Genomic DNA, 113069 nt, shown 5'->3' with positions numbered 1-113069 from the left:
CGGCCAGGTCGAGGACGAGCTCGCCGGGGCCGGCGTCCACCGCGGCGGCGGTCGCCTTGCGCCAGAGCCGGTCCTGCCCGAGGGACAGCACGTCGTTGACCAGGTCGTAGCGCCGGGCCGTGCGGTCGAACATCGCCGCGACCTCGTGCGGCCGTTTGTCCAGAGAGGCACGCGTCATGGCGACAAGCTTAGTGGGCATGCACGCATCCACCCGAAGTAGTCACCCGGTCACGCTGCGTCTGCTAGGACTTGGTGGATGTCCGCCCGAATGTCGACCCGGAGGTCGACCGCAATCGCCGCCCCGCTGCTCGCCGGGGCCCTCGTCCTCATCTCCCCTGGCTCCCCCGCCTCCGCCGGCGGGGTGGCCCAGCCGCGCGTGGTGTCGGCCGACCCGGTGAACTCCACCCCGCACGTGCTCGACGGCATCGTCAACGCCTTCGCCCTCGTCGGCGGCACCGTGGTCGTCGGCGGCTCGTTCAGTCAGGTGCGCGACGCCGGCGCCGCCGGCCGGCTGCCGAGGAGCAACCTGTTCGCCTTCGACCTCGCCACCGGGCGGGTCGAGCGCGGCTTCGCCCCGCGCGTGGACGGCCCGGTGACCGCGCTGGCCGCCGGCCCCGACGGCACGGTGTACGCCGGCGGCTCGTTCGTCTCGGCGGGCGGCGCCCCCGCGCGCGGCCTGGCCCGGCTCAGGGTCGCGGACGGCGCGCCCGTGCCAGGCTTCTCGGCCCCGGTCAACGGCGGCGAGGTCACCAGCCTCGTCCTCCACGACGGCCGGCTGTACGTGGGGGGCGACTTCACCGGCATCGGGCGCACCCTGCGCACGGCCCTGGCCAGGGTGGACCCCGCCACCGGCGCGGTGGACCCGTCCTTCACCGTCACCCCCGGCGGCGGGCTCGGCGGCGAGGTGAAGGTCTCCGCGATGGCCGCCGCCCGCGACCGGCTGGCGGTGGACGGCTCGTTCACGACCCTGGACGGGCGGCGCCGCCCGCAGGTGGGCCTCATCGACATCGCCGCCGCGCGGCCGTCGGTAACCGACTGGCACACCGAGTCCTACTCGGCCGCGTGTAAAGAGGTGTTCCCTTCTTACGTGCGGGGGCTGGATTTCTCACCTGACGGGCACTATTTCGTCGTCGTGACGACAGGAGGCGCCAAGGGCTCGCGCAAGCTGTGCGATTCCGCGGCGCGCTTCGAGACCTATTCTCGCGGCGACGGCGTCCGGCCCACATGGGTCAACCACACCGGCGGCGACTCTCTGTACTCGGTGGCCGTCACGGGGGCCGCGGTCTACGTCGGCGGCCATCAGCGCTGGCTGAACAACCCGCGCGGCTCCGACTCGGCGGGGCCGGGCGCGGTGGCGCGGCCCGGCATCGGGGCGATCGACCCCGCCACCGGCAAGGCGCTCGCCTGGAACCCCACCCGCGAGCGGGGCATCGGCGTCAAGGCCTTCCTCGCGCACACGGGCGGCCTTCTGGTCGGAAGCGACACCACGCACCTCGGACACGAGTACCATGCCCGAGTCGGCATGTTTCCGCTCCCTTAGCCCCTGCGGCCCTTGCTGATCTGCTCACTCACCGCGTCCCGCTGCTTGGACAGCAGCACGTAGCTGGCCACGCCGCTGATCACGAAGCTGATCACGATGAGCCACAGGACGTTGTGGAGGCCGATCAGGTAGAGCACACCCAGGGTGACGGCGAACAGACCCAGCCGTGACGCGGTGTAAACGAGAAACGGTCGCACGACGTCGAGGTTACGTCACGTGCCGGTGGGGGCCGTCAACGGCCGCCCTGGACGGGGGAGCCGATTTCGGGCACGGAGCTTTACAGTGCTCACTTCGCATCGGGAGCGAGCACTGCTAGTGTTCCCATCACGGCGCTTATGTAAAGAAACACCCACGAGCGCCCCAAAGAGGCTCTATCATATAACAAACGGGCAGTCAGCTGATAACAACCCGTGATCATTGGAAGTAAATCGCGGATATATCAGTTTTCGCTCGGCAAACTGGATACCTGTCCGCCCGCTTCAGGACGCGGGATGCGAGGGGGAGAGATTGTGGAGAGTAGCAGCGAGCGCCTGCTGACCCCCGGAGAGGTTGCCGCCCTCTTCCGGGTCGATCCAAAAACGGTGACACGCTGGGCGGCAGCAGGCCGTATCAGCAGTATCCGAACCCCCGGAGGGCACCGGCGTTTCCGCGAGTCGGAGGTGCACGCTCTCCTGCGTGGCGAGGAAGTCCTCACGGCCGAACGGCCGAGCGGCGACTCACCGCGTGTTTGACGTGGCGGCGAGAGACCGCCGGGCCCGGCGCGCGTCGCGGGGCACGGTGAACTCGAGCCTCACCATGCACCATCGGTGATCCTGCGTGCCCCCCCGGAAGCCGCAGGGTCACTGTTCTTTTTGGGTCGTGCCTTTACTGTAATTTCGGGCCCGATCTTCCAGGCGTTCTCCGCACGGACCCCGTTCCCACAGGGACGGCGTTCTCCGCGCGGTACGGCGTTCCCACCCGGACTCGCGCCCACACGCCGGCGCGGCCCCGCGCCTTGCCATTCAGGCGCGCGGCCCGCGCTCAACGATCGGAGCCCGCCTGCGACTCCTTGAAGGCCAGGAACTCGCGCTCAAGGTCGTCGTTCTCCTCCCGCCAGCGCCTGCGCCGGTCGGCCTCCTGCTCCTCGGTGATCGACTCCGGCAGCCACCGCGCGTACTCGGGGTCGCCCGGATCGAGCTCGACATAGGCATTGCCGATCAGCCGGCCGTCGTCGCTGGTCAGGCTGCGCGGTATCCGCAACGTTCCGTCGGCGAGCCGGATGACGTACATGGCGGACCACCTAGATTCCGTAGCGCCGGTTGAAGAAGAGCATGACATTGAGCGCGGCGCGCGTGTCTCCGTTGAGCATGTCCACCAGCGCCGGCCGCTGCCGGGAGGCGATGGCGGCGAAGGCGTCGGCGAAGAATTCCTTACGGCCGAGGCCGCCCGGCTGCTTGTGGAACGCCGAGGCGAACATCGGCGCGCACTCGTCGTACAGGGCGGCGAACTCCGCCGAGTCCGACACCCACTCGCCCGGCGCGGAGTCGATGTCGTCCAGGGCGTGGCCGGTCTCGTGCATCATCACGTCGGGCGTCGGCGACGGCCGGTCGCCGACCACGATCTTGCGGTCGCCGTAGGCGCCCGCGCAGACGTCCCAGGTAGCCTTCCCCGACGGCAGCGGCGCGCCCCGCAGATAGCCCATGTCGTCCAGATCGGGGACCCCGCCGGGCCCGACGTAAATGCCGTCGAGTCCGACCGCCAGAAGGGCTTTCAGCCGCTCGGGGAGCCGGGCCAGGCTGTCGACCGCCCGGACGACGTCGGCCGAGGGCGGCCCCTCGGCGGCGTCCCACTGGCGGTACAGAATCTGCTCCAGCGGCCCGCAGTGCTTGAGCCCGTCACCCCGGTCGGGCGTGTCAGGGGAGTTCGGCTGCGCCAGCGGCGGCTCGTCGTCGAGCTCGAAGTCGCGCCAGATGTACTGCGGCCGGTCGACGACCGGGGCGGTGACGGCCCCCGCGGCGTCGACGGGCGGGCGGTCCCCCGCCCAGAAGGAGTCACCCCTGCTCTCGCGGCGCCCGGCCCTGCGCCCGCCGGCGGAGTCGCCGCGCCCCTCGCGGAAGGACTCGGCCCGCCCGCCCTCGCGGCGGTCGGAGCGTCCCTCGCGCGCGGAGTCGGCGCGGTCGGCGTCGGCGGACTCGGCGGCCCCCTCACGGGGAGCCTCACCGCGGAAGGCGTAGGACCCCCGCTGCCGCCAGCGCGGGCCTCGGCGATGGCGTCCCTTGTCGCCCGGCAACGCCGTCAAAGCCGCGCCCAGGGCGCCCGGGCCAACGCGAGCATCGGCACACCTCTCCCATCCCGCGAAGCGTGGTCACGGTCCACCGTACGTCGGGGCCGGGCGGGAGTCACCAGTAATGTCCGATGGCGATCGATCGATGGCCGCGTGAACCCGAGCTGGACACGATCTCCCGTGGGATGGCATACCCTGCGGACATGCCTAGCGTGCTTCTTGGCCTGGCGCTGTTAGCCTTCTGGCTCTACTGCCTCTTCGACGTGATCACCACGCCGGAGGGCGACGTGCGGAACCTGCCCAAGCTCCTGTGGGTTCTCATCGTCGTCCTGCTGGTCGACCTGGGCGGTGTGTTGTGGCTGCTCCTCGGCCGACCACTGAGCCAGCAGGCCGTCCAGCGGCAGCGCACCGGCCGTCCCGGCCCTCGCCCCTCCGCGCCCCGTGGCCCCGACGACGACCCCGACTTCCTCCGCGACCTCGACCGTCGCCTCCGCCGAGACGACGACTGAAACCCGCCCCGCGGGCCCTTCGAGAGACGACCGCAGAGCTCCCGTGCCGGCGGTTTCCGGCACGGGAGAGCGCCCCCTAGGGGGGCCGCGAGGCGGTCAGGGGAGGCTCAGGGGCCAGGCGGGCTCAGCCGGTCAGGGCACCTGCGCGTAGGAGTGCAGACCCGACAGGAAGATGTTCACGCCCACCAGATTGAACAGCAGGCAACCGAACGCGACGAGCTGGATGATCACCGCGGCCCGTCCCCGCCAGCCGGCCGTGGCCCGGGCGTGCAGGTAGGCCGCGTAGGCGATCCAGGCGATGAACGACCAGACCTCCTTGGGGTCCCAGCCCCAGTAACGCCCCCACGCCTTGTCGGCCCACAGGGCGCCGGCGATGACCGCGAACGTCCAGATCGGGAAGGCGATCACGATGGCGCGGTGCGCCACCCGGTCGAGCTCGGCCCGGCCGGGCAGCCGCGAGGGGCCGTCCCCGCGCGTGAGGTACAGGATGCCCGCGACGCCCGCGAGGATGAACAGCCCGCTCGCGCAGATCGCCGCGGTGACGTGGATGGCGATCCAGTAGGAGTTCAGGGCGGGCACCACCGGGCCGGCCTGCACGTGCAGGTAGCGGACGGCGAAGCCCAGCCCGAGCGCCGCGGCGAGCGAGACGAACGCGCCGAGGAAGCGCACCGGCTGGCGCGCCTGCATGACCAGGAACGCGGTGACCGCCGCGAAGCAGATCGCCACCACGAACTCGTACATGTTGCCCCACGGCCAGCGGCCGACGGCCAGGCCGCGGGTGATGATGGCGCCGAGGTGCGCGACCCAGCCGAGGCCGCTCAGCGTGACCGCGACGGTGGCGGCCCGCGCCGCCCACGCGGGCGGCGCACCGCCCGCCGGACGGTCCTGCCGGTCGCCTGAGCCGCCGTTCGGGGCCTCCGAGGCGTCCGAACCGTCCGCGCCGTCCGCGGGACGGTCCAGCGTCTGGACGGCGCCGGCCGTGACGGCGACCTTGGCCTGCGCGCCACGCCCGGCGGCGACCGGCCGCCCGGCGCCACGGCCGCGGCCGAAGCCGAGGTCGAGCGCGTAGCCGATCATGGCGAACACGTACAGCAGGACGGTGGCCAGGATCAGCTGGTCGCTGAGCGTGGCGAGCCCCGCGTTGACGTCAGTGGGCATCCTTGACTCCTTGCGGCGAGGCGGCCTTGCCGGCCTCGGCTTCTTGCGGCGGCGCGGCGGCGCCGTCCCCCGCCTCCCGCGGCGGGGCGGGGCGCTCCATCTGCGGACCGTGCGGCGGGTCGTCCGCACCGCCCTGTGGGCCCCGCAGGGCCGTGACGATCTCGGCGAACTCCTCGGCGAACCCGGCGTCGCCGCTCTCGGTGCGGGTCAGCCCGCCGACCTCCACGGTGGCGGCCTCGTCGCCGGCCTCGCCCACCCGCGCCCAGACGCGGCGGCGGCGGACGGTGAGCGAGAGCACCAGCCCCAGCACGGCCAGCCCCGCCGCCAGCAGCGCCGGGAGCCGTCCGGGGTCGTAGGCGACCTGCAGGCTGATCCACTCGCGCACGCCGGTGAGCTGGATCGAACCGGCGCCGCCGGGCAGCGGCAGGGTGCCGCCGACCGCGAGGGGCTCGGTCTTCAGGCCCATGACCAGAGGCTTGAGCTTCTTGGTGTCGAGCTGGTACACCGACTGCGGGCGCCCGGAATTCATGCCGAGGTCGCCGGAGAAGGCGAACACCTGCGCCGTCGGGTTGGCCGCGCCCGGGAAGACCGAGACCCAGGAGCCGTCCTGCGCCGGGACGGTCGTCGGCAGGAACCGCACCAGGAAGCCGAGCTGCTGCGGCAGGGCGTCCGGCACCTTGATCACGCACTCGGAGGTGTAGGTCACCTGGTCGGCGGTCAGGCACGGCACCGGCCCCTCGAAGGCCACCTGCCCCTTGCCGTCGAGCACCTTGAACACCGGGGCGTACCCGTGCCCGAGCAGGTAGGTCTGGGTGCCGTTGACCTCCAGCGGCTCGTTGACCCGCAGGTCGTAGGGCCGCTCGGGCGCGCCCGGGCGGTCGGACACCGCGAGCCGCGCCGAGAAGTCCAGCGGCTGGCCGCGGCGTTCGCCCGAGCCGACGTAGGTCGCCTGGAAGTCGCGCAACGTGAAGGAGAACGGCTCCAGGGAGTCCGGCGAGACCCGCTGGCCGGGGATGTACCGGTCGTAGGCGGCCACGGTGTTGGCGAAGCCGTTGCCCTCGACCACCAGCACGTTGCCGCGGTAGCCGTACAGGCCGCCCGCGCCGACCGCGACCAGCAGGACCAGCAGCGCCGCGTGGAACAGCAGGTTGCCGGTCTCGCGCAGATAGCCCTTCTCGGCGGCCACCCAGCCCGGCCCGGTGACGGTGCGGAAACGCCTGGCGCGCAGCGTCCGGGCGAGGGACTCCACCGTGGCGCCACCGGCCTCGAACGAGGCGTGCTGGGGAAGCCGGGACAGGTTGCGCGGCGCCGCGGGCGGTTCGCGCCGCAGCTCACGCAGGTGGGCCGCCGCCCGGGGGATCACGCACCCGGCGAGCGAGATGAACAGCAGCAGGTACGTCGCCGCGAACCACGGCGAGGTGAACACGTCGAACAGCCACAGCCGGTCCAGCCAGGCCGCGGCGCCGGGGCTGTCCTTGAAGTACTGCGCGACCTTGTCGGGGCTGATGGACCGCTGCGGGTAGATCGACCCGGGCACCGAGGCCAGCGCGAACAGGAACAGCAGGATGAGGGCGGTGCGCATCGAGGTGAGCAGCCGCCAGGCCCAGCGCAGCCAGCCCACCGGTCCGAACCCCGCCGGGCGGGCCGGCTCGGCCTGGATCTGTTCGGTCGTCGTCATCAGATCACCGGCTCGAATCCGCCGACCCAGCCCTGCAGACCGGCGATGACCTGGCCCCACAGGCCGGTCACCAGCAGCACGCCGACGACGACGAGCATGGCGCCGCCGAGCCGGGTGATCAGCCGCGAGTGGCGGCGCACCGCCGTGAACGTCTGGATGGCCTTGCGGTAGGCGAGCGCCGCCAGGACGAACGGCAGGCCCAGCCCCAGGGCGTAGGCGAAGGCGAGCACGGCGCCGCGCACCGCGCTGGCCTGGTCGAGGGAGAGGGTGAGCACGGCCGACAGCGTGGGGCCGATGCACGGCGTCCAGCCCAGGCCGAAGACCACGCCGAGCAGCGGCGCGCCCGCGATGCCCGCGGCGGGGAAGCGATGGATGCGCACGTCCCGCTGCAGGCCCGGCAGCAGGCCGAGGAAGGCGAGGCCCAGCACGATCGTCAGCGCGCCCAGCACGCGGGTGATCACACCGGCGTTGCCGAGCAGCAGGGACCCGAGGCCCCCGAACAGCGCGCCGCCGGCGACGAAGACCAGCGAGAAGCCCAGGACGAACAGGGCGCTGCCCGCCACCATGCGCCCCCGCCGGGGGTCGCCGCTCATGCCGGTGACATAGGACAGGTAGCCGGGCACCAGCGGCAGCACGCACGGCGACAGGAACGACACCAGGCCCGCGGCCAGCGCCACCGGCAGGGCGAGCAGCAGCGAGCCCGCCATGACCGTGCCCGTGAAGCCGCTCACGGCGCACCCCGCGGGGCGGGGCGCGCGGCGGCGCGGCGGCTACTTCTCATCGCTGACCTTGGTCACCACGTTCATCAGATCGGAGTAGCGGACCTCTCCCAGCGCCCGCGCGGCGACCCGGCCCTGCCGGTCGAGCACGAGGGTGGAGGGGATCGCCGCCGGGTTGACCATGCCGCGGAAGGCCAGCGCGACCTTGCCCGGCTGGTCGTACAGGCTCGGATAGCCGGGCTGCTGGGTGCGCTGGAAGGCCAGCGCCTGCGCCTTGTCGTCCTTCGCGTCGACCCCGAGGAACTGCACGCCGCGGGCCTTGGTCTTGGCCGCGACGTCCTTCAGGACCGGGGCCTCGCCGCGGCAGGGCCCGCACCAGGAGGCCCAGAAGTTGAGCACGACGACCTTGCCCTTGTGGTCGGCGAGCGCGGTCGCGGCGCCGTCCAGGGTCTGGCCCTCGATGGCCGGGGCCGCCTGCCGCTCGGCGGCGGGCACCACGCGCATGCTGCCGTCGCCGGCGACGAAGCGCGTGTCGCCGGACTGCGGCTGCGAGGAGGACCCCTGGCCGCCGGCGCATCCCGCCAGCGCCGCCGCGACCAGCAGCGCGGTGACGAAGGCACGCGACCTCGAGGACCTGGTGGACACCGTGGACACGGAGCAGGGTCTCCTTGTACTACAAGAGGTAGAGCTTCAAACCCTACCCAGCGCACCGCACGCCCTCGAAATCGGGGCACGGGGCGCGCGGACGTCCGGCTAGCGCCGCTTGGGGGCGCCGAGCGACCCGGAGGGCTTCACGAGCGAGGCCGCCGGCTCGCTGTAGCCCACGCTCGCCAGCCGGTCGCCCTCGAAGGTGAAGCTCGTCAGGCTCGCCAGGGCGCACTGGCGGCGGCGCGGGTCGTGCCAGAGCCGCCGGCCCTCGGCGGCCAGCCGGATCACCCAGATCGGGAGCTGGTGGCTGACCATCACCACCTCGTGGCCCCTGCCCTCGGCACGGGCGGCGTCGATGGCCGCGCGCATGCGCCGGACGATCTCGACGTACGGCTCGCCCCAGGACGGCCGGGCCGGGTTCCACATGTGCCGCAGGTTGCGCGGCGCGCGGAACATGCCGCCGATGACGTGGCCCTGGAAGAGGTTGTCGGCCTCGATCAGCCGCTCGTCGGTCCTGATCGGCAGGTCGAGGGTCTGCGCGATCGGGGTCGCGGTCTCCTGCGCCCGTTCGAGGGGGGAGCTGTAGAGCACGGTGATGTCGCGGCCCGCGAGGGCCTTGGCCACCAGCTCGGCCATGGAGCGGCCGTTCTCGGAGAGGTGGTATCCGGGCAGCCTGCCATAGAGCAGGTTCTGGGGATTGTGCACCTCTCCGTGCCGGAGCAGGTGGACAACGGTGCTTTCAGTCATGACGGACACCAGACTACTGGTCCGGCCTCAACGCGCCATGCCGAGCCGAGCCCGGCGTGGCCGGCGCGGCCCGGCGCGGCCCGGCGCGGAGGAGCGTGGCCCGGCGTGGCCCCGCGTGGCCCGGCGCCGCGGGGGCGCCCGCCGTCAGGAGGACGCCGGGTGGAGCCCGCCCGCCTCGGCCGGGGACGGCCCCGCCGCCTGGCCGGAGTCGCCGGAGACCGGCACCAGCCCCGGCGGCGGGGCCATCTGCCGCAGCACCTCCACGGCCGCGCGGATCGCCGGGCGGCGGGCCGCGTCCGTGCGCCACACGGCGTAGATGCGCCGGGTGGGACGGGGCCTGATCGGCACGATGGCGACCTGCGCCGGGACGTGGTCACGGCCGAGGCGCGGCACGATGGCGCAGCCGTGGCCGGCCGCCACCAGCGCCGTCTGCGTCGGGTACTCGTCGGCCATGCAGGAGAACTCGGGCTCCAGCGACGCCGTGCGCAGGGTGAACACCAGCCAGTCGTGGCAGACCGTGCCGGGTGAGGAGCTGATCCACCGCTCGCCGTGCAGCTCGGCCAGGTCGATCTCGCGGCGGCCCGCGAGCGGGTGGGAGGCCGGGAGCACCACGTCGGCCACGTCGTCGAGCAGCGAGGCCCGCGACAGGCCCTCGGGGATCGCCATCGGGCGGTTCAGCCAGTCCTGCACGATGGCGAGATCGAGCTCGCCGCGGGACACCTCGCGGATCTGCCGTTCGGGCTCGCGCTCGTGGAGCACCAGGTCCAGGTCGGGATGGCGCTGCTTGAGCTCGCTGAGCGCCCCGGGGAGCAGCCCGCGGGCGGCCGTCGGGAAGGCGGCCATGACCAGCCGTCCGACCACCGCCCCGCGCAGCGCCTCGAAGTCGGCCTCGGCGGTCTCGACGAGCGCGAGGATGCGCTCGGCGTGCTCGGCGAGCAGCCCGGCGGCGTCGGTGAGCTTGACGCCGCGGCCGCTGCGCTCCATGAGCCGGGCCCCGGTCTCCCGCTCGAGCTTGGCGATCTGCTGAGAGATGGCCGAGGGCGTCACCATCAACGCCTCGGCCGCGGCGCCGACCGACCCGTACACCGACACCGCGTGCAGCGCCTTCAACCGATGGAGATCGAGCATAAAGCGATGCTAAATCATCCGGCCGGAAAATGGCGCTCACACTGAACCGCGGCGCTCCGCGTAACGGGACTCTCCGCGTAACGGGACTCTCCGCGTAACGGGACTCTCCGCGTAACGGAGCGCCCGACGTGACCGGGCGCTTCGCGAACGCGCCGCCGGGTCAGCCCGCGGAGGCGGTCGCGGCCGCCTTGGCCGCGGCGGGCAGCGCCTCGGCCACCCGGGTCAGGGCCTCCTCGTCGTGGGCGGCGGACAGGAACCACGCCTCGTACGCCGACGGCGGCAGGTAGACACCCTGGTCGAGCATGGAGTGGAAGAAGGCGCGGTAGGCGGCGGTGTCCTGGGTGCGCGCCCCGTCGAAGTCGGCGACCGGGGCATCGGTGAAGAACACCGAGAACAGGTTGCCCGCCCGCTGGAGCCGGTGCGGCACCCCGGCGGCGGCCAGCGCGTCCGACGCCGCCCGCCCGACGATCAGGGCGGCCGCGTCGACGCGGTCGTAGACCTCCTCGTCGCAGGCCCGTAGCGTCGCCAGCCCGGCCGCGCAGGCCAGCGGGTTACCCGACAGGGTGCCCGCCTGGTAGACCGGCCCCTCCGGCGCCAGGCGGCTCATGACCTCGGCACGCCCGCCGAACGCCGCCGCCGGCAGGCCGCCGCCCATGACCTTGCCGAAGGTCATCAGGTCGGCCTCCACCGGCGCCAGGCCGTACCAGCCGGCGTCGGTGACCCGGAAGCCGGTGAGCACCTCGTCCACGATGAGCAGGGCGCCGTTCGCCGTGCACAGCTCGCGGAGCAGCTCGTTGAACCCCGGGGCGGGGGGCACCACGCCCATGTTCGCCGGGCACGCCTCGGTGATCACGCAGGCGATCTCACCGCCGTACGCGGCGAACGCCTCGCGCACCGCCTCGGGCGAGTTGTAGGGCAGGACGATGGTGTCGGCGGCGGAGGAGCCCGTGACGCCCGGGGTGTCGGGCAGGCCGAAGGTCACCACCCCCGACCCCGCGGCGGCGAGCAGCGCGTCGACGTGGCCGTGGTAGCACCCGGCGAACTTCACCACGCGCGAGCGCCCGGTGAACCCGCGCGCCAGCCGCACCGCCGACATGGTGGCCTCGGTGCCGGAGCTGACCAGGCGGACCTTCTCGACCGGCGCGACCCGGGAGACGATCTCCTCGGCCAGCTCGACCTCGCCGCGCGTCGCGGTGCCGAAGGACGTGCCGCGCGTGAGGGCCTGCGCGAGAGCCTCGACCACGGCGGGGTGCCGGTGGCCGAGGATCATCGGGCCCCAGGAGCACACCAGGTCGACATAGCGGTTGCCGTCGGCGTCCACGATGTACGGGCCCTCGCCGGACTCCATGAACCGGGGCGTGCCTCCGACGGCGCCGAAGGCGCGCACCGGGGAGTTGACGCCGCCGGGCACGACGGCACGGGCGCGCTCGAACAGGTCCTCTGAGATCTTCGTACGGCTCACGCGTCCAGGTTAGTCCCCGGCGGCGCCGGCCCTCGGCGAGCCCCGTGGACGCCGGGAGGGCCGCTCGCTGCGAGGGTCACTCGGCGGCGTCGGCCAGCCGGTCGAGGACGTGGAGCGGGTCGGGCAGAGGCCGGCCGTCGGGCGGGCGCAGCCAGCGGGCGTGCGAGCCGTCGGCCAGCGACGACGGCGGGGCCAGGACGTAGCTGTCGCGGCAGTGCCAGCGCAGCCCCGGAGTGTCCTCGATCGTCTCTGGGGTGTGGTCGAGATGGCAGGACCACCACTCGTCCTCGTCCTCGGGGGCGCCGCGCGTGGCCACATAGAAAAGGACCCGGTCGCCGTTGGCGGCGACCGGGCCCGTGGTGAAGTTCGCGGCGTCCATGGCGGCGAGGGCGCTCTGGCCCGCCGTGGCCGGCACGTCGAAGACGTCGAACACCCTGCCGGTGGGGAGGATCACGTTCGCCTCGGGGTTCTGCTCCCACCATCGGGTGAGCAGCGCGGCGTCGGTGGTGGCCATCATCTTCCAGGCCGGGGAGATCGGGTGGACGCCCGGGTCGGGACAGCCGACCCGGTCACACGAGCAGGCGCGCGCGCCCTCGCGTAGCGGGTGGGCGCCCATACAGCTCGCCCAGCCCATCTCGGCGTACTCGAGCACCGAGGTGATCGCGTGTGCCTTCGCATGAGATCGCGCTCGCCTTTTCGCCCGGCGAGCCGCCAGCGGTACCCCCACCATCGTGTTCCTCCCCCACCCCTGCCTTTCACCGATGATGCACGATGGCGGCCGCCCAAGGTGAGCCGACCCCCGGAAAATGGCCCGTCAGGATAGTCTCCTGGCCACTTCGGTAGCCCAATAGGTGAGGATCATGTCCGCCCCGGCGCGCCGGATGGCGATCAGCGACTCCATGATGATGCGGTCGCGGTCGATCCAGCCGTTGGCCGCCGCGGCCTCCACCATGGCGTACTCGCCGCTCACCTGGTAGGCGGCGACGGGCACCTCCACGCTGTCGCGCACCTGGCGCAGAATGTCCAGGTAGGCCAGCGCGGGCTTGACCATGACGGCGTCGGCGCCCTCGGCGAGGTCCAGGCGCACCTCGCGCAGCGCCTCGCCCACCGGCCCCGCCGGGTCCTGCTGGTAGGCGTTGCGGTCGCCGAACTGCGGAGCGCACTCGGCGGCCTCCCTGAACGGCCCGTAGAAGCCCGAGGCGTACTTGGCCGAGTAGGCGAGGATCGGCACGCCCGAGAAGCCGTCGGCGTCCAGCGCGGCGCGGATGGCGCCCACCTGGCCGTCCATCATGCCGCTCGGCGCGATGACCTGCGAGCCGGCCCTGGCCTGGGCCACGGCCACCGAGGCGTAGCGCTCCAGCGTCGCGTCGTTGTCGACCTCCCCCGCGGCGGTCAGCACGCCGCAGTGCCCGTGGTCGGTGAACTCGTCCAGGCAGGTGTCGGTCATCACCACGACGGCGTCGCCGAGGTCGGCGCGCAGATCGGCCACGGCCTTCTGGACGACGCCGTCCGGGTCGTCGCCGGCCGAGCCGCGGGCGTCCTTGACCTCGGGGATGCCGAACAGGATGAGGCCGCCCACGCCGGCCTCCGCGGCCTCGTGCGCGGCCTTGCGCAGCGAGTCGCGGGTGTGCTGGACCACGCCCGGCATCGACGAGACCGGCTGCGGCTCGGTGACGCCCTCCTTGACGAACATGGGCAGCACCAGCTCGGCCGGGTGCAGCCGGGTGCCCGCCACCATGCGCCGCATCGCCGGGCCGCTGCGCAGCCTGCGGGGCCGCGCGACGGGGAACTGCGCGTCGGTCATCTCATCTCCCACTCACCAGGCCGGTCTCGGGGACCCGCGCGCACGCGTTGACCTGGGAATCTCGGCTACGTCGGCGGCCCGGCCAGGCCGCCGGTCACTTGGCCCTTCGTCGGGCGCCCCTTCGGGTCTGTGAGGGCCGCCGGGGAACGTCGCCGGCGGCGAGGGCCGCCTGGCGCTGCTTGGCACCGTACTCGGCCAGGGCGGCCGCCAGTGCCGAAGCCGAAGGATTGTCGGCCATGATGTCCACGCGCAGGCCGAACTCCTCGGCTGTCTTGGCGGTCTGCGGCCCGATGACCGCGATGACCGTCACGTTGTGCGGCTTGCCGGCGATGCCGACCAGGTTGCGCACGGTGCTGGAGGAGGTGAACAGCACGGCGTCGAAACCGCCGCCCTTGATCGCCTCGCGGATCGGCGCGGGCGGCGGGGCCGCCCGGACGGTGCGGTAGGCCGTGACGTCGTCGCACTCCCAGCCCAGCTCGGTGAGCCCCGCGATGAGCGTCTCGGTCGCGATGTCGGCGCGCGGCAGCAGCACGCGGTTGATCGGGTCGAGCATCGAGTCGTACGGCGGCCACTCGGCGAGCAGCCCCTCGGAGGAGTGCTCCCCCACCGGGACCAGGTCGGGCTTGACGCCGAACTCCACCAGCGCCCTGGAGGTCGCCTCGCCGACCGCCGCGACCTTGAGCCCGGCGAACGCCCGCGCGTCCAGGCCGTACTCCTCGAACTTCTCCCTGATCGCCTTGACGGCGTTGGCCGAGGTGAAGGCGACCCACTCGTAGCGGCCGGTGACCAGGCCCTTGATGGCGCGGTCCATCTGCTGCGGGGTGCGCGGCGGCTCCACGGAGATCGTCGGCACCTCCTCGGGCACCGCGCCGTACGAGCGGAGCTGCTCCGACAGCCCGGCGGACTGCTCCTTGGTGCGCGGCACCAGGACCCGCCAGCCGAACAGCGGCTTGTTCTCGAACCACGACAGCCGGTCGCGGGTGGCGACGGCGTCGCCGACGACGATGATCGCGGGCTCGGCGATGCCGGCGTGCTTGAGGTCGGCGGCGAGCCGGCCGAGCGAGGAGACCACGGTGTACTGCTCGGTGGTGGTGCCGCTCTGGGTGACCGCGACCGGCGTGCCGTCGGGCCTGCCCGCGGCCATCAGCGCCTTGGCGATCGGGACCGCCTCACCGATGCCGTTGTAGATCACCACGGTGCCCGGGGCGGCGGCGTGGACCGACCAGTCGTCGACCCGCGCGGCGTCCACGACCCGGAACTCCGGCACCGCCACGGCGGGGGCGATGCCCGCGTAGGTCAGCACGGCCGTCGCGGGCGGCACGCCCGGCACGATCTCGAACTCGACGTCGGCCTTGGCGCACGCCGCGACCTCCTCCGACACCGAGGAGAAGAAGCCGGGGTCGCCGGCGCACAGCCGCACGACGTTGTACCCGGCCTTGGCCTCCTGCACGGCCTTGAGCGACACCGCGCCCATGTCGTCGGAGACGTCAACGACCTTGACGTCGTCGCGGCAGTGGCGCAGCAGGCCGCCGTAGGCCTCCTTGTCGAGCACGACGACGTCGGCCCGCGACAGCAGGTCGGCGCCGCGCAGGGTCAGGAGGTTCTCGTCCCCCGGCCCGGCGCCCACGAACGCCACGAAACCGGCGCGACCCCGGGCGTCGCCGTCACGGCCGCCCGTGGCCCGCGGCGCCCCCGTGGCCTCCGCGGTGCCGTGCTCGGTGGTCTTGCTGGTCTGGCTTCCGGAGCTCAATGGGTCCGCTCCCCCATCAACGTGCCGGCTCCCTCTGCGATCATGGCGGCCGCGAGGTCGCGACCGAGCTCCATGGCCGCCGAGGGATCACCGGCGGTGGACTTGCGCACCGACCGGGCGCCATCGATGGCGACCACGGTGGCGGTCAGGTTGAGAATGTGCCCGTCATCGGCCGCGTACGCACCTACGGGCGCGTGACAGCCGCCCTCCAGGGTGGCCAGCAGGGCGCGCTCGGCGGTGACGGCCGCGCGGGTGCGCGGGTCGTCCAGGACGGCGAGCAGCTCGACGAGGGCGGCGTCGTCGGCGCGGCACTCCACCGCGAGGGCCCCCTGGCCCGGCGCGGGAAGCATCTCGTCGACGTCGAAAAGCTGGGAGATCTCGGCCTGGCGGCCGATGCGCCCGAGCCCGGCGGCGGCCAGCACGACGGCGCTGAGCTCACCGGAGGTGACCTTGCCGATGCGGGTGTCGGCGTTGCCGCGGATCGGGACGTAGTCGAGGTCGGGGCGCAGCAGGCGGAGCTGGGCCACCCGGCGCGGGGAGCCGGTGCCCACGCGGGCGCCGGGCGGGAGGTCGGCGAGCCCCGCCGGGCCGACGAGCGCGTCGCGCGGGTCGTCCCTGGGCGGGATGGCCGCGACGACCACGCGCGGGTCGGGCTTGGTCGGAAGATCCTTGAGGGAGTGGACCGCGAAGTCGATGTCGCCCGCGATGAGCTTGTCGCGCAGGGCGCTGACGAACACGCCGGTGCCGCCGAGCTGCGCGAGCTGGGTCTTGGTGACGTCGCCGAAGGTCGTGACGCCGACCAGCTCGACGGTGTGGCCGGTCAGCGCGGTGAGCCGGTCGGCCACCTGCCCCGACTGGGTCGTGGCCATCAGGCTCCTGCGGGTGCCCAGGCGCAGGACGCCGAGTTTCAGTGCCTCGCCGCTCATGCGTCCTCCTCGCCTGCGTGACCGGTGATCCCGGTCTCGACGGTCTCCACCTCGGCCACGTCGGCCCTCGTCACCGCCTCCGGTACCTTCGGGTTCAGGTCGAACAGCTCGCGCAGCGCCTCGGCATAATGATCACCCGCCGGGGACGCGGCCAACCGCTTGACACGCACCGTCGGCTCGTGGAGTAGTTTGTCCACGACCCTGCGGACGGTCTGCGCGATCTCGCCGCGCACCCGCTCGTCCATCTCGGGCACCCGGGTGACCAGGCGTCCGAGCTCGGCCTCCACGACGTCGGCGGCCTTGGACCGCAGGGCCACCACCGTCGGGGTGACCTTGGCCGCGCGCTCGGCGCGCAGGTAGCCGCACACCTCGGCCGCCACGATCGCCCGGACCGCGGCGACGCCCTCGGAGACGCCGTCGCCGCCGTCGGCCTGGTCGCCGAGCCCGGCCTGCTGCATGGACTCAAGATCGACCAGGGTGACGCCGGGAACGGTGCGGACGCCGGGGTCCACGTCGTGTGGAAGCGCGAGGTCGAGCAGGAACAGCGGCTTGCCGCGCGGAACCCGCGCCACCATTTCGGTGTCGATGACAACGCTACCTGCTCCGGTGCATGAAATGACCAGGTCGGCGGCGGCGAGCTCGCGCTCGACGTCCGACAGCTCGACCGCACGGCCGCCGACGCTCTGCGCCAGGCGCGCGGCCCGCTCGAAGGTGCGGTTGGCCACCACGATGTCGGTCACGCCGGCCCGGCCGAGGGTCGCCGTGGACAGCGCGCTCATCGAGCCCGCGCCCACCACCAGCGCCCGCCTGCCCTGGAGGGGGCCGAGGACCCGCTCGGCCAGAGTGAGGCCCACGCCGACCAGCGACGCGCCCGCGCGGTCGATGCCGGTCTCGGTGTGGGCGCGCTTGCCGACGCGCAGCGCCTGCTGGGCCAGCTCGTTCAGGATGGTGCCCGCGGTGCCCTGCTCCTGGGCCAGGCGCAGCGACTGGCGCACCTGGCCCAGGATCTGCCCCTCGCCGACGACCATGGAGTCGAGACCGCAGGCCACCGTGAACAGGTGCTCGACCACCCTGTCCTCGTAGTGGACGTACAGGTGGCGGGTGAGCTGCTCCTGGGGGACGCCGGAGTGCGCGCCGAGCATGCCGGTGACCGCGGTGACGCCGCCGTGGAAGCGGTCGACCTCGGCGTACACCTCGACCCGGTTGCAGGTGGAGACGATCATCACCTCGGACACGTGCTCGTCGCGGGCGATGTCGTGCAGCAGCTTCACTAAGGCGTCCCCGGACGCCGAGACGCGTTCGAGCAGCGCTACCGGCGCCGTCCGGTGGCTGAGACCTACCGCGAGAAGGCTCATGCGTCCATCGCCTCGGCCCAGTCCTCGGCCATCATGGGGCTCCCTGTTTCACGATCCGCTTTGCGCTGCTCATGGAACGCAAGAATCTGCAGTTCGGTCGAGAGGTCGACCTTGCGGACATCGACTCCGTCAGGCACGGTGAGCACGACGGGGGCGAAGTTCAAGATACTTGTGATCCCGGCCGCGATGACCCGGTCGGCCACCTGCTGGGCGGCCGCCGCGGGCGTCGCGATGACCACGATGGACACCCCCCGCTTGTCGATCACGCTTTCCAGCTCGTCTATGTGCTGCACGGCCATCCCCACGAGCTGCTCGCCGACCACGGCCGAGTCGGCGTCGAACAGCGCGGCCACCCGGAACCCCCGGGAGACGAACCCCCCATAGGCGGCGAGCGCGCGGCCGAGGTTGCCGACCCCGACGATGGCCACGGCCCAGTCCTGCGTCAGGCCCAGCTCGCGGGAGATCTGGTAGATCAGGTATTGGACGTCGTAGCCGACGCCGCGCGTCCCGTAGGACCCCAGGTGCGACAGGTCCTTGCGGAGCTTGGCGGAGTTCACCCCTGCGGCGACGGCCAGGTCTTCCGAGCTTACGGTGGCCGTGCCCCGTTCCGCGAGTCCGTTCAACGCGCGCAGGTAGAGCGGCAGCCGCGCGACGGTCGCATCGGGGATGCCACGTTCGCGCGCGTGGGACGGGCGGCGGGTCACTTGACCGGAGCTCCAGGGGACGGGCGGCCGGTGCGCCCCGGCCGCGCTCGCGTTGCGACGGATGTCGAGGAGAAGGGCGCAGGCATCCAGGTTAGTACCTTTGTGAAGCTATGCACAAAGTGCGAGCGCCTCCTCTCGGGTCCCAACTGTCGCAGGTAGGGGTGGCGGTCCCCGATCCGGCCCCGCCACTGTGATCGGTCGCACAGAGGGGGGTGCCGTTAGGCTGGGTCCATGCCTCCGCGCGACCACACGATCACCCTGCTCGGCAAACCCGGCTGCCACCTGTGCGACGACGCCAGGGCCGTCATCGGGAAGGTTGCGGCGGAGCTCGGGGTCGCCTGGGAGGAGCGCGACATCACCGCCTCCGAGGATGACCAGGCCGCCTACTGGGAGATGATCCCGGTCACCCTCATCGACGGCGTCCAGCACGACTTCTGGCGCGTCGACGAGGCGCGCCTTCGCGCCGCCCTGTCCGCCTGACGCCGCCTTCCCCGCCCCGCTAGACCCTGAAGGCGGTCGGGAGGGGGACGACCTTGGCGGCGTTGACGTTGAGCTCGATGACGTTGGCGGCCAGCACATGGGCCACCCGCTCGCGGGCGAAGCGCTCCATGTGCGCCTGGCGCTGGTGCTCGCTGAAGGCCACCTCGTCCCGGTAGAGCTCGTACACGATGCGCTGCAGCGGGGCCGACTTGACCGCGTGGCAGACGAAGATCAGCGTGTCGGGCTCGCTGCGCTGCACGGCCTCGACGGTCTCCTCCGCCAGCCGGTCGAACGCCTCACCCGACCCGTCGATCAACGTGAACACGGTGAGCAGGCCATAGATGCTCGGCGAGGGCCGCACGGACGGGCCCGAGGGCAGCGGCGACTCGCCCCGGCGCCCGCCGGCGACGGGGATGTCCGGCCGGCCGAGGGTCTGGTTGATCTCGTTGCTGTTGAACAGCATGCCGGTGGCCGGCATCGCGGCGTCCGGCCCGGGGGCGCGGTGCGAGCCGTTCGGCCCGGCGGGGTCGAAGGGCCCCCGCCCGTGCTGCCCGGCCGGGTCGCCGGCCCCTTGCCCCTGATGGCCGCCCGCCGGGCGGCCCGGCGCTCCCGGCATGGGCGAGCCGTACGGGCCCGCGAGTCCCGGCGCGCCCTGCCCCGGAGCGCCGCCCGGAGCGTCGGGGTTGATGAACTCGCCGGTCATCGGACCGCCATAGCCGCCCTGGCCGCCGGGCCCGCCCTGGCCCCCTGCTCCGCCGAAGCCGCCGGAGGGCTGCATGCGGGCCGCGTAGTCGACGTCGCCCGGGTCGTTGGCGCGGTACTCGGCCACCAGGTCGCCGAGCCCGGAGCGGCGCGGCGGCGACATCGCCGGAGTCGCCGGCAGCGGCCCCGACGACTCGTAGGGGGCCTCGGGTTCGGCGGCCCGGCGGCGCGCGGCGGGACGCGCGTCGTCCCAGTCGTCGTCAGGGCCGTCGCGATCCTCGTCGTAGGGGGCGAGGGGGCGGGCGACGGCGTACCAGACGGCCCCGACCATGAGGATGGTCACCAGGGCCGCGAACACGCCGGGGATCGCGAAGCGCACGGCGCCCACCAGGGCGAGGCCCGTGGGCGCCAGCACCACGCCGGCGTGCATGTTGTCGGCGTCCACGTCGTCGCCGCCGCGCCAGCGCAGGACGGCGAGGATCAGGCAGCCGATGAGGATCAGATAGGTGATGGCGTGGGCGGCGTTCAGCAGGGCCGTCGGGATGATCGTCCAGTGGGTGTCCCCGAGCGGCAGGGTCGTGGTGAACTTCTCGGGGTTGCTCACCGGGTCGAGGATCAGGATGACCGTGGTGATCAACGTGAAGGCGATGCCGAAAAGCCAGGCGGCGAACTTCGCGGGGGCCTTCTCGGCGAGCATCTGGATCATGCCTATGGCCAGCCAGAACGGCGCGAGGAACGCCCCGGTGATCTGGTAGACCCTGAAGGTCACGGGCCCGAACTTCATCAGGTGCCCGATGGCGACGGCGCCCAGGGCCAGGCACAGCGCCGAGGTGGTGACGGTCCAGGCGATGAGCCAGCCGCTCCGGTCGTCCCTGAGACGTCCGACCAGGATGCCAGTGGTGATGGCGGCGAACAGCGCACCCGCGAAGGCGGTGACGGCAACGACGGCTTCCATGATGGCCCCAACTCTGCCGGACATTACCTCCAAACCGGTAGCCGGTGTCCGAAGTGCCACAGCACTCCTGTTACGCGTGGTAGTTACTGAGGCAAAGTGGATTGTGTAATTTCCCGATGATTTCTAGAGTGTTCGAGCACGCACGCGCCCTTCCCTTTGCTCCCCAGGGATACCGGATGTCGAACTCATGGTCGGTCGCCGGGCTTTCCCCACCAGGATCGGCCGACACAGTGAACCCCACCCGCGCCGCCGCCGAGCAGCGCGAACGTCCTTCCCCGGACGCCGACGAACTGCGCAGGATCGTCCTGCGCGCCAAGACCGGCGACGCGGACGCCTTCGCGGCGCTGTACGACCGCTACGTCGATCTCGTCTATCGCTATGTCTACTTCCGGGTGGGCGGCCACGCGCTGGCGGAGGACATCACCAGCGAGACGTTCCTGCGGGCCCTGCGGCGCATCGCCGACTTCACCTGGCAGGGCAGGGACTTCGGCGCGTGGCTGGTGACCATCGCCAGGAACCTTGTGGCCGACCATTTCAAGTCCGGCCGCTACCGCATGGAGGTGTCCACCGCCGAGGTGCTGGACACCCCCATGGACGGGCCGCACATCCCGGAGAACGCGGTGGTGGCGACCATGGTCAGCGAGAGCGTCCTGCGGGCCGTCCGCGACCTCAACCCCGAGCAGCAGGAGTGCGTGGTCCTGCGCTTCCTGCACGGCATGTCGCTGGCCGAGACGGCGCTGATCATGGGCAAGAAGAGCGGCGCGATCAAGGCCCTGCAGTTCCGCGCGGTCCGCGCGCTCGCCAGGGCTCTTCCGGACGATCTCAATTGATCTAGGGTGACCCTCGCGAGGGATCTCCGGCCGGCGGGGCGGCCGTAACCTGATGGCTCCCCGCATCGTTGGGCATGTAGCACCTATGGATCATCGTAGTGGGCGCGGCAGGGAGCTTTCATGGGCAAGTGGGGGCCTACGCGGTGGCCGCACAGGCGTTCGTCCGCCGGCAGCCGTCGGCGCCCTCAACCCCATTTCGCGGCCCGGCTCCGCGCGATGGGCGCCGAGCCCGCCCACGGCCCGAGCCCCGACTTCCGCGCCCGGCTCCGCGAGGAGATCCTGGCCGCCCAGGTCACCGGCCCCGATCTCGAGCCGGACACCGGGCGGCGCCGTCGCCGCCCCCCGCTCCTCGTCCGGCTGCGGCCGGGCGCGCTGATCGTCGCCCTGACCGCCGTGATGGTGGTCACCGGGGTCCAGACCTACGCCTCGGTGCCCGGCGACAACCTCTACCCGATCAAGCGGGCCGCCGAGGCGACCGTGCTGAGCCTCACCACCGACGACATCGAACGCGCCCAGCGCGAGCTGACGGCCGCCCACTCCCGCGCCACCGAGGCCGCCGCGCTGCTCGGCTACCCCGACTCCCGGCGTGAGCGGCTCATCGGGCCCACCCTGGACGAGATGACCTCCACCACCCGGTCGGCGCTGTCGGCGCTCGGGCACGTCAAGCGGCAGGGGACGCACGCCCCGGCGCTCAAGCGCTTCACCAAGGAACAGCGCGACGTCGTCGAGCCGATGATCCCCCAGCTCGGCGGCGACGACCGCATGAAGGCCAGCGCCTACCTCGACATGATCGAGGACATGACCCCCTGACGGGCCCCGCGACCCACACGAAGGGCGGTGCGGCAGGCCCTTCCGGACGCCGCCGCGTGCCCGAACGGTCACGCCACGCTAACGCCACGTACACCGACTCCACCCCCTTCTCCCCGTTAAGCTGAGGTGCTATGAGGCGGTTACTGCGACGGCACACCGAGGCCGAGATAGCCGGGGAGGTCGCCGCGGCGGCGGCGGTGTCGTCGCCGGTCGCCGAGCCCGACCCCACCGCCGCGGCATTCTTCGACGTCGACAACACGATGATGCGCGGCGCCTCGATCTACCACTTCGCTCGCGGGCTCGCCTCCCGCGGGCTGTTCACCACCAAGGACCTGGTGATGTTCGCGCTCGGCCAAGCCCTGTTCCGGGTGCGCGGCAACGAGAACCCCGAGCACATCGCCCGGGCGAAGGAGACCGCCCTGGCGTTCGTCGTCGGCCTCAAGGTGGACGACGTCGTGCGCCTCGGCGAAGAGATCTACGACGAGGTCATGGCCGACCGCATCTGGGCAGGCACCCGCGCGCTCGCGCAGAGCCACCTGGACAACGGCCAGCGCGTCTGGCTGGTGACCGCCACCCCGGTCGAGCTGTCCCGCGTGATCGCCCAGCGCCTCGGGCTGACCGGCGCGCTCGGCACGGTCGCCGAGACCGAGAACGGCGTCTACACCGGCCGCCTCGTGGGCGACCTGCTCCACGGCCCCGCCAAGGCCGAGGCGGTCAAGGCGCTGGCCCGCCGCGAGGGCCTCGACCTGTCGCGCTGCACCGCCTACAGCGACTCCGCCAACGACCTGCCCCTCCTCCGGCTGGTCGGCCACCCGATCGCGGTGAACCCCGACGGCCTGCTGCTTGAGCAGGCCAGGAAGAACGAGTGGGCGGTCAAGGACTTCCGCACCGGGCGCAGGGCCACCATGATCGGGCTTCCCATCGCGGCGGGCGCGGGCGCCGTGGCGGGCGGCGTCGCCGCCGCCATCGCCCTCAGGAAGCACTACCGCTCCGCCTGAGCCGACCGTCCGTGGGCGGCCCGGCGAGTGGGCATGGCAGACTCGTGGCGGCCGTTTTCCGGAAAGTCGCCGCGGAGGATCACCTTGCGTCACGTGGAGCCCGAGGTCCGTCTCATCGCCCGCCCCCGGCTGGACTACGACGAGGTCGCCGGCTATCTCGCCGAGGTGGGCGGGGACAACTGGCTAGAGAGGGTCGACCGCGGCGATCTGGACGACGCGCAGAACCTCGCCGAGTTCGCCGGGCGCATCTGCTACCGCTCCTGGGAGCCGGGGCTGAACCCCAACGTCACCCGCATCCGCACCGACCAGGAGGACTACCTCCGCAACATCCTGGCCAGCGCCCATGGCTCGGTGCTGGAGCACGTGAGCTTCTCGTTCGTCCTGCACGACGTCAGCCGGGTGGCCACGCACGAACTGGTCCGCCACCGGGCCGGCACGGCGGTCTCGCAGGAGTCGCTGCGCTTCGTGCGGCTGGACGACCTGCCGTTCTGGTTCCCCCAGTGGGCCCTCGCCGATCCGGAGCTGATGGAACGGGCGAGCGAGCTGCTCGGGCGGATGGAGGAGTTCCAGCACTGGATGGCCGGCCACTTCGGGCTGGACGAGCAGGGCGTGCCCTTCGGCGAGAAGAAGGCGAAGACCTCCTTCATGCGGCGCTTCGCGCCCGAAGGCCTGGCCACCGGCATGGTGTGGACCGCCAACGTGCGCACCCTTCGGCACGTCATCGAGAACCGCACGGCGGCGGGGGCCGAGGAGGAGATCCGGCTGATCTTCGGCAAGGTCGGCGAGCTGATGGCCAAGGAGGCCCCCGCCCTGTTCGGCGACTACACCGTCGAGAACGGCGTCTGGACCCCCGGCTGGCGCAAGGTCTGACCTCGACGACGCCGCCCGGCCCTCACGTCCGGCCCCTGCGACCGCCGGCCTTCGATCCCCGCACGCCGGCTTGGGACCCCCGCACCGCCGGCTTTCGACGCCGCGGCCGTCCTATCGCCGGCCGAGGCCGTTGAGCAGGGTGTCCACGACCAGATCGGCGGCCCGGGGCGGCTCCAGCTCGGGGAACCGGTGGGCGGCGGCGTCGACGAGGTCGTCCAGGGTGGCGCGGGCCCAGGCGACCGGCACGTCCCCGCGCAGCAGCCCCTCGTCGGCCGCCCGCTGGAGGAACCTGTCGAGCCGCGCGCTCTGCGCCTGTCTGCGGACGCTCGCGGCCGGGTCGGCGCGCATCATCTTGCGCACGTCCACCGGCCACTCGCGGCTCACCGGGACGATGCCCTCCACGTAGCGGTGCAGCGCCACCGCCACCGGAGCCTCCACCAGCCGGGCCTCGTCCAGCACGCGCTCCGCGGAGTCGAGCTTGGCCTGGAAGACGGCGGCGAGCAGGGCCTCACGGGTGGGGAAGCGCCGGTAGACGGTGCGCCGGTCGACCCCGGCCTCGGCGGCGATCGTGCCCATGCTGGTCGAGGGGTCCTCGGCCAGCAGGCGGGCGCCGGTGCGCAGGACCGCGTCCAGGTTGCGCGCGGCATCAGCTCTCATGACTCCGCCACTCTACCCGTGTGTGGCACATCACATTCTCTCCGACTCGTTGATGGGGCATAAAGTGGCATTACTGTCACGTTAGTGTGTCAGTTGGCGAAGCGACGACGCGTCGCCCCACGTCAGAAGGAGAACGGATCATGAGGACCTGGCTGGTCACCGGCGGTTCGAGCGGCATCGGCCGCGACCTGGTCGAGGCCGTGCTCGCGCACGGCGACCAGGTGGTGGCGACCTCGCGCGCCCCCGAGGCGCTCGGCGACCTCGCGCGGCGGCACGACGGACGCCTGCTTCCCGTCGCGCTGGACGTCACCGACCCCGCCGCCGTCCGCGCCGTGGTGGAGGCGGCCGCCGAGCGGTTCGGCTCGCTGGACGTCGTGGTCAACAACGCCGGCTACGCCACCAGCGCCGCCATCGAGGAGTTCCCCGAGGAGGAGTTCCGCGCCCAGATCGAGGTCAACCTGTTCGGGGTCGTCAACGTGACCAGGGCCGTGCTGCCGTTCATGCGACGCCGGCGCTCCGGCCACATCGTCCAGATCTCCTCCATCGGCGGACGCGTGGGCGGCAGCCCCGGCCTCAGCGCCTACCAGACGGCCAAGTTCGGCGTCGAGGGCTTCTCGGAGGTGCTGGCCAACGAGGTGGCGCCCCTCGGCGTCAAGGTGACCATCGTCGAGCCCGGCGGCTTCCGCACGAACTGGAACGCCGGCGCCGCCACCGCGCAGGCCCCCGTCGGCGAGGACTACGACCAGACCATCGGCGAGTGGCTGCGCATGCGCGCCCGCTACAGCGGCAGCGAGCCGGGCGACCCCGCCCGCGCGGCCCAGGCGATCATCGCCGTCGTCGAGGCCGAGGAGCCGCCGCGACGCCTGCTGCTCGGCTCCGACGCCCTGACCTCCGCCCTGCGCTCCGCCGACGAACGAACCGCCGAAGCCCGCAAGTGGGCCTTCCTCACCACCTCCACCGACTACCCACCCACCCCCTGACCTCGGCCACCACCAAGCGGCCCGCACCTGAGCCGGGAATCTCCGCAGTTGAACATCCCGCGGTGGGCTGCTCCGACCGGGCCGGGAGAACCCGGGGACCGTCTAGAAGAACGGGGGGAAGGCGTGGCCTCGTTGGAGGCGTAGGTGGTTGAGTTGCTGCTGGATGAGTTCGCGGACCTGGTCGGTGAGGTTGAAGACCAGCATCGGGTCCTCGGCCTCCTCCGGGTCGTACTCGTCGGTGCGCACCGGCTCGCCGAACTGGATCATCCACTTGGACGGCAGGGGCAGCAGCCCGAGCGGCCCGAGCCAGGGGAACAGCGGCGTGATCGGGATGTAGGGCAGGCCGAGCAGCCGGGCGAGCGAACGGAAGTCGCCGATCTTGGGGTAGATCTCCTCGGCGCCGACGATGGCGCACGGGATGATCGGCACCTGGGCGCGGATCGCCGAGGCCACGAACCCGCCGCGCCCGAAACGCTGGAGCTTGTACCGCTCGGAGAACGGCTTGCCGACGCCCTTGAAGCCTTCGGGGAACACCCCGACCAGCTCGCCCTTGCGCATGAGCCGGTCGGCGTCCTCGGGGCAGGCGAGCGTGTGGCCGGACTTGCGGGACAGGTGGCCGAGGACGGGGAGCTGGTAGACCAGATCGGCGCCGAGCAGCCGCAGCGCGCGGTGCGCGGGGTGCTCGTCGTGCAGTGCGACCTGGAGCATCAGCGCGTCGACGGGGACGGTGCCCGAGTGGTTGGCGACCACGAGCGCGCCCGCCTCGCCGGGCACGTTGGCCAGGCCGGTGGTCTCGACGCGGAACCAGTGGCGGTAGAGCGGGCGGATCAGCTCAAGGAGCACCTTGTCGTTCAGTTCGGGATCGAACCCGAACTCGTCGACCTCGTACTCCCCGGCGACGCGCCTGCGCAGGAAGTCCAGCAGGGCGGCCACGCGGTCCTCGACGGCACCCGCGCCGCCGTCGGTGGCCCGGCGCCGCGCCGCGGTGATGGGGATGACCCGGGCTGTTCCTGGCTCCTCATCACGAAAGTCATGCGGCATCTCTGTCTTCTTCACCGTCGCGCACCCCCACCCAGCACTGTCGACAGCCAGTCGATCACAGTGAGTGGCATACCGCCAAACAAGCCACGCGAGTGGAGGAAGTCGTCGAACGCCGACGCGGTGGAGAACTTGGGCCGCCAGTCGAGCTCGGCGGCGAGCCGGCCGGCGTCCACGGCGCGCCCGTAGCTCATCAGGCCGAGCTGTTCTGGGGAGAACTCGACGCGCCCAGCGCCGCGCGCCAGGTCGCCGAGGACGCGGAAGGCGGTGGAGAGCACCGGGAGGGCCGGGCGGCCACTCCTGCGCACGCACTGTGACAGGAGCATGATGCCGTCACCGGCGACGTTGTAGGTGCCGGGGTGGTCTTCCAGGGCCATGCGCCGCAGCACCTCGACGCCGTCGTCCTCGTGGACGAACTGCAGGCGCGGGTCGAAGCCGAACACCGTCGGCAACACGGGCAGCTCGAAGTAGCGGGTCAGCGGCGAGTCGACGCCGGGGCCCATGAAGTTGGCGAAGCGCAGCGTCGAGACCGAGACGTCGGGCCGCCGCCTGGCGAATCCGCGCACGTAGGACTCCACCTCGGTGGCGTCCTTGGCGTAGCCGCGGATCGGGGCGTCGACCGGTTCGGTGTCCTCGGTGAACACCGCCGGGTCGTGCGGGGACGAGCCGTAGACGGCCGTGGTCGAGCGCACCACGACCTTCCGCACCGTCGCCGACCGCTGGCACGCGCCGAGCAGCTGCATGGTGCCGATGACGTTGTGCTCTTTCATCGACGAGCGGCCGGCGGCGCCCGACGGGGCGCTCACCAGGCTCATGTGCACGACGGTGTCGATGTCCGCGGCCGCGATGACACGCGCGATGTCCGGGCTGCGCAGATCAACCCGGACGAACTCGGTGCGGCCCAGCTCGACGCCGCCGCCGCCCAGCGATTTCGAGGACGGCGGCGCGGTGTCCACTCCGATGACCCGGTCGATGTCCGGGTCGGCAGCGAGGACGCTCGCCACCCGGGCACCGATGTGCCGGGAGACTCCCGTGACGAGCACGGTGTGTGTCATCGCCGCCTCGCAGAATCACTCGCTCGTGGTCGCGCTCGGCTCGGGCTCACCGGGATGGCGATGGTGAGATCGACCCGCCCGGCCCGCCGCTCTGCGTTGTCGGTCCGCGCTACTACTTCTTGTTACGCCGCTGGATGCGGGTCTTCTTGAGAAGCTTGCGGTGCTTCTTCTTCGCCATGCGCTTACGACGCTTCTTGATCACAGAGCCCACGGGACCCCCAGGTGAAGGTAGGTTGGTCAACATCAATGCGCGCGAGAGGGCGGGGTCGCATACCACCCGCGGCCCGGACGCGCCGTAGGCACGGCACACCTGAACCACGGGACGGCGCCTCGCCAAGGCGCACACCGATCCAACAGCCTACCGGCGATTCGCGGTCGATCGCTCCCTGGGGGGAACCCGCGTGGCCGCCGGACGTCAATGACCGGCGACCGGACGACGCGGGCGGCCGGCCGCCCACCCCGCTTCCGGTCAGGTCCGCGTCATCGCGGACCCCGCGTTCGACATCAGCGAGTTCGGCGAACGACCGGTGATGTCATCACTGATCCATTCAACCCGCTTCGATGAACGCATCCCTGAGGTAGTCGTGCACCGCCTGCTCGGGCACCCTGAAGGATCGCCCGACCCGGATGGCCGGTAACTCGCCTGAGTGAACCAGCCGGTACACCGTCATCTTGGACACCCGCATGACGGTGGCGACCTCTGCCACCGTCAGGAACTTCACCTCGCTGAGAGGTCTTTCGCCTGCACCCATCGGACGCCTCTTCCGCACGTGTTTCCGGGTTATCCCCACTGGTGCCATTGCTCACGCACGTGTACTGCTGTCAGCGTAGAACGCGACTCCGATCGCGCAAACCCCCTATTCCATCAGTGATCGGAGACTCCTGCCACCAGAACGGGAGAAGTCGCTGGCCAGCAGCCAGGCCGAGCCCTGATCTCGATCTGTCACTCGGTCCAACCGTGTCCCATTAGAGTCGCTTGGGATCACAAAAAAGTTGGCAAACGGTCGACGCGCCAGACCCAATACACGCGCGAAACGGAAGTTAGGGACAGACCGGAATAGGTGTCGATCGCCTCACAGGTCACTCTCGACCCGTGCGATCAGATACGAGGTCAACGGAGCGTAGTGCCGGGGGAACACATTGTCGTCCAGCGGCACGGTGACGGCGATCTTGCCCTCGGCCTCGCCGACGAACAGCCCGGGGTCGTTGCTGTCGGCGAATCCGACCGTCTCGACCCCCGCCTCGCCGGCCGCGCCCGCCCACCCGTGGTCGGCGATCACCAGGTCGGGCCGCTCCCCGTCGAGCCGGGCGAGCATCGCCTGCATCGGCGCCGGGTCGTGGGAGTGCACCAGCGCGCCCCCGTCGGCCAGCACGGCCACCTCGTCGAAGTACACGACGCGGCGCTTGCGGCCCAGACCGCCGCTGGAGATCATCAGGCCCTCCGCCGGGGTCAGCAGGGTCGCGCCGCGCGCGGCGGCGAAGCGCGCGAGGGCGAGGTGGATCGTCATGATCCCGGTGGGGTGGCCGGTGGCGATGATGACGCGCGGGTCGGGCTTGCGCAGCGCGGCTGCGATGCGCGCGGCCATCCCTTCGAGGGCGTCGACGGTGCGCTCGGGGTCGATGGTGTCCTGGCCCGCCCGGTGCTCGGGATCGTCGATCACGCCCGCGGACTTGGCCATGAGCGCGAGCACGTCCCGGTAGGTCCACTCGTTGTCGAAAGTGAGGCCGAACATGTAGTACGGGTCACCAAGGGCGAGGGAGCGGTAGTGGTCGAGGTTGTTCTCCCGGCTGGTCGCGATGTTCCCGGCGATCTTCGTGTCCACCAGGTGCTGGGTCAGCTCACTCCTTGTGGGTGGGCTCGCGGTCTGCATGATCATCTCCGTGCGCTCAGCGGCCGGCCGGCGTCCACGGCGTCACGCCGGCGGCTCGACCAGGCAGGACCACGGCGCTGGGTCACCCCGTGGAACGACGGATCACCGCGCGGATCGCCAGGAGCGCTCGATCGACAGGTCCCACACGATCGTAACCATCTGACAAATGACGAAATTCCGTTTTCTTCGGGAGCCGGTGGCGGGGAGAGCGGGCACGGCCCCTTCTGCCTAGTCTGCGCCTGCGGCTCCGCGGGCGGGCCACCGGGCGCGCTCAGGGCATCGGATCGAGGCCGTGGAGGGGGAAGACGGCCTTGCGCGTCGCCATGATCGCGCGGTCCACCGGGTCGGCCGGGTCGTACCCCGCCGAGAAGTCGTGGTAGTCGGGCCGGCGGCCGTCGGTCATGTGCAGCGGCGGCACCTCGCCCGTGCGCAGCGCGACGTACTCGCGCCAGCTCTCAGGAGTGACCGTCTGCGGGTCGACCGGCTCCCCGGCCGCCTCGGCGATCAGGTGGCTCCACGCGCGCGGCACCACCTGGACCAGCTCGTACCCTCCGCCGCCGGTGGCCACCCACCGGCCGCCCGCCGTCTCGTGCGCCAGAGCGTGCAGCGCGGCGTACGCCTGCCGCTGGCAGTCCAGGCTGAGCATGAAATGAGCCAGCGGGTCCAGCGCGTGGCCGTCGCACCCCTGCTGGCTGAACAGCACGTCGGGCTGGAACTCGCGCAGCAGCGGCGGGACGACCGCGTGGAAGGCGCGCAGCCACCCCGCGTCGCCGCACCCGGCCGGGAGCGCGACGTTGACGGCCGTCCCGTCGACGCCGGTCTCGCTGGGGAAGCCGGTGCCGGGGAACAGCGTGCGCGGGCTCTCGTGCAGGCTGATCGTCAGCACCCGCGGATCGTCGTAGAAGATCGCCTGGACGCCGTCGCCGTGGTGGACGTCCACATCGACGTAAGCGACGCGGCGCGCGCCCTGCTCCAGCATCCAGGCGATGCCCGCCGCCGGGTCGTTGTAGACGCAGAAGCCGCTGGCCGCGCCCGGCATCGCGTGGTGGAGCCCGCCGGCGATGTTCAGCGCGTGCTCGGCCGCTCCCGTCCACACCGCCCGGCACGCCTCGATGGAGGCGCCGGTGATCAGCGCGGACGCCTCGTGCACGCCGGCGAAGGCCGGGTTGTCGACCGTGCCGAGGCCGCAGGACAGATCGGGCAGCCCGGTCGCCGAGACGCGCTTGACCGCCTCGATGTAGTCGCGCCGGTGCACCAGGGCGAGCTCGTCGTCGGTCGCCGGCGCGCAGCCCACCATCTCGACCTTGTCCAGCACCCCGAGGTCGCGCGCCAGCGCCATCGTCAGCTCGACGCGGATCGGCGCCAGGGGATGCCCGGGCCCGAAGTCGTAGGAGATCAGCTTGTCGTCCCAGACGACCCGCACGGACCGGCTCATTCGATCACCAGCTCTCCGCGCCACCCCATGAAACGACCGTACCGCACGAGGGATCGGTTCATTCGGCGCGCAGGGCGATGACCGGGTCGAGCCGCGCCGCGCGGCGGGCGGGCGCGACGCCGAAGAAGACCCCGACGCCCGCCGAGACCCCGAACGCCAGCGCCACCGACCACCAGGTGATCGCGGTCGGCACCGGCGAGACCGCCTGGATCAGCAGGGAGCCGCCCACGCCGATCAGGATGCCGATGACGCCGCCGATCGTGGTGAGCAGCACCGCCTCGATGAGGAACTGCCCGAGCACGTCGCGCTGCCGGGCGCCGAGCGCCTTGCGCAGGCCGATCTCGCGCGTGCGCTCCCGCACGCTCACCAGCATGATGTTGGAGACGCCGACCCCGCCCACCAGCAGCGAGATGCCGGCGATGGCGGCCAGGACGCCGGTCAGCATGCCGAGCACGCTGCCGATGGTGCCGAGGAGCTGCGTCTGGGTGACCGCGCTGAACCGTTCGCCCGGGTAGCGGCCCTCAAGCCCGCGCAGGACGCGCTGCCGCAGCGGCTCGATCTCGTCCGGGCCGGAGGCCCCGACCGCGATGCCGTTGATCCGCGACAGGCCGATCAGGCGCTGCGCCGTGGTGACCGGGATGTGCACCTCCTGGTCCCGCGCCACGCCGAAGGTCGCGCCCACCGGCTCGTACAGCCCGATGACGCGGAAGCGCACGCCGGCGATGGTGACCTGCCGGCCGATCGGGTCGAGGTCCCCGAACAGCTTGGCCCCGACCTCCGAGCCGAGCACCGCGACGCGCCGCCGGGTGTCCACGTCGGTCCCGCTGAGGTACCTGCCCCGGCGCAGCGGGCGTTCGAAGATGTTCGGCAGGTTCTCGTCGGTGCCGGTGATGGTGGCGAAGACCTCGGTGCGGCCCACGCGCACCGACTCCCCGGAGTTGACCGCGACGGTGACCTTGCCGGGGTCGCCGACCACACGGCGGACGTAGGCGACGTCGGCGAGGTCCAGGCGGCTCTGGGTGGGGGCCGCGCCGAGCCCCACCTGGCCGGGCACGACGAGGATGATGTTGCTACCGAGCCCGGCGATCTCCCCCTCGACCGCCTCCTTGGCGCCGGTGCCGATGGCGACCAGGATCACCACGGCCGACACGCCGATGACGACGCCGAACATCGTCAGCGCGCTGCGCAGCCGGTTGACCCGCAGCGCCTCCAGCGCCATGCGCAGCGCCTCGGCGCTCCTCACGGCCGATCACCCCGGACCGGCCCGTCACCGGCGGCCGGGCCGCCCCCGCGAACCGGGCCCTCAGGGCGAGCCGACCCCCCGTCCCGGTCGGCGCGCCCGGGCGGCGACGCCGGGGCGTCCCGTTCGTCACGTTCGATGACGCCGTCGCGGACGTGGACGCGGCGGCGGGCGAGGTCGGCCACCTCGCGCTCGTGGGTGACCAGCACCACCGCCACCCCCCGCTCGGAGTTCAGGTCGGCCAGGATGCCCATCACCTCCCGGCCGTTGCGGGAGTCGAGGTTCCCGGTCGGCTCGTCCGCCAGCACCACCTTGGGATCGCCCACGAGGGCGCGGGCGATGGCCACCCGCTGCTGCTCGCCGCCGGACATCTGGGAGGGCCGGTGGTCCAGGCGGTGCGCGAGCCCCACGGCCGACAACGCCCGCCTGGCCCGCTCCCTGCGCTCGGCCCGGCCCACCCCCCGGTACACCAGGGGCAGGGCCACGTTCTCCAGCGCGGAGGTGCGCCCGAGCAGGTGGAAGGACTGGAACACGAAGCCCACGGCCTGGTTGCGCAGCTCGGCGAGCCCGGTGTCGTCCAGCGTGGACACCTCCACCCCGTCCACCCGCAACGTGCCCGAGGTGGGCCGGTCCAGGCAGCCGAGCAGGTGCATGAGCGTCGACTTGCCCGATCCGGACGGGCCGACGATGGCGACGAACTCGCCGTGGTCGATGCGCAGGCTCACCCCGCGCAGCGCGTCCACCGACACCCCCTCCAGCTTGTAGGAGCGGGTGAGGTCGACGGCCTCGAAGGCGGGGGCCGGCGTTCCGGCGTCCCGCGCCTGCCGGTCCTCCGGCCGCGGCCGGCCCGCGGCCGTCATGTGAGCTTCTGGTCCTGCCGCACGGTGTCGGCGCCCTTGACGACGACCCGCTCCCCCGGCGTCAGGCCCCGGGCCACCTCGACCAGGGCGTCGCCCTGGGCGCCCAGCTTGACCACCCTGCGCTCCGCCGTGCCGTCGGCGCGCACGACCCACACCACGGTGTCCCTGCCACTGGTGACGACGCTCGCCGCGGGCACCGCCACCGCGTCGGGCGACTCGCGCACGGTCAGCCGGACGACGGCGCTCATGCCCGGTTTGGGGGGCGGCGCCTGCCCGCCGTCGTCGTAGACGCCCTCGCCGAGGGTGAGCCGCACGGGGTAGCTCACCCCGCCGGTGGTGCCCTCCTTGGGCGTCACGCCCACGCCGGCGACCTTCGCCCGGTAAGTGGCCCCGGAGACGGCGTCCAGCTCGGCTTCCGCCTTCACGCCGCGGGTGACCAGGAGCACGTCGGTCTCGTCCACGTCGGCGGACAGCGTCAGCCGCGAGACGTCGGTCACGGTGGCGATGGCGTCGCCCGCCGCGACCGGCACCCCGGCGGCGATCGGGCCCGCGGAGCCCGCGGCCGCCGCGCCGCCGCCGGACGCGCCCGCGGCGGCTCCGGCCTGGCCGGACAGGCCCGCCGGGAGTTGGCCGAGCAGGGAGCCGAGGCCGGAGGCGCCGCCGCCGGACGGCCCGCCCAGCGTGACCACCCCGTCGAAGGGCGCCTTGATCGTCAGGCCCTTCACCGTCGCGCCCGCCACCTTCACCGCGGCCCTCGCCTGGCTCCTGGACGCCGCTTGGAGGGAGGACATCGACGCGGCGAGCCCGCCGAGCCCCGTGCCGATCTGGCCGCTGACCTGGGAGAGCGTCTGGTTGACCGACCGGGTGAGGCTCTGGGTGATCTGGTCGAGCGCCGCGCGCTGGGCGCGATGCTGGGTCTCGGCGGCGGCGACGGCGGCCAGGAGCTGCGCGCGCACCCGCCTGTCCTGGATCTTCCCGGCCGCGGCGCGGGCTCTGGCGAACCCGCGCGCCACCTCGCGGTCGAGGGGGGCGGTGAGGTTCGGCCCGGCGAGCCGGATGCTCGGGGCCGGCGCCGCGCCGCCGAGCCGCACCGGCCTGGACGCCTGCCGTTCGGCGCGGCGCGCCTGGTCGAGCTGGTCCTTCGCCTGCGGGGAGCTGATGCGGGCGAGGATCTCCCCCTTGTCCACCGTGTCGCCGTCGCGGACGTACAGCTTCGCGACCGTGCCGGCCGCCGGGGATCGCAGGGTGGCCGTGGCGCGGGCGCCGACGGTGCCGGGGGCCTCGACGACCTCGCTGACGGGGGCGCGCCGGACCTCGCCGATCTGCGCCTTGGGCGTCTCGTCCTGGGTGCAGGCCGAGACGAGCAGGGTGAGACCGATGAGAAGCGGGGGGATACCGCGACGGATCGTCACCCGGCCCATCGTAGGAGGGAGATCCCCGGCCCGGCTTGGGCCCCCGCGCCCACCGGGACGGGCGGTACCGGCGGGCCCGGGACCGGCCATGCGGGCCCGAGTACCGCCGAGGCGTCCCCGTTACCGCTCAGGCGGCCCGGACAGCACCGGCGGACCGGCTCGGGCGGCTCGGGGCGCTCAGGCGGTTCCGAGGGCCGCTCAGGCGGTTCCGAGGGCCGCTCAGGCGGTCTCGAGGACGCGGCGCAGGCGCCGGATCGCCGGCACCGACAGCAGCAGGACGCACCCGCAGACGGCGACGACCGAGGAGATCGTGAGCACCTGGCCCGCGCCGAGCAGCGAGGCCGCCGGCCCGCTGAGGGCCTGGCCGACCGGGATCGCCATGACCGAGCCGGCCACCTCGTAGGCGTGGACGCGGTTCAGCACCTCCGGCGCCACCTGCGTCTGGACGCTGGTCATCCACATGACGCCCCAGAAGGCCGACCCCGTGCCCGCGAGGAGGTGGCAGGCGGCCATCACCGGCAGCGGGAGACCGAGGGTGATCGACAGGGGCTGGAGGGCGAGCAGGAACAGCGCCGTCGCGCCGGCGGCCAGCGGCCGGGCGGGTTTGAGGCGCATGGCGATGACGCCGCCCATGATGGTGCCGGCGCCGTAGGCGGAGGTGACGAAGCCGAAGCCGGTGGCGTCGTAGGCCTGGCTCACGAGAAGGGCGCCGAGCGGGGTCACCGGCCCGAAGACCGCGATGCCCATCACCGCCCAGACGAGGATCACCCCCCACATCCATGTGCGGGAGCGGAACTCCCGCCATCCCTCCTTGAGGTTGCCGAAGACCGTCCCCTCCCGGGCCGCGGGGGGAGCCCCGCGCAGCCGCAGCAGGGCCAGGCAGAGCGCGCTGACGCCGAAACCGGCGGCGTCGATCAGGAAGACCACGCCGACCTCCGCGAAGGCGACCAGCAGGCCGGCGACCGAGGGGCCGATGAGGAGCATGAGCGACTCGGAGGTGCGCTGAGTGGCCACCGCGCGCTGGACGTCCCTGGCGATGCGCGGCACCAGGCTCGCCAGTCCCGGCTGGAACATGGCGGCGGCGATGCCGTTGACCGCCGAGATGGCCATGAGCTGCCACAACGCGGGGGTGCCGGTGAGGAAGAGCACCGCCGTGACGGTCTGGGACACAAGGCGCGCGAGGTCGGCGCCGACCATCATGCGGCGCGGAGTGAAGCGGTCGGCGAAGACCCCGCCGAACAGCACCAGCGCGGCCATCGGCACCGTCGAGGCGGCCAGCGTGTAGCCGATGCCGCTCGCCCCGTACCCGGCCCGCAGGACGCCGAGCGCCATCGCGACCGGCACCATGGCCGTGCCCAGCATCGAGACCGACCTCGCGGTGAAGAACAGCCGGAAATCGCGCGTCCACACCGCGGGCCCGGCGGGCCGCCCGTCCACAGCCGCCGTCATCGTGCCCCCATGCCCGCCGCCCCTTCCACCGGCCACGGGCACTCTATTAGCAAACTTTCCTAACGGTTACGCCGCCCCCCGCGGTGGGGCCTCACGACGGTTTGCGGGTGGTCCATAGTCGTATTGGCGGAATGTCGGAACTAGGGTGTTCGCCGTACCAGGTAACTTCTCGCCCCGGAGGCAGATCTCTTGACGGCGACACCCGCGGACCCCCGGTGGGCCCGGCTCAAGGAGCGGTTCGCGTCCATCGACAGCGACGGCGACGGGTTCATCACCGACGCCGAGTACCTCCAGCACTTCCCGCACCTGCCCGCCGAGGCGCTGGGCGCGCTGGAGCGGGAGGCCGACGCCGACGGCGACGGCCGCATCTCCTTCGAGGAGTTCCTCCGGCTGGTCCCCGAGAACGACTGACCCGGGAACCTCCGCCCCGGAGAGGACCGGGCCGGAGAGGACCGGGCCGGAGCGGCCGGCGTGTGAGCGGCCCGGGACGACCGGCCCGCGCGGGCGGCGGGGCGCGCGAGGCGCCCGGCGCCCGCGGCGGGGTCAGCCGGCCGCGAGCTGGCGGCTGCGGTCGCGGGCGGCCTCGATGGCCGCCAGGAAGGCCGCCCGGACGCTGTGGCGCTCGAGTTCGGCGATGGCCGCGATGGTGGTGCCGCCGGGCGAGGTGACCGCCTCGCGAAGGATCACCGGGTGCTCTCCGGAGTCGCGCAGCATGATGGCCGCGCCGACGATCGACTGGGTGACCATGTCCAGCGCCGCCGCCCGGGGCATGCCGAGCAGGATGCCGGCGTCCACCATGGCCTCGACCAGGTAGAAGAAGTAGGCCGGGCCGCTGCCGGACAGCGCGGTCGCGGCGTCCTGCTGCGACTCGGGGATGCGCAGCACCTTGCCGACCGGCGACAGCAGGTCCTCGGCGTGCCGCAGGTGCGTCTCGGCGGCGTGGGCGCCGGCCGAGATGACGCTCATGGCCTCGTCGACCAGCACGGGGGTGTTGGACATCACGCGCACGACCGGGACCTCGTCGCCGAGGCGCGACTCGACGAAGGAGGTCGTGATGCCGGCCGCCACCGTGACCACGAGCTTGCCGGCCGGGACGTGCGGGGCGATCTCGGTGAGCAGGGCCGCCATGTCCTGCGGCTTGACCGCCAGGATCAGCGTCTCGCCGATCTTGGCGGCCTCGCTGTTGGACACGACCCGCACGCCGTGGCGCTCGCGCAACGCCTGGGCGCGCTCCTCGCGCCGGGCGGTCGCCACGATCTCGTCCCGCTTGACGCCGGCGCGCAGCAGCCCTGACAGCAGGGCCTCGCCCATCTTGCCGGTTCCGAGAATCGCGATCATCTCAGCGCACCTCGTGTAGGAGTCGGGGAACGCTCGAAGCCTACCGACTCCCGCGCGGTCGCTGCCGTCCCAGGGACCGGGCCAGCAGGGCGAGGTTCGCCGGGCGGCGGGCCAGATGGCGGGCCAGATGCGGATACCAGTCGGCGCCGTAGGGGACGCGCACGCGCACGCGGGTGCCGAGGGCGGCGAGCCGCGCCTGCTCGGCCGGCCGCACGCCGTAGGACATCTCGTACTCGACGCCCTCGCGCTCGTTCAGCACGGCGAGCGCCGAGGCGACCTCGATGAGCCGCCGGTCGTGGGTGGCGACCACCGGCCGGCCCTCGCCGGCCATGAGGGCCTTCAGGCAGCGCACGTACGACCGGTCGACGGCGGCGGCGTCGCGGTGGGTGACGGCGACGGGGCCGTCGGCGTGACCGCGGCGGAGCCGGACGCGGCCGTCGGCGAGCCCGCGGCAGTGCTCCTCGGCGCGGCGCAGGGACGAAAGGACGGTGACGCCGGTGGCGGGGTGCTCGTCGAACAGCGCCGCGTGGACGCGCAGCGCGGCCTCCGCCATCGCCGGCTCCTCGGCCTCGACCGTCACCGTGGCGCCCACGTCGAGAGCGGCCTGGCAGACCCGCGAGGCGTTGCGGCGTGCCAGGTCGTCGTCGAGGCCGAGCCCGAGGGACGACAGCCGCAGCGACAGGTCGGCGCCCTTGGCGACGCCGCGGCGGGCGAGCGCGTCGAGCAGGGTGAGCCAGTCTTCGACCGCGCGGGCGGCCCGTCCGGAGTCGCGCGCCCGCCCGTCCAGATGGTCCAGCGTCACCAGCAGGCCGTCGGCGACCAGCCCCGCCGCCACCGAGGCGGCGTCCTCGGGGCCGTCCCCGGCCACGTAGCGGTCTGTCAGCGCCCGGACGACCCCGGCGTTCCTGACGACGCTCTCCACGCGGTCGCTGCCCGAGGCAGCAAGCAGAACCTGGCGCAAAACCATCGGCACCCTTCCCGGCACGACGACTGGACGGCTGATGGGGGAAGACCTCCCCACCCTACGGCGGTTCAGGCGCCGATCACCGGAGGCGACCGCATGTTGCGGTTTGACAACCAACTGAAAACAGCCGTCGTCTTATAACCGTTTTATACGCATGATCTACCCGAAGGTGCCATAAGTCGGTTCCAACGATGGAGCCGCCGGCGTCGAAGGGGTAGATCGTTGAAGAAGATCCTCATAGCGCTGGCCACAGCCGGCCTGGGTCTGAGCGGAGCGCTGATCGCGTCTCCCGCGACGGCCGGGACGCAGCAGGCGCCCGACCACACGACTCCCGCCCCCCAGTGGGCACAGTGCGCGGACCTGCCCGAAGGCATCGAGTGCGCCACGGTCGCCGTGCCGCTCGACTACTCCCGCCCGTGGAGCAGGACCGTCAAGATCGCCGTCACCCGCAAGAAGGCGACCGACACCGCCCACTACCAGGGCGCGATCCTGTTCAACCCCGGCGGTCCCGGCGGCAGCGGCCGGGCCTACCCCGTCGTGATGCAGACCCGCCTCGGCGCCGCCCTGGCCGCGCAGTACGACCTGATCGGCTTCGACCCGCGGGGCGTCGGCGCCAGCGAGCCGGCGCTGAGCTGCGACCCGCACTTCTTCGACCCGGTGCGCCCCGACTACATCCCCTCCACCTTCGCCGAGGAGGCCGCGTGGGTGAAGCGGATGCAGGGCTACTCCAAGGCCTGTGACGCCGCCCACGGCGAGCTGCTGAGGCACATGACCACGGTGGACGCCGCCAAGGACATGGACGAGATCCGCAAGGCCCTCGACCAGAAGCAGATCAGCTACGTCGGCTACTCCTACGGCACCTACCTGGGCGCCACCTACGCCACCCTGTTCCCGTCCAAGGTGCGCCGCCTGGTGCTGGACAGCATCGTCAACCCCGAGCGGGTCTGGTACGACGCCAACATCGACCAGAACCACGCCTTCGAGGCCCGCGCCAAGGACTTCTTCGCCTGGATCGCCAAGTACGACGCCACCTACCACCTCGGCACGAACGGCGCCGACGTGGAGAAGGCGTTCTACGCCACCCGCGCCAAGCTCAAGGCCACCCCCGCCGAGGGCAGGGTCGGCCCGGACGAGCTCGACGACACCTACCTCGCGGGCGGCTACCTCAAGAGCCGCTGGCCGCTGCTGGCCAACGCCCTGTCCAAGTACGTGGCCGGTGACACCGCCCCGCTGGTGGCGGCGTACGGCACCTACGGCGACAGCAGCGGCGACGACAACGGCTTCGCGGTCTACTCGGCCGTGGAGTGCAGCGACGCCCGCTGGCCGCGCGACTGGGGCACCTGGCACCGCGACTGGTGGGAGTCCTACCGCACCGCTCCGTTCCTGACCTGGGGCAACGCCTGGTACAACGCGCAGTGCCAGTCGTGGCCCGTGCGCGGCGGCCACCCGGCGCGCATCGACGGCCGCGCCATCAAGAACGCCCTGTTCTTCCAGGACACCAAGGACGCCGCCACCCCGTACCAGGGCGGCGTCGAGATGCACAAGCGCTTCCCGTCCTCGCGCCTGGTCGTCATGGACGGCGGCGGCAACCACGGCCTCACCGGCCGGGGCAACGCCTGCATCGACGACATCTGGAAGGCGTACCTGACCGACGGCACGCTGCCGGCGAGCCTGCCCGGCCCCGACGCGCACTGCGCGCCGTTCCCCGACCCGGTCCCGCCGGCGGCGGCCACGACCCTGCGGTCCGCGCCGACCTCGGCCGACGACGACTGGGCCCCCGGCGAGCGCTGACCCGCAGGCACCACAGAAGCCCCCCAACGGAAGGACCCCCGGCCACCCAGGCCGGGGGTCCTTTCGCGTCCCGCCTCGACGTGCGCGTCGAGACGGGGCATGCGCGGCCCGAACCGCGGGGAGATCCAGTACGTCGAAGGGGTATGCGGACGATGAGGACCACATTGGCGGCGGCGGGGCTGTTCCTGGCGGCGGCGTGCGGCGGCGCGCCGGCGCCCACGACCGGCGCGAGCGGTTCCCCCGACGACGCCGTGTCGGCGCCGGCCGGCACGGCGCAGGTGACCACGCCGGCCGCCCCGGCGGCCGGGCCCTCCCCCACGCGCCCCAAGGGACCGACGGTGCACCCGCGCAAGGTCCGCTGGGAGAAGGTGCGCCCCTCCCGGGACGGACGCCGGCTCACCGTGATCTGGTGGTCGGGCGTGGAGCCCTGCTCGGTGCTCGACCGGGTCGGCGTGCGCGAGACGGCGAAGAGCGTGACGATCACCCTGTACGAGGGGCAGGCGCGCGGCGCCGAGAACACGGCGTGCATCGAGATCGCGGTCCAGAAATCCACGACCGTCAAGCTGAAGAAGCCCCTCGGCCACCGCGAGATCGTCGACGGCGCCAAGGGCTGATCACTCCCCAGCAGACCCGGAAGAGGCGGGGACGGGCCGGAGCGTGTCCGAGAAGTCCGCGTTCCTGAGCCCCCGTGTGCGCGGAATAGGTGAGGGGGCGCGTAGGGTTGAGCCCAGCAGACTCAACTCGCTTGACAAAGGGTCGAGCGGGATTACGATTGAGTCATACGGACTCAACTTTGACTACAAGGACGTACTCATGGCACGTGCGGTAGGTATCGACCTTGGGACGACCAACTCCGTCGTCTCGATCCTCGAGGGCGGTGAGCCCACCGTCATCGCCAACGCGCAGGGCTCGCGCACGACTCCGTCGGTCGTGGCCTTCGCCAAGAACGGAGAGGTCCTCGTCGGCGAGGTGGCCAAGCGGCAGGCCGTCACCAACGTCGACCGGACCATCCGCTCGGTCAAGCGTGAGATGGGCTCCGACTGGTCCGTCGAGATCGACGGCAAGAAGTTCTCCCCGCAGCAGATCAGCGCCTTCGTCCTGCAGAAGCTCAAGACGGACGCCGAGGCCTACCTCGGCGAGAAGATCACCGACGCGGTGATCACCGTCCCCGCGTACTTCAACGACTCGCAGCGGCAGGCCACCAAGGAGGCCGGCACGATCGCGGGCCTCAACGTCCTGCGCATCATCAACGAGCCCACCTCCGCCGCTCTGGCGTACGGGCTCGACAAGGACAAGGACCAGACCATCCTGGTCTTCGACCTCGGCGGCGGCACCTTCGACGTGTCCCTGCTCGACGTCGGCCAGGAGGACGGCCACGGCTTCGTCGAGGTCAAGGCGACCAGCGGTGACAACCACCTGGGCGGCGACGACTGGGACCAGCGCGTCGTCGACGAGCTGGTGACCCGCTTCAAGAACGCCCACGGCGTCGACCTGTCCAAGGACAAGATGGCGCTCCAGCGCCTGCGCGAGGCCGCCGAGAAGGCCAAGATCGAGCTGTCGTCGCAGACCGAGACCTCGATCAACCTGCCCTACATCACCGCCTCGGCCGAGGGCCCCCTCCACCTGGAGGAGAAGCTCACCCGCTCGGAGTTCCAGCGCATCACCGCCGACCTCCTCGAGCGCTGCAAGGGCCCGTTCCACCAGGTCATCAAGGACGCCGGCATCAAGGTCTCCGACATCGCCCACGTGGTGCTCGTCGGCGGCTCCACCCGCATGCCCGCCGTCAGCGACCTGGTCAAGGAGCTCACCGGCGGCAAGGAGCCCAACAAGGGCGTCAACCCCGACGAGGTCGTCGCCATCGGCGCCGCGCTCCAGGCCGGCGTGCTCAAGGGCGAGGTCAAGGACGTCCTGCTGCTGGACGTGACCCCGCTAAGCCTGGGCATCGAGACCAAGGGCGGCATCTTCACCAAGATCATCGAGCGGAACACCACGATCCCGACCAAGCGGTCGGAGGTCTTCACCACGGCCGAGGACAACCAGCCGTCGGTGCAGATCCAGGTCTTCCAGGGTGAGCGCGAGATCGCGGCCTACAACAAGAAGCTGGCCACCTTCGAGCTGACCGGCATCGCCCCGGCGCCGCGCGGCATCCCGCAGATCGAGGTCACCTTCGACATCGACGCCAACGGCATCGTCAACGTCTCCGCCAAGGACCTCGGCACCGGCAAGGAGCAGTCGATGACGATCACCGGCGGCTCGGCGCTGCCGAAGGACGACATCGAGCGCATGATGCGCGAGGCCGAGTCCTACGCCGAGGAGGACAAGAAGCGCCGCGAGGACGCCGAGACGCGCAACAACGCCGACGGCCTGGCCTACCAGACCGAGAAGTTCCTGCGCGAGAACGACGAGAAGGTCCCGGCCGAGGTCAAGACCGAGGTCGAGGAGGCGCTGAGCGAGCTGAAGAAGACGCTGGAGGGCAGCGACTCCGCCGCCATCCGCGCCGCCGCAGAGAAGCTCGCCACCGTCAGCCAGAAGATGGGTTCGGCGATCTACGCCCAGTCGCAGGGCGCCGAGGGCGGGGCCCCCGGGGCCGGCGCCACCGGTGCCGCCGACGGCGGCGCCAAGGCCGACGACGACGTCGTCGAGGCCGAGATCGTCGACGACGAGCCGAAGCGGGAGGGCGGTGCCGCGTGACGTCCCCGAACTCTGGGAGCGAGCACGAAGGCCTGGTGATCCGCGACAACCGGCGCATCGACCCCGAGACGGGGGAGGTGCGCCAGGGGGCGGGGAAGGCGGCCGACACGCCCTCCCCCGCCTCGCCCGAGGCGGCGGCCCCGCAGGACGCGGGCGCGGCCGCGCAGCTCGCCGAGCGCACGGCCGACCTCCAGCGGCTCCAGGCCGAGTACTCCAACTACCGCAAGCGCGTCGAGCGCGACCGGGTGACGGTCCGCGAGCAGGCGGTGGCCAGCGTGCTCACCGAGATGCTGCCCGTGCTCGACGACATCGGCAGGGCCCGCGACCACGGCGAGCTCACCGGCGGCTTCGCCAAGGTGAGCGAGGCGCTCGAGAGCGCCGTCGGCAAGCTCGGGCTCTCGACCTACGGCGCCAAGGGCGACCCGTTCGACCCGACCGTGCACGAGGCGCTCCTGCACAGCTACTCGGCCGAGGTCACCGAGCCGACCTGCGTGGAGATCCTCCAGCCCGGCTACCGCATCGGCGAGCGCGTCCTGCGCCCGGCGAGGGTGGCCGTCGCCGAGCCGGAGGAGCCCGAGTCCTCCGAGCGCACCTCCTCCGAAACGGACGGAGCGGGCGCGGCGGCGGCCGAGTCCGAGGACAATTGAGCGATCATCCCTTTGGGTCACGAAGGAAGCGATAGATGAGCACCAAGGACTACCTGGAGAAGGACTACTACGCCGTCCTTGGTGTGTCGAAGACCGCCACCGCCGAAGAGATCAAGAAGGCGTACCGGAGACTGGCCAGGAAGTACCACCCGGACGCCAACCAGGGCAACACCGAGACCGAGGCCAAGTTCAAGCAGGTCTCGGAGGCCTACGACGTCCTGTCCGACAGCAAGCGCCGCAAGGAGTACGACGAGGCGCGCACGCTGTTCGGGTCCGGTCTCGGCGGATACGCGGGGGGCGGCGCCCCCCGCGGCGGCGGCGGGTTCCCGTTCGAGTTCGGCGACCTCTTCGGAGGCACGGCGCAGGGCGGCGGCACGGGCGAGCGCATCGGCGACCTGTTCGGCGGTCTGTTCAACCGTGGCGGGCGCACCTCCACCACCACCACGAGCCGTCCCCGCCGCGGGCAGGACATCGAGTCCGAGGTCACCCTGTCGTTCATGGAGTCCGTGGACGGCACCACGGTGGCCCTGCGGCTCACCAGCTCCTCGGCGTGCCCGGCCTGCACCGGTACCGGCGCCAAGGCCGGCACGACCCCGCGGGTCTGTCCGACCTGTGAGGGCACCGGCGCCGCCAGCCGCAACCTCGGCAACTTCGCCTTCTCCGAGCCGTGCCGCGACTGCAAGGGCCGCGGCCTGCTGGTCGACGACCCCTGCCCCGTGTGCGAGGGCAGCGGCCGCGGCAAGAGCACCCGCACCCTCCAGGCGCGCATCCCCGCCGGGGTGGCCGACGGCCAGCGCATCCGCCTCAAGGGCAAGGGCGCGCCCGGTGAGAACGGCGGCCCGGCCGGCGATCTGTACGTCCAGATTCACGTGAAACCGCATGCCATCTTCGGCCGGTCGGGCGACAACCTGACCATCACCGTCCCGGTGACGTTCGCCGAGGCGGCGCTCGGCGCCGAGATCAAGGTGCCGGTGCTCCAGGGCATGCCGGTGACACTGCGCATCCCCGAGGGCACCCCGAACGGCCGCACGTTCCGCGTGCGCGGCCGGGGTGTCACCCGCAAGGACGGCACCAAGGGTGATCTGCTGGCCACTGTCGAGGTGGTGGTGCCCCAGCGCCTCGACGACAAGGAGAGAAACGCGCTGGAGGAGTTCCGCGCGGTCTCCGACGGCGTGGACCCCCGCGCCGAGCTGCTCAGACAGGCGAGAACCGAGTAGCCCCGAAAGGAGGCGACGCCGATGGACGCCAACTACTTCGACCTGTCCGACGACACTCCGGTGTACGTCATCTCGGTGGCCGCTCAGCTTTCCGGGCTGCACCCGCAGACGCTCCGGCAGTACGACCGTCTCGGCCTGGTCAGTCCCGGCCGGACGGCGGGGCGGGGCCGCCTGTACTCCACCCGGGACATCGTGATGCTCCGCGAGGTGCAGCGGCTGTCCCAGGAGGAGGGCATCAACCTCGCGGGCATCAAGCGCATCCTCGCCCTGGAGACCGAGAACCTCCGCATGCGCGAGGAGCTCGGCCGTCTCAGGAGCGAGATGGCGATGATCCGCGCCCTGATCCAGTACCAGCTTCCTCCCGCGTGAGCGGGAGAGCGCACGGCCGCGGCGGTCCCGGTGAGCACCCTCCCGGGCCGCGCGACGACATCTCCTCCACCCCATGGGCGCCGTATCGGCGCCCCGGGCGGTGGCGCACATATAGCGAAGCGACGCAGCACTGCGCAAAGCGACGCAGCACCGCGCGGAGCGAGGCAGCACCGCCGCGGCCGGCGAGCGCCGGGCGATCCGCCATGCGAGAAAGGCAAGGTAGGCATGGACTACAAGCTCACGCGTAAGAGCCAGGACGCCCTGTCGGCCGCCGTCCGGCGGGCCGCCGCCGAAGGCCACCCGGAGGTCGCTCCGGCCCATCTGTTCACCGCCCTGCTTTCCCAGACCGACGGCACGGCCGTCCACCTGCTGGAGGCCGTCGGGGCCGACTGGAAGCGGCTGCGCACCGAGGCCGAGCGGCAGCTGGAGCAGATCCCGAAGGCCCAGGGCTCGACGGTGAGCGCGCCGTCGTCCTCCCGCCAGCTCCTGGTGGCGCTGAACACGGCCGCGGCCCGTGCCAAGCAGCTCGAGGACGAGTACGTGTCGACCGAGCACCTGCTGGTCGGCCTGGCCGCCGACGGCGGGCGCGTCGCCGAGCTGCTCAAGGCGCAGGGCGCCACGCCGAACGCCCTGCTGGAGGCCTTCGAGAAGGTCCGCGGGCACGCCCGGGTCACCAGCGAGAGCCCCGAGGACACCTACCGCGCGCTGGAGAAGTACGGCGTCGACCTCACCGAGCTGGCCCGCGCGGGCAAGCTTGACCCGGTGATCGGCCGGGACAACGAGATCCGCCGCGTCGTGCAGGTGCTCAGCCGCCGCACCAAGAACAACCCGGTGCTCATCGGCGAGCCCGGCGTCGGCAAGACCGCCGTCGTGGACGGGCTGGCGCAGCGCATCGTCGCCGGAGACGTCCCCGAGAGCCTGCGCGGCAAGCGCCTGGTGTCCCTGGACCTCGGCGCGATGGTGGCGGGCGCCAAGTTCCGGGGCGAGTTCGAGGAGCGGCTCAAGGCCGTCCTCACCGAGATCAAGGAGAGCGACGGCCAGGTCGTCACCTTCATCGACGAGCTGCACACGATGGTCGGCGCGGGCGCGGCCGAGGGCGCGATGGACGCCGGCAACATGCTCAAGCCCATGCTGGCCAGGGGCGAGCTGCGCATGATCGGCGCGACCACCCTGGACGAGTACCGGGAGCGCATCGAGAAGGACCCGGCGCTGGAGCGCCGCTTCCAGCAGATCTTCGTCGGCGAGCCGTCGGTCGAGGACACCATCGCGATCCTGCGCGGGCTCAAGGGCCGCTACGAGGCCCACCACAAGGTGCAGATCTCCGACGGCGCCCTGGTGGCCGCGGCCACGCTCTCCGACCGCTACATCACCGCCCGCTTCCTGCCCGACAAGGCGATCGACCTGGTCGACGAGGCCGCCAGCCGCCTGCGCATGGAGATCGACTCGCGTCCGGTGGAGATCGACGAGCTTCAGCGCGCCGTCGACCGGCTGAAGATGGAGGAGCTGGCCCTCGCCAAGGAGACCGACGAGGCGAGCGTCCAGCGCCTGGACAAGCTGCACAAGGAGCTCGGCGACCGCCAGGAGGAGCTCGACGCCCTGGTCGTGCGCTGGCAGAAGGAGAAGGCCGGGCTCAACCGGGTCGGCGAGCTGAAGAAGCAGCTCGACGAGGCCCGCTCGGCCGCCGAGCGCGCCCAGCGCGACGGTGACTTCGAGGCGGCCTCCCGGCTGATGTACGGCGACGTGCCGCGCCTGGAGAAGGAGGTCGAGGAGGCCGGCGCGCTGGCCCAGCCCGAGGACGCGATGGTCAAGGAGGAGGTCGGCGCCGACGACATCGCGCAGGTGATCTCCTCCTGGACCGGCATCCCCGCGGGGCGCCTGCTGGAGGGCGAGACCGCCAAGCTGCTGCGCATGGAGGAGGAGCTCGGGCGCAGGCTCGTCGGCCAGCGTGAGGCCGTGCAGGCGGTGTCGGACGCCGTGCGCCGGGCGCGGGCCGGGGTCGCCGACCCCGACCGGCCGACCGGGTCGTTCCTGTTCCTCGGCCCGACCGGCGTGGGCAAGACCGAGCTGGCCAAGGCGCTGGCGGAGTTCCTGTTCGACGACGAGCGCGCCATGACCCGCATCGACATGAGCGAGTACGGCGAGAAGCACAGCGTCGCCCGCCTGGTCGGCGCCCCGCCCGGGTACGTCGGCTACGAGGAGGGCGGCCAGCTCACCGAGGCCGTGCGGCGGCGGCCGTACACGGTGGTGCTGCTGGACGAGATCGAGAAGGCCCACCCCGAGGTCTTCGACATCCTGCTCCAGGTGCTCGACGACGGGCGGCTGACCGACGGCCAGGGACGCACGGTCGACTTCCGCAACACGATCCTGATCCTGACCTCCAACATCGGCTCGCAGTACCTGGTCGACCCGGCGCTCGACGGCGTGGCCAAGCGCGACAAGGTCATGGCGGCGGTGCGGGGCTCGTTCAAGCCGGAGTTCCTCAACCGGCTGGACGATGTGATCCTGTTCGACGCGCTCGGCTCGGAGGAGCTGTCGCAGATCGTCGACCTGCAGGTCGCCCGGCTGGCGCGCCGTCTGTCGGACCGCCTGCTGACGCTGACCGTCACCCCGGCCGCCCGCGACTGGCTGGCGCTCACCGGGTACGACCCGCTGTACGGCGCCCGGCCGCTGCGGCGGCTGGTCCAGTCGGCGATCGGCGACAAGCTGGCCAAGAGCCTGCTGTCCGGCGAGATCCACGACGGGGACCAGGTCATCGTCGATCTGGACGCCGCCGGTGACACTCTGACCGTGCAGGCGTCTCGGTAAGGAATCCACCAGCATCGGGTCAACGACCCGCCCGGCGGGGGACTCCCTGGCTACGTTAAGTGCTCGTCCAAGCACGAAAAGGTAGTCAGGGAGTCTTCATGCTCAGTTCGATCAGTATCCGGGGGATCCTCGCGGTGGCCGCGGTCGCGGCGGGCGCGGGCCTGCTGGGGACGGGCAGCGCCTCGGCCGCCACGTCCTGCGAGGAGAGCGCCGTGGCCGTCCTGCGCTCGCAGAGCGCCACGTCCGCGGCGTGCGAGGCCGTGGACGCCGTGGCCGTGCCGCAGGCGGCCGCCTCCTCCCTCGCCGCCCGGCACGACCGGGACGACCTGATCATCGGCTTCGAGCACATCGGCCGCAGCCGGGGCCTGCCGTCCCGCACCGCCGCGGTGATCGGCCTGCACGACCTGCCCGCGATCGCCCGCGCCACCGGCTGGTCCCCCTTCGGCAGGAGCGCGCTGGTCTACCGGGCCATCCGCGGGTGGGCGGCCTCGGTTCCGGGGCTGCCGCGGCCGGGCGACCTGCCCATGCGCCGCGGCGGGTACGCCGCCGACGAGCCCACCGCCCCTGAGCCGCTCATGCCCGTCGAGCCGGTGCTCCTTCCCGCCCGGGTGTCCGCGCACAGCTCGCACGGGCTGGACGTCGAACTCGGCAGGACGCTCACCGTCGACACCACGATCGACGGCCCGCACGCCGGCTGACCCGGACGCCGGCTCGCGCCGCCCGAAGACGCCCCCGTGCGGCGGGCGGCGCGCTCACCGGCGAGCCGTCCCTGAGGGATGTACCCGCACCGCGCGGGCCGTGGCGCCTGGGAGTCACGGCCCGCGCGGCCTTCACGCCGCGGCCTGGCCGGAGACGGTCAGGGGAAGACGGTCAGCGGAGGGACGCTCAGGCGGAGACGGTCAGCGGGAGACGTCGAGCAGGGCGTCGAGGTCGTCCTCGGGCAGGCCGAGATCGACGCGGATGCGATAGCGGGTGCGAAGGAGCGCGTCGCGGATGCCCGCGGGGCCCTCGCCGGCCAGGATGCCGTCGGTCGCCCACTCGTGGGCGGCGCGCGGGTCGCCGTAGGCCAGCAGGGTCTCGGCGACGTTGAGCGCGGTGCTCGGGTCGACCTGCCCGCCGGCCTTGATGGAGTCGACCAGCTCGCGGGCCTCGTCGGGACGGTCGAGCTCGAACAGGGTGTCGGCGATGCCGGCCCTGGGGTCGACGCCCACCTCGCCGCCGTCGTCCAGCGCCCGCTGGAAGCATTCGAGCGCCCTGGCCGGCTGGCCGGCCTGCCGCCACTCCTCGGCGGCGAGCACGAGGATCGCGGCACGGGACACCTCTCCCGACGCGTATCCGCGCGCCAGATCGTCGAGCCTCCCCGCCAGCGCCCCGTGATCGTCGTCGAGGAGTGCCTGCTCGAGAAGTCGATCAAGCTGCTCACGCGTCACATGTGCCACAAGACGAGATTACCGAGCGCCGCTCGACCGTGCGTGGACAACGGCAGGCATTACTTACGTCCTGATTTGCGCATGTTTGACTACTGTGCGTGTGTCATGCGAGCGAGAGGGCATATTCGCCACGCCTGGAACGTCACCCGCTCTTTCGAAGGAGCTGCGATGGACCCGTCCTGGCAGACCACCTTCGCGCTCGCCTGCGCGGCCCTGTGCGCCGCCGTCGTCCCCGGAACCCTCGGGTACGCCACCGCCCGCCTCGAGACCGCCGACCAGCAACGCCAGGAACTGGTGCGCACGCGCGCCGAGGTGCAGGCCGCCCGCAACCTGATCCGCAGGCTCTCCTCGCCGTGCGACGCCGAGAGCGGCGACGCGAGCACCACGTCGTCCTCGCGCGCCCCCGCCTCCCCCGGCCGGACCGGCACGGTGGCCCGTTAGCGGGCGGCCGAGCCCTCGTGGCCGGCCGGGACCTCGCCGTGCGCGCGCAACTGGGTGGACAGGTAGCCGCGGATCAGCCGCTTGGCCTCCTCGACGAGCGGGGGCCAGCCGTCGGGGTCGCGGCGGAAGGCCAGCGCGAGGACCGCGCCCACCGACTCCACCGCGACGGTCAGCCACAGGTCGAGCTCCTCGCTGTCGGCCATGCCGAACTCCGCGAGCAGCAGGCCCCGCAGCCGGCCGGCGATCACGGTGTTGTTCTCCGACACCGAGTCGAGCAGGTTGAGGTCCACCGCGTCGCCGAAGCGCAGTGAGCGGAAGCCAGGAACGGTCCTGTTCATGTCGACGTACTCGTCGATGATGGCGTCCACCGCGTGCCACCAGCCTGTGTAGTCCTCGGTCATGAAGCGCCGGCCGACCCGGGCGATGAAGAGCTCCACGTTGCGCTGGGTCAGCGCCTGGGTGATCGCCCGCTTGTCGGGGAAGAACTGGTAGATCGAACCGATGGCCACATCGGCCCGGTCGGCGATGCGGGTGGTGGACAGCGCCTCGTAGCCGATCTCGTCGAGCAACTCGGCGCAGGCGTCGAGCATGCGCTCGACGCGTCGCGCGCTGCGGCGCTGGGAGGGTCTTCGGCGCAGCGGCGCCTGGTCGTCGTGGGAGCAGCGGTCGCTGGGCGGGGCTGACACCGTTTCATCTTGCCCCTTTCAGGGGCCGCGGTCAGTCCTTCCCGGCCAGACGTCCCAAATCGGAATTCATAAGGCGGGCGATTCCCCGCATCAAGCCCGGGGAGATGCGCGACAAGGCATAACCGATCTTGCCTTCGGCGTTCACCGGGACCACGGCCGTGTTGCGGTGGACGGCGCGCAGGATGTGGGCCGCCACCCGCTCGGGCGGGTAGCCGCGCCGCAGCAGCGCCCGTTCGCTGAACGCGCGGTCTCCGCCGCGGTAGGTCGCGTTGGCGGCGATCGCCGTGGAGGTGAACCCCGGGCAGATCACGCTCACGCCGATGCCCCTCCCGGCCAGCTCGGCGCGCAGGCAGTCGCTCAGCATCTTCACCGCCGCCTTGGAGGTCGAGTAGGCGGGCAGCAGGCGCGAGGGGGCGAAGGCGGCGAGAGAGGCGACGTTGACGATGTGGCCGCCGCGTCCGCGCTCGACCATCTGGCGGCCGAACAGCCGGCACCCGTGGACCACGCCCCACAGGTTGACGTCGATGGTGCGCCGCCAGTCGGCCACCTCGTGGTCCAGGAAGGACCCGGCGACGGCGATGCCCGCGTTGTTCACCACGATGTCCGGCGTGCCGTGCTCCTCCCGCACGGCCGAGGCGAAACGCTCCATGTCCTCGCCGCTGGCGACGTCCACCCGCCAGGGGTGGGCGGGCGGGCCGATCTCCAGCGCCGTGCGGCGGACGGCCGCGAGGTCGATGTCCGCGCAGACGACCTGCGCCCCGTGGGCGGCGAAGGCGCGGGCGGTGGCCCGGCCGATGCCGCTCCCGGCGCCGGTCACGACCACGAGCCGGCCGTCGAAGGCCCCGCGTCCCTCGGCCCGGGCGCGCCGCAGCTCGCGCACGGCCGCCGGTCGCGTCCCGATGGGGAACCGCATACGCCCACCCCCTGCACCGTCATCGGACCGTCCATCCGAATATAGATCGGCCGGGGGCGGCGCGGCGGATCACGGCGTGGCGCCCAGCCCCGCGCACCCTCGCAGGGACTTCCACCCGGCGACGGCCTGGGTGCGCGCGGCCCCGGTCAGCGGGACGGGGACGCCCCCGCTGATCCGCGCCGGCGTCCACCCGTCCTTGAGCACCTTGCGCCCGTTGATGGTGAGGGTCAGCACCCCGGTCGTTCCCGTCTGCGGGCCGGAGTTGTAGAAGACGAAATTGCCCATCCCGTAGTTGACGTAACGTCCCTGCAGGTAGCCGCTGCCGAGCAGGATGTGCGCGTGGCCGCCCACGATGACGTCGGCGCCGGCGGCGATCAGCTTGGGGGCCAGCGCGAGCTGCGCCTGGTTCGGGCACTTCTGCAGCTCGGTCCCCCAGTGCAGGTGCACGATGACGGTGTCCGCGGTGCGGCGCGCCTGCCGGACGGCCTGGATGAGCCTGGCCTCGTCCTTGGCCGAGGCCAGGCCGCCCTTGGTGGGGGTCGCCGTCCACGCCTGGACGAACTGGCTGTCGAGCACCTGGGTCGCGCCGATGATCGCCACCCGGTTGCCGTTCACGACCTTGCGGAACGGCCGGTAGGCCTCGGCGGCGTTCTTGCCGATGCCGACGATCGGGAAGCGGGCGCGGCGGATGGCGGCCAGGGAGTCGCGCAGCCCGCCCTCCATGTAGTCCATGCCGTGATTGTTGGCCATGGACGCCACGTCGACGCCCGCGGCCTTGAGCGCGGTGAGCGCCGTCGCGGGGGCCCGGAAGGTGTACTGCTTGCCCGGCGCGGGGGTGCCGCCCTGGGTGATGGCGGTCTCCAGGTTGACCATCGCCAGGTCGGCGCGGCGCAGGACCGACGCGATGGGGCCGAGGGCGGTGCCGGGGTCGGCCAGGCGGTTGCGAAGCATGCCCTCGAAGTGGACGTCGCCGCCGAAGGAGATGGTGAACGGCCGCCGACGGGCGCCGGCCTGCGGCTTCCCGGTCGCGTCGCCCGTGGCTTCGCCGGGCGCGGATGAGGCGCCGTCCGTGCTCTTGGACGGCGGCGAGGACGACTCGGCGGCCGAGCATGCCATGACCGGCACCGCCGCGATCGCCACGGCCATGGTCAGCGCGGCGGCGCGGCGGACACGCGCCCGCCGCGGGGAGATCTCTGGCAAACCGGACAGGGTGCCGTGTATGGGCTCGGTTCTCATCGTTCCAAGAGCATGCCACCTCCACCCAGATCTGGACACCGCCCCCCGGGTGGCCGATCGAAAATCGCCTTAGTGGGAAGGTCCCTTTACTTGAATGATTCAGGTTTACCGCTTAAGGTGCAGGTCGTGGGGGATGTCGAGCGGCTACACGATGCGGGGCTCCGGGTGACGGCGGCCCGCATCGCGATCCTGCACACCGTCAGGGAGGGCGACCACCTCGACGTGGACGCCATCTACCGCCGGGTGCGCGCGCGCGTCGGCCACGTCTCCCTCCAGGCGATCTACGACGGACTCCACGCCCTCCACGGCGCCGGGCTGCTGCACAAGATCGAGCCCATGGGCAGCCCCGCGCGGTACGAGGCGAGGGTCGGCGACAACCACCACCACCTCGTCTGCCGCATGTGCGGCACGGTGACCGACGTGGACTGCGCCACCGGCGAGGCCCCGTGCCTGGACCCCGTCGACGCCGCGGGCTTCCGCGTCGACGAGGCCGACGTCATCTACTGGGGCGCCTGTCCGGGCTGCCTCGCCCGGAGCGGCGTCTGACCTTCCCCCGGCGGCGGAGGACGGCAATGATGGGTTCAGCCCTCGAACCCAGGAGGCCCATCGTGCGCACCGCACACCGCACCTGCCCACTGTGCGAGGCCGTGTGCGGCCTCACCATCGGACTGGACGACGACGAGCGCGTGACGGGGGTGCGCGGCGACCACGCCGACCCCTTCAGCAAGGGCTTCATCTGCCCGAAGGGCGCGAGCCTCGGCCGGCTGGACGAGGACCCCGACCGCCTCACCCGGCCGCTGATCCGCACGGGCACAGACTGGCGCGAGGCGAGCTGGCAGGAGGCCTTCGCGGCCGTCGAGCAGGGCCTGGCCGCCGTCCCCGGGCCCGCCCGGGCCGTCTACCTCGGCAACCCCAACGCCCACACCATGGCCGGGGCGCTGTACGCCGCCCCGCTGATCCGCGACGTCGGCACCCGGCAGGTCTACTCGGCCAGCACGGCCGACCAGATGCCCAAGCACGTCTCCGCCGGGCTGATGTTCGGCGACCCGATGACGGTGCCCGTACCCGATCTGGACCGCACCGGATACCTGCTCATGCTGGGCGCCAACCCGCTGGAGTCCAACGGCTCGCTGTGCACCGCGCCCGACTTCCCCGGCCGGCTCAAGGCCCTGCGCCGGCGCGGCGGCCGGCTGGTGGTCGTCGACCCGCGCCGCACCCGCACCGCCGCGCTCGCCGACGAGCACGTCTTCGTCCGCCCGGGCGCCGACGCGTTCCTGCTGGCCGGCATCGCGCACACCCTCTTCGCCGAGGGCCTGGCGCAGGTCGGCGTCCCGGTGAACGGGCTCGCCGAGTTCGAGGCCGCGATGGCGCCCTTCACCCCCGAGGCGTGCGCCACCGCGTGCGGCGTGCCGGCGGAGGTGATCGTCCGGCTGGCGCGCGAGCTCGCCGCCGCACCGGCCGCCGCCGTGTACGGGCGCATCGGCACGTGCACCGTCGAGTTCGGCACGCTCGCCCAGTGGCTGGTGGACGCGGTGAACGTGCTGACCGGCAACCTCGACCGGCCCGGGGGCGCCATGTTCCCCCGCCCGGCGACCGAGGGGCCGCGCCGCCGCCGGCCGTACGCGACCGGCCGCTGGCACAGCCGCGTGCGGGGCCTGCCCGAGGCCAACGGCGAGCTGCCGGTGGCAACGCTGGCCGACGAGATCGACACGCCCGGCGAGGGCCGCGTGCGCGCCCTGGTCACGGTGGCGGGCAACCCGGTGCTGTCGGCGCCGAACGGGGCGCGGCTCGACCGGGCGCTGGCCGGCCTGGACTTCATGGTCAGCGTCGACCCCTACCTCAACGAGACGACCCGCCACGCCCACGTCATCCTGCCGCCGCCGCGGGTCATGCAGTCGGGACACTACGACTTCCTGCTGCTGAACTTCGCCGTGCGCGGCTACGCGCGCTACTCCCCGCCGGTGCTGCCCCTTGAGCCGGGACGGCCCTCCGAGGCGGAGATCCTCGCCCGGCTCGCCATGATCGCCGCGGGCCAGGGCGCGGACGCCGACCCCGCGGCGCTGGACGAGCTCATCCTGGACCAGACGCTCCGCAGGGCGGTGGAGGCCGCGGGCTCGCCCGTCGAGGGCCGTGACCCCGCCGAGCTGCGCGCCATGCTCACCGGCGGCACCGGCGCCGAGCTGCGCCTGGACGCGATGCTGCGCCTGGGCCCCTACGGCGACTGGGGCGGCCGCGAGCCGTTCGGCGACGGCGAGGAGGACGGTGCGCGGGGCGTGATCGAAGCAGGCGGCGGGGAGCGGGAGCCCGGCCTGTCGCTGGAGCTGCTGCTGCGGCACCCGCACGGCATCGACCTCGGGCCGCTGGCGCCGCGCCTGCCCGGCGTCCTCGCCACCGCCTCCGGCACGGTCGAGCTGGCCCCGCCGGCGATCCTGGCCGACGTCCCGCGGCTGCGCGAGGCGCTCGGCCGGCCGGCGGAGGGTTTCGTGCTCATCGGCCGGCGGCACCTGCGCTCCAACAACAGCTGGATGCACAACCTCGCCCCGCTGGTCGGCGGCACCAACCGCTGCACCCTGCAGATCAACCCGGACGACGCCGCCGAGCTGGGCCTGTCGGGGCAGGCGGTGGTCCGCTCGGCGGCGGGCGAGCTCACCGTGCCGCTCGAGCCGACCGACACGATCATGCGCGGGGTGGTGAGCCTGCCGCACGGCTGGGGCCACGCGGGAACCTCGCAGCTGGTCGCGGCCAAGAACGCCGGCGTGAGCGCCAACGCCCTGACCGACGAGTCGATCATCGACCCGCTGTCGGGGAACGCGGTGTTCAACGGGGTGCCGGTCACTCTGGAGCCCGCCTGAGCCGCGGCGCGCGGCGCGGGTCGGGCCGAATCGGGGCGCTCCCGGTAATAGGCTGTGGCGCGTGACCACCGTGCCCGATAAGGAACGTCTGCTGGCCCAGGTCGGTTTCGCCGTGGAAATCGACAAACTGAAGCGCGTGCTCCGCCGCAACACCTTGATGGACGGCTCCCGCAGGGAGAACGACGCCGAGCACTCGTGGTACCTCGGAATGCTGGCCATGGTCTTCGGCGAGTACGCGCCGCCCGGCGCCGACCTCGGCCGGGTCACCGCCATGCTGCTCGTGCACGACATCGTCGAGATCGACGCCGGCGACACCTTCATCTACGACCTGACGGCGGTCGAGGTGCAGGAGAAGGCCGAGCGCGCCGCCGCCGACCGCATCTTCGGGTTGCTGCCGGCCGACCAGACCGCCACCCTTCGCGCGCTGTGGGAGGAGTTCGAGGCGCGGAGCACGCCGGAGGCGCGCTTCGCCAAGGCGCTCGACCGGCTCGCCCCGATGATGGCCAACCACCACAACGAGGGCGGAAGCTGGGTGCGCCACGGCGTCACGGTGGACCAGGTGATGGAGAAGGTCGAGATCATCCGCGAGGGCTCGCCGGCCCTCGGCGACTACGCCACAGAGATCATCGAGCTGTCGGCCGCCCGGGGCCACCTGGCCCCCGGCCGCGCGTAGCCGCCTCCGCGGTGTTCTCCACGGCTCAAGGGGGGTAGGTCCCCCCTTAAGGGCGAGAGGGGGCGAAAGTGGAGGAAACTTCGAAGTCCATCAACTCGCGAGGCCGGACGCTCCGGCGATCCCTGGGGCTGGCGCGGATGTCCCTGCCGGTGGGGGTCACCGATCGCATCGAGCACATGCGGGCCCTCGATCGCGTCGTCGTCCCGCTGGCCAAGCTGATCAGGCGCAGGCTGCCGCTGGGAAGCGCGGCGCGGGACGTCCTGCACGGCGTGCCCACCGGCCATCCTCTCCACCCTCCGCTGGCCACCGTCAGCCTGGGGTGCTTCACCGCCACGGCGGTGCTCGACGTCATCGACGTGGACCCCCGCGCCTCGCAGGCCGTGCTGGCCACGGGCCTGGCCGCCGCGGTCCCCGCCGCCGCCGCGGGGCTGACCGACTGGTCGGTGCTGCACCTGGAGCAGCAGCGGGTCGGCCTGGTGCACGTGCTGGTCAACATGGCCGCCATCGGCCTGTACTCTGGGTCGCTGATCCTGCGGCTGTCGGGCCGGCACCGCACCGCGCGGGCGCTCGCCTTCGCCGGCCTCGGCGCCGCGGGCATCGGCGGCAACCTCGGCGGGCACCTGGCGTACCGCATGGCGGCCGGCCCCAGCCACGCCGAGCAGACCACCCACCTGGTGCCGCTGGGCTGGCACGACCTGTGCCGGCTGTGGGACCTGCCCGACGGGCGCCCCGTGTCACGCCGTCTGGGTTACATCCAGCTGTTCGTGCTGCGCCACGGGACCAACGTCACGGTCCTGGCCGACCGGTGCTCGCACCTCGCCGGGCCGCTCCACCAGGGACGGCTGGTCATGGACGGCGACGAGCCCTGCGTCGTGTGCCCGTGGCACGGCAGCACGTTCCGGCTGGAGGACGGCGGGGTCGTGCACGGCCCGGCGACCGCGCCCCAGCCGTCGTTCGAGGTCAACGTGCGGGGCGACGGCGTCGTCCAGGTGCGCCCGCGCGAGCTGACCTGAGGCACGCGAGCCGGCGGGGCCGGCTCAGTCCTTCTCGCCGTCGGCGGCCGGGTGCTCGACGAGGGCGAGGATGCGGCTGGCCATGAAGCGGGCGGTGCGCACCGGGGTGCCGCTCCTGGTCACCTCGCTGACCTCCACGAGCCCTCTGCGGGTGGCGACGTCGACGCGCCTGCCGGCCTTCGTCGCCACGATCTCGTAGGTACGCGGATTGCCTCCCGCGTCTATGACGATTTCGACCCGGTCACCCTTCATGACCAGGTAAATACCCACTTATGGCAATGGCTACCCGTACACCAGTTTGATAATCGCGACGATCCCGACGCAGACGATCACCGCGCGCAGCACCCGGGCGGGCAGCCGGCGGCCGACCCTGGCCCCGAGGAAACCACCGACCATGGAGCCCAGCGACACCAGCAGCACCGCCCACCAGTCGACCGGGGCGATGAGAACGAACACGACGGCCGCCGTGGAGTTGACCAGCAGCGACAGCATGTTCTTGGCCGCGTTGACCCGCTGCAGGTGCTCCTCCAGGAAGATGCCGAGCAGCCCGATCAGCACCACCCCCTGCGCGGCGCCGAAGTACCCGCCGTAGACGCCCGCGCCGAACACTCCCAGCCACAGCCACGGCCCTCCGTGCGGGTGCGGGGTCCCCTGCCGCTGGGACAGCCAGGCGTTGAGCCTGGGCTGGACCACGACGAGCACGCAGGCCAGCGCGATGAGCACGGGGACGATCACCTGGAAGGCCCTGGCGGGCAGTTGGAGCAGCAGCAGCGCCCCGGCGAGCGAGCCGAGCACCGAGGCCGCGCCGAGCCGCAGGAGCCGCTGCCGCTGCCCCCTGAGCTCGTCCCGGTAGCCGAGCACGCCGGTCACGCCGCCGGCCACCAGCCCGACGTTGTTGGACACGTTCGCGACGATCGGCGGATAGCCCAGCGCCAGCAGCGTCGGGAAGGTGATCAGCGAACCCGACCCGACGACGGCGTTGATGCCTCCCGCCGCGACCCCGGCCACCAGGACCGCGACGACCTCCCACGGAGTCAAGACCCCACCTTTCGTACGGCTGCGCCCGATGTTAGGCGGCAACCGTACCCACCCTGCGCCGTGCCGCTCACCGCCCGCCCCGGACGGAGCGCCGAGGACGGTCAGTGCGGCTCGGGCGGCGAGGTCAGTGGGGCTCGGGGGCCGAGTTCCGGTTGGCGGACGGAGCCTCCCTGCCCGGGCCGAACAGGCTGCCCAGGCCCTCCAGAGCCTTGCCCATCTCGGACGGCACGATCCACACCTTGTTCGCGTCGCCCTTGGCGATCTCGGGCAGCGTCTGGAGGTACTGGTAGGCGAGCAGCCGCTGGTCGGGATTGCCCTCGTGGATGGCGCGGAACACCATGGCGATCGCGTCCGCCTGGCCCTTGGCCCGCATGGCCTGGGCCTCGGCGTCGGCCTGGGCGCGCAGCACGGCGGCCTCCGCCTCGCCGCGCGCCTTGAGCACCGCGGCCTGGCGCTCGCCCTCGGCCGTCAGGATCGCCGACTGCTTCTGGCCCTCGGCGGACAGGATGGAGGCGCGCTTGTCGCGGTCGGCCCGCATCTGCTTCTCCATCGAGTCCTGGATGGACGCGGGCGGGTCGATGGCCTTGAGCTCCACGCGGTTCACCCGGATGCCCCACTTGCCGGTGGCCTCGTCCAGCACCCCGCGCAGCTCGGAGTTGATCTCCTCACGGGAGGTCAGCGTGCGCTCGAGGTCCATGCCGCCGACGACGTTGCGCAGGGTGGTGACGGTGAGCTGCTCGACGCCGGTGAGGAAGTTGGCGATCTCGTAGGTCGCGGCCTTGGGGTCGGTCACCTGGAAGTAGATGACGGTGTCGATCGACACCACGAGGTTGTCAGAGGTGATCACCGGCTGCGGGGGGAAGGAGACCACCTGTTCCCGCAGGTCCACCATGGTCTTCACCCCGTCGATGAACGGCACGACGATGTTCAGGCCCGGAGTGAGGGTGCGGTGGTAGCGCCCCAGCCGCTCGATGATGAACGCCTGCGCCTGGGGGACGATGCGGATGGTGCGGTACAACGCGAACCCCGCGATGGCTACCACGATCATGGCGACGACGAGCTGTGTCATGAGCCAACTCCGACCCGAAGAAACCGATGAGCCCCGGCCGGAATGCTATTTGGTTTTCCCTTTACGCGGTCGTGAACCGCGCGGAGCGGTCGGTATCAATCACAAATCGCCCGTCGTACGCCGCTTTCGCCGCTCACCCCGGAAGGGCACGCTCTGTGCCGCTTCGCCGGTCACCCCAGGAGGGCCCGTGTGCCGCTTCGCCGATCACCCCGGGAGGGCGCGGGCGTACCAGCGGCCGTCCATGCTGCGCTCGAGGCTCAGCGGCACGCCGAAGGTGCGGGAGAGGTTGTCGGCGGTCATGACGTACTCGATGGGCCCCTGGGCCACCACCGAGCCGTGCCGCAGCAGCAGGACGTGGGTGAACCCGCTCGGCACCTCCTCGACGTGGTGGGTGACCAGCACCATCGTCGGGGCGGTGGCGTCGTAGGCCAGCGCCGACAGCCGGCGCACGAGGTCCTCCCGGCCGCCGAGGTCAAGCCCGGCGGCGGGCTCGTCGAGCAGCAGCAATTCGGGGTCGGGCATGAGGGCACGGGCGATCTGCACGCGCTTGCGCTCGCCCTCCGACAGCGTGCCGAACTTCCTCCTGATCAGATGGGCGCACCCGAGCTGGTCGATGAGCTCGACGGCGCGGGTGACGTCCCCGGAGTCGTACTCCTCGTTCCACCGCCCGAGAATGGCGTAGGACGCGGTGAGCACCAGGTCGATGACCTTCTCGTCCCCGGGCACCCGCTCGGCGAGGGCCGCGCTGGCCAGGCCGATGCGCGGGCGCAGGTCGAAGACGTCGGTCTGCCCCAGCCGCTCGCCCAGGATCTCGACCGACCCCTCGCTCGGATAGAGGAGGGAAGCCGCGACCTGAAGCAGGGTCGTCTTCCCCGCGCCGTTCGGGCCGATGACCACCCAGCGCTCGTCCTCCTCGACGGTCCAGTCGATGCCCCGCAGCAGGGCCGCGCCATCTCTGCGGACGGCGACGTCCTGGAGCCGAAGCACCTGACCACCCATCCCGGATACCTCCTGACATGATCGTCCGGAGCGCCCCCTCGATCGGGACCGCCCCGGCTTCACCGGGCAGGTCGCCCCGCCCAGTGTCCCTCTGGACCAAACCTATTGCAGCATCAGCGCATATCGTGGATCGGTGCACCCCGATTCACCGATCTCCGCCACCTTGGTCGCATGGGGCAACGCCTGGCTTGCCGGACATGTCGGTCTGGATGAGGCCGTCGACCGGCTCGAGCGCGCCGCGGGACCGCAGGTCGTCTCCGGCGTGGTGACCGAGGTCCCCCTTCGCCGGTTCCTCGCCGACCTGCGCGCGGAGGGCGTCAGCGCCCTGCGCCTGTCGTTGCCCGTCGCGGGCGACCCCCTCGGCCTCACAGGGCCGCTCCCCTTCACCATGGCCGCCGTCGAGGCCGGGCAGGCCGCCACCGCCGTGCTGCGCGACCGCTGCCTCGGCCTGGTCCCCTCGCCCGACCGCCGCGGCTCCTCCTACTCCGGCGTCCTGTGGACCGCCATGGAGGCCGAGGCCACCCCGCCGGACGTCCCCGGCCTGGCCGAGGCCGAGCACGCCCTCACCTCCGCCATGCGCTCGGCGACCGACGCGCTGTCGGGGGTCGACGGACCCGGCAGGGGCCAGCCGTCGATCGGGGGCGCCGACGACGGCCTCGCCCCCGGATACCCGGCCCGCGCCCACCGGGTGGCCGCGCTCACGGCGCGGCTGGCCTCGGTGCTGCGCCTCGCCGACGAGCGCGGGCTCACCGCCGGCCAGGTCGCCGTCCGCGGACAGGCCCTGCGCGACCTCGACCGCGCCGTGCGCCGTGCCCGGGTGGCCGCCCACAACGCCATCGTCGAGGCCCGGCACGAGAGGGACGCTCAAGCCAGGCCATGACGCGCGGCGTGGAGCGGCGCCTGAGTGCGATCTCGCACGTCGGTGACGCTCACGCCAGGCCATGACGCACGGCGTAGAGCGCCGCCTGCGTGCGATCCTGCACGCCGAGCTTCATGAGGACGTTCGAGACATGGGTCTTGACGGTCTTCTCGGCCACGACGAGATGCCGGGCGATCTCCCTGTTGGACCGGCCGGAGGCGATCAGCGCGAGCACCTCCCGTTCCCGGTCGGTCAGCACCGCGACCGTCCCGGCGGCGGAGCCGTGGTCCTTGCCGCCCGGGGGCTGGGAGAGGACGGCCTCGGCCGCCTCGGGCGCCAGCACCACCTGGCCGCCGTGCACCGAGCGGACGGCCTGCGCGAGGGCCGCCGGCTCGACGTCCTTGTAGAGGAATCCCGCGGCGCCCGACCGCATCGCGGGCGCCACGTCCTGCCTGTCGCTCACCGACGTCAGCACGATCACCCGTGCCCCGAGTCCGAGGGCGGCCATCTCGCGCAGCGCGCCCAGCCCGTCCAGCACGGGCATCCTCAGGTCGAGCAGCACCACGTCGGGGTCGAGCGCCCCGGCCATGGCCACCGCCTCGGCTCCGTCCGCGGCCTCCCCGACGACCTCCAGATCCTCCTGCAGGTCGAGGAAGGTGCGCAGGCCCTGGCGCACGACGGGATGGTCGTCGGCGACGAGCACGCGGATCACCGCCGTCCTCCCGCCCCGTCCCGGCCTACCCGAACAGCCGCGGCCGGACGGCCGTCCCTGCTCACGTGGGCAGCTCCAGCCGGACGGTCGTGCCGGCGTCCGGGTGTGATTCCAGCGTCAGCGTCCCCCCGGCCGCCTCGGCCCGGTCGCGCATCGACGCCAGCCCAAGGCCCCGGGAGGGGGGCGAACCGACCGGCAGACCACGCCCGTCGTCCCTGACGGCCAGCCTGACGCGCGTTCCGTCGGACTCCAGGCGTACCTCGACCTGGGAGGCCTCCGCGTGCCGGAGGGCGTTGTGCAGCGCCTCCTGGGCGACGCGCAGCACGGCCACCTCGGTCTCGGGCGGCAGGTCGCCGAGCGCGTCGGCGGCGAAGGCGACCCGCACCGGATGGAGCCGGTCGAGCACGGCCACGTGCTTGCGCAACGTCTCGGCCAGCCCGTGGCGGTCCAGATCGGCCGGCCGCAGCTCGACGATCACCGCCCGCAGCTCCGCGAGCGCCTCCCCGGCCAGCCGCTGCACCCGGTCCAGCTCGGCCGCCGCCCGCTCGGGATCGGCCCTGACCAGCGAGGCCGCGGCCTGGGCGGTGAGCCGCAGCGAGAACAGCTTCTGGGTCACGGCGTCGTGCAGCTCGTGCGCCATGCGGGTGCGCTCCTCCACCACCGTCAGCTCACGGCCCCGCTCGTACAGGCGGGCGTTGGTGAGCGCGATCGCCGCGTGCGCGGCGAAGAGCGTGAGCAGGTCCTCGTCCTGCCGGTCGAACCCGCCCGGCGCGCGCTTGTTGGACAGGAAGATGATGCCGAGCACCTGGCCGCCGTCGCGGATCGGCACTCCGATGAAGTCCTTGAGCACCGGGTGGGCGCTCGGCCACCACTCGAACCGGGGATCCTCGCGGATGTCGGGCAGGCGCACCGGCTCGGCCTCGCGGAGCATCGCGGCCAGCATGCCGTGCTGGCGCGGCAGCGGGCCGATGGCCTCCCACTGCTTGTCGCTGACGCCCTCGGCGACGAACTCGGCGAACGAACCGTCGTCGTCGGGCACGCCGAGCGCGGCGTACCGGGCGTTCAACAGCTCACGGGCGGAGCGCACGATCACCTGGAGCACCTCGCGCACCGACAGGTGCCGGGTGACGGCGAGCACGGCCGAGCTGACGGCCTGCAGCACGGCGTCGCGCCGCTCGCCCCCTGCGCCGCCGCCGGAAATGACCGGTTCCGTCGTCACGCCCACACTGTAAGGGGACGCGGGGGCCGCGCGGCTCGGTCGATGGTCCTAGGCCGATGTGCCCGCGCGCGGACCGGTCCCCGGGCCGATGCCCGCCGCGCCCTCCGCTTCCTAACGTCGCCCTCATGGCAGACGACCCCCGAACCCCAGCGCCCCCACCCTCCACCGACACCGCCCCCCACTCCGCCGCCGCGGCGCCCACCGCTCTGGTCACCGGGGCCTCGCGGGGGCTCGGACTGGCCCTGACCCGCGCCCTGGCCGCCGAGGGGTGGCGCCTGGTCATCACCGCCCGCGGCGCCGCCGACCTCGCCGAGGCCGCCCGGGAGACCGGCGCCACCGCGCTCGCGGGCGACGTGACCGACCCCGCCCACCGGGCCCGCCTGGCCGAGGCGGCGCACGAGCTGGGCGGCCTGGATCTGCTGGTCAACAACGCGAGCACACTCGGGGCCGTCCCGCTGCCCCCGCTGGCCGCCTACCCTCTGGACGCGCTCGCCGACGCCCTGGCCGCCAACGTGGTCGCGCCCCTCGCCCTGATCCAGGCCACCTTGCGGGGGCTGCGCGAGCGCAGGGGCGCGGTGGTCAACATCTCCTCCGACGCGGCGGTGGGCGCCTACGAGGGGTGGGGTGGGTACGGCCTGAGCAAGGCGGCGCTGGACCACCTGTCCAGCGTGCTCGCCGTCGAGGAACCGGACATCGCCGTCTGGTGGGTGGACCCCGGCGAGATGCGCACGCGCATGCTCGCGGACGCCCTCGGCGAGGAGGAGGCCGCGCAGGCGGCCGACCCGGCCGCCGTCGCGCCGTTCCTGGTCGATCTGATCAAGCGACGGCCGGGCAGCGGGCGGGTGATCCGGTGATCGCCTTCGACCTCCCCCCGGTGCGCGAGGCGCACGAGCCGCCGGAGGCCCGGGGGCTGGCCCGCGACGCCGTCCGCCTCATGGTCAGCGAGAAGCACGGCGGATCGTCCACCCGTACGACCGGCAGGAACGGCGGCGGATCGATCACACGTACGGTGGGCGAGAACGGCGGTGGGGCGATCACCCATCACGCCTTCACCGACCTGCCCGGCCTGCTCGACCCCGGCGACGTGCTGGTGGTCAACGACTCCGCGACGCTGCCCGCGGCCGTGCCGCTCGACCGGCTGGCCGTCCACTTCTCCACCGAGCGCGAGGACGGCTCGTGGCTGGTGGAACTGCGGCGCCGCACACGGGGCACGACCGCCCCGTACGCGGGCGGCGAGCCGGGCGAGTGGCTGCCGCTGCCCGGCGGCGCCACGCTTCGCCTGCTGGAGCGCGAGACGCCCCGGCTGTGGCGGGCGACGCTGGACCGCGATGTGCCCGCCTACCTGGGGGCGCACGGCGTGCCGATCCGCTACTCCTACGTCGGGCACGACTGGCCGCTGTCGGACTACCAGACGGTCTTCGGGGTGCGCCCCGGCAGCGCCGAGATGCCGAGCGCCGGGCGGCCGTTCAGCCACGAGCTGGTCACCGCCCTGGTCAGCCGGGGCGTCGTCATCGCTCCCATCACCCTGCACACCGGCGTCGCCTCGCCGGAGAAGGACGAACCGCCCTACCCCGAGCGCTTCGCCGTCCCGGCCTCGACCGCCCGCCTGGTCGGCCAGGCCGAGGGACGCGTCATCGCGGTGGGCACCACCGTGGTGCGAGCACTCGAGACGGCGGCCGCGGGGGGTGGCGGGGTGCGCCCGGCCGAGGGGTGGACCTCGCACATCGTCACGCCCGCCACGGGGGTGCGGGCGGTGGACGGCCTGATCACCGGTCTGCACGAACCGAGATCCAGTCACCTGCTGATGCTGTCGGCCATCGCCGGGGAGGACCTGCTCGCCCGGTCGTACGAGGAGGCACTGCGCGAGGGTTATCTATGGCATGAGTTCGGCGATCTTCACATGATCACGCCGGGTCGATTCCCCTGAGGTGATGCGCGAGATCGCTCTGGCCCGTAGGAGGCGCATGCCCATGACGGGCATGCGCCTCGGCCTCCTCCGGCGCCGGACCGGTGTCGCGGCCTCAGGAGGTCACCTACCCGCGTGCCGGTGTCTCCGCCTCGTCCGGCCGGCCGTTCCTCACCCCGCACCGATGTTCTCGTGCTCAATACCTGGTGTTCCTGGGTGCGATACCAGGGGTTTCCCGTCATCGCATCGGCGGACAGCGCAGAGCGCCCAGCTACGTGAATGGCACCCTTTGTGATCATATCGAAATAAGACGGATATAAGTGGAACGCGGCAATCGATCAAGATAGAACCACTGATCTATTCGCGAACCCGTGCTCTCCGCTCCGCGACGGGATGGCCTCCCGTCCAGGGGACCTGATCCCCACCTTCGCGTGCGGGGATGCCCTGCATGCCCGCAGGGACGGTTCGCGTGTCCATCGGGGACCGCGCGCCCATCCCACGGCGCCGCGCGTTCCCGTCCTCTCCCCGACCCTGGAGACGTGCATGCGCCACCCCCTCGGCAAAATCGCGACCGCGCTCGCGACCGCCCCGCTCGCGGGCGCCCTGCTGCTCGCCGCCACCCCGGCCTCCGCCGCCCCCGCGTCCGCCACCACGGCCTCGGGAGCCACGGCCCACACCTCCGCGCGCACCAGCGCCGCCGAGCCGTACTCGTCCTTCGCCGTCACGGTGAAGGGCCCCAAGAAGATCAAGCGCGGCGGGACGATCGTCTACTCCATCAAGGCGGTCAACAAGGGCCCCTGGGTGGCCGACGCCTACTTCCTCGGCGGCACCCTCCCCAAGGGCCGCACTGGAACGGTGTACTTCGACGGCCCCAAGGGCACCGAGTGCGACTTCTACCCCGACGGCTTCTGGTGCTGGTCGCCCTACGAGCTGGAGAAGGGCGACCACGACTGGCTGACCATCGAGGTCAAGCTGAAGAAGAGCGTCAAGGGCAACGTGACCGCGAAGCTGGGCGTCAACTCCTTCGACGTCCCGACCGGCGCCGAGGACCTGAGCCGGGCCGAGCTCGACCGTATCGGCGTCAAGAGCTGGTACTTCACCAAGAAGGCCACCACCAAGGTCGGCTGATCCCCCGCACCGCCCGCGCCGGGTCGCCGACCCGGCGCGGCGCGGCCCGCGTGCCCGTCCACGAGCGCCACGGCGCCGTACCGCGGCGCGCGACCCGGCGCGGTGCAACCCGGATACGGCTACGCGGCGACGGCCAGGTGTTCGTGGTGGCGAAGGTGGTCGCCCAGCACGGTGGCATGAGCCAGGCCGGCGAGGGCGCGTCTGTCGACCCCGCTCGTGTGCGGAATGAGCGGGAACCTCGTCACCTCGACGACGAGCCCCTTGGCCGACACCACCCTGACCAACGAGGCCAGCAAGGTGTCATCGCCGACGAACGACGGCCCGGTCGCCAGATGACCGGCGCGGTCGCGGAACCGCAGCGTGATCGGCCGCACCGGCGCGCCCGCGTCGATCGCCGCCTGGAAGACCGCGCGGCGGAACGGCCCCCCGCCCCTGCCGCACCAGGTGGTGCCCTCGGGGAAGGCCACGACGGACCGGCCGGCGCGCAGTGCGTCCGCGATCGCCCGCACGGTTCCGGGCAACGTCGACAGGCGCTCCCTGTGGATGAAGATCGCACCTGACCCTGCCACGAGCGAGCGGATCAACGGCCACGCCGCGATCTCGCTCTTGGCCAGCGCCAGGCACGGGGTCGTCGCCGCGACCACGAGCGGGTCCAGCCAGGAGACGTGGTTGGCGACGAGCAGCGCCCCCGCACTCCCGGGCTCCTCCTCCACCACCCGCATCGGCACCGCCGCGCCGCCCAGCACGGTGAACCCCTGACGTACCTCCAGCCGCAGCCCGAGGACGCGCAGGAAGGTACGGGACCAGGCCATCGCCAGCGCGTCCGCCCGCGACCCGCCGAGCGCGCGGGCGGCCCACGTGCACGGAAGGCCGGCCAGCACGACCACGACCGCCCCCACCAGGCGCGCCACGCGCCGCAGCGGCCCGGTGAGCTCCGCCGGGGCCGCGACGCACGAATCCACCGTGCACGGGGCCACGGGCAGCCAGCCGCCGCTCATTCCGCCACTCCGAGGAAGTGCCGCAGGTAGCGGGTGTCCACGTTGGCCAGCGAGAGCAGGACGAAGAAGTCGGCCGTCCCGAACATCGGATCGTGGGCCGGCATCCCGCAGATCCACGCCCCGAGCCGCAGATAGCCGCGCAGCAGCGGCGGCACCACGAACCGGTCGGGCCTGGCCACGCCCTCGCCCGTCCAGGGGTCGTGCGGCGTCACGCGGTACCGCTCCGGGCCGAGGCCGATGCCGTCCAGCACGCCCGCGGCCGCCCCGCCCCCGTCGTCCAGCGGCACCGAACAGCAGCCGCCCAGCCACGTGTGGCCGCCGGCGACCATGTACCGGGCGATGCCGGCCCACATGAGGCCGATCACCGTTCCGCCGCGGTGGTCGGGGTGGACGCAGGTGCGCCCCACCTCGACCATGCCGCCACGGATACCGGCCAGCGCCGACAGGTCGAACTCCCCTTCGGAGTACAGCCGGTCGGACCGTCCTGGCGCGAGCATGCGGTAGGTGCCGACCACCGTGTCGCCCGAGCGCACCAGCAGGTGGTCGCAGTAGGCGTCCAGCCGGTCCACGTCCAGGCCGGAGATCGGCGAGTCGAGGTGGGCGCCCATCTCCTCGGCGAACACCTCGTAGCGCAGCCGCTGAGCCGCCCGCATGTCGGCGGCGTCCTTGGCCAGTTCGACGGTGTAGCGACCGCGCGCGTCGGTCAGCGTCCCCTGGCCGAGCCCCGGCCGGGGCGGGGCCTCCGTGACGATCCGCCCGGCCTCGAGCCGGGCACGGGAGCCCGCCGCCTCCAGGCGCGTACGGGGGCCCGCCCCCTCCAGGTGTGCCCTGAGACTCGAACCCTCCAGGTGTGCCCTGGGACTCGAACCCTCCAGGTGTGCCCTGGGACTCGGACCCTCCAGGTGTGCCCTGGGACTCGGACCCTCCAGGTGTGCCCGCGGGCTCGTCTGCTCTGAGCCCGGGTCGGGACGCGAGTGGAGGAGCGGCTGCTCCTGACCGGCGCGCGGGCCTGGAGGCGCCGCGCCGGGGTGGACGAGAGATTTCTCCGGCCCGGCACTGGGCCGCGCATCGGACCGGACGAGGGGTTCGTCGACGCTTCCGCCACGGACCTGACTGGCGAGCACCTCGGTCATGGGCATGCCTCCTCCTGTGCACACCCATGAAGACATGGGGACATGGCCATCTGCCGTCCGTATGGTGAACCGCTTGCACGCGCACTCTGAGCGGTCGGTAGCGTTGTCCGCGATGAAGCAGCGCACGCTTTTGATCACGCTGACCGGCCCCGACCGACCCGGAGTGACCTCCCGGTTGTTCACCGTGCTGGCCTCCTTCCCCGTCACCGTCGCCGACGTCGAGCAGGTCGTGATCCGCGGCCGGCTGGTCCTGGGCGTCCTGGTCGCCTACGCGGGCGGCCCGCCGACCGGCACCGGCGGCACCCTGGGCGCCATGTGGGCCGCCGTCGAGCGCGTCGCCGAGGACCTCGGCATGGAGGTCGAGCTCACGACGGGCACCGACCTGAAGGAGAAGCGCCGCCGCGGGCGCCTCCACGTCACCGTCCTGGGCAACCCGCTGCAGCCGGCGGCCCTGGCGGGCATCGCGGGCCGCATCGCCGCCGCCGGCGCCAACATCGACCGCATCGAACGGCTCGCGCACCTGCCGGTCACCTGCATCGAGCTGGCGATCTCGGGGGCCGACCCCGACGCGCTGCGCACCGCGCTGACCGCCGAGGCCGTGCTGCAGCAGGTCGACGTCGCGGTACAGCGCTCCGGCCTGCACCGCAGGGCCAAACGGCTGATCGTCATGGACGTCGACTCCACGCTCATCCAGGGCGAGGTCATCGAACTGCTGGCCGCGCACGCCGGGTGCATGGACGAGGTCGAGAAGATCACGACGGCGGCCATGCGAGGTGAGCTCGACTTCGCCGCCTCACTGCGCGAACGCGTCGCCCTCCTGGAGGGTCTGCCGGAGGAGGTCTTCGAACGGGTCCGCGAGGAGGTCGTCCTCACCCCCGGCGCCCGCACTCTGGTGCGCACCCTGAAGCGGCTGGACTACCGCTTCGCGATCGTCAGCGGCGGCTTCACCCAGATCACCGACTCTCTGGTCACCGAGCTGGGCATCGACTACTCCGCGGCCAACACCCTGGAGGTCGTGGACGGCAAGCTCACCGGGCGGGTGATCGGCGAGATCGTCGACCGTCCCGGCAAGGCGCGGGCCCTCGAGCGGTTCGCCCAGCAGGCGCGCATCCCGATCAGCCAGACCGTGGCCATCGGCGACGGCGCCAACGACCTCGACATGATCGCGGCCGCGGGGCTGGGCATCGCGTTCAACGCCAAGGCGGTCCTGCGGCAGGCCGCCGACGCGGCGGTGAACGTCCCGTACCTCGACGCGATCTTGTACCTGCTCGGCATCTCCCGCGAGGAGGTGGAGGCCGCCGACGCCGAAGACGGCCTCACCGCTCCCCCCACCACCTGACGGACCCGGCCCCGGCTCGCGGGCCTTCGGCACCCCGCCGCGGCCGTCCCGGCCTCACGCCCATCGGCGTCCTGCCGCGGCCGTCCCCGGCCTCACGCCCATGGCACCTCGCGGGCCTTCGGCGGCCTCCGGCTTCGAGCGGACGGCGTGCCGGCGGCGTTCAGTGCCCCTTGGGGGTCCAGCGGCCGACCACGCGGCCGTCTCCGGGCCCCAGGTCGGCCCAGGGGCCGGTTTCCAGCACCGCGAACGCTCCCGGCGGGAACCCCTCGTCGTCGTGCGTCAGCGAGAGGTTCAGGACCAGCTCGTGAACCCCCGGGTTGTGGCCCACCAGCAGCAGGGTGGACACCTCGCCGTCCGTACGGCCGATCAGCTCCAGCAGTTCGTCCGGATACGCCTCGTAGATCTCGGTCTCGACGTGGACGGGGGCCTCCGAGGCGAGGCCGGCCAGCGCCAGTTCGGCGGTGCGCCTGGTGCGGATCGACGGCGAGCACAGCACCAGCTCAGGACTCAGCCCGAGCCGCCTGAGCGTCTCACCGGCCCGCTCGGCGTCCCGCTCGCCGCGATCGGTGAGGGGACGCTCGCGGTCGGCCAGCCCGGGCACGTGCGCGGCCTTGGCATGTCTCAGCACGATGAGCGTGTTCACTCCCCCAACTATCCCATTACACGCGTACGGCTACCGCCCTCCTCGGACGGTAGCCGCACTTTCACCTCTGGCCGCCCGCGGGCGCCGGCCGTTCAGGCCGGCGCCGCGCCGTGCGGCACTAGATGCCGTTGGTCGTCAGCTCGACACCTTCTCGGTCTCGACCTTCTCGGCCGGGGTGCCGCCCGTGGGGGCGATGCTCGTCGAGCGCCGCTTGGAGACGACGATCGCGCCGACGACGATCACGACCGCGACCAGCGTGACGCCGACGCGGACGACGGCGTTGTCGGCGTAGGTCACGACGGCCGGGGCGATGAGCAGGGCCACGAGGTTCATGACCTTGATCAGCGGGTTGATCGCCGGACCGGCGGTGTCCTTGAACGGGTCGCCGACGGTGTCGCCGATGATGGTGGCCTCGTGGGCCTGCGACCCCTTGCCGCCGTGGTGGCCGTCCTCGACGAGCTTCTTGGCGTTGTCCCAGGCGCCGCCCGAGTTGGCCAGGAAGACCGCCATCAGCGTGCCCGCGGCGATCGCGCCCGCGAGGTAGGCGCCGAGGGGCGCGTACCCGAAGGCGAAGCCGACCGCGATCGGCGTCATGACGGCCAGCAGGCCCGGCGTGGCCAGCTCGCGCAGCGAGTCACGGGTGCAGATGTCCACGACGCGGCCGTAGTCGGGCAGCTCTTCACCGGTCATGATGCCCGGCTTGGTGCGGAACTGCTCGCGCACCTCGAACACGACCCGTCCCGCCGCGCGGCCCACGGCGCTGATCGCCAGGCCGGAGAACAGGAACACGACCGCGGCGCCGATGATGAGACCGACGAGCACGTTCGGCGAGTCCACGCTGAGGCTGAAGGAGCTGAAGGAGCCCAGCGCGTCCTTCACCCCGGCGCTCGCCGCGGCGAGCTGGCTTTCGACGGCGGTGCGGAACGAGCCGAACAGCGCGGTCGCCGCGAGCACGGCCGTCGCGATCGCGATGCCCTTGGTGATCGCCTTGGTGGTGTTGCCCACCGCGTCGAGGGAGGTGAGGATGCGGGCGCCCTCGCCCTCGACGTCGCCGGACATCTCGGCGATGCCCTGCGCGTTGTCGGAGACCGGGCCGAAGGTGTCCATGGACACGATGACGCCGACGGTGGTGAGCAGGCCGGTGCCGGCCAGGGCCACCGCGAACAGCGCCACGGTCACGTTGCCGAAGCCCAGCAGGAACGCCCCGTACACCGCGCCGCCGATGAGCAGCGCCGAGTAGACCGCCGACTCCAGGCCGACCGAGATGCCGGACAGGATGACCGTGGCCGGGCCGGTGAGCGAGCTCTCGCCGATCTCCCTGACCGGGCGGCGGTTGGTCTCGGTGAAGTAGCCGGTGAGCACCTGGATGGCGCTGGCGAGCACCAGGCCGATGAGGACGGCGCCGATGGCGATCAGCCGCGGGTCGGAGCTGAGCCCGGCGATCGCCGGGCTGACGTCGGTGAGCTGGGAGAACGAGCCGGGCAGGTAGAGGTAGGCGGCCACGGCCACCAGGACGGCCGAGATCGCCGCCGAGATGAAGAAGCCACGGTTGATGGCCGCCATGCCGTTGCGGTCGCCGCTGCGGGGCGCGGTGGTGAAGATGCCGATGATCGCGGTCAGCACGCCGATCATCGGGACGATGAGCGGGAAGACCAGGCCCTCGGTGCCGAAGGCCGCCTTGCCCAGGATGAGGCTCGCGACCAGCATGACCGCGTAGGACTCGAACAGGTCGGCCGCCATGCCGGCGCAGTCGCCGACGTTGTCGCCCACGTTGTCGGCGATCGTGGCGGCGTTGCGCGGGTCGTCCTCGGGGATGCCCTGCTCGACCTTGCCGACCAGGTCGGCGCCCACGTCGGCCGCCTTGGTGAAGATGCCGCCGCCGACACGCATGAACATCGCCAGGAGCGCCGCGCCGAACCCGAAGCCCTCGAGCACGCTCGGAGCGTCGCCCTTGTAGATGAACACGACGATCGCGGCGCCCAGCAGGCCGAGCCCGACGGTGAACATGCCGGCCACGCCACCGGTACGGAAGGCGATGCGCATCGCGGGCTTCTCACCCGCCTCGCGGGCGGCGGCCGCCACACGGACATTGCCCCGCACAGCCAGCCACATACCCATGAAGCCGGTCAACGCGGAGAATGCCGCACCGACCACGAAGAAGACGGAGCGTCCGATGGCGACGCTGGTCGACTCCGAGGGCAGGAGAAGCAGCAGGAACGGGATGAGCACCACAAAAAGTGCAAGCGTTCTGAACTGTCGCGTTAGATACGCGGCGGCGCCTTCCTGGACCGCTCGCGCGATGTTCTGCATTCGCTCTGTGCCTTGACCTGCGGCGAGCACCTCGCGGACGAGACCGCCCGCTACGGCGAGCGCCAGCAGCGCCACGGCGGCCACCACGATCACGATTGTGAGGTGGGAACCGCTAAGAGATACCGCTGCGGCGTCGTCAGCGGCGAGATTGAGCCTAGACATCCGTCCTCCTCGGCCAGACGGGTAGGTCCATGCCCAGACCGCGCTGCGAGTCAGTCGGGGGGCGGCGCGCATCCGAGCTGGATTGGCAGTGCCGCTTCCGGTAACGTCCGCAGACCTTCCCGCAGGGCGTCGTTGATCTGCGGGGACAAAACCTTGGCCGGTGCCGGGAGTCTACGCAGGCACAGGCCAGATATGAAGCCTCTTCCACCAGCCAATTAGGGCCCAGTCCAGTAAGGTGCGGGGCTTTGCCCAGTAACAACGCGGTTTTCCGTGTGTCAGATCGATCGACGGCCGGGTTACGGACAGACGTTCATTGCCTAATTATTATGTCCGTAAACCCGCGCTGACGTGCGGCGACGCCCCAACACCCTCACCCGCACCACCATGAACACCCCTCCGCCGGCACCGCCCTCCACTCCAGCCTTCAGCGGCCCTCGGCCCTCACCAGGACGGCCGGATGCTGACGGCACGAGGACGGATCACGCGAAGATGCCGGCAGCCCGCCTCTGCCGGCCTCAGGGCGCCCTCCCCCTGGCACCCGGCCGGCCACCCCACAGCGGCCCGCCCACAACGCGGCAGGATTCTGACCAGCGGCGCGAAAGACTCGCGCTCATGCGGCAGCCCGTCGCGGCGCGGCGCGCCGTAAGGCTCGCGCTCATGCGACAGTCCGGCGCGGTGCGACGAACTCGGTGGCGCGACGACCTCGGTGGCGCGGCGCCGCTCTGCCAGGATGCCCGGGCAGAGGGCGCCTGCACGGAGGTGAGCAGGGTCAGGACGGCCAGGTCGGCAGCGCGCGGCCGACGCCCGCGGCGCGACCACGCGCCAGGACGGCGCCGGTCAGGCTCGCGTCGCACGACCGGGAACCGACCGGCGCGATCCCTGGCACTCAGGATCGACGGATCCCGGGCGGTGGGCCGGACCATGCCTGGCCGGGGCGAGCGCGATCGACCAGGTCGATCCGAGTCACCCCGACGAGATGGAACAACCGAGAAGACGACCCCGTGGCCCCGCTGGAAGACAGCCCCCGTGGCCACTCTCAGGCGGTGGCGAACCCGGCGGCGGCGGCGGGCCAGCTCATCCTGATCCGCAGCCCCTTGGCACTCGGATACACCTCGACGTCATCGGCCAGCGCGGCGATGACGGCGATGCCGAACCCGGACATCAGCGTGTCGGCGGGGAGCAGGCTGGCCAACTCGGTGCCGTTGACGGCCGTCGGCAACTCGTCCTCGTCCTTGTACGCCTGTTCGAGATCGTCGCTCGGTGCCGAGTCGGTGACGGTGACCTCGAAGCGCCCTGAGTCGTCGCACAACTCGATGCGGATGGGCTCGCCCGGGCAGTGGACGCGGTGTGCCTCCACTGCCCGTGAGCAGGCCTCACCCACAGCGAGCCGCACCTCGTCCAGCAGGTCCTCCGCAACCCCGGTGCGCCGCGCGATGGCCGTTGCGACCAGCCGCGCGGTGCGCACGTGAGCCGGAAGGGCACTGAACGTCAGCTCGACGGTGGCCATGACTACTTGTCTCGGCCGTGAGCTTCCTTGGCCTCTTCGACCGAGGCGTAAATCCCGAAGACCTTGGTCAGGCCGGTGATCCGGAAGATCTTCAGGATGCGCTCCTGCGTACAGACGAGCTCCAGGGAGCCGTCGTGCGCCCGAACGCGCTTGAGCCCGCCGACCAGGACACCGAGCCCCGTGGAGTCCAGGAAGTCCACCTTCTCCATGTTGACGAGAAGGTGGAAGTTGCCCTTGTTGACCAGGTCGATCAGCAGCTCACGCAGCCTCGGCGCGGTATAGACATCGATCTCACCCTCGACTTCCACGATGGTGAGTCGGTCTTCAGTGTGGTGGTCCAACTTCAGATCCACAGATCCTCCAGCGCCTTGCCTGCTGAGTCCACGACGAGGGGTCTGACATGCTGGGACCCCAAGTCCCAGCGCGCAATACCCTGACGCGCGGCATTCAACCACGCCCCGCCTTCGTGTCTATACGAAATCACGACTCCGGGCGACTCTCCCCCAAGATGCCAAACTGGAAACCAGTGACTCCGACTACATCACCCTCACGGCGAGCGGACCCGATCCTTGCTCGTCTGCTCGGCGTACCCGCGCGCCGTGAACGCATCACACACGTAGAGTACGTCGCCGCACGTCAGGCAGGTAAGGCGACCTGGTCTTCCTGGGTCGACGAGCTGCTTGTCAGCCGTCTGCGAAATCTCGGCGTCGAGGGTCTCTGGGAGCACCAGGCCACCGCCGCTGAGCTGGTACATCGTGGCCAAAACGTGATCATCGCGACAGGCACCGCGTCGGGAAAATCTTTGGCCTACCTGGTGCCGGCCGTGTCCGAGATCCTGTCCGGAGGCTCGGTCCTGTACCTGACGCCGACCAAGGCACTGGCCGCCGACCAGTTGCGTTCGGTGCGCGATCTGAAGCTCGCCCAGGTGCGCGCCGCCACCTACGACGGGGACACTCCGCCCGACGAGCGTCAATGGGTGCGCAAGCATGCGAACTACGTGCTGACCAACCCCGACATGCTCCACCGGTCGATGCTGCCCCACCACTCGGCCTGGTCGTCGTTCTGGCGCCGGCTGAAGCTGGTCGTCGTGGACGAGTGCCATGGGTACCGGGGTGTCTTCGGATCACATGTGGCCCAGATCTTGCGCCGCCTCCGCCGGATATGCGGAAAGTATGGCTCCCATCCGGTATTCATGCTGGTCTCCGCCACGGTCAGCGACCCCGCCGCCGCCGCGATGCGCCTGACGGGCCTTGAGATGGCCGAGGTGACCACGGACGCCTCTCCCCGGGGTTCCACGACCTTCGCCCTGTGGGAGCCGCCTCTGACGGATCTGCGGGGCGAGGGAGGCGCCCCCGTCCGGCGCACGGTGACGGCCGAGGCCGCCGACCTGCTCACCGATCTGGTCATCGACGACGTGCGCACCCTCGCTTTCGTCCGGTCGCGGCGCGCCGCCGAGACGATCTCGCTGATCGCCCGGGAGAACCTCGAGGAGATCTCGCCCGAGCTGCCCGCCAAGGTGGCGGCCTATCGCGCCGGGTACCTCGCCGAGGACAGGCGCGCCCTGGAACGGGCGCTGCGCTCCGGCCAGATCACCGGCCTGGCGACGACCAACGCCCTGGAACTGGGCATCGATGTGTCCGGACTGGACGCCGTCCTCATCGCGGGATGGCCCGGCACGCGTGCCTCTCTGTGGCAGCAGGCCGGACGCGCGGGCCGCGACGGCCAGGACGCCCTCGCCGTGCTGATCGCGCGCGACGACCCGCTGGACACCTACCTCGTCCACCATCCGCAGGCCCTTTTCGGCCGGCCGGTCGAGGCCATCGTGCTCGACCCGGACAACCCGTACGTCCTGGGCCCGCACCTGTGCGCGGCGGCGGCCGAGATCCCGCTGACCGAGGCGGACCTGCCGGTGTTCGGCCCCTCCACGGAAGAGGTGCTCGACGACCTCGTCCAGCGCGGGATGCTCCGGCGCCGCCCCCAGGGCTGGTTCTGGACACGCCGCGAGCGCGCCGCCAACCTGGCCGACATCCGGGGCTCCGGCGGGCCGCCGATCGAGGTCGTGGAGTCCTCCACTGGGCGGCTGCTCGGCACCGTCGACGAGCCGTCCGCCCACACCGCCGTCCACACCGGCGCCGTGCACATCCACCAGGGCGACACCTACCTCGTGGAGGAACTCGACCTAAACGCGGGCGTCGCCCTGGTGTCGGCGTCCGACCCTGACTACTCCACCTTCGCCCGGGACGTCACCGACATCTCCGTGCTGGAATCCCTGCGGTCGCACGCCTTCGGGCCGGGCGAGCTGCACTTCGGGACGGTGGAGGTCACCCGGCAGGTCGTGTCCTTCCTCAAGCGCCGCGTCAAGACCGGCGAGGTGCTCGGCGAGGAACCCCTCGACCTGCCGCCCCGCACCCTGCGCACCCGCGCCGTGTGGTGGACCCTCCCGGACGCCGCCGTGGCACCGCTGCTCGCCGAGGGCCTCGACCTCGGCGGCGCGGCGCACGCGGCCGAGCACGCCTCCATCGGCCTGCTCCCGCTGTTCGCCACCTGCGACCGCTGGGACATCGGCGGCGTCTCCACCGAACTGCACCCGGACACCGGCCTCCTCACGGTCTTCGTCTACGACGGCCACGAGGGCGGAGCCGGCTTCGCCGAGCGCGGCCACGCCCGCGCCCTCGACTGGCTCACGGCCACCCGCGAGGCCATCGCCTCCTGCGAGTGCGAACGCGGATGCCCGTCCTGCATCCAGTCCCCCAAATGCGGCAACGGCAACGACCCCCTTGACAAACAAGGCGCCATCCGCCTCCTCACCACCCTCCTGACCAAACCCACCATCCCCTCACCCCCCACCTGACGAATTCACCAGCGCGGCCACCACCGTCCGAACGAGAGGCGCAGGCTCCTCACCACCCACCCGACCGAAGCCACCAGCCCTCACCACCCTCCTAACCGAAGCCACCGACTCCTCACGACCCATCTGACGGAGTTCACCTACTCGCTCTCCGGTCCCACCGATGACCCCCGCTGTGAGGCTGTCCACGGACGCGGATCTTCGTACAAGTGGTCACCTGGGACCCGCGCGCGCTTCGGCGGAGGCGTGGCGATCGCCGAACCATGGGAGTTGCAATGGGACCTCGACCCGCACGATGACCACGGCTCCCTCAACATGGCATTGCGTGATCGAAGCATCGTTGGCCGAGGCGAGATCGCGCGCGTGCCGACACGCCGTCTCCGGCGATGCCATCGCCTGGCGCGCCGCGGCCAGGGCGCTGAGATCGGCGGCCGACTGAGCATGGTGCCGGGCTGTGCGCGCGACCCCTACCAGCACCAACGCGCCCGCGGTGAACCAGATCAACGTCATGAGCGCGACGACCCAAACAGTGCCCGCCCCCCGATCACTCCCCATCTGTCGCCCCGCCTCAACGACCGACCACGCCCTCACCATGGACTCCCGCCCCATTGACATTTCGACCTGCCCAACGGCCCATCCCCCGCATCGACGCCTCCCTCATCAGCCCCTCGACCCGCCTCAGCAGATCTCGATCTGACGCCATGAGCCAGAGCCTCCCTCGGTGATTCCAGCCCGCCCCCAACAGCCCGTCACCCCCCATCAACGGCCCCTCCATCGGCTCCTCGACCGCCAGAACAGATTTCGACCTGCGGTCATGAGCCGGTGCCTTGTTCGGGGGCGTGAGGCGGTGGCCTGGTGTCATGGGCAGGCGGAGTGCTTCGGCGGTTCCGGGGGTGATCTCTACTGTTCTCAGGGCGTCGGCGGAGTGCCGTCACTCAGGCTCAACACCGGTCGGCGCCTGTCGTGCTTCCATGATCAAGTCGTCGACTCCCCCCTCGGTGGAGGAGGTCGCGGTGGCGGCCACGTGGACCGGCGGCATTCCGACGGCCCAGCTCGGGCGGATGGTGGCGGAAATGGTCACCCGGCTCAGTTCCGCGTCGCGGGTGATCGAGACGACCGCACCTGGAGGAGCCGCACGGCCGGCGAATCGCCGAACGACCTCCAGTGCCTCGCCGCGGGCGACCGCCCTGGCGCCGGCCCGTGCCGCATCGACACATTCAAGTCGAGCACCGACCGCGGCGATGGCCCAAAGAGCCGCTCCCAGCACCAGGGCCAGCGATGGGAGCGCGACGGCCGTCTCCGCCGTGACCGACCCCGACTCGGACTCAGACCGCGAGAAACCCGGACGTCGTGTCCACCGCCTCCGCCGTGACCGCCGCCTCCGCGTCCGCCCCGATTCCGCTATGTCCACGTGGGCCACCGGTTCATCCCGCGAGTCTGAGGGCCCGGCTGATGATGTCGGACAGCATCTTCCGCACCTCGGGACTGCTGACGATTTTGAACAGGAGGCCCGCGAAGGCACAGGCGGCGATCGTGCCCACCGCGTACTCCGCGGTGGACATCCCTGCCTGCGCTCGCATGCGGGCCAGCTTGACGCGCGTGCTCGCGGAGGTTTGAACGCGCACCCGCAGCCGCTGGAAGCGGTGATGCAGCCCTGCCCCCTTTCCGTCCCGAATGACCTTGAGCGCGTGCCGCCCCCGTCGACGGATCCACCTGCGCATCGGACCTCCCCTTAAGTCGTCATCGTCGCCGTGTGGGTGACCACCCGGACCTTGACCAGCGAGGACAGCTTCGCCGAGCGGAGGGGGCCACTTCTGGGCCGAACGTCATTCTGTGGACAACCCGCCGACCCCGCGCCAAGCCTGTGGATAAGTCGGCCGACGCCAGGCCCCACTGCGGAGATGCCATTCATTTCGACCTATGCACGGACAGCCGCCATGCCGCCCGAGCCTGCGTACCGACCATCGGCGCTCCGTCCGAGCTCCGTCCCGAGGCTGTGGACGGTTCGCCGCTCACCACGACTGGAGGGCTCACGTCCGTGACGCCTCGCGACGGCCAGGATTGGCGAGGCGGCTCACGTGGGCCACGGCAAACGGCATCTGCAGAGGCGTGCCGCCGGGCCGGGCGGCCGCCGCCTGGGGCTGGTTCCAGCTCGTACCCGCCGGGGTGCGCGATAGGGAAGTGACCGGCCAGATCGGCGGGTCATCCTGATGTCCTCGTGACATCGGCGGTGAGCGCCGATGTCACGGGTCTGATCTCGCTCGTCGCCCGCCGGTCGTCGGCCGATCGTCGGCGCTCAACGGCCGCTCATCGACCGGTCAGCGGCGGTCAGCGGCCGAAGACCTGACCTGCCAGACCCGCGACCACTGGGATCACTCCCACGAGCACGAAGGCCGGCAGGAAACACAGTCCGAGAGGCGCGACCGCCTGAACGCCCACCCGTCGGGCCGCAGCGGAGGAGGCGGCCCGAGCGTCCTGCCGCGCGTCATCCGCGAGTCTGGACAGCACATCGGCCACCGGCGCCCCGCTGAGGGCCGCGCGGACCATGCCACGCGCCATCGCCGCCAGTGGCCGGTCCTTCTCCAGCGCCGACCAGGCATCCTCAGGGCGGGCACCAAGCCGCAGCTGGCCGTTCACCCATGCCAGGCGCTCGCCGAGCGGACCACCGATCGCGTTCGCGGCCGTCTGCACCGCGGCGCTCACCGGCCGGCCCGCCCGCAGACAGGCCACCATGAGATCGACCGCGAACGGAAGATCGGCCGTGATCCGCGCCCGGCGCCGACGTGCCTCGCGGGGTTCCGCGCGGTGACCGATCACCAGCGTCAGCACACCCGCGCCGACTCCGCACACCACTCCGGGCACGCCACCGACGAGCGCGATGCCTCCGATGGCGACCAAGATCGACGGAAGTGCCTTCCGGAACGTGTACGCGCCGAGGCCGTATCTGGCGAACCGCCCCCTCAGCCCGGAAGCACCACCAGAGGCGAAGACGCCCGACACGCCGTTGATGCCGTCGAGGCGCTCAACAGCGCTCAACTGCTTGACTCCCGCCGGGCGATCGACACCGCCCCAGCGTTCGCCGCCTCCTGTATGTGCAAGGCCGCCCAGGCGTTCGCTGCCGCCTCTGCCTCTGTAGACGGGCGTCGCATGGGAGTGTCCGGCCCGCGCCGGCTCGTACGGCGGTCGAGCGCCCGCATGAACCATCGCTCGCCTATCGCGACCATGCTGCCCAGGGCGTGCCTCCGCGTTGAGCCGCATGCGGAACATGGGGATCTTGGCCAGACGCTCGCCCGGATCCCACGGAGTCAACCAGAGCCACGCGGAGAACCCGACGAGGCCGGTAGCGAGCAAGATGCTCATGAGTCCTCCGAGCCTTCCTGTTGTGGGACCGGACGGGCAGGGCGGGCACTCATCTCACGTAACAGCCCCGCCTGGTTCATCGCCTTGAGCTGGTTCAAAGGCGCGGATGTCGTCAGAGCGGTGCTGGTGTGTGTTGGAGCTCACCATCCCCGCTCAGGGCGCGTACACGTCGTCGAACCAGTGCGTCGGACCAGTCACTGAACTCGAATGCGCGATGTCAGCCGCTAGCGCGCTGTCCACGAACGTTCACCGGCTCGGGCGCCGTAGCAGGCGCCGGCATCGCCATACCACGACCCGCCGACCCGGCGCCGATCACTGACACGTGGCCGGGGGTGGAGAGCCACGCCCGGCGAACGTACGCGGTCACCGCACCAGGTGCGGCCCGGGGTGGCGAGCCGCGCCCGGCGAACGTACGCGGTCACCGCACCAGGTGCGGCCCGGGGTGGCGAGCCGCGCCCGGCGAACGTACGCGGTCACCGCACTAAGTAGGGCCCTACCTGCACAGACGGCCCTGTATGAACCGCCATCGTTGAATGATCACCAGTAGTCGCACGGCCGTCGCGTGGACACGTGTCTGTCTGGTTCACGATCATGTGCCCCGCTCTTGGGCGTGGGAGACGAGCCGGTTCATCCACCACAGGCCCGCGACGTCCAGCAGCCCACCGGCGCCGAGACATGCCACGCCGGCCGGGCCGCCGAGCAAGAAGTCCAGCGGACGCAGCCCCAGCCCGGCCGCGAGCAGGATTCCGAGCAGGGGAAGCCCTGCGAGCAGCCGAGCGGTGGAACGCGGACCGGCCAGTTGGGCCGTGACCTCAGAACGGTGCGCCTCGGCCTCCCGCAGAGAGCAGCCCACCCTTTCCACGAGAGCGGCCAACCCCGCGCCCGACGTCTGGCTGACGCGCCAGCAGGCCGCGAGGCGCACCAGACCTTCTCCACCGTGATCAGGAGCGGCTCGCTCGAGAGCCGAGGCCACGTCACCACCGTCGCGGGCTATGGCGATGACAGGACGAAGGGCGGTGGGATCGGGCAGGACGAGGCAGGACACCGCCCGCGCCAGCGCGTCTCCCGGCGGCCGCCCCGTCGCCAGCTCGGCGACCAGAGCCTGGCTCAGTTCGATCGAGGACCTTCTCCATGCGGCGGCCTGCCGTGCGGGACTTCGCCGGAGGGCGACACGCGACAACCGGGCGATGCTCGCCCATCGCGCCTGGTCTCGGGGACGTGTCAAGGCGAGCAGCCGAACGGTCGCGGCGTCAGGGCTCGTCCAGACCCCCACTGCCAGAGCGATCAAAACGACGGCGACCACGAGCATCGAACATCTCCTCCTGCTCGCCGCCCAGAAGGGCTCGGAACTCGGCGGTGGGGCGGGAGAACGGGGTCATTGGAGGACATGAGGAGCGCGGGCGAGGAGCGCGGGCAGCGCCGGGCCGTGTTGGGGTGGGCCGTTGGCGGGGAACGCGAGGGCGGGGACGACGCGGACGAGGCCCGACGACTCGCGTTCCATGAGGCATATCTCGGCGACTCTGCGGCGTCCGCCACCGGCGTCGCGGACGAGGTGGATCACGGCGTCGAGGGCCGCGGCGATCTGGCTGTGGACGGCCTCCCTCGAAAGCCCGGCGGCACAGGCGAGCGCTTCCAGCCGGGCGGGCACATCGGCGGGGTTGTTCGCATGCAGAGTTCCACAACCACCGTCGTGGCCGGTGTTGAGCGCGGCAAGGAGGTCGACGACCTCAGCGCCGCGCACCTCTCCTACGACCAAGCGGTCCGGGCGCATGCGAAGGGCCTGCCGGACCAGGTCGCGGAGGCCTACGCCGCCGGCCCCTTCCAGGTTGGCCGGCCTGGTCTCCAGGCGGACGACATGCGGGTGGATCGGCCGCAGCTCCGAGGAGTCCTCGACAAGGATCAACCGCTCGCCAGGATGAGCCAGGGAAAGCATTCCGGACAAAAGTGTGGTTTTTCCAGTACCAGTTCCACCCGTCACGAGGAAGGCCAGCCGGGAGATCACGATCGCGCGCACCGCCGCGGCCCCAGGGCCTGGAACCAGTTCTTCCAGGGTGAAGGACCTGCGGGGTGGGAGCCGGAGGGACAGGCACGTGCCGTCGGAGGCCACCGGCGGCAGGATCGCGTGCAGGCGTACGCCGCCCGGCAGACGGGCGTCGACGTAGGGGCAGGCGTCGTCCAGGCGCCTGCCCGCGGCTGCGGCCAGCCTCTGGGCGAGCCTGCGCACCTCGTCGTCGCCGGGGAAGACGACCGAGGTGCGCCGCAGGCCGTCACCGGCGTCGATCCAGACGTTGCGAGCGCCGTTGACCAGCACATCGGTGACCTCCGGTTCGGCCAGCAAGGGCTCGAGCGGCCCGGCGCCGATGAGATCGGCCCTCAGAGCACGGGCGACCTCGAGGACCTCGGCGTCCCCCAGCACCGCGTGCTCGGCTCGGAGCGCGGCGGCCACCTGAGCGGCCGAGGGCTGGGCGCCCGTGCGGGCGAGACGCACCCGGACGGCCTCTACCAGGTCAGGGGACACCACCAGACGATTCATCGGCGGGTGTCCACGGTCAGGGAGGGCGTGACGGGTGTGGGTGGCTGAGGAGTGGACGGGATGGGGCGAGATATGAACGGGGTGGGGGGAATGGACCCCGTGGGGCGGATGGATCCGTTGGGGCCAGTAGAGCCGGTGGGGCCGATGGACGCGGTGGGACCAGTGGACGCGGTGGGATGAGGGGTCATCGGGGCTCCAGGGTGGTGAGGAAGTCGGCGCAGAAGCGGCCGAGAGGAGTGCGGTCGCCGAGGGGTGGGGCGTCGCCGCGGTTGAGGACGTCGGCGAGGCCGCGCTGGTCTTCGAGAACCCCGACACAGGACACGCCGAGGGAGCGGGTGATCACCTCGGGGAGCAGGACGCCGTCGCGCGCCACGACGCCGATGTCCGAGGTGTGCCGGCTGATCTCGATCAGGAGTTGGGAGGCGGATAGCACGCCTCGCACGTCCGCGGGCACGAGCAGCAGGGTGGACCCCGCTCGCGAGAGCGCCTCGCCCGCGGCGGGGCCGACATGTCGAGGGAGGTCGACGACGATGAGATCGCACCCTCTGTGCGCGGCCTCGAGGACGGCCCGCATGGCCTCCGCGGGGATGGGTGGGGACTCCCCGCGATGCCACGACAGCACGGTGAGCTCGCCCATCGTCGGCAGGGCGGCTTGCAGGGCCGCGAAGCTCACCCGGCCCTCACGCTCGACGATGTCGGGCCATCGTGCGCCGATGGCGTGCTCTTGGCCGAGGATGACGTCGATGCCGCCGCCGAGCGGGTCGGCGTCCACGAGGAGCGTGCGCATGCCACGTCGCGCTCCGGTGAGGGCCAGGGAAGCCGCCAGCACGCTGGCGCCGGCGCCGCCGCTGCCGCCGATGACGCAGACCGTCTCACCGGCCCTGATCATCGGCTCTGACGCCTCGGCGAACTCGTCCACCAGTCGCCGCTCGGCCTGCGGCAGTTCCAGAACCGCCTTGGCGCCCACGGCCACGCATCGTCGCCAGACGGCGGGATCGTCGCACGCCCTGGTCACGAGGAGCACGCCCTGCCGCTGCGGTGGCCCGGTCGCGGCCAGGGCGTCGGCCGCGTCCGCGCCCACGACGACGAGCGGGGCGCGCTGCCAGTAAGGCCGGGCATGCGTCGGGGCGTGCGCGACGTCGATCTCCACACCGGCGGCGGCCGCGACCCGCAGGAGATCGTCCAGCAGATCTTGATCTTCGGTGATCACCAATGGGCGGGGCATGGGGTGGCCTCCCTGTCGTCTGAGGCCACCACCTTCCAGGACCGGCCACATCGCTCATGGGAGCGAACGGCGTTCTGTGGATAACCCTCTGACCTGCGAGCGAGACGGGAGAAGCCGAGGCCGGCGGCCCGGCCGCCGTGGCCCCCCGATGGGCATCCCAGCATCGCCATCGCGTTGAGCCATGGCAGCGCTGGACGCCGCCGGATGCCCCTCGCTGCTCCTGTCAGCGTTCGCATGGCGTTCGTCGCAGGGCGTCCCGTGTAGCCGCTTCGAGTTGCTTGGGGGGTCCTTGCTCCCTCGACACGTGCCTCGCCCACCGCTGGCCTGGCCACACCGCGCTGTCGGTGTGGGCCGGCGGCACCGGCAGGTGCTCCTGCCGTCCTGAGGCGGTGGAGGCGGGGGTGCGCGGTGGCGAAAGAGGGAGCCGGGTCGCCCGGGGGAAGCTCTGCGCGGCGGCAGGGATGGAGGAGAAAAGGGCGACCCCCGCCGGGGGGGGAGAGCGGGGGTCGCCAACCGGTCCGGCTCCGGGGGGGTAGAGCCGGTCCCGTTTTAGAAGAAAGCTTTCATCGCCGACCGCAGCGTGGCAAGGGACTGCAAAAATCTTACCCAGGAACCAACGCCACAGTCATGTGGACACCAACGTATGGTGCCCGATGAACTCAAGTTCCGTCGAGGAGCAATCTCTGATTTCCGCGAGTTTTTTTCCGCCGTAGCGGATCGGCTACTACAAGTATGCGGAAAACGTCCCGAGAGAGACCGATCACGGGCGGTGATCGAAAGGTCTTCACATCCGGCTGTCAGGATCTTCGGGACGGCGCGGCGAGCCCCGTTCGCGGCATGCTCGGAGGCGCGCCGGTTCGGCGCCCGGACGAGCGAAGGTCGGTAAAGGTCTTGCTCCAAGGGGTTCCCATCAGGCGGGATCCGACGTAGAAAGGTTGCACGGACTGAGTGTTCGAGTGCGACCACCGGGTACCCACGCGCGACCAGCCGCGGGAGGCGCGTCGAGACGGGCTTGACCCGCTACGACGATTTGAGGTGCACGCTTGGTAACCCGGTGTGGCGCACTGGCGGCGGCGTCCCAGACCAGGGGCGCCGTTCGCTTCTGTCCGGAGCCGTATCCCCCTCGCCGCACCGACCGTAAAACCTCGCCCGTCTTGTTCGTTGCAGCGCAAGAATTTCACCGGTTCAGCCAGACGAGGAAGATTTTTTCGTTCAACCTCGTCGATTCTCGTAGGATCTCGCGGTAGTCGCGGCGATCTCCAGCCGGCCGTCACAGCCCGGCCGTCCCAGGCCCGCGATCCCAGGCCGGCGATCCGCGTCTCGCGATCCGCGTCTCGCGAGCCGCGTCCGGCGGCCGGCCGCGCGGCGGAGCCCGTCCGGTGATCTGGATCCGGTGCACCTGACCCCCATCACGGCTCGGGCGAGGCGATGCGGGGCCGGTGAGACTCAGCCTCGTTGCAGGGCCTCGCAGATGGCCGTGGCCTCGCGGGCGCCGACCTCCACGGCGGCGGCACAGTGCCGCACCCAGGCCGCCACGCCCTCGCCGGTGCCCTTGAGGTAGCCCCGCAGGCTCTCGGCGTACGCGTCCGCGAGATCGTGGTGCCCGACCTCGACCGCCACCAGCGACTTGGGGTCCAGCCCGAACTCCACGAGCGTGAGCCGCTCGGCCGCACGCGCCACCAGGCCGTCCGCGGTCCCGAAGGGCCGGACCGCGGCCAGCTCGGCGTGCACGACAGCGGCCAGCACCAGCGCCGGGGCCCTGGTCGGCGTCGTGATCAACGTGACCAGCGAGGTGAGACGCGCGGCCGCGGCCGCGGCGCCCGGAGCCGGGCCGATACCGAGGACGTCTGTGGCCGAGCCCGGACGGTCCACGTCAGCGGCGTCACCGGCATCAGCGCCGGGACCCGGGACGACCGCGCCGGCGGCGTCAGGGCGAGTGCGGCCGACAGCCTGCCCGTCGCGGTGCGCGCCGGGATCGGTCACCGACCGGGTGCCGGAGGAGGCGTCCGTCCGCGGGCGGCCGAGCAGCGGGTCCGGGATGATGCCGACGGCGGCCAGCGCGTGGAGACGGGCGAGGACCTGCCGCGGCGCCGTTCTCCAGGTGGCGCCCAGGCGTCCGATCTCGGCGGACGCGCGCAGCGCCCCTGCCGCGACGAGGGACTCGGCCTCGCCCGACCGCAGCGTCTCCAGCGCGACGTCGGCGCCTTCGAGCGCGGCGGAGGCGCGCGCGCCGCGCAGGGCGGACTCCGCGGACACCTCGGGGCCGCGGCGGCGCAGCACGCGGTGCCCGTACAGCCGGTCGACGGCCGACCGGGCGCTCTGGACGGCGTCCGGGACGCCGGGCAGCCCGGCGATGACAGCCAGTGGGTCGCTCACGCCTCCCGACCCTACCGGCGAGTACGATGCGGGCGTACGGCGGTGAAGGTCAACGGCGGGTCAAGGGGAGTTCAGGTCGCGCCCGGCGGAGCGGGCGGAGGTTCACGGCGTCGTCAATGGCGCCCCCGGTGCGCGCCGCCGGTGCGCGCCGCCGGCGAATGGGGGTGCCGTTCGGCGCGTGGTTCACACCGTTCAACGAGCATGCCGCGAATGGGCCTTCTGTGCTCTCCGCTTTTATTGTTGGATATCATTTCCACAACGAATCCGCAGCTTTTGTGACCGCATGTAAAGCCCGTTGTGAACCACGGTGGAGGTGACCGCCGACGGGCTTCGCCGGTCCGTCCCCCCTTGTCCCGCCACCTCGGGACTGGTGAAGTGGGACCCAGCCCAATCGAGCCAGGCCATGTGAAGGAGTACGTTGTGGCCCCGGAAACCCCTGGTCGCGAGACCCAGGAGACTCTGTCGAACCTGCTGCACGAGAGCCGGCGCTTCGCGCCGCCGGCGGACCTCGCCTCGTCTGCGAACGTGACGGCCGACGCCTACGACGAGGCGGCGAACGACCGTCTCGGCTTCTGGGAGCGGGCGGCCGACCGGCTGAGTTGGGGGCGGCGCTGGGAGACGACCCTCGAGTGGAATCCTCCCTTCGCCAAGTGGTTCCTGGGCGGCACGCTGAACGTCGCCTACAACTGCGTCGACCGGCACGTCGAGGCCGGCCGCGGTGACAAGGTCGCCTACCACTGGGAGGGCGAGCCGGACGGCGACACGCGCACGCTGACCTACGCCGACCTGCTGCGCGAGGTGAGCAAGGCGGCCAACGCCCTGACCGAGCTGGGCGTGGGCAAGGGCGACCGCGTCGCGATCTACATGCCGATGATCCCCGAGCTGCCGATCGCGATGCTCGCGTGCGCGCGCATCGGCGCGGTCCACTCGGTGGTCTTCGGCGGTTTCTCGGCCACGGCGCTCAGCGGGCGCATCCAGGACGCCGACGCCAAACTGGTCATCACCGCCGACGGCGGCTACCGTCGCGGGGCGCCGAGCGCGCTCAAGCCCACCGTGGACGAGGCCGTCGCCGAGTGCCCGGGCATCGAGCACGTGCTCGTCGTGCGCCGGACGGGCCAGGACGTCCAGGTGACCGACAAGGACATCTGGTGGTATGACATCGTCGACCGCCAGAGCGACGAGCACGAGCCGGCGCAGCACGACGCCGAGGACCCTCTGTACATCCTTTACACCAGCGGCACGACCGGGAAGCCGAAGGGCATCCTGCACACCACGGGCGGCTATCTCACGCAGACGGCCTGGACCCACCACGCGGTGTTCGACCTGAAGCCCGAGTCCGACATCTACTGGTGCACGGCGGACATCGGCTGGGTGACCGGACACTCCTACATCGTGTACGGCCCGCTCGCCAACGGCGCGACCAGCGTGATCTACGAGGGCACCCCCGACACCCCGCACAGGGGCCGTTTCTGGGAGATCGTGCAGAAGTACGGCGTGACGATCCTCTACACCGCGCCCACCGCGATCCGCACGTTCATGAAGTGGGGCGACGACATCCCCGCCAAGTACGACATGTCGTCCCTGCGCGTCCTGGGGTCCGTCGGCGAGCCGATCAACCCCGAGGCCTACGTCTGGTACCGCGAGCACATCGGCGGCGACCGCTGCCCGGTCGTGGACACCTGGTGGCAGACCGAGACCGGCGCCATCATGATCAGCCCGCTGCCCGGTGTGACCTCCGGCAAGCCCGGCGCCGCCATGCGCCCGCTGCCGGGCGTGGTGGCCGACGTCGTGGACGACCAGGCACAGTCGGTGCCGGACGGCGGGGGCGGGTTCCTGGTGATCCGCGAGCCGTGGCCGTCGATGCTCCGCGGCATCTGGGGTGACGAGAAGCGCTACGTCGACACCTACTGGTCCCGCTTCGAGGGGATGTACTTCCCCGGGGACGGCGCCAAGCGCGACGAGGACGGCGACCTGTGGCTGCTCGGCCGGGTCGACGACGTCATGCTGGTGTCCGGTCACAACATCTCCACCACCGAGGTGGAGTCGGCGCTGGTTTCCCACCCCAAGGTGGCCGAGGCGGCGGTGGTGGGCGCCACGGACCCGATCACCGGTCAGGCCATCGTGGCGTTCGTCATCCTGCGCGGCAGCGCGGAGGAGAGCGCCGACATCGCCAAGGAGCTGCGCGACCACGTGGCCAAGGCGCTCGGGCCGATCGCCAAGCCGCGTCAGATCATGGTCGTCCCCGAGCTTCCCAAGACCCGGTCCGGCAAGATCATGCGCCGCCTGCTCCGCGACGTGGCGGAGAACCGCAGCATCGGCGACGTCACCACCCTGGCCGACAGCTCGGTGATGAAGCTGATCTCCGAGAAGCTGCCGTCCACGTCGAGCGAGGACTGATCGGCGGTCCGAAGTCCACGGAACGCCCATCTTCCACGGATGATCGCCTGAAGGGTGCGGATCGATCCGGTCGCGCAGACCGCCGGTCCGCACCCGCGGCGTTCCAGGCCGGAAGGCCGCCGGGCCGCTACCCGCGGCGTTCCGGGGCCTGAAGGCCACTGGATCAGGCCCACGGTGGGCCGGGTCGCGGTGCCCGCGAGGTCATGCGTTCTCCTGATCGGGGAAGTACCCGGCATGTTCGATACCGCGGGGTTTTCGCGCACAGGCGAGTCCGATGCGGCGAACACGGGCGAGTCCGATGCGGCGAATCGGACGGCGAGGCGGGACGATGAACATCACGCAGGATGAATGTGACCGCAACATCCGATAGGAGAGCAGACATGGCCGCTCCGCCCGAGGAGGAATCGCTCGGCGCTCTCGTCGCCCAGGCGAGCCACCACATTTCGACCCTGGTCCGCTCGGAGATCGAGCTGGCGAAGGCCGAGCTCAAGTTCGACGCCAAACGGGTCGGCACGGCGGCCGGGCTGTTCGGTGTGGCCGCCTTCATGCTGCATCTGTGCCTGATCCTCGCCTCGTTCGCGATCGCCTACGGGCTGGTGCAGCTCGGGATGATGCAGTGGCTGGCGTTCACGATCGTGACGGTGTTCTACCTCGTCGTGGCGCTGCTGCTCGCCTTCGTCGGCTACCGCAGGCTCAAGGGCCTCACCGGCATGAAACGCACCGCGCGGAGCCTGAAGGGCCTCAAGGACGTCGCCAGGCCCGACGGGGACGAGCCCGCCGTCCCGCTCGCCTCCCCTTCCCGACCGGTGCCCGAGCCGTATCGCGGCCCGACGGCGGGCGAGGTGGGCCACCACCGCGTGCCGCTGGCCGGCTCGTCGGCCGCGGCGTCCGGCGGCCCGGCGGGGACGTCCACCGGGTCCTCGGACGGCCCGGCCGCCGGCGACCTCGACCCCGGGCGCACGAGCCCGAACCTGTGAGTCCGGCCATGAGCGCACGTCCCGACGAGTCGCTGGCCCGGATCCCCGGGCCCTGGACCCATCGTTCCGTCCACGCGGGCAACGGCATGTTCCACGTCGTGGAGGCCGGCGAGGGGCCGCTGGTGCTGTTGCTGCACGGCTTCCCGCAGTTCTGGTGGACCTGGCGGCACCAGCTGGAGTCCCTGGCCGGGGCCGGGTACCGGGCCGTCGCGGTGGACCTGCGGGGGTACGGCGCCAGCGACAAGCCGCCCCGGGGGTACGACCTGCCCTCGCTCGCCGGGAGCATGGCCGGGCTGATCCGCGCGCTCGGCGAGACGTGCGCCGTGGTCGTCGGCCACGACTGGGGCGGCCTGGTGGCGTGGACCATGGGCGCGACCGACCCGAAGGTCGTGCACCGTCTGGTCACCGTGTCCGCCCCGCACCCGCTGCGGCTGCGGCAAGCCATCCTCGGCAACCCGTTCGGGCGGCCCAAGGCCGGCAGGCACCTTCTGGGGTACCAGCTTCCCTTGCTTCCGGAGCGGCGGCTGACCAAGCACGGCGCTGCGCAGGTGGGGCGGCTGCTCGACGCGTGGTCGGGTCCCGGCGGGTTGCAGGAGGAGGTCACGGCGACCTACCGCGACGCCTTCAGCATCCCCACGGTGGCCCACTGCGCCCTTGAGTACCACCGCTGGTTCGTCCGCTCCCAGCTGCGGCCGGACGGCATGCGTTATCGCAAGCTCATGCGCACGGAGCTGGAGATGCCGACGCTGCAGCTCCATGGCGCGGCCGACACCTGCATGCCGCCGCGCGCCGCGCAGGGGTCGAGCCGGTACGTCGCCGCCCCGTACCGCTGGCGGCTGCTGGAGGGCGTGGGACATTTCCCGCACGAGGAGCGTCCTGAGCAGTTCGACGCCGAGCTGCTTGGCTGGCTGGAGGACCCCGAACCCGACAGATGACGATATTTCGTACTGTGGGGTCATAAACCCAGGAGGGACGGACGGTGAGCGGCCACCAGACGGGACAGAACGACCACCACACGGGCCCGCACGCCCACACGGACACAGACGCGGACGCGGACACGCGAGAGACGACTCCGGCCGACCGCGACGCGGACGCGGACGCGGCGGGACGGGACCGGGATCCGGCGGGACGGCCGCGCAACGCCCGGCCGCGTGACGCGCTGGGCCGCCCGCTCCCCAAGGGCGCGCCGGGCGTGGAGCGCGTCCCCGACGACTACGCCCCGGATGCCGGACGGGCCGTCGCCGACGCCCTCGCCTACCTGGTGGAGGAGCGCCCGTTCCACGCCCACGAGGTGCTGGAGGCGCGCTGGAAGACCGGTCCGCAGGACGAGCGCGAGCTGTGGCAGGGGCTGGCCCAGATCTGCGTCGGTCTGACCCACCTCCAGCGGGGCAACACCCGGGGCGCGGCCACGCTGCTCGACCGCGGCGCCGACCGGCTCGCACGGTACGACGCCGGGACCGCCGCCACGCACCGTCGTCCTGTCGACCTCACCGCGGCGGTGCGCGCCGCCCGCGAGCTCACCGAGCATCCGGCGACCCCTGCGGCCGAGGCCATCGCCCAGGTCGCGGACGCCTTCAGAGCCTCTCCCGCCGGCCGGTCCTGACAGATCGCCCGGCCTCGCGCCGGGGAGGTCAGTCGCAGTCCTGGGTGTCGACGCGGGCGACCGAGGCGCTGCCCTCGTCGGCGTCGGGACGCACCTCGGCGGCGGTCAGCGCGTATCCGGTGTCCGGCTGGTCGGTCGCCGCCGCGAAGATCACGCCGTAGACCTGGCCGGTCGGGGTGAGCAGCGGACCGCCGGAGTTGCCCGGCTGCACCAGCCCCCGGATGGCGTACACCTCGCGGGTGACCGTCTTGCGCGAGTAGATGTCGGAGGCCTTCGCGTTCTGCTTGACGCGGATGCGGGCCGGCCGGGTCGTGAACCCCTTGCCCTTCGGGAAACCGGCGATGATCGCGTCGTCCTGACCCTCGGCGGTGAAGTCGAACTTCAGCGGCGGGACGTCCAGGTCGGGGACGTACAAGATGGCGATGTCCCGGTCGGGGTTGTACAGGACGACCTGGGCGTCGTGCCTGATGCGGTTCTCGTCGGTGACCCGCAGCTCCTGGGTGACACCGGCGACCACGTGCGCGTTGGTCATGATGCGGTGCGGCGCGAAGACGAAGCCGGTGCCCTCGATGAGCTTGCGACAGGCGGGAGCCGTCCCCTGCACCTTGACGATCGCCCGGCGGGCCCGCTGGAGCTGTGGGCCGCGCACCACGCTGGCGTCCGGCGGCGGCACATCGACGAACGTGCCGCCGCCGATGGCGTTGAACACCTGCGGGAACTCGGAGTTGTCGACGAACTCCTTGAAGGAGAGCTGCCACTCCTTGGCCTTCTCGGGCATCGCCGCGTCGACGGTCCGCAGGAGCAGCGAGCCGTTGGTCTGCTGGTTGAGCCACGGAAAGGGCGCGACGGAGAGCAGCGAGCCGATCAGCCAGGCGATGATCAGGACCGACAGCGCGCTGGTGAAGGTGCCACCGAGCGCGTCCACGGTGCGGGCGGGCTCCCAGGTGACGTGGCTGCGGACGACCGCGCCGATCGTCGAGGAGGCGAACTGGCCGATCACCGCACCGAGAAAGACGATCACTATGGCGAGCAGGGCCTGCTCGGTGGAGGCGCTCACGACGGCGTGCGCGATCGGCGGCGCGATCAACACCCCGAGGACACCCCCGCCGACGAAGCCGAGGAAGCTGAAAGCCCCGATGATGAACCCCTGCCGATAGCCGGACACGGCAAAGGCGATCACGAGAACAATCAGGATGAAATCGAGGAGATCGCCGCTCACGCCTCAACGGTATCCAGCGCGGCCACGAGCCGTGCACTCGTTGGCTCGATATCGTTGCGGCATGGTATCGATCGGGGGGTCGAACGACGGGCGAGCGGACGGGCGCCCCGGCACGGGCGCCACCGTGCCCGACGGCAGGCCGCAATCCTGGGTCCGCAACCTCCGCTGGATGCGCGCGGACGCGGGCGTGTCTCCGGAGCTGGCGAAACTCGGCGTCGATGAGCTGATCGCCCTCGCTTTGGAGGACGACGACCCTGACGGCCCCCGCAGGTGGAAGGCCGTGGACGCGCTGCACGCCCGGGGCGATCTCGAGACCTTCACCGAGGCCCGGAGGCTGTGCGCGAGCGATTCCCGCGTCGAGCGCGTGCTGGGCGTGGACATCCTGGGTGAGTTGGGCACTCCGCTGCGGCCCTTCGTCGACAAGACGCTGTCGGTCCTGCGTTACCTGGCCGCCTCGGACGACGACGTCCGCGTGCTCCACGCCGTGCTGATCGCGTTCGGGCACCTGCGGGACGGACGAGCCCTCCCGTCGGTCATCGAGTTGTCCACGCATCAGGACGCGACCGTCCGCTACGGCGCGGCGTACGCGTTGTCGCACGTCGTCGGCCGTCCGCCGGACCCGGCCGGGCTCGCGGCGCTCCGCCGGCTCGCCACCGACCCCGACGAGGACGTCGCCGACTGGGCGGCGCTGGGTCTCATCCTGCCGTGACCGTCGCCATCCTGCCGTGATCGTCGCTGCTCCCGCTGGGACGGCCCACAGAGGCCGGCCTAGCGGCGGGCGAGGCGGAGCATCTCGGGGGGCAGTTCCTCGACGCGGCCGCCGTCCCAGGGGCGCTCGAAGCCGGTGGCCGCCAGCAGGTCGTTCAGGATGCCCGCCGTGAACCCCCACACCAGCATTCCGCGCACCTTGAACGCGGGCCCCGCGAAGCCGCCGGGAAGGCGCAGCCGCAGCCGGTTGCCCGGGTCGACCAGTTCGGCGATGGGCACGCGTGCCACGGCGTCGACCTCGTCCGGGGAGGCCGCGTGGACGGCACAGGGCGTGTGCCACCAGCCGAGCACGGGGGTGACCCTGTTGTCGCTCCGCCAGACGTAGAGCTCGGGAAGCGTGCCGACCACCTGCACGCCGCCGGGTTCCAGACCGGTCTCCTCCTGCGCCTCGCGCAGCGCCGCGCCGACCGGGCCGCCGTCGCCCGGGTCCACGCCCCCGCCGGGGAACGCGGGCTGGCCGGCGTGGTTGCGCCCCTTCGCGCTGCGCTGGATCAGCAGGACGTCGGGGCCGAGCGCCGACTCCCCGAACAACAGCAGGACGGCCGCGGCACGCCCTCCGACGGCCGGCGGGCGCAACGCCGCGGGAACGGGATGGTGGACGGCGTTCGCCGCGAGATCGTTCAACCAGCCGGGCACGGGAGCAGTCATGCCATACCTCCTTGCGGGGAGCAACATCGGCCGCATGCGGCAGCTTCCCGCTTCCCGTGCGAAACCTCGGAACCGGGCCTAGGAGAACGGACCGGGGCGGACGAGCTTGGCCGCCTGCTCCGGATCGGTGGGGCCCTCGCCGAAGGACGGGCAGAGGCTCGCCAGCGGGCACACGCCGCACGCGGGCTTGCGGGCGTGGCAGATGCGGCGCCCGTGCCAGATCAGATAGTGCGACATGTCAGTCCACTGGCTCTTGGGGATCAACTCGCCGACCGCGTGCTCGATCTTCACCGGGTCGGTCTCGGTGGTCCACTGGAAGCGCCGGGTGAGGCGCTGGAAGTGGGTGTCGACCGTGATGCCGGGCACGTCGAAGGCGTTGCCAAGGACCACGTTGGCGGTCTTCCTGCCGACTCCGGGCAGTGTGACCAGGTCTTTCAGCTTGCCGGGCACCTCGCCGCCGTAGCGGTCGCAGACGGCCTGGGCCATGCCGAGGATGCTGTTGGCCTTGGCGCGGAAGAACCCGGTCGACCGGATGATCTCTTCGAGCTCGGCCCGATCGGCACCGGCATAGTCGGCTGCGGACCTGTATTTGGCAAAGAGTACTGGAGTAACCATATTGACCCGTTTGTCCGTACACTGCGCTGAGAGGATCGTCGCGACCAGCAGCTCGAGCGGGTTGCCGAAGTCGAGTTCGCAGTGGGCGTCGGGATAGGTTTCCGCCAGGATTCGAGTCATCCGTCGGGCTCGGCGTACCAGGGCGAGCCGGGACTCCCCGGCGGAGGTCACTTTGCGGGGCACCACGTCAGCCTACGCGGACGGGCTCCATGCGACCCCCTTGATGCAGTACGTCACAATGTCTAGCAGCGAGCGCGATCCCCAAATGTGGCGCGCTGTCGTGGTGGCGCGGCCACTGGACGAGGAGGGCACCGTGAATACCGACGACGTGCTGGGTAAGGCCCCTTTGTTCGCCGCGCTCGACCGCGAGAGCGCCGCCGCGCTCCGCACGGGCATCTCCGAGGTCGAGCTTCACAAGGGGCAGACCCTCTTCAGCGAGGGCGAAACGGGTGACCGGCTCTACGTGGTGCTGGACGGAAAGATCAAACTGATCCGCACCGCGCCCGACGGCCGCGAGAACCTGCTTAGCGTGCTCGGCCCGAGCGAGATGTTCGGCGAGCTCTCGCTGTTCGACCCCCGGCCCCGCACGGCGAGCGCCATCGCCCTGACCGACGTCCGGCTGGCCGGGTTAGGGCACGACGACCTGCGCCCCTGGCTCACCGGACGGCCCGAGGTCGCCCTGCACCTGCTCCGCGCCCTCGCCCAGCGGCTGCGCCGCACCAACGACGTGATGGCCGACCTGGTGTTCACCGACGTGCCCGGCCGCGTCGGCAAGGCGCTGCTCGACCTCGCCGAGCGGTTCGGCCAGCGCACCGAGGATGGCCTGCGGGTCCACCACGACCTCACCCAGGAGGAGCTGGCGCAGTACGTGGGCGCCTCCCGCGAGACCGTGAACAAGGCCCTGGCCGACTTCGCGCAGCGCGGCTGGCTCCGCATCGAGGCCAAGGCCGTCGTCATCATGGACGCCGACCGCCTCCAGGCCCGCTCGAGGTAACCGCCAAGACGCCCACCCCACCTCACCCGGCACCAGCGGCAGCCCCGGCCACCCTCGGGTGGTCGTAAGGCTTGATCGGCGATGGACGGACTGGGCGGCTCCAGGCCATCGCGACGGAGACCGGACGAACCGGAGACACAGGCGGACCGGGCGACGCAGGGGCCGGGTGACACAGGCGGACCGGGCGATCGGCTACTGGGGTTCCAGCGCTTCCAGGTACGACAGTTGCGCGCGCACCGACATCTCGGCCGCCGGCCACAGGCTCTCGGGGACCTCCGCGTAGACGACCCGGACGATCTCCTCCGGTGTCCGGGCGCCCTCGCGGCGCGCCCGCCGGATCTGGTCCAGGCGCTCACGCCGGTGGGCGATGTAGCCGTCCAGGGCGGTGACCGGCTCGGGGAGCAGCGGCCCGTGGCCGGGCAGCAGCGCCCGTGCCGCCACGATCTCGGCGCCGGCCCGCAGGCGGTCGAGGCTGCGCAGGTAGTCGCCCAGGTCGCCGTCAGGGGCGATCACGGTGGTGCCGCGGCCGAGGACGGTGTCGCCGGTCAGCATGGCCGCGTCGGCGGGCAGCCAGAAGCACAGGGAGTCGAACGAGTGGCCCGGCGTGCCGATCACCCGCAGCTCCAGATCGCCGGCCGTGACGACGTCGCCGTCACCGAGCCCCTCGTCCCCCAGAACGTGCCGGGGATCGAGCGCGCGGACCCGCGCGCCCACCATCTCGGCGAACCGGCGGGCGCCGCCGCTGTGGTCCTCGTGGCCGTGCGTGAGCAGGATGGCCTCGACCCGCCGCCCGGCGAGGTGACCGGCCACCCGCCGCAGGTGAGCCTCGTCGTCGGGGCCTGGGTCCACGACCAGGGCGCCGGGCGCGCCCGGCTCGGCGATGACCCAGGTGTTGGTGCCGTCGAGCGTCATGGGAGAGGCGTTGGGCGCCAGGACGTTGGTGGCCCGCGCCGTGCCGGCCCCGTCCAGCCCGTCCACGGGGATTGGGAGACCGCTCATGGCAAACGATAATCCTCATCCGGTATGACCAGCCACATCTCGCCGTCCACCTCGGCGGCCCGCGGCTGGAAGGTCACGATCTCGCGCTCGCACGCCAGGACGGCCTCCACCTCGGCGTAGTCGGACATCTCGGTCAACGTGCGGAAGGTCGGCGGCATCAGCAGGATCTCGCCGTTCCTGGCCCGCTCGATCGCCCCGGCCGGGCGCAGCCACGCGACCTCGTCGGCCTCGCCGCCCACGTCGCGGGTGCGCTGGCCGGGCGGCATCGCGGCCACGAAAAAGCGGGTGTCGAACCTCTTGTGCTCGACGTCCGGCGTGATCCAGTGGGCCCAGGGCCGCAGCAGATCGGCGCGCAGGACCAGGCTTCGCTTGTTCAGGAACTCCGCGAGCGACAGGCGTCGATCGATCAGCGCCTCGCGGTCGGCCTCCCAGTCGTCGCCGGTGGTGTCGGCGACCACCGTGTCGGGGCTGGGCCCTGCCAGCAGCACCCCGGACTCCTCGAAGGTCTCGCGCACGGCCGCGCAGACCAGGCCCCGCGCGGTCGTGGTGTCGGCGCCGAGCAGCCGGCCCCATGTCTCGGGCGCCGGACCGGCCCAGGCCACGGCCTGGTCGGCGTCACGCGGATCCACCGACCCGCCGGGAAAGACGTACGCCCCCGCCGCGAACGCCATGCTCGCCGCCCGCCGCAGCATGTAGACCTCGACCCCACCGGCCGAACCCACCCCGACCGGACCGCCCACCTCATCATCGAGCCGCGAACCACCGCCGGACGAACCGGCAGCAGGCGAACCGGCCAAGGACGAACCACTGCCCAACGAAGCAGCCGCAGACGAACCACCGGCGGGCGGGCCGCCGGGGCGGAGGAGGACGACGGTGGCGGCGTCCCTGGCGGGCACCGGGGCGAGCCGCCCGGACAGGATCGCACGGGCGCGCTCGCCGAGTGCTCCAGGGAGCGGGATGCCGTTCATGCCACCTCCGTGGTACGCGGCCGGCTCCATGGTCCAACCGAACGGAACTCGGCCGGACCATGGTGACACGGGCTATCGGACTTCGGCGATGAGCTCCACCTCGACCGGGACGTCCAGCGGGAGAGCGGCGACGCCGACGGCGCTGCGCGCGTGGACGCCCGCGTCGCCGAAGACCTCGCCGAACAGCTCACTGGCCCCGTTGACGACCTTGGGCTGGTCGGTGAAGCCGGGGGCGCTCGCCACGAAGCCGACGACCTTGACGATGCGCACGATGTTCCCCAGCCCGCCCGCGGCTTGCGCCGCGGCCGCGATGCCGTTGAGCGCGCACACCCTCGCCTGCCGCTTGGCCTCCTCGAGCGTCACCTCGGCGCCGACCTTGCCCGTGGCGCCCAGCTTGCCGTCCTCCAGCGGGATCTGCCCCGAGACGTACACATAGTCGCCCGTGCGGACGGCGGGCACGTACGCGGCCAGCGGCTTGACGACCTCGGGCAGGGTGAGCCCGAGCTCCTTCAGACGCTCCTCGGGCGTGCTCATGCCTTCTCCCGCTTCATATAGGCGACAAGCTGCTCCGGGTTGGGACCCGGGATGACGGTGACGAGCTCCCAGCCGTCCTGCCCCCAGTTGTCGAGGATCTGCTTGGTGGCATGGGTCAGCAGAGGGACCGTCGCATATTCGTAGCGCTTCATGGTGGCACTGTAGACGGGCCGGACCAGTCCAGGCGGCCCGGCCGCCACGGTTGTGGACAACTCCGCCGCGGACGGCCGCCCCTGTGGACGACCGGCCGCGCGGCAGTGTGACCTGCGTCCCAGGTGCGCTCTGAAAAGGGCGGACGGCGAATCGAAAAGTGACCGTTGGGTAGCCTTCGGAGGGTGAGCGCTCGCGACACCGATTGGGACGGCGTACGACTGCACGTCGTCACCGGCAAGGGCGGCACGGGCAAGACCACCGTGGCCGCCGCGCTGGCCCTCGCCCTGGCGGCGGGCGGCAGGAAGGTGCTGTTGGTCGAGGTCGAGGGACGCCAGGGCATCGCCCAGGTCTTCGACATCCCGCCCCTGCCGTACGAAGAACGCAAGATCGCCGTGGCCCCGGGCGGCGGTGACGTGTACGCCCTGGCCATCGACCCCGAAGAGGCCATGCTCGAGTACGTCGAGATGTTCTACGGGATGCGCAGGGCCGGCAAGGCACTGAGCAAGATCGGGTTGGTCGACTTCGCGACGACCATCGCCCCCGGGCTGCGCGACGTGCTCGTCACCGGCAAGACGAGCGAGGCCGTGCGCCGCCGCGACAGGGCCGGCAGGCGCGTGTACGACGCCGTCGTCATGGACGCGCCGCCCACCGGGCGCATCACCCGCTTCCTGAACGTGACCACCGAGGTGGCGGGGCTCGCGCGCATCGGCCCGGTGAAGAACCACGCCGACCTGGTCCGCGGGGTCGTCGCCTCACCCGAGACCGCCGTCCACTTCGTCACCCTGCTGGAGGAGATGCCGGTCCAGGAGACGCTGGACGGCATCGAGAGCCTGCACGAGGCCGAGCTCCCCGTCGGTGGCGTGTTCGTCAACATGGTCCGGCCCGAGCTGCTGCCCGAGGCGACCCTGGACGCCGCGGCCGACGGAGGCGTCGATCCCGGCGAGCTGGCCCTCGGGCTCAAGGCCGCCGGGCTCGCCGAGGGCGCCGCCGGCGCGTCCGAGATCGCCGAGGCGCTGGCCGCCGAGGTGACCGAGCACGCGCGGCGCACCGCCCTCGAACGCCGCGAACGGGAGTCCCTGGCCCTGGCCAGGACCCCGCAATACGAGCTGCCGCTCCTGCCCGAGGGCGCCGACCTCGCGGGCCTGTACGAGCTGGCCGAGGCGCTGTGCTCCCAGGGAGCGGCGTGAACCCCTCTCCGGGCACCTCGGCAAAGGCCTGCGCACCTGTGAACTCTCGCCCAGGGGGGACCCTCACATGACCGCCTCCACCGCGGCCGCCACCGGCCATCCCGGGGACGCGCCGCGCCACACCTCGCCGGTCCTGCACATGGACGCCGTCCTGGACGATCCGCACACGCGCATCGTCGTGTGCTGCGGCTCGGGCGGCGTGGGCAAGACCACCACGGCCGCGGCCCTCGGGCTGCGGGCCGCCGAACGAGGCCGGCGCGTCGTCGTGCTGACCGTCGACCCGGCGCGCCGGCTGGCGCAGTCGATGGGGCTCACCGAGCTGGACAACACCCCGCGCCTGGTCGCCGGGGTCGAGGGCCCCGGCGAACTGCACGCGATGATGCTCGACATGAAGCGGACGTTCGACGAGATCATCGAGGCGCACGCCGACCCCGAGCGCGCCCGGCAGATCCTGACCAACCCCTTCTACCAGTCTCTGTCGTCCAGCTTCTCCGGCACGCAGGAGTACATGGCGATGGAGAAGCTCGGCCAGCTCCGCCGGTCGGACGAATGGGATCTGATCATCGTCGACACGCCGCCGTCCCGGTCGGCACTGGACTTCCTGGACGCGCCGGAGCGCCTCGGCCGCTTCCTCGACGGGCGGCTCATCAGGATCCTCATGGCCCCGGCCAAGGCGGGGGGCAGGAGCGCGTTCAAGCTGCTCAACGCGGGGTTCGGCCTGGTGGCGGGCGCGATGACCAAGATCTTGGGGGCGCAGTTCCTCAAGGACATCCAGACCTTCGTCGCCGCCCTCGACGCCGTCTTCGGCGGGTTCCGGCAGCGGGCGGAGCAGACCTACCGTCTGCTCCAGGCTCCCGGCACCGCGTTCCTCGTCGTGGCCGCGCCCGAACGGGACGCGATGCGGGAGGCCTCGTACTTCGTGGAGCGGCTGGCCGAAGAGAGCATGCCCCTGGCAGGTCTGGTGATCAACCGGGTGCACCGCTCATCGGCGCCGTTCCTGTCGGCCGCACGGAGCGCCGCGGCCGCCGAGGAGCTGGAGTCGCGCGGCGAGCATGAACTGACGGCCGCCGTGTTGCGGCTTCACGCCGGACGCATGCAGCTCGCCGCGCGGGAGCACCGGGAGCAGGAGCACTTCGCGTCGGCCCACCCCACGGTGCCGATCGCCGAAGTGCTCGCGATGCCGGAGGACGTGCACGACCTCGCGGGCCTGCGCGAGATCGGCGAACTCCTCGCCTCCTGATGTCGTCCGGCGGCGTGCTCCACGACCGTCCGGACGACGCTTCGATCGCCCCCGATGAGATGACTGAGGGGGGCCGTGACCAGCCCCCCGGCGCCTTGGTGGGCCCGGGGCGACCGCCCCGGCCCCTGAACTCAGCCGGCGATCAACTCGTTGGTCCGCTCGTACTCTTCCTTCGCGACCTCCAGGAGGTCACGCCATGAGGTGACATCCGGCCGGCGCCTCAGCAACGCACGCCGCTCTCGCTCGGTCATCCCGCCCCAGACCCCGAACTCGATGCGGTTGTCCAGTGCGTCCGCGAGGCACTCCGTACGGACCGGGCACCCTCGGCAGATGAGTTTCGCCCTGTTCTGGGCGGCACCCTGCACGAACAACGCGTCAGGATCCGCACCTCGACAGGCGGCACGGGAGGTCCAATCCGTGATCCACATTTCGACCCCACTCCCCTATAGGTGGTCAGTCGTCACTTGGCGGCCGACGGGCGCGGGCGTCGAGCCTCCTTATTCAGTTGCCGCAGAGGAGAACGTACGCAACCAGACGTTGGGACCGACAGACCCCGGGCGGGTCAATTTCCCGCATGGTCATGTCAGGCCATGTGGCCGGGAATGACTAGTCCTGCCCTCGCCGGGTAGCGCCCGAGTCAATGCGAAATGGACTTTGGGTACCTATTGAGTCAGTGGTTCGACATACCCTTGGTCTCGTGCGAGCTCAACGCAAGGGTCTGGGATCCGTAGTAGCGAACCTGGTGCGGCTCATCGCGGCCGCCGTCGCCGCGGGCGTGCTCGCCGCGGCCGTCGCGCTGCCCACCGTCGGCGGGGCCGGCATAGGGGTCAAGAGCGCTTCCGACGTGCTCAATCTCAAGCCCGAAGACCTCAAGGAGCCCGATCTCCCGGAGAAGACGGAGATCAAGGACTCCAAGGGCAAACTGATCGCACAGTTCTACTACCAGAACCGCGAGTCCGTGCCGCTGGACAAGGTGGCCCCGGTCATGCGGCAGGCGATCATCTCCATCGAGGACTTCCGCTTCTACGAGCACGGTGCCCTCGACCTGGAGGGCTTCGCCCGCGCGATGATGAAGAACTTCCAGTCGGGCGGCGTCTCCCAGGGCGGCTCCTCGATCACCCAGCAGTACGTCAAGCAGGTGCTGCTGAACAAGGCGGAAACCAAGGAAGAACAGCTGGCGGCCATCGCGCCGACGGTCTCGCGCAAGCTCAACGAGCTGCGCTACGCCATGGGCATCGAGAAGAAGTACACCAAGGACGAGATCCTCGAGCGCTACCTCAACATCGCCTATTTCGGCGCCAGCGCGTACGGCATCCAGGCCGCGGCCAAGCGGTTCTTCGACAAGCCCGCCTCCAAGCTGAACCTCGAAGAGGCCGCCACGCTCGCCGGAGCGGTGCAGAACCCCAACGCCACCGACCCGAACCTCGGCAAGCAGCATAAGGCTGCCCTGCTGGCCCGCCGCAACACCGTCCTGGACCGCATGCTCGAGCTGAAGAAGATCACGGCCGAGCAGGCGACGGAGGCCAAGGCCAAGAAGCTCGTCTTCAAGGACAAGGACATCCCCGGCGGCTGCGAGGAGAGCAAGTACCCGTACTTCTGCATGTACGTGCAGAACGAGATCCGCAACGACCCGCAGTTCGGCAAGACGCAGAAGGCCCGCGAGGAGTTCCTCAATCGCGGCGGCCTGACCATCAAGACCACGCTCGACACCAAGATGCAGAAGGCCGCCGACAAGGCCATCAAGAAGTGGGTCTTCGCCTCCGACAAGCCCGTCGCCGCCGAGGCGCTGGTCGAGCCGGGCACCGGCGAGATCAAGACCATGGCCGCCAGCCGCAAGTACGGCCGGAGCAAGAAGAAGAACCAGTCCACCTACAACCTGGTCGCCGACGCCGCGCACGGCGGCGGCACCGGCTTCCAGGCCGGTTCCACCTTCAAGGTCTTCACCCTCACCACGGCGCTCAAAGAGGGCATGAAGTTCCACGACGGCATCAACTCCGGCAGCAGCTTCCAGGCCAACGGCTACAGCGACTTCAAGAACTGCAAGGGCGAGAACGTCGGCGACCCGAGCCACGTCGCGCACAACGCCGAGGGCGGAGGCGGCTTCAGGACGCTCCAGACCGGCACCTGGGGGTCGGTCAACACCTTCTTTCTCGCCCTGGAGAAGAAGGTCGGCCTCTGCGACGTGGTCAAGACCGCCAAGGACCTCGGCATCAAGCGCTCCGACGGCGGCAAGCTCCAGGAGGTCGAGACCTTCACCCTCGGCGTCAACGAGATGGACCCCGTCACCGTGGCCAGCGCCTACGCCGCGCTCGGCGCCCGGGGCAAGTACTGCAAGCCGATGGCGATCACCTCGATCACCGACCGCACCGGCAAGACCACCGACTTCAAGCCCTCGTGCAAGCAGGCCATCGACGAGAAGGTCGCCGACGCGGTCTCCGACATCCTGTCCGGCGTGTTCACCAAGGGCACGATGAAGGGCGTCGGCGGCATCGGCCGGGACGCGGCCGGCAAGACCGGCACCACCGACGGCGAGATGACGGCCTGGTTCGCCGGATACACCCCCGACCTCGCCGGCGCGGTGAGCCTGGGCGACCCGCGCGGCTCCTACACCCACCCGCTGCGCAGCATCACCATCGGCGGGCGCTACTACAGCGAGGTGTTCGGCGCCACCATCTCGGGCCAGATCTGGAAGGCCACGATGCTCGACGCCCTGTCCGACATCGCGCCCTCGTCCTTCACCCCGCCGGACATGAGCCGCTTCGGCGGCTGCAGCGGCGGCTGCGCGCCCAAGCCTCCGAAGGACCCGATCGAGAACAACGGCACCGGCTACCCGGTGCCCGACGACCACAGGCCGGACCCGAACCTCGGCGGCCCGGACAACAACCGCGGCAAGGGCAAGCGCGGCGGCGGCAACCGCGGGGCCGACATCACCCCCGTCACCCCCGTGCTGCCCGGCAACTGACCGCCGGCGATCCCTCGAAGCGCCCTCCCCGGGTCACCGGCGGAGGGCGCTCCTCATCTCGGATCTCACTCAGGAGGCCAGCCGGGCGCGGACCGCCTGCGCCACCCGGCCGCCTTCGGCGCGACCGGCGACCTTCGGGTTGAGGACCTTCATGACCTGCCCCATGGCCTTCGGCCCCTCGGCCCCGCTCTCGGAGATGGCCTCCTGGACGAGCCGGTCGAGCTCCTCGTCGCTCAACTGCGCCGGGAGGTACTCCTCGAGCACGGCGTGCTCGTCCTGCTCCGCCCGCGCCTGCTCGGCCCGGCCCGCGCCCGCGAACGCCTCCGCGGCCTCCCGGCGCTTCTTGGCCTCCCTGACCAGGACCTTCACCACTTCGTCGTCGCTGAGCTCGCGCGCCGACCTGCCCGCGACCTCCTCGGTGCTGACGGCGGCGAGGGCCATGCGCAGCGTCCGGGTCCGCACCTCGTCACGGGCCTTCATCGACGTCGTGAGGTCGGCCTTCAGCTTGTCCTTCAAAGCACTCATGAGCACCATCTTGCCGTGTCCCCGCACCACGATCACCGCCATTTCCCCGCTCCCCCGTCAAGCCTCGCCCAGCACGGACCCCCACGGTCCACACTCGGACACCAGCGAGCGCTCAGCACCGCAATCAGGACCACCAGACGTCCAGGCCCACATTGAGTGAGCATCCAGCACCCGGGACCACGGTCGGACATCAGCGAGCAGCAGGGACCGCGCTCGGGCATCATTGAGGGGTGAGGAAAGCTGCCGCGGTACCCCTGTCCCTGCTCGGTCTCGGCGTCGCCGGGCTCGGCTACGCCTCGGTGATCGAGCGCAACTGGTTTCGGCTCCGCCGTTTCGACGTGCCGGTGCTCGCCCCCGGCCAGCGGCCGGTACGCATCCTCCAGATCTCCGACCTGCACCTCACCCCAGGGCGCACCCGCCTGATCAACTGGGTCAGGTCCCTGGACGCGCTCAACCCCGACCTCGTGGTGAACACCGGCGACACCCTCGCCCACCCCGACGCCGTCCCCGCCTACCTGAGCGCCGTCGAGCCCCTGCTTTCGCGCCCAGGCCTGTTCGTCTACGGGTCCAACGACCTGTACGCCCCCCGGCCCAAGAACCCCGCCCGCTACCTCTGGAGCTCCTCCAAGGGCCCCAAGCAGTCCGTCCCCAACCTCCCGTGGCCCGAGCTCGGCGCGGGCATGACCGCCGCGGGCTGGCTCGACATGAACAACACCACGGCGCGGGTCAAGGTCGGCGACCTCGACGTGCACGTGGGCGGCATCCACGACTCCCACATCAACCGCGACCGGTACGACGAGATCGCCGGCCAGGCCCCCGCGGACGCCGACCTCCGCCTCGGCGTGATGCACTCCCCCGATCCCGCCAACATGTCCCGCTTCGCCGCCGACGGCTACCAACTCCTGCTGGCGGGCCACACCCACGGCGGCCAGCTCTGCATCCCCTTCTACGGCGCCCTGGTGACCAACTGCGGCATCGACCGCGCCCGGGTGAAGGGCCTGCACCGCCACGACTCGGCCTGGCTCCACGTCTCCGCCGGCCTCGGCACCTCCCCCTACGCCCCGGTCCGCTTCGCCTGCCCCCCCGAGGCCACCCTGCTCACCCTCGTCCCCCGCCGCCGTCCCACCGCTTCCTGATCTCCGCATCCCCTGTCCCCACGACTGGATGACGCGAGCACCACCAAAGTCCGCTAGACTCATGCGAGCACAAGCAAAGCGCCTGTGCACCGGGGTGTAGCGCAGCTTGGCAGCGCGCTTCGTTCGGGACGAAGAGGCCGTGGGTTCAAATCCCGCCACCCCGACCCAGCAGTACCAGCTCAGAGGCCGGTTCCGATCTTCGGACCCGGCCTTCTGCGTTGCTGGGTGACTAACTGAGTGACTACCCGCGACAAGCCCACAGGGGCGCTACTGCTCCCCGAAGATCTGATCCATAGCGACGGCGCCCGCCTGAAGCACCGGCCGGATCTGCTTCCGGTACACCGCCTCCGTAACCGCCGTGCTGCTATGCCCCACAAGCCAAGAAATCTCCTCCAACGGGATGCCGTTGTCCGAGAGCAATGAGACGAAGCTGTGGCGAAGCTCTCGTGGGGTCCACTGCGACGGATCGATGCCCTGCGCGTCCCTGATGGCGTTACGGAAGTCGCGCCGGACGTGTGACGGATCGAGCGGAGTGCCGACCTTGGACGCGAACACGAGGCCGTTCTCCTGCCACTTCGCCCCTGCTGCCTGCCTCTCCCGTTCCTGTTGCTCTCGTTGCCGCTGTAGCGCGTCCAGGCACCGCCTGGACAGGGCGAGAGTGCGCCGAGATTTGCGGGTCTTGGTGTCGCCGCCCGCACGCACCGACCTCCATACGGCCAGATGAGGCGGGACGGAGGGGTTCGCATCCGGATCACCTTGCAAGTCCACGTGATCCCAGGTCAAGGCCCGTAGTTCTTCAGTCCGGGCACCGGTGAGCAGGGACAGGACTATGTAGGCGTACATCCGTGAGCCCTCCGCCGCCTTGAGCACCGATTCGGCCTGGACGAGGGTGAGCGCCTTCGAGGGACGACCGGCCTTGCCCTGCGGGACCGAGCAGAGCGCCACCACGTTCCGCTTGACCTTGTCGCGGGCCATGGCCCGCTTGATCGCGCGGTTCAGGCACGAGTGAAGTCCTTGCAGAGTGCGAGTGCTGAGTGTCTTCGCCTTGTCGGCGAGCCACTTGTCCACGTCCTCCGCGCTGAGGTCCCGGAGCTTCCGGGCACCGAGGGCGGGGATGACATGGGTGTTGCAGAGGATGGTGCACGCGGCAAGGGTGCCGCTGTGGCGTCCGTTGAGCCCGTAGGCCAGCCAGTCATTGACCGCGCGTTCAACCGTGTAGTCCGCCGGCGCGATGGCCAAGCCGTCTTCGTAATCGCGGATGATCTCTTTCAACTTGGCCTTGGCTTCGGTCTTGGTCTTGCCGCTGGCCTTCTTGACGATGCGCTTTCCGGCGGGGGTGTAGCCGACCGTCACCGAGGCGATCCAGCGTTGACGTGCTTCGTCCCAGTGCAGGCCGCCGTCTCCCCGGCTCCGTCGTGTGGTCATGATGCTCTCGCTTCCTGTTCCAGTAGGGCGATGTAGTCGGAGATGGCCGAGGCGGGGATCAGCCGGGTACGGCCTTGGGTGACCGAGCGGAGACGTCCGGCCCTGATCTGCTCGTAGATGACGGTGCGGCTCATGCTGAGCAGTCGCATGGCGTCGCTGACGCGGTACAGCCGCGGAGGGTCCAGTGCGGGGGATGGGGTCATTCGGCCGCCCGCTGTGCGGCGATGGCGCGCGCGGTCTGGACGCGTTGCCGGATGTGCTCAGCCAAGATCGCCTCACCGGGAGAGTGCCCGATGCCGGCGAAACGCCAGTGACCGACGACCAGCGTTGTGGCGTCACCGAGCGCGGGCAGTTCATGTCGTTCCCGTGACTCCTGCGCACGGTGATCAGAACGGATGCCGCGCAGCTTGCCGAGCGTGACGGAATAGTGGCGGCTCTTGCTGGAGAAGTGGCCCCGAAAGCCCAGCATGTGCGCCCAGGGCCGCAGTCGCAGACCGGCGAACTCGGGACGCGCGCCTAACTCCCAGCACGTGCGGATCATGCGCCGAGCGTGCTCGGTCACCGGAAGCAACTCCAGGTTCAGCCCTGGCCGCAGACCGGTACCCCGGCAGTGCTCGCAAGGGATGAGATCGCTCACCCGTCCGTCTCCCCGGCACCCCTTGCAGGACAGGCGGTGATCGACCGTCCCGGAGGCTTCCGCGCCCTTGGTCGCGTACTTGGCGATGTAACCGGCCACCGCGCGCTCAGACACCCCGTCCAGCGCCTCACTCATGACGATCGGCCGGATGTCGAGCTGATCGCCCCACCCCAGCCGTCGCCGCCCCAGCGCGCTCACAGGGGACACGACTTCCACGCGCCGCGCCGCCGCCGGGATCGCTCGGACGAGCATCCCGTGATCGGTCCACTCCGGGGGAAGATCGGTCGCGCCCTTGGGACCGTCGAGGCGGATGACCGCATGGAAGTGGACCAGGCCCCGCCGCTGGTATTCGGCGACCTTGGCGAACGACACCCGGACCTGTCTGCCGAACGTCGTCCGGCTCATCCCTGCCTGCCTGGCCAGTTCCCGCCGGACCTCCAGCGTGAACCGGTGCCACAACGCCCCGGCATGCGCCTGCCACAGCACGGCCCCGGGGTAGTCGTAGCAGTCCGGACAGATCGGTTGGCCTAAACGATCATCGGCAGGTTCGTGCCGAACGCGGCATCCGACGTCGTTCCCGTGCTCGCAGCGCTTCCCGTACCTACGCGGACGGCAGGCCCGGACCTTGCCGTTCTTCTCGCGCCGGGTATGCACCGGACCGAACGAGGGAGCCGTCAGCGTGGCGAATACGCGGGGGTGGCCGCTCACCTGCTCAGGGACGCCTTTGCCACCGGACAGACCGGCGCGGATGAGTTGGAAGGTGTCGGCCCGGTAGACCTCCGAACAGGAGGCACAGACCGATGCACGCCGGTTGCCGCAGGCCATCAGCAGATGCCCTGAGGGTTCGTCGGCGGTCCGGTAGGAGTGCAGGACCTCGCCGGTAGCCGCTTCGACGATGTGGGACCCGCCGGCGAGGTGGACCGGGTTGGCGCACCCGCCAGTCGCGGCGACCATCGAGCGCCAGCGCTCGTAGCCGGGAGCGTTGATCACTTCTACGAGATCGGCCAGCCATTCCGGATGCCGGCCGGGGGTGATGTGGCGTTCCTCTTTAGTGCTCATCGGGACCTCCTTTGCCTCGCTGCCACAGATGTAGGCCAAGACGTACTACGTGTTGGGTCACATGGACATGTTAGCCAACACGTGCTACCTCTTGTAAAGAGAAAACGTTGAAGGGGTCACCATTGACTGAAGACAAGACCGGCGCGCGCTGGCGGATGATCGCCGACCTGTTGCGGACCGACATCCTGCAACTCCACTACCAGCCAGGTCAGGCGCTCCCAGGAGAGGCTTTCCTCGCCTCCGAGTACGCCACCTCTCGCCCGACGATCCGCAAGGCGATCGCCCAGCTCGCCGGGGAAGGGCTACTCACCATCGCCCACGGACGCGGTACTTTCGTCCGTCCCACCCCGGACCGCCGCATGATCCTCACTGGCTGGCCGGACCATGAAGATCTACTCAGCCCGGCTTACGACCCTGCCAAGCAGCAATGGCAGCACGTCACGGTTCCCAGCGAAGCCGAACGCGCACAGGCCAAGGTCACCCCGAACTCAGCCCTGTTCATGACCGCCGAGGGCAGCAGAGCCGACGTCCTGGCCGTCCGGCGAGGCAGCATGGCCGTCTACCGGTACGCCTACTGGCAGCACACCAAGACCCGCGCCCGTATCCACCTGTGCTCCTACGTCCTGGCCGACCTGGTCGCCACCATCACCGGCGAAGGTGCGGACCGGGAGATCGACCCGCACGTCGAACCGGAGGACTATTACGCCCACCTGGAACGCGAACACGGACCGGTGCGCTGGACCACCTCCGTACACGCCCAGATGCCCTACGGCGAGACCTACGAGGACCTCGGCTTGGAACCGATCGGCACGCCACTACTGGTCATCCGCAGGATCATGCTCAGCCAGCACGGCCGACCCCTGGAGTTCACCGAGATCGAAGCCCCTGGAGATCGATTCGAGGTGGCAGCCGTCAGCGACTACAACTCAGCAGAGCCCAGAGGCCTCTCCGCACTCCGCGTGTAGTGGGCTCAGAGTTTCTTTACTGGTTCAAGGGCAGCCCGCCTGCGGCGGCCTGCCGCGCTTCGGGCGGTCTGCTGGCCGCGCTGCGGCTCTCCGGCCGGTCGCGGCCAGCACCGCCCACGCGCGCAACGCAGCCACCTACATGCCCTGAATCAGCACCTCTGCATCACGGATGAAAAGGGCCCAGTGATCTATGGGAGGATTTTCCCATGGTGTCCGTTAAGCAGATTCAAGTCGCTTTCGATTGCGCTTCACCTGAGCGTGTCGGTCGCTTCTGGTGTGAGGTGTTGGGGTATGTCGCGCCGGCACCGCCTGAGGGGTTCGCCAGTTGGGACGACTTCAATCGCACGCTGCCGCCCGAGCAGCGGGACTCATGGTTCGCATGCAGCGACCCCTCGGGTGTCGGTCCGCGGCTGTACTTCCAGCGCGTTCCCGAAGGCAAGGTCGCCAAGAATCGGCTGCACCTTGACGTGCGGGTCGGCACCGGACTCGTCGGTGCAGAACGCCTGGCAACCCTCGAGGCCGAATGCGCACGATTGATCCCTCTCGGCGCGAAACGCGTGCGGCTCCTGCCCGCCGATGAAGAAAACGAGTCGTGCCTCGTGATGCAGGACATCGAGGGCAACGAGTTCTGCCTGAGCTGACGAACGGCTACCTCGTTGAATGCGACACAGAGCTGACTGGCTGATCGACTCCCACGGGGAAGGCTGTCCGTCAGTTCTCCCTTCGCACCGCACCGCTGTTGATCTTGGGATGGTGTGAAGCGTCGTCAATTGAATGTCGCCGCACTGCGCCGCAGAGGGTGAAGGCGGACGCTCAACGCTCATGCAGCCCTACGATCGCCATGCTATGGCTGGCGCCCACACGGGGTTGGGGGCGATCGAAGGCCCGGCGCTTCGCACCGGTCCACCGGGCGGCATGGTTCTGTCCTGCGCCGGTTCCACACATGGATGAGCCCCCCACCATCGCTTCCCCGTGGGGGGCTCCGTCGTGCCGGACCGCCTATGTCCCTCGCCTGTCCGGCACGACGTGATCATGGTGTTCGGAGTCAGGCATGGTGTCGTGCGTCGCGTGGATGACGTTCCATTCGTCGTCCGAGATCGGCGGAAGGCCCAACGAGGCGGCGGCCCTGTCGAGGTCGGCCCGGGATAGCTGCCACGACTGGATCAGTCCTGCCGCTTGGCATCGCCGGCGCTCGATTTCCAGGATGTCGGCCACTGCCGCAAGAACCCGTCTGGTCGTTTCGCGGTTCGCCTGGCGCTGGTCGTCCGGTAAGTCGGCGGGATCGTAGGGGGGATAGATCATGAGGTCTCGGTGGAGTCGAGGTGAACCATCCCCGCGATGATCGCGGCCCCTTCGCCAGGGGCATCCACCGGGCACAGCACTTGGGGAGGCCGACCCGGTGGACGCATCGAGAAGGTCGTTACCTTCTGGTTGTCATCGACCACGACGATGGCGACGGTTGTGCCGTCGTCGGACCATACGGCCAACTCCGGAGCGTCGTAGTCCACAGAGGACCGCGTCCCATGAGGTGTCGTGTCGATCTTGAGCCTGATGCGCTTGCTCACGAGGTTGGGCACGCCACGCTCCCGGAGGTGGCGCGCCAGCTCGCCGAGCTGTGCACTGTGCTTGTCGATGCGGGCGGCGCCTCGACTGACGGCCATGGTTGCCGGTTCCTCTCCGTACACGGTTGGTAACTGATGCGTGTCACCTTCAGCTAACCCCTCGCGATCAGCGGGCGCAGGATGAGAATTGGGGATAGCAGCAGGCACGGTCGTATCCGCGAATATCCGGGGGTAGCCGATGAGCACCGCAGCGAGTACGCCCGAGTGGGCCGCGAACCTGCGTATGGAGCGCAAGGCCCGCGTCGGGAGCGTCGCGGACATGGCTCGAAGACTGCGGGGCATCGCCCAGGAGCAGGGGATGCAACTTCCGACGCTCCCCGACCTCACACGGACCATCCGAGGGTGGGAGCGTGGTGACCACTACCCCAGCGAGCGATACCGCCTGCTGTGTGCCCGAGCGCTGGAGATGACGGAAGCCGACCTGTTCCCACCCGAGCAGGCCACCGTTGTTCCGGTCCCCGCGTACCCGCTGACGTCCATAGCTCCCGACCCTGACCTGTTCCAGCGGATCACCAAGGCGGTTGAGCAGCCGACCCGCGTCGACGCCGTGACCCTCGATTGGCTCGCGACCTGCCTTGCCGAACACCGCAAGGTGGAGGACAGCATTGGTAGCCGGCCGCTGATCGGCGTGGTGCGCCAGCAACTCGGCGTTGTGGCCGACTTCGCCAACAGCGCGAGAGGTCCCCTGGCGGAACGCATCGTGGATCTCGCCGCCCAGTACGCGCAGTTCATCGCATGGATGTCCCTGGACATCGACGACCAGCCCGCCGCCCTGGCCTGGTACGACCGCGCGCATGACTGGGCACTGGAGATCGGCGACGCCAACATGGCCACCACGACCTTGAGCATGAAAGCGCACCAGGCATGGAGCGCGGGCAACGCCCGTCGCTGCGTCGGCCTGGCCGAGGCCGCCCGCTCCCACAGCGGCCAAGTCACGCCAGGTGTCCGAGGGATGGCAGCGCAGATGGCAGCACGAGGACACGCACTCGCCGGCACCGCCGACCAGGCACACGCACTGCTGGACGAGGCCGAAACACTGATCAGTGGAGCAGCCGAGCACAGTGAAGACGAACCCGCATGGATGTACTTCTACGACGAGACGTGGTTCATGCTCCAACGCGGCATGGCCGAGCTGCACCTCAGCAACTGGGCGCAGTCGGTTGAACTCCTCGCCTCCGGACTCGTCCGGCTACCGGAGGCCTATCGGCGCGACCGCGCGTGGTACGCCTCATGCCTGGCACGCGCACACGCGAAGGCCGGAGACGCCGAGGCGAGCCTGAGCACGGCACTGCCCATCGTGACCGACGCCGTCCAACTCAACCGCCACGCGGTCAAGGAACTCGCCGAGACCGCCGACGAACTCGGCAGCCGAGGCGCGCCACACGCCGTGACCTTGCGCGATGCCCTCGCGGCAGCTCGATAGCCGAGTGACGAACTGAGTGACAACGGCCCCGTACAAGCCCGGACGACCGCGAACACCGAGACACGCTAAGCGCAGGTCAGGCGGCCTTTTGCCGCATCTAGAGATCTCTCTGGGATTGCTTCGGGACGAAGAGGCCGTGGGTTCAAATCCCGCCACCCCGACCCAGAAATGCCAGCTCAGGGCCGGTGTCTCGTAAAGGACACCGGCCCTGACTGGTTCTCCTGAGCCTCTCGGGAGAAATCTGGGAGAAACCCGTGTCTAAGACCTCCCAGTGCGCCCCTACTGGCCCACCCTCAGCAAGGTGTCGAGCACCTTCACGGGCGAGCCCGGTGACATCTCCCGGCGGGCGCCGAGCGACGCCTCCCACACCCTGGTGAGGTCCTCCATCAATGTGCGGCGCATCTCGGCGGTGACGTGGGAATAGCGGGCCTGTACGGATCCGTCCTCGTGCCCCATGAAGTTGCCCCGGTTGTGTGGACAGGTCGGGGTTTGCGGCTATGCGGCAGCGTAGCGGTTGTGTTCGGCGTCGTGTCGGCGTTCGTATTCGGCG

Annotated in this window: 112 protein-coding genes and 1 tRNA gene (1 of these 113 running past the window's edge); 43 read left to right on the top strand and 70 right to left on the bottom strand. The window is 71.4% G+C overall.

From position 1 onward, the window contains the following. A protein-coding gene (locus ABZU32_RS17390; RefSeq protein WP_354837826.1) for a demethylmenaquinone methyltransferase crosses the window boundary here: on the bottom strand, positions 1-178 show its 5' end (the start). 557 nt of this gene lie to the left of the window's left edge; the window shows 178 of its 735 coding nt (coding positions 1-178); the start codon lies at positions 176-178; its stop codon lies off the left edge, out of view. 78 nt (positions 179-256) lie between these two features. Between ABZU32_RS17390 and ABZU32_RS17385 the strand changes: the two genes are divergently transcribed. After that, positions 257-1540: a delta-60 repeat domain-containing protein gene (locus ABZU32_RS17385; RefSeq protein WP_354837824.1), complete on the top strand. Its 1284-nt coding sequence runs from the start codon at positions 257-259 to the stop codon at positions 1538-1540. On the opposite strand, the gene ABZU32_RS17380 is transcribed toward ABZU32_RS17385, so the two are convergent. Next, the gene (locus ABZU32_RS17380; RefSeq protein ID WP_354837822.1) at positions 1537-1737 is read right to left on the bottom strand and encodes a DUF4229 domain-containing protein; all 201 of its coding nucleotides are present in this window, start codon (positions 1735-1737) and stop codon (positions 1537-1539) included. The genes ABZU32_RS17385 and ABZU32_RS17380 overlap by 4 nt on opposite strands. 294 nt (positions 1738-2031) lie before the next feature. On the opposite strand from ABZU32_RS17380, the gene ABZU32_RS17375 reads away from it, so the two are divergent. Then, positions 2032-2271: a BldC family transcriptional regulator gene (locus ABZU32_RS17375; RefSeq protein WP_189165217.1), complete on the top strand. Its 240-nt coding sequence runs from the start codon at positions 2032-2034 to the stop codon at positions 2269-2271. 289 nt (positions 2272-2560) lie between these two features. Here the strand turns inward: ABZU32_RS17375 and ABZU32_RS17370 are convergent, their stop codons facing one another. After that, complete coding sequence (locus tag ABZU32_RS17370; RefSeq protein ID WP_354837820.1) at positions 2561-2809, bottom strand: hypothetical protein; 249 nt, start codon at positions 2807-2809, stop codon at positions 2561-2563. A 10-nt stretch (positions 2810-2819) separates the two neighbouring features. Beyond that, complete coding sequence (locus ABZU32_RS17365) at positions 2820-3818, bottom strand: hypothetical protein (RefSeq protein WP_354923206.1); 999 nt, start codon at positions 3816-3818, stop codon at positions 2820-2822. Between the two features lie 188 nt (positions 3819-4006). Between ABZU32_RS17365 and ABZU32_RS17360 the strand changes: the two genes are divergently transcribed. After that, entirely contained in the window at positions 4007-4312 is a 306-nt protein-coding gene (locus ABZU32_RS17360) for a PLDc N-terminal domain-containing protein (RefSeq protein ID WP_354837816.1), read from the top strand. Between the two features lie 132 nt (positions 4313-4444). Here the strand turns inward: ABZU32_RS17360 and ccsB are convergent, their stop codons facing one another. From ccsB to ABZU32_RS17295, 13 genes are all read right to left on the bottom strand, one after another. Continuing rightward, positions 4445-5470, bottom strand: a complete 1026-nt coding sequence (ccsB, locus tag ABZU32_RS17355; RefSeq protein WP_354923203.1) for a c-type cytochrome biogenesis protein CcsB — start codon at positions 5468-5470, stop codon at positions 4445-4447. Further along, positions 5460-7148: a cytochrome c biogenesis protein ResB gene (locus ABZU32_RS17350; RefSeq protein ID WP_354923200.1), complete on the bottom strand. Its 1689-nt coding sequence runs from the start codon at positions 7146-7148 to the stop codon at positions 5460-5462. The genes ccsB and ABZU32_RS17350 overlap by 11 nt, the downstream gene beginning before the upstream one ends. After that, positions 7148-7855 (bottom strand): cytochrome c biogenesis protein CcdA, encoded by a 708-nt coding sequence (locus tag ABZU32_RS17345; RefSeq protein WP_354923335.1) that lies wholly within the window; start codon positions 7853-7855, stop codon positions 7148-7150. Before ABZU32_RS17345 ends, ABZU32_RS17350 begins: the two co-directional genes overlap by 1 nt. 63 nt (positions 7856-7918) lie before the next feature. After that, a complete protein-coding gene (locus tag ABZU32_RS17340) occupies positions 7919-8521 on the bottom strand; it encodes a TlpA disulfide reductase family protein (protein WP_354923197.1) in 603 nt (200 codons plus the stop codon). Positions 8522-8620: 99 nt separating this feature from the next. Then, positions 8621-9262, bottom strand: a complete 642-nt coding sequence (locus tag ABZU32_RS17335) for a histidine phosphatase family protein (protein WP_354837809.1) — start codon at positions 9260-9262, stop codon at positions 8621-8623. A 144-nt stretch (positions 9263-9406) separates the two neighbouring features. After that, positions 9407-10390, bottom strand: coding sequence for a LysR family transcriptional regulator (locus tag ABZU32_RS17330; RefSeq protein WP_354837807.1), 984 nt, complete (start codon positions 10388-10390; stop codon positions 9407-9409). 160 nt (positions 10391-10550) lie between these two features. Continuing rightward, a complete protein-coding gene (gene hemL / locus ABZU32_RS17325; RefSeq protein ID WP_354923194.1) occupies positions 10551-11852 on the bottom strand; it encodes a glutamate-1-semialdehyde 2,1-aminomutase in 1302 nt (433 codons plus the stop codon). Positions 11853-11928: 76 nt separating this feature from the next. Next, on the bottom strand, positions 11929-12582 hold the full coding sequence (locus ABZU32_RS17320; RefSeq protein ID WP_354837803.1) for a bifunctional DNA primase/polymerase: 654 nt from the start codon (positions 12580-12582) through the stop codon (positions 11929-11931). A gap of 84 nt (positions 12583-12666) precedes the next feature. Continuing rightward, the gene (gene hemB / locus ABZU32_RS17315; protein ID WP_354837801.1) at positions 12667-13656 is read right to left on the bottom strand and encodes a porphobilinogen synthase; all 990 of its coding nucleotides are present in this window, start codon (positions 13654-13656) and stop codon (positions 12667-12669) included. A gap of 94 nt (positions 13657-13750) precedes the next feature. Beyond that, on the bottom strand, positions 13751-15283 hold the full coding sequence (locus tag ABZU32_RS17310) for a uroporphyrinogen-III synthase (RefSeq protein WP_354923332.1): 1533 nt from the start codon (positions 15281-15283) through the stop codon (positions 13751-13753). Between the two features lie 119 nt (positions 15284-15402). Then, positions 15403-16332 carry a hydroxymethylbilane synthase gene (gene hemC, locus ABZU32_RS17305; protein WP_354923191.1) on the bottom strand — a complete coding sequence of 310 codons (930 nt, stop codon included), beginning with the start codon at positions 16330-16332 and terminating at the stop codon, positions 15403-15405. Continuing rightward, the gene (locus ABZU32_RS17300) at positions 16329-17687 is read right to left on the bottom strand and encodes a glutamyl-tRNA reductase (protein WP_354923188.1); all 1359 of its coding nucleotides are present in this window, start codon (positions 17685-17687) and stop codon (positions 16329-16331) included. The genes hemC and ABZU32_RS17300 overlap by 4 nt, the downstream gene beginning before the upstream one ends. Then, positions 17684-18391: a redox-sensing transcriptional repressor Rex gene (locus tag ABZU32_RS17295; RefSeq protein WP_354837795.1), complete on the bottom strand. Its 708-nt coding sequence runs from the start codon at positions 18389-18391 to the stop codon at positions 17684-17686. The genes ABZU32_RS17300 and ABZU32_RS17295 overlap by 4 nt, the downstream gene beginning before the upstream one ends. Positions 18392-18622: 231 nt before the next feature. On the opposite strand from ABZU32_RS17295, the gene ABZU32_RS17290 reads away from it, so the two are divergent. After that, positions 18623-18871: a glutaredoxin family protein gene (locus tag ABZU32_RS17290; RefSeq protein ID WP_354923185.1), complete on the top strand. Its 249-nt coding sequence runs from the start codon at positions 18623-18625 to the stop codon at positions 18869-18871. Between the two features lie 19 nt (positions 18872-18890). Here the strand turns inward: ABZU32_RS17290 and ABZU32_RS17285 are convergent, their stop codons facing one another. Beyond that, positions 18891-20528: an antibiotic biosynthesis monooxygenase gene (locus tag ABZU32_RS17285; RefSeq protein ID WP_354923182.1), complete on the bottom strand. Its 1638-nt coding sequence runs from the start codon at positions 20526-20528 to the stop codon at positions 18891-18893. A 230-nt stretch (positions 20529-20758) separates the two neighbouring features. Here ABZU32_RS17285 and ABZU32_RS17280 point away from each other — a divergent pair, with 230 nt between their 5' ends. The 4 genes from ABZU32_RS17280 to thyX all read left to right on the top strand — a co-directional run bounded on the left by ABZU32_RS17280 (position 20759) and on the right by thyX (position 24036). Further along, complete coding sequence (locus ABZU32_RS17280; RefSeq protein WP_354837789.1) at positions 20759-21358, top strand: sigma-70 family RNA polymerase sigma factor; 600 nt, start codon at positions 20759-20761, stop codon at positions 21356-21358. Positions 21359-21574: 216 nt separating this feature from the next. Further along, positions 21575-22168: a DUF5667 domain-containing protein gene (locus ABZU32_RS17275; RefSeq protein ID WP_354837787.1), complete on the top strand. Its 594-nt coding sequence runs from the start codon at positions 21575-21577 to the stop codon at positions 22166-22168. Between the two features lie 131 nt (positions 22169-22299). After that, on the top strand, positions 22300-23166 hold the full coding sequence (locus ABZU32_RS17270) for an HAD-IB family hydrolase (RefSeq protein ID WP_354923179.1): 867 nt from the start codon (positions 22300-22302) through the stop codon (positions 23164-23166). 84 nt (positions 23167-23250) lie between these two features. Further along, positions 23251-24036 carry an FAD-dependent thymidylate synthase gene (thyX, locus tag ABZU32_RS17265; RefSeq protein ID WP_354923176.1) on the top strand — a complete coding sequence of 262 codons (786 nt, stop codon included), beginning with the start codon at positions 23251-23253 and terminating at the stop codon, positions 24034-24036. Between the two features lie 111 nt (positions 24037-24147). On the opposite strand, the gene ABZU32_RS17260 is transcribed toward thyX, so the two are convergent. After that, positions 24148-24693, bottom strand: coding sequence for a helix-turn-helix domain-containing protein (locus ABZU32_RS17260; protein WP_354923173.1), 546 nt, complete (start codon positions 24691-24693; stop codon positions 24148-24150). 140 nt (positions 24694-24833) lie between these two features. Here ABZU32_RS17260 and ABZU32_RS17255 point away from each other — a divergent pair, with 140 nt between their 5' ends. Then, entirely contained in the window at positions 24834-25673 is an 840-nt protein-coding gene (locus ABZU32_RS17255) for an oxidoreductase (RefSeq protein WP_354923170.1), read from the top strand. 102 nt (positions 25674-25775) lie between these two features. On the opposite strand, the gene ABZU32_RS17250 is transcribed toward ABZU32_RS17255, so the two are convergent. From ABZU32_RS17250 to ABZU32_RS17205, 10 genes are all read right to left on the bottom strand, one after another. After that, entirely contained in the window at positions 25776-26714 is a 939-nt protein-coding gene (locus ABZU32_RS17250; protein WP_354923167.1) for a lysophospholipid acyltransferase family protein, read from the bottom strand. A gap of 11 nt (positions 26715-26725) precedes the next feature. Further along, the gene (locus tag ABZU32_RS17245; RefSeq protein WP_354837773.1) at positions 26726-27766 is read right to left on the bottom strand and encodes an NAD-dependent epimerase/dehydratase family protein; all 1041 of its coding nucleotides are present in this window, start codon (positions 27764-27766) and stop codon (positions 26726-26728) included. Between the two features lie 112 nt (positions 27767-27878). After that, positions 27879-27977: an AURKAIP1/COX24 domain-containing protein gene (locus ABZU32_RS17240; RefSeq protein WP_018654693.1), complete on the bottom strand. Its 99-nt coding sequence runs from the start codon at positions 27975-27977 to the stop codon at positions 27879-27881. Between the two features lie 337 nt (positions 27978-28314). Further along, on the bottom strand, positions 28315-28518 hold the full coding sequence (locus ABZU32_RS17235) for a helix-turn-helix domain-containing protein (protein ID WP_030456159.1): 204 nt from the start codon (positions 28516-28518) through the stop codon (positions 28315-28317). Between the two features lie 321 nt (positions 28519-28839). Beyond that, complete coding sequence (locus tag ABZU32_RS17230) at positions 28840-29637, bottom strand: phosphatase (protein WP_354923164.1); 798 nt, start codon at positions 29635-29637, stop codon at positions 28840-28842. 271 nt (positions 29638-29908) lie between these two features. Beyond that, complete coding sequence (locus ABZU32_RS17225; protein ID WP_354923161.1) at positions 29909-31072, bottom strand: acetoin utilization protein AcuC; 1164 nt, start codon at positions 31070-31072, stop codon at positions 29909-29911. A gap of 58 nt (positions 31073-31130) precedes the next feature. Then, positions 31131-32315, bottom strand: a complete 1185-nt coding sequence (locus tag ABZU32_RS17220; protein ID WP_354923158.1) for an ABC transporter permease — start codon at positions 32313-32315, stop codon at positions 31131-31133. Next, entirely contained in the window at positions 32312-33172 is an 861-nt protein-coding gene (locus ABZU32_RS17215) for an ABC transporter ATP-binding protein (RefSeq protein ID WP_354923156.1), read from the bottom strand. The genes ABZU32_RS17220 and ABZU32_RS17215 overlap by 4 nt, the downstream gene beginning before the upstream one ends. Continuing rightward, the gene (locus ABZU32_RS17210) at positions 33169-34584 is read right to left on the bottom strand and encodes an HlyD family efflux transporter periplasmic adaptor subunit (RefSeq protein WP_354923153.1); all 1416 of its coding nucleotides are present in this window, start codon (positions 34582-34584) and stop codon (positions 33169-33171) included. The genes ABZU32_RS17215 and ABZU32_RS17210 overlap by 4 nt, the downstream gene beginning before the upstream one ends. 219 nt (positions 34585-34803) lie before the next feature. Then, on the bottom strand, positions 34804-36033 hold the full coding sequence (locus ABZU32_RS17205) for an MFS transporter (protein ID WP_354923150.1): 1230 nt from the start codon (positions 36031-36033) through the stop codon (positions 34804-34806). Between the two features lie 189 nt (positions 36034-36222). Between ABZU32_RS17205 and ABZU32_RS17200 the strand changes: the two genes are divergently transcribed. Next, a complete protein-coding gene (locus ABZU32_RS17200) occupies positions 36223-36444 on the top strand; it encodes an EF-hand domain-containing protein (protein ID WP_354923147.1) in 222 nt (73 codons plus the stop codon). Positions 36445-36576: 132 nt separating this feature from the next. On the opposite strand, the gene proC is transcribed toward ABZU32_RS17200, so the two are convergent. Both proC and ABZU32_RS17190 read right to left on the bottom strand, forming a co-directional pair. After that, complete coding sequence (gene proC / locus ABZU32_RS17195) at positions 36577-37371, bottom strand: pyrroline-5-carboxylate reductase (protein WP_354837751.1); 795 nt, start codon at positions 37369-37371, stop codon at positions 36577-36579. Between the two features lie 40 nt (positions 37372-37411). Beyond that, on the bottom strand, positions 37412-38338 hold the full coding sequence (locus ABZU32_RS17190) for a proline dehydrogenase family protein (protein WP_354923144.1): 927 nt from the start codon (positions 38336-38338) through the stop codon (positions 37412-37414). 219 nt (positions 38339-38557) lie between these two features. Between ABZU32_RS17190 and ABZU32_RS17185 the strand changes: the two genes are divergently transcribed. The 8 genes from ABZU32_RS17185 to ABZU32_RS17150 all read left to right on the top strand — a co-directional run bounded on the left by ABZU32_RS17185 (position 38558) and on the right by ABZU32_RS17150 (position 48553). Then, complete coding sequence (locus ABZU32_RS17185; protein ID WP_354923141.1) at positions 38558-40126, top strand: alpha/beta hydrolase; 1569 nt, start codon at positions 38558-38560, stop codon at positions 40124-40126. 152 nt (positions 40127-40278) lie between these two features. After that, positions 40279-40740 (top strand): hypothetical protein, encoded by a 462-nt coding sequence (locus ABZU32_RS17180; protein WP_354923138.1) that lies wholly within the window; start codon positions 40279-40281, stop codon positions 40738-40740. A 199-nt stretch (positions 40741-40939) separates the two neighbouring features. Continuing rightward, the gene (dnaK, locus tag ABZU32_RS17175; RefSeq protein WP_354837743.1) at positions 40940-42817 is read left to right on the top strand and encodes a molecular chaperone DnaK; all 1878 of its coding nucleotides are present in this window, start codon (positions 40940-40942) and stop codon (positions 42815-42817) included. Then, positions 42814-43464, top strand: a complete 651-nt coding sequence (gene grpE, locus ABZU32_RS17170) for a nucleotide exchange factor GrpE (RefSeq protein WP_354923135.1) — start codon at positions 42814-42816, stop codon at positions 43462-43464. Before dnaK ends, grpE begins: the two co-directional genes overlap by 4 nt. Positions 43465-43499: 35 nt before the next feature. Then, positions 43500-44681 carry a molecular chaperone DnaJ gene (gene dnaJ, locus ABZU32_RS17165; protein WP_354837739.1) on the top strand — a complete coding sequence of 394 codons (1182 nt, stop codon included), beginning with the start codon at positions 43500-43502 and terminating at the stop codon, positions 44679-44681. 21 nt (positions 44682-44702) lie between these two features. Next, positions 44703-45050, top strand: a complete 348-nt coding sequence (locus ABZU32_RS17160) for a helix-turn-helix transcriptional regulator (protein WP_354837737.1) — start codon at positions 44703-44705, stop codon at positions 45048-45050. A gap of 225 nt (positions 45051-45275) precedes the next feature. Then, on the top strand, positions 45276-47855 hold the full coding sequence (gene clpB / locus ABZU32_RS17155; protein ID WP_354923132.1) for an ATP-dependent chaperone ClpB: 2580 nt from the start codon (positions 45276-45278) through the stop codon (positions 47853-47855). Between the two features lie 98 nt (positions 47856-47953). Then, the gene (locus tag ABZU32_RS17150; protein WP_354923129.1) at positions 47954-48553 is read left to right on the top strand and encodes a hypothetical protein; all 600 of its coding nucleotides are present in this window, start codon (positions 47954-47956) and stop codon (positions 48551-48553) included. Positions 48554-48754: 201 nt separating this feature from the next. Here the strand turns inward: ABZU32_RS17150 and ABZU32_RS17145 are convergent, their stop codons facing one another. Beyond that, positions 48755-49294 (bottom strand): tetratricopeptide repeat protein, encoded by a 540-nt coding sequence (locus tag ABZU32_RS17145; protein WP_354837731.1) that lies wholly within the window; start codon positions 49292-49294, stop codon positions 48755-48757. A 159-nt stretch (positions 49295-49453) separates the two neighbouring features. Here ABZU32_RS17145 and ABZU32_RS17140 point away from each other — a divergent pair, with 159 nt between their 5' ends. Beyond that, positions 49454-49726, top strand: coding sequence for a hypothetical protein (locus ABZU32_RS17140; protein ID WP_354923126.1), 273 nt, complete (start codon positions 49454-49456; stop codon positions 49724-49726). Here the strand turns inward: ABZU32_RS17140 and ABZU32_RS17135 are convergent. From ABZU32_RS17135 to ABZU32_RS17125, 3 genes are all read right to left on the bottom strand, one after another. Continuing rightward, positions 49723-50412 carry a TetR/AcrR family transcriptional regulator gene (locus tag ABZU32_RS17135; protein WP_354837727.1) on the bottom strand — a complete coding sequence of 230 codons (690 nt, stop codon included), beginning with the start codon at positions 50410-50412 and terminating at the stop codon, positions 49723-49725. The two genes, ABZU32_RS17140 and ABZU32_RS17135, sit on opposite strands and share 4 nt — an antisense overlap. A 31-nt stretch (positions 50413-50443) precedes the next feature. Then, the gene (locus ABZU32_RS17130) at positions 50444-51325 is read right to left on the bottom strand and encodes an SDR family NAD(P)-dependent oxidoreductase (protein WP_354923123.1); all 882 of its coding nucleotides are present in this window, start codon (positions 51323-51325) and stop codon (positions 50444-50446) included. A 69-nt stretch (positions 51326-51394) separates the two neighbouring features. Beyond that, complete coding sequence (locus ABZU32_RS17125; protein ID WP_354923329.1) at positions 51395-52471, bottom strand: CapA family protein; 1077 nt, start codon at positions 52469-52471, stop codon at positions 51395-51397. A 216-nt stretch (positions 52472-52687) separates the two neighbouring features. Here ABZU32_RS17125 and ABZU32_RS17120 point away from each other — a divergent pair, with 216 nt between their 5' ends. The 4 genes from ABZU32_RS17120 to ABZU32_RS17105 all read left to right on the top strand — a co-directional run bounded on the left by ABZU32_RS17120 (position 52688) and on the right by ABZU32_RS17105 (position 57099). Next, on the top strand, positions 52688-53107 hold the full coding sequence (locus tag ABZU32_RS17120; RefSeq protein ID WP_354923120.1) for a Fur family transcriptional regulator: 420 nt from the start codon (positions 52688-52690) through the stop codon (positions 53105-53107). 62 nt (positions 53108-53169) lie between these two features. Continuing rightward, positions 53170-55413 carry a molybdopterin-dependent oxidoreductase gene (locus ABZU32_RS17115; protein WP_354923117.1) on the top strand — a complete coding sequence of 748 codons (2244 nt, stop codon included), beginning with the start codon at positions 53170-53172 and terminating at the stop codon, positions 55411-55413. A gap of 61 nt (positions 55414-55474) precedes the next feature. Continuing rightward, on the top strand, positions 55475-56086 hold the full coding sequence (locus tag ABZU32_RS17110) for an HD domain-containing protein (RefSeq protein ID WP_354837719.1): 612 nt from the start codon (positions 55475-55477) through the stop codon (positions 56084-56086). A gap of 68 nt (positions 56087-56154) precedes the next feature. Further along, positions 56155-57099, top strand: coding sequence for a Rieske (2Fe-2S) protein (locus ABZU32_RS17105; RefSeq protein WP_354923114.1), 945 nt, complete (start codon positions 56155-56157; stop codon positions 57097-57099). 24 nt (positions 57100-57123) lie between these two features. Here the strand turns inward: ABZU32_RS17105 and ABZU32_RS17100 are convergent, their stop codons facing one another. The 4 genes from ABZU32_RS17100 to ABZU32_RS17085 all read right to left on the bottom strand — a co-directional run bounded on the left by ABZU32_RS17100 (position 57124) and on the right by ABZU32_RS17085 (position 60205). Further along, entirely contained in the window at positions 57124-57351 is a 228-nt protein-coding gene (locus tag ABZU32_RS17100; RefSeq protein WP_354837715.1) for a hypothetical protein, read from the bottom strand. 30 nt (positions 57352-57381) lie between these two features. Then, a complete protein-coding gene (locus ABZU32_RS17095; protein WP_354923111.1) occupies positions 57382-58137 on the bottom strand; it encodes a sulfite exporter TauE/SafE family protein in 756 nt (251 codons plus the stop codon). Positions 58138-58261: 124 nt separating this feature from the next. After that, complete coding sequence (locus tag ABZU32_RS17090) at positions 58262-59206, bottom strand: SPFH domain-containing protein (RefSeq protein ID WP_354837711.1); 945 nt, start codon at positions 59204-59206, stop codon at positions 58262-58264. Positions 59207-59410: 204 nt separating this feature from the next. Beyond that, positions 59411-60205 carry an ABC transporter ATP-binding protein gene (locus ABZU32_RS17085; RefSeq protein WP_354837709.1) on the bottom strand — a complete coding sequence of 265 codons (795 nt, stop codon included), beginning with the start codon at positions 60203-60205 and terminating at the stop codon, positions 59411-59413. 133 nt (positions 60206-60338) lie between these two features. Here ABZU32_RS17085 and ABZU32_RS17080 point away from each other — a divergent pair, with 133 nt between their 5' ends. Next, the gene (locus ABZU32_RS17080; protein ID WP_354923108.1) at positions 60339-61085 is read left to right on the top strand and encodes a hypothetical protein; all 747 of its coding nucleotides are present in this window, start codon (positions 60339-60341) and stop codon (positions 61083-61085) included. Between the two features lie 49 nt (positions 61086-61134). Here the strand turns inward: ABZU32_RS17080 and ABZU32_RS17075 are convergent, their stop codons facing one another. After that, positions 61135-61776: a response regulator transcription factor gene (locus ABZU32_RS17075; protein WP_354923105.1), complete on the bottom strand. Its 642-nt coding sequence runs from the start codon at positions 61774-61776 to the stop codon at positions 61135-61137. A 61-nt stretch (positions 61777-61837) separates the two neighbouring features. Then, positions 61838-62995 carry a GAF domain-containing sensor histidine kinase gene (locus tag ABZU32_RS17070; protein ID WP_354923102.1) on the bottom strand — a complete coding sequence of 386 codons (1158 nt, stop codon included), beginning with the start codon at positions 62993-62995 and terminating at the stop codon, positions 61838-61840. 125 nt (positions 62996-63120) lie between these two features. Between ABZU32_RS17070 and ABZU32_RS17065 the strand changes: the two genes are divergently transcribed. The 3 genes from ABZU32_RS17065 (at position 63121) to ABZU32_RS17055 (ending at position 66029) form a co-directional block, all read left to right on the top strand. Next, positions 63121-63849, top strand: a complete 729-nt coding sequence (locus ABZU32_RS17065) for an SDR family oxidoreductase (RefSeq protein ID WP_354923099.1) — start codon at positions 63121-63123, stop codon at positions 63847-63849. Next, on the top strand, positions 63846-64922 hold the full coding sequence (locus tag ABZU32_RS17060; protein WP_354923096.1) for an S-adenosylmethionine:tRNA ribosyltransferase-isomerase: 1077 nt from the start codon (positions 63846-63848) through the stop codon (positions 64920-64922). The genes ABZU32_RS17065 and ABZU32_RS17060 overlap by 4 nt, the downstream gene beginning before the upstream one ends. Positions 64923-65444: 522 nt before the next feature. Further along, positions 65445-66029, top strand: a complete 585-nt coding sequence (locus ABZU32_RS17055) for a hypothetical protein (protein WP_354837698.1) — start codon at positions 65445-65447, stop codon at positions 66027-66029. 119 nt (positions 66030-66148) lie between these two features. Here ABZU32_RS17055 and ABZU32_RS17050 read toward each other — a convergent pair whose 3' ends face one another. Together ABZU32_RS17050 and ABZU32_RS17045 are read right to left on the bottom strand one after the other, a co-directional pair. After that, on the bottom strand, positions 66149-67027 hold the full coding sequence (locus ABZU32_RS17050) for a lysophospholipid acyltransferase family protein (protein ID WP_354923093.1): 879 nt from the start codon (positions 67025-67027) through the stop codon (positions 66149-66151). Further along, positions 67024-68166, bottom strand: coding sequence for a GNAT family N-acyltransferase (locus ABZU32_RS17045; protein ID WP_354923090.1), 1143 nt, complete (start codon positions 68164-68166; stop codon positions 67024-67026). Before ABZU32_RS17045 ends, ABZU32_RS17050 begins: the two co-directional genes overlap by 4 nt. A gap of 106 nt (positions 68167-68272) precedes the next feature. Between ABZU32_RS17045 and serB the strand changes: the two genes are divergently transcribed. After that, complete coding sequence (gene serB / locus ABZU32_RS17040) at positions 68273-69499, top strand: phosphoserine phosphatase SerB (RefSeq protein WP_354923087.1); 1227 nt, start codon at positions 68273-68275, stop codon at positions 69497-69499. Positions 69500-69659: 160 nt separating this feature from the next. Here serB and ABZU32_RS17035 read toward each other — a convergent pair whose 3' ends face one another. The 4 genes from ABZU32_RS17035 to ABZU32_RS17020 form a co-directional block, all read right to left on the bottom strand. After that, positions 69660-70142, bottom strand: coding sequence for a histidine phosphatase family protein (locus ABZU32_RS17035; RefSeq protein ID WP_354923084.1), 483 nt, complete (start codon positions 70140-70142; stop codon positions 69660-69662). A 135-nt stretch (positions 70143-70277) separates the two neighbouring features. Then, positions 70278-72614, bottom strand: coding sequence for a sodium-translocating pyrophosphatase (locus tag ABZU32_RS17030; protein ID WP_354837688.1), 2337 nt, complete (start codon positions 72612-72614; stop codon positions 70278-70280). A gap of 1036 nt (positions 72615-73650) precedes the next feature. Next, positions 73651-74121, bottom strand: a complete 471-nt coding sequence (locus ABZU32_RS17025) for an ATP-binding protein (RefSeq protein WP_354923081.1) — start codon at positions 74119-74121, stop codon at positions 73651-73653. 2 nt (positions 74122-74123) lie between these two features. Further along, positions 74124-74474 (bottom strand): STAS domain-containing protein, encoded by a 351-nt coding sequence (locus ABZU32_RS17020; protein WP_114029683.1) that lies wholly within the window; start codon positions 74472-74474, stop codon positions 74124-74126. Positions 74475-74629: 155 nt separating this feature from the next. Here ABZU32_RS17020 and ABZU32_RS17015 point away from each other — a divergent pair, with 155 nt between their 5' ends. Next, on the top strand, positions 74630-76972 hold the full coding sequence (locus ABZU32_RS17015; RefSeq protein ID WP_354923078.1) for a DEAD/DEAH box helicase: 2343 nt from the start codon (positions 74630-74632) through the stop codon (positions 76970-76972). A 210-nt stretch (positions 76973-77182) separates the two neighbouring features. Here the strand turns inward: ABZU32_RS17015 and ABZU32_RS17010 are convergent, their stop codons facing one another. The 8 genes from ABZU32_RS17010 to ABZU32_RS16975 form a co-directional block, all read right to left on the bottom strand. After that, positions 77183-77524 (bottom strand): Rv3654c family TadE-like protein, encoded by a 342-nt coding sequence (locus ABZU32_RS17010; RefSeq protein WP_354923075.1) that lies wholly within the window; start codon positions 77522-77524, stop codon positions 77183-77185. A 376-nt stretch (positions 77525-77900) separates the two neighbouring features. Then, complete coding sequence (locus ABZU32_RS17005) at positions 77901-78380, bottom strand: TadE family type IV pilus minor pilin (protein ID WP_354923072.1); 480 nt, start codon at positions 78378-78380, stop codon at positions 77901-77903. 13 nt (positions 78381-78393) lie between these two features. Further along, positions 78394-78690, bottom strand: a complete 297-nt coding sequence (locus tag ABZU32_RS17000; RefSeq protein WP_354837681.1) for a DUF4244 domain-containing protein — start codon at positions 78688-78690, stop codon at positions 78394-78396. A 607-nt stretch (positions 78691-79297) separates the two neighbouring features. Next, on the bottom strand, positions 79298-80329 hold the full coding sequence (locus tag ABZU32_RS16995; RefSeq protein ID WP_354923070.1) for a type II secretion system F family protein: 1032 nt from the start codon (positions 80327-80329) through the stop codon (positions 79298-79300). A gap of 589 nt (positions 80330-80918) precedes the next feature. Further along, positions 80919-81638: a type II secretion system F family protein gene (locus ABZU32_RS16990; RefSeq protein WP_354923067.1), complete on the bottom strand. Its 720-nt coding sequence runs from the start codon at positions 81636-81638 to the stop codon at positions 80919-80921. Positions 81639-81704: 66 nt separating this feature from the next. Further along, positions 81705-82862: a TadA family conjugal transfer-associated ATPase gene (locus tag ABZU32_RS16985; RefSeq protein WP_354923064.1), complete on the bottom strand. Its 1158-nt coding sequence runs from the start codon at positions 82860-82862 to the stop codon at positions 81705-81707. A gap of 184 nt (positions 82863-83046) precedes the next feature. After that, a complete protein-coding gene (gene ssd / locus ABZU32_RS16980; RefSeq protein WP_354923061.1) occupies positions 83047-84087 on the bottom strand; it encodes a septum site-determining protein Ssd in 1041 nt (346 codons plus the stop codon). 1446 nt (positions 84088-85533) lie between these two features. Then, positions 85534-86463, bottom strand: coding sequence for an oxidoreductase (locus ABZU32_RS16975; RefSeq protein ID WP_354923058.1), 930 nt, complete (start codon positions 86461-86463; stop codon positions 85534-85536). Between the two features lie 420 nt (positions 86464-86883). Here ABZU32_RS16975 and acs point away from each other — a divergent pair, with 420 nt between their 5' ends. The 4 genes from acs to ABZU32_RS16955 all read left to right on the top strand — a co-directional run bounded on the left by acs (position 86884) and on the right by ABZU32_RS16955 (position 91440). Beyond that, the gene (acs, locus tag ABZU32_RS16970; protein WP_354923055.1) at positions 86884-88860 is read left to right on the top strand and encodes an acetate--CoA ligase; all 1977 of its coding nucleotides are present in this window, start codon (positions 86884-86886) and stop codon (positions 88858-88860) included. 380 nt (positions 88861-89240) lie between these two features. Next, positions 89241-89837, top strand: coding sequence for a phage holin family protein (locus ABZU32_RS16965; protein ID WP_354923052.1), 597 nt, complete (start codon positions 89241-89243; stop codon positions 89835-89837). 8 nt (positions 89838-89845) lie between these two features. Then, positions 89846-90772 carry an alpha/beta hydrolase gene (locus tag ABZU32_RS16960; protein WP_354923049.1) on the top strand — a complete coding sequence of 309 codons (927 nt, stop codon included), beginning with the start codon at positions 89846-89848 and terminating at the stop codon, positions 90770-90772. A gap of 224 nt (positions 90773-90996) precedes the next feature. Next, positions 90997-91440: a DUF309 domain-containing protein gene (locus ABZU32_RS16955; RefSeq protein WP_354923327.1), complete on the top strand. Its 444-nt coding sequence runs from the start codon at positions 90997-90999 to the stop codon at positions 91438-91440. A 28-nt stretch (positions 91441-91468) separates the two neighbouring features. Here the strand turns inward: ABZU32_RS16955 and ABZU32_RS16950 are convergent, their stop codons facing one another. Next, positions 91469-92659, bottom strand: coding sequence for a MarP family serine protease (locus ABZU32_RS16950; protein ID WP_354837661.1), 1191 nt, complete (start codon positions 92657-92659; stop codon positions 91469-91471). Between the two features lie 61 nt (positions 92660-92720). Here ABZU32_RS16950 and ABZU32_RS16945 point away from each other — a divergent pair, with 61 nt between their 5' ends. After that, positions 92721-93368, top strand: coding sequence for a HEAT repeat domain-containing protein (locus ABZU32_RS16945; RefSeq protein ID WP_354923046.1), 648 nt, complete (start codon positions 92721-92723; stop codon positions 93366-93368). A gap of 59 nt (positions 93369-93427) precedes the next feature. Here the strand turns inward: ABZU32_RS16945 and ABZU32_RS16940 are convergent, their stop codons facing one another. Together ABZU32_RS16940 and nth are read right to left on the bottom strand one after the other, a co-directional pair. After that, a complete protein-coding gene (locus ABZU32_RS16940) occupies positions 93428-94075 on the bottom strand; it encodes a CoA pyrophosphatase (protein ID WP_354837657.1) in 648 nt (215 codons plus the stop codon). A gap of 78 nt (positions 94076-94153) precedes the next feature. Continuing rightward, positions 94154-94873, bottom strand: coding sequence for an endonuclease III (nth, locus tag ABZU32_RS16935; protein ID WP_354923043.1), 720 nt, complete (start codon positions 94871-94873; stop codon positions 94154-94156). A 130-nt stretch (positions 94874-95003) separates the two neighbouring features. Between nth and ABZU32_RS16930 the strand changes: the two genes are divergently transcribed. Further along, positions 95004-95684, top strand: a complete 681-nt coding sequence (locus ABZU32_RS16930) for a Crp/Fnr family transcriptional regulator (protein ID WP_354923040.1) — start codon at positions 95004-95006, stop codon at positions 95682-95684. 192 nt (positions 95685-95876) lie between these two features. On the opposite strand, the gene ABZU32_RS16925 is transcribed toward ABZU32_RS16930, so the two are convergent. The 4 genes from ABZU32_RS16925 to ABZU32_RS16910 all read right to left on the bottom strand — a co-directional run bounded on the left by ABZU32_RS16925 (position 95877) and on the right by ABZU32_RS16910 (position 98337). Further along, positions 95877-96683 (bottom strand): MBL fold metallo-hydrolase, encoded by an 807-nt coding sequence (locus ABZU32_RS16925; protein WP_354923037.1) that lies wholly within the window; start codon positions 96681-96683, stop codon positions 95877-95879. Beyond that, positions 96680-97651, bottom strand: coding sequence for an NUDIX hydrolase (locus ABZU32_RS16920; RefSeq protein WP_354923034.1), 972 nt, complete (start codon positions 97649-97651; stop codon positions 96680-96682). Before ABZU32_RS16920 ends, ABZU32_RS16925 begins: the two co-directional genes overlap by 4 nt. Positions 97652-97723: 72 nt before the next feature. After that, positions 97724-98185: a RidA family protein gene (locus tag ABZU32_RS16915; protein WP_354837647.1), complete on the bottom strand. Its 462-nt coding sequence runs from the start codon at positions 98183-98185 to the stop codon at positions 97724-97726. Continuing rightward, positions 98182-98337 (bottom strand): DUF4177 domain-containing protein, encoded by a 156-nt coding sequence (locus tag ABZU32_RS16910; RefSeq protein WP_248962398.1) that lies wholly within the window; start codon positions 98335-98337, stop codon positions 98182-98184. Before ABZU32_RS16910 ends, ABZU32_RS16915 begins: the two co-directional genes overlap by 4 nt. A gap of 183 nt (positions 98338-98520) precedes the next feature. On the opposite strand from ABZU32_RS16910, the gene ABZU32_RS16905 reads away from it, so the two are divergent. After that, positions 98521-99525, top strand: a complete 1005-nt coding sequence (locus ABZU32_RS16905; protein WP_354923031.1) for an ArsA-related P-loop ATPase — start codon at positions 98521-98523, stop codon at positions 99523-99525. A 139-nt stretch (positions 99526-99664) separates the two neighbouring features. Beyond that, entirely contained in the window at positions 99665-100765 is a 1101-nt protein-coding gene (locus ABZU32_RS16900; RefSeq protein ID WP_354923324.1) for an ArsA family ATPase, read from the top strand. A 131-nt stretch (positions 100766-100896) separates the two neighbouring features. Here ABZU32_RS16900 and ABZU32_RS16895 read toward each other — a convergent pair whose 3' ends face one another. Continuing rightward, on the bottom strand, positions 100897-101193 hold the full coding sequence (locus ABZU32_RS16895; protein ID WP_114029663.1) for a WhiB family transcriptional regulator: 297 nt from the start codon (positions 101191-101193) through the stop codon (positions 100897-100899). Between the two features lie 269 nt (positions 101194-101462). Between ABZU32_RS16895 and ABZU32_RS16890 the strand changes: the two genes are divergently transcribed. Beyond that, positions 101463-103727 carry a transglycosylase domain-containing protein gene (locus ABZU32_RS16890; protein ID WP_354923028.1) on the top strand — a complete coding sequence of 755 codons (2265 nt, stop codon included), beginning with the start codon at positions 101463-101465 and terminating at the stop codon, positions 103725-103727. A 69-nt stretch (positions 103728-103796) separates the two neighbouring features. On the opposite strand, the gene ABZU32_RS16885 is transcribed toward ABZU32_RS16890, so the two are convergent. Then, positions 103797-104252: a GatB/YqeY domain-containing protein gene (locus ABZU32_RS16885; protein ID WP_354838701.1), complete on the bottom strand. Its 456-nt coding sequence runs from the start codon at positions 104250-104252 to the stop codon at positions 103797-103799. Positions 104253-104482: 230 nt separating this feature from the next. Here ABZU32_RS16885 and ABZU32_RS16880 point away from each other — a divergent pair, with 230 nt between their 5' ends. After that, a complete protein-coding gene (locus ABZU32_RS16880; protein WP_354923025.1) occupies positions 104483-105388 on the top strand; it encodes a metallophosphoesterase in 906 nt (301 codons plus the stop codon). Positions 105389-105478: 90 nt separating this feature from the next. Further along, positions 105479-105552, top strand: a tRNA-Pro gene (locus ABZU32_RS16875). Between the two features lie 103 nt (positions 105553-105655). Here the strand turns inward: ABZU32_RS16875 and ABZU32_RS16870 are convergent. Genes ABZU32_RS16870 through ABZU32_RS16860 form a run of 3 tightly spaced genes read right to left on the bottom strand, consistent with a single transcriptional unit; the run spans position 105656 to position 108509 of the window. Further along, complete coding sequence (locus ABZU32_RS16870) at positions 105656-106813, bottom strand: site-specific integrase (protein WP_354923022.1); 1158 nt, start codon at positions 106811-106813, stop codon at positions 105656-105658. Continuing rightward, positions 106810-107016, bottom strand: a complete 207-nt coding sequence (locus ABZU32_RS16865) for a helix-turn-helix domain-containing protein (protein WP_354923020.1) — start codon at positions 107014-107016, stop codon at positions 106810-106812. The genes ABZU32_RS16870 and ABZU32_RS16865 overlap by 4 nt, the downstream gene beginning before the upstream one ends. After that, a complete protein-coding gene (locus tag ABZU32_RS16860; protein ID WP_354923017.1) occupies positions 107013-108509 on the bottom strand; it encodes a replication initiator in 1497 nt (498 codons plus the stop codon). The genes ABZU32_RS16865 and ABZU32_RS16860 overlap by 4 nt, the downstream gene beginning before the upstream one ends. 122 nt (positions 108510-108631) lie before the next feature. On the opposite strand from ABZU32_RS16860, the gene ABZU32_RS16855 reads away from it, so the two are divergent. Together ABZU32_RS16855 and ABZU32_RS16850 are read left to right on the top strand one after the other, a co-directional pair. Next, positions 108632-109474 carry a GntR family transcriptional regulator gene (locus tag ABZU32_RS16855; protein WP_354923014.1) on the top strand — a complete coding sequence of 281 codons (843 nt, stop codon included), beginning with the start codon at positions 108632-108634 and terminating at the stop codon, positions 109472-109474. Between the two features lie 206 nt (positions 109475-109680). Continuing rightward, entirely contained in the window at positions 109681-110115 is a 435-nt protein-coding gene (locus ABZU32_RS16850) for a VOC family protein (protein WP_354923011.1), read from the top strand. A 358-nt stretch (positions 110116-110473) separates the two neighbouring features. On the opposite strand, the gene ABZU32_RS16845 is transcribed toward ABZU32_RS16850, so the two are convergent. Further along, positions 110474-110776 (bottom strand): hypothetical protein, encoded by a 303-nt coding sequence (locus ABZU32_RS16845; protein ID WP_354923008.1) that lies wholly within the window; start codon positions 110774-110776, stop codon positions 110474-110476. Continuing rightward, complete coding sequence (locus ABZU32_RS16840) at positions 110773-111282, bottom strand: hypothetical protein (RefSeq protein ID WP_354923006.1); 510 nt, start codon at positions 111280-111282, stop codon at positions 110773-110775. The genes ABZU32_RS16845 and ABZU32_RS16840 overlap by 4 nt, the downstream gene beginning before the upstream one ends. On the opposite strand from ABZU32_RS16840, the gene ABZU32_RS16835 reads away from it, so the two are divergent. Continuing rightward, complete coding sequence (locus tag ABZU32_RS16835) at positions 111275-112519, top strand: helix-turn-helix transcriptional regulator (protein WP_354923003.1); 1245 nt, start codon at positions 111275-111277, stop codon at positions 112517-112519. The two genes, ABZU32_RS16840 and ABZU32_RS16835, sit on opposite strands and share 8 nt — an antisense overlap. A gap of 279 nt (positions 112520-112798) precedes the next feature. Here ABZU32_RS16835 and ABZU32_RS16830 read toward each other — a convergent pair whose 3' ends face one another. Next, the gene (locus ABZU32_RS16830) at positions 112799-112975 is read right to left on the bottom strand and encodes a hypothetical protein (RefSeq protein ID WP_354923000.1); all 177 of its coding nucleotides are present in this window, start codon (positions 112973-112975) and stop codon (positions 112799-112801) included. Positions 112976-113069 lie beyond the last annotated feature (94 nt).

This window comes from Sphaerisporangium sp. NPDC005288, assembly GCF_040607475.1.
In the GTDB taxonomy this organism is placed as follows: domain Bacteria; phylum Actinomycetota; class Actinomycetes; order Streptosporangiales; family Streptosporangiaceae; genus Sphaerisporangium; species Sphaerisporangium rhizosphaerae.
Note: the sequence above shows the minus strand (reverse complement) of the source record. Positions and strands in the feature narration are given on the sequence as shown.

What these genes read in the sequence shown, in the direction of transcription:
- ABZU32_RS16985 (WP_354923064.1), bottom strand. Translation starts at nt 82,862, where the DNA reads ATGAATCGTCTGGTGGTGTCCCCTGACCTGGTAGAGGCCGTCCGGGTG.
- serB (WP_354923087.1), top strand. Translation starts at nt 68,273, where the DNA reads ATGAAGCAGCGCACGCTTTTGATCACGCTGACCGGCCCCGACCGACCC.
- ABZU32_RS17190 (WP_354923144.1), bottom strand. Translation starts at nt 38,338, where the DNA reads ATGGTTTTGCGCCAGGTTCTGCTTGCTGCCTCGGGCAGCGACCGCGTG.
- ABZU32_RS17045 (WP_354923090.1), bottom strand. Translation starts at nt 68,166, where the DNA reads ATGCCCATGACCGAGGTGCTCGCCAGTCAGGTCCGTGGCGGAAGCGTC.
- ABZU32_RS17260 (WP_354923173.1), bottom strand. Translation starts at nt 24,693, where the DNA reads ATGAGAGCTGATGCCGCGCGCAACCTGGACGCGGTCCTGCGCACCGGC.
- ABZU32_RS17235 (WP_030456159.1), bottom strand. Translation starts at nt 28,518, where the DNA reads ATGGGTGCAGGCGAAAGACCTCTCAGCGAGGTGAAGTTCCTGACGGTG.
- ABZU32_RS17125 (WP_354923329.1), bottom strand. Translation starts at nt 52,471, where the DNA reads ATGGCCGTGGCGATCGCGGCGGTGCCGGTCATGGCATGCTCGGCCGCC.
- ABZU32_RS17010 (WP_354923075.1), bottom strand. Translation starts at nt 77,524, where the DNA reads ATGGGGAGTGATCGGGGGGCGGGCACTGTTTGGGTCGTCGCGCTCATG.
- ABZU32_RS16990 (WP_354923067.1), bottom strand. Translation starts at nt 81,638, where the DNA reads ATGCTCGTGGTCGCCGTCGTTTTGATCGCTCTGGCAGTGGGGGTCTGG.
- ABZU32_RS16830 (WP_354923000.1), bottom strand. Translation starts at nt 112,975, where the DNA reads ATGGGGCACGAGGACGGATCCGTACAGGCCCGCTATTCCCACGTCACC.
- ABZU32_RS16925 (WP_354923037.1), bottom strand. Translation starts at nt 96,683, where the DNA reads ATGAGCGGTCTCCCAATCCCCGTGGACGGGCTGGACGGGGCCGGCACG.
- hemC (WP_354923191.1), bottom strand. Translation starts at nt 16,332, where the DNA reads ATGAGCGGCGAGGCACTGAAACTCGGCGTCCTGCGCCTGGGCACCCGC.
- ABZU32_RS17300 (WP_354923188.1), bottom strand. Translation starts at nt 17,687, where the DNA reads ATGAGCCTTCTCGCGGTAGGTCTCAGCCACCGGACGGCGCCGGTAGCG.
- ABZU32_RS16965 (WP_354923052.1), top strand. Translation starts at nt 89,241, where the DNA reads ATGGCCGCTCCGCCCGAGGAGGAATCGCTCGGCGCTCTCGTCGCCCAG.
- ABZU32_RS17215 (WP_354923156.1), bottom strand. Translation starts at nt 33,172, where the DNA reads ATGACGGCCGCGGGCCGGCCGCGGCCGGAGGACCGGCAGGCGCGGGAC.
- ABZU32_RS16860 (WP_354923017.1), bottom strand. Translation starts at nt 108,509, where the DNA reads ATGAGCACTAAAGAGGAACGCCACATCACCCCCGGCCGGCATCCGGAA.
- clpB (WP_354923132.1), top strand. Translation starts at nt 45,276, where the DNA reads ATGGACTACAAGCTCACGCGTAAGAGCCAGGACGCCCTGTCGGCCGCC.
- ABZU32_RS16900 (WP_354923324.1), top strand. Translation starts at nt 99,665, where the DNA reads ATGGACGCCGTCCTGGACGATCCGCACACGCGCATCGTCGTGTGCTGC.
- ABZU32_RS17065 (WP_354923099.1), top strand. Translation starts at nt 63,121, where the DNA reads ATGGCAGACGACCCCCGAACCCCAGCGCCCCCACCCTCCACCGACACC.
- ABZU32_RS17290 (WP_354923185.1), top strand. Translation starts at nt 18,623, where the DNA reads ATGCCTCCGCGCGACCACACGATCACCCTGCTCGGCAAACCCGGCTGC.
- ABZU32_RS17270 (WP_354923179.1), top strand. Translation starts at nt 22,300, where the DNA reads ATGAGGCGGTTACTGCGACGGCACACCGAGGCCGAGATAGCCGGGGAG.
- ABZU32_RS17335 (WP_354837809.1), bottom strand. Translation starts at nt 9,262, where the DNA reads ATGACTGAAAGCACCGTTGTCCACCTGCTCCGGCACGGAGAGGTGCAC.
- ABZU32_RS16895 (WP_114029663.1), bottom strand. Translation starts at nt 101,193, where the DNA reads ATGTGGATCACGGATTGGACCTCCCGTGCCGCCTGTCGAGGTGCGGAT.
- ABZU32_RS17180 (WP_354923138.1), top strand. Translation starts at nt 40,279, where the DNA reads ATGAGGACCACATTGGCGGCGGCGGGGCTGTTCCTGGCGGCGGCGTGC.
- ABZU32_RS16910 (WP_248962398.1), bottom strand. Translation starts at nt 98,337, where the DNA reads ATGAAGCGCTACGAATATGCGACGGTCCCTCTGCTGACCCATGCCACC.
- ABZU32_RS17090 (WP_354837711.1), bottom strand. Translation starts at nt 59,206, where the DNA reads ATGACACAGCTCGTCGTCGCCATGATCGTGGTAGCCATCGCGGGGTTC.
- proC (WP_354837751.1), bottom strand. Translation starts at nt 37,371, where the DNA reads ATGATCGCGATTCTCGGAACCGGCAAGATGGGCGAGGCCCTGCTGTCA.
- ABZU32_RS16945 (WP_354923046.1), top strand. Translation starts at nt 92,721, where the DNA reads ATGGTATCGATCGGGGGGTCGAACGACGGGCGAGCGGACGGGCGCCCC.
- ABZU32_RS17320 (WP_354837803.1), bottom strand. Translation starts at nt 12,582, where the DNA reads ATGGTGGGGGTACCGCTGGCGGCTCGCCGGGCGAAAAGGCGAGCGCGA.
- ABZU32_RS17160 (WP_354837737.1), top strand. Translation starts at nt 44,703, where the DNA reads ATGGACGCCAACTACTTCGACCTGTCCGACGACACTCCGGTGTACGTC.
- ABZU32_RS17285 (WP_354923182.1), bottom strand. Translation starts at nt 20,528, where the DNA reads ATGGAAGCCGTCGTTGCCGTCACCGCCTTCGCGGGTGCGCTGTTCGCC.
- dnaK (WP_354837743.1), top strand. Translation starts at nt 40,940, where the DNA reads ATGGCACGTGCGGTAGGTATCGACCTTGGGACGACCAACTCCGTCGTC.
- hemB (WP_354837801.1), bottom strand. Translation starts at nt 13,656, where the DNA reads ATGACCGACGCGCAGTTCCCCGTCGCGCGGCCCCGCAGGCTGCGCAGC.
- ABZU32_RS17230 (WP_354923164.1), bottom strand. Translation starts at nt 29,637, where the DNA reads ATGCAGACCGCGAGCCCACCCACAAGGAGTGAGCTGACCCAGCACCTG.
- ABZU32_RS17275 (WP_354837787.1), top strand. Translation starts at nt 21,575, where the DNA reads ATGGGCGCCGAGCCCGCCCACGGCCCGAGCCCCGACTTCCGCGCCCGG.
- ABZU32_RS17130 (WP_354923123.1), bottom strand. Translation starts at nt 51,325, where the DNA reads ATGCGGTTCCCCATCGGGACGCGACCGGCGGCCGTGCGCGAGCTGCGG.
- ABZU32_RS16850 (WP_354923011.1), top strand. Translation starts at nt 109,681, where the DNA reads ATGGTGTCCGTTAAGCAGATTCAAGTCGCTTTCGATTGCGCTTCACCT.
- dnaJ (WP_354837739.1), top strand. Translation starts at nt 43,500, where the DNA reads ATGAGCACCAAGGACTACCTGGAGAAGGACTACTACGCCGTCCTTGGT.
- ABZU32_RS17025 (WP_354923081.1), bottom strand. Translation starts at nt 74,121, where the DNA reads ATGGCCACCGTCGAGCTGACGTTCAGTGCCCTTCCGGCTCACGTGCGC.
- ABZU32_RS16865 (WP_354923020.1), bottom strand. Translation starts at nt 107,016, where the DNA reads ATGACCCCATCCCCCGCACTGGACCCTCCGCGGCTGTACCGCGTCAGC.
- ABZU32_RS17050 (WP_354923093.1), bottom strand. Translation starts at nt 67,027, where the DNA reads ATGAGCGGCGGCTGGCTGCCCGTGGCCCCGTGCACGGTGGATTCGTGC.
- ccsB (WP_354923203.1), bottom strand. Translation starts at nt 5,470, where the DNA reads ATGCCCACTGACGTCAACGCGGGGCTCGCCACGCTCAGCGACCAGCTG.
- ABZU32_RS17100 (WP_354837715.1), bottom strand. Translation starts at nt 57,351, where the DNA reads ATGAAGGGTGACCGGGTCGAAATCGTCATAGACGCGGGAGGCAATCCG.
- ABZU32_RS17370 (WP_354837820.1), bottom strand. Translation starts at nt 2,809, where the DNA reads ATGTACGTCATCCGGCTCGCCGACGGAACGTTGCGGATACCGCGCAGC.
- ABZU32_RS16960 (WP_354923049.1), top strand. Translation starts at nt 89,846, where the DNA reads ATGAGCGCACGTCCCGACGAGTCGCTGGCCCGGATCCCCGGGCCCTGG.
- ABZU32_RS17255 (WP_354923170.1), top strand. Translation starts at nt 24,834, where the DNA reads ATGAGGACCTGGCTGGTCACCGGCGGTTCGAGCGGCATCGGCCGCGAC.
- ABZU32_RS17150 (WP_354923129.1), top strand. Translation starts at nt 47,954, where the DNA reads ATGCTCAGTTCGATCAGTATCCGGGGGATCCTCGCGGTGGCCGCGGTC.
- ABZU32_RS17245 (WP_354837773.1), bottom strand. Translation starts at nt 27,766, where the DNA reads ATGACACACACCGTGCTCGTCACGGGAGTCTCCCGGCACATCGGTGCC.
- ABZU32_RS16845 (WP_354923008.1), bottom strand. Translation starts at nt 110,776, where the DNA reads ATGATCTATCCCCCCTACGATCCCGCCGACTTACCGGACGACCAGCGC.
- ABZU32_RS17000 (WP_354837681.1), bottom strand. Translation starts at nt 78,690, where the DNA reads ATGCGCAGGTGGATCCGTCGACGGGGGCGGCACGCGCTCAAGGTCATT.
- ABZU32_RS17030 (WP_354837688.1), bottom strand. Translation starts at nt 72,614, where the DNA reads ATGTCTAGGCTCAATCTCGCCGCTGACGACGCCGCAGCGGTATCTCTT.
- ABZU32_RS17360 (WP_354837816.1), top strand. Translation starts at nt 4,007, where the DNA reads ATGCCTAGCGTGCTTCTTGGCCTGGCGCTGTTAGCCTTCTGGCTCTAC.
- ABZU32_RS16835 (WP_354923003.1), top strand. Translation starts at nt 111,275, where the DNA reads ATGAGCACCGCAGCGAGTACGCCCGAGTGGGCCGCGAACCTGCGTATG.
- ABZU32_RS16885 (WP_354838701.1), bottom strand. Translation starts at nt 104,252, where the DNA reads ATGAGTGCTTTGAAGGACAAGCTGAAGGCCGACCTCACGACGTCGATG.
- ABZU32_RS17385 (WP_354837824.1), top strand. Translation starts at nt 257, where the DNA reads ATGTCCGCCCGAATGTCGACCCGGAGGTCGACCGCAATCGCCGCCCCG.
- ABZU32_RS17225 (WP_354923161.1), bottom strand. Translation starts at nt 31,072, where the DNA reads ATGAGCCGGTCCGTGCGGGTCGTCTGGGACGACAAGCTGATCTCCTAC.
- ABZU32_RS16940 (WP_354837657.1), bottom strand. Translation starts at nt 94,075, where the DNA reads ATGACTGCTCCCGTGCCCGGCTGGTTGAACGATCTCGCGGCGAACGCC.
- ABZU32_RS16920 (WP_354923034.1), bottom strand. Translation starts at nt 97,651, where the DNA reads ATGAACGGCATCCCGCTCCCTGGAGCACTCGGCGAGCGCGCCCGTGCG.
- ABZU32_RS16915 (WP_354837647.1), bottom strand. Translation starts at nt 98,185, where the DNA reads ATGAGCACGCCCGAGGAGCGTCTGAAGGAGCTCGGGCTCACCCTGCCC.
- ABZU32_RS17350 (WP_354923200.1), bottom strand. Translation starts at nt 7,148, where the DNA reads ATGACGACGACCGAACAGATCCAGGCCGAGCCGGCCCGCCCGGCGGGG.
- ABZU32_RS17330 (WP_354837807.1), bottom strand. Translation starts at nt 10,390, where the DNA reads ATGCTCGATCTCCATCGGTTGAAGGCGCTGCACGCGGTGTCGGTGTAC.
- ABZU32_RS17015 (WP_354923078.1), top strand. Translation starts at nt 74,630, where the DNA reads ATGCCAAACTGGAAACCAGTGACTCCGACTACATCACCCTCACGGCGA.
- ABZU32_RS17140 (WP_354923126.1), top strand. Translation starts at nt 49,454, where the DNA reads ATGGACCCGTCCTGGCAGACCACCTTCGCGCTCGCCTGCGCGGCCCTG.
- ABZU32_RS17205 (WP_354923150.1), bottom strand. Translation starts at nt 36,033, where the DNA reads ATGACGGCGGCTGTGGACGGGCGGCCCGCCGGGCCCGCGGTGTGGACG.
- ABZU32_RS17375 (WP_189165217.1), top strand. Translation starts at nt 2,032, where the DNA reads ATGCGAGGGGGAGAGATTGTGGAGAGTAGCAGCGAGCGCCTGCTGACC.
- ABZU32_RS17345 (WP_354923335.1), bottom strand. Translation starts at nt 7,855, where the DNA reads ATGGCGGGCTCGCTGCTGCTCGCCCTGCCGGTGGCGCTGGCCGCGGGC.
- ABZU32_RS16995 (WP_354923070.1), bottom strand. Translation starts at nt 80,329, where the DNA reads ATGAGCATCTTGCTCGCTACCGGCCTCGTCGGGTTCTCCGCGTGGCTC.
- ABZU32_RS16870 (WP_354923022.1), bottom strand. Translation starts at nt 106,813, where the DNA reads ATGACCACACGACGGAGCCGGGGAGACGGCGGCCTGCACTGGGACGAA.
- ABZU32_RS17250 (WP_354923167.1), bottom strand. Translation starts at nt 26,714, where the DNA reads ATGCCGCATGACTTTCGTGATGAGGAGCCAGGAACAGCCCGGGTCATC.
- ABZU32_RS17055 (WP_354837698.1), top strand. Translation starts at nt 65,445, where the DNA reads ATGCGCCACCCCCTCGGCAAAATCGCGACCGCGCTCGCGACCGCCCCG.
- ABZU32_RS17085 (WP_354837709.1), bottom strand. Translation starts at nt 60,205, where the DNA reads ATGGGTGGTCAGGTGCTTCGGCTCCAGGACGTCGCCGTCCGCAGAGAT.
- ssd (WP_354923061.1), bottom strand. Translation starts at nt 84,087, where the DNA reads ATGCCCCGCCCATTGGTGATCACCGAAGATCAAGATCTGCTGGACGAT.